Genomic DNA, 112,253 nt, shown 5'->3' with positions numbered 1-112,253 from the left:
CGCCTGCTCGATCGCGCGGCCCATGCCCACGGCCGTGGGCTCGTTTGCCCCGAAAATGCCGACCAGGTCAGGGTTCGCCGACAGCATGTCAGTGGTCTGGTTCAGGGCCGTTGCCATCTGGCTTTGCGAGTAGAGCGGGCCAACGATCTCGATGTCCGAGTGTGCCTTGATATGGTCGATGAAACAGCCCACACGGCCAATCTCTGACCCGACACCGGCGACATAGGACATCACGCCAACCTTGCCGGCGGTCCCGACCTCGTCGATCATTCGCTGAGCGACCTGTTCGCCCGCCGCGCAATTGTCGGTGGACAGCAGGGCCTGGTAGTATTGCTCGTTGCCTTCGGCCAGGCCGCCGTCGATCAGCACGACCGGAATGCCGGACTCGTATGCGCGTTGCACGACCGGAGCCAGGGCTTCGGGGTCGGACGGCGCCAGCACGATGCCGGCGACGCCGCGGTTGATCGCGTTCTCGACCAGGTTCACCTCGTCCGCGATGGCACTCTCGGCGGCAGGCCCGTCAAAGCTCATGGTGTGCCCAGTGCCTTCGATGGCAGCGGAGGCGCCCTTGTTCACGTTTTGCCAGAAGTTGGAGTTCGTGGTCTTCACGATCACCGCGATCTCACCGGCCTGCGCCATTCCCGCGCAAAGGGTGATGAGAGAGGCCGCAAGGCCGAATTTCAGTTTGTCCATTTTGTTCCTCCTCAGTTGATGGACGGTCGCGTCCCGCGCTTTTCAGGTGCGTCGGTTTCGGACCTGATCGATCCAGACAGCGCCGATCACGACGAGTCCGATCACGATTTGCTGGATGAAGGCGGAGACGCCGACCATGTTCAGGCCGTTCCGCAGAATGCCGATGATGAAGGCGCCAATCATGGTGCCGGAGATCGTGCCGACGCCGCCCTGAAGCGAGGCACCCCCGATCACCGCCGCGGCAATCGCGTCAAGTTCATACATGACGCCTTCGCTTGGTTGGGCCGTGATGAGCCGGGACATCAGAACGTTGCCGGACAGACCGGCCAGCGCACCGGACATGGTGTAGGCATAGAGCTTGGTCCGGTCCACGCGCACCCCCGACAGCCGGGCCGCTTCTTCCTGCGAGCCGGTGGCGTAGATATGGCGGCCGATCTGCCGGCGCTTGAGCATGTAGGCCGCAGCGATAGCCACGAGCAGAAGCAGGATGGCGGGATAGGGAATGCCGGGAAAGACGACCTTGGGAAATCCGTTGGCCTGCTGTTCGACGATGCGGAACAAGGCTCCGTTTCCCAGAATGCCGAACGCCTTGCCCAGACCGGAGACCGGGGCAGCCCCGGTGATCTGAAGCGCGATGCCGCGGGCGATCAGCATCATCCCGAGCGTCGCCACGAAGGGGGGGATGTGCAGCCGGGTGATGACCAGTCCGTTGAACGCTCCGCACGCGGCTCCGACCATGACCCCCAGGCTCATCGCAGGCACTACCGGCACTCCCGCCTTGACCGCCATGGCCGAGACCACGCCGGACAAAGCCAGCACCGAGCCGACCGAGAGATCGATTCCGCCGGTGATGATCACCAGCGTCATGCCGATCCCGAGCAATCCTATGACCGAGGTTTGCAGCAGGACAGTGAGGCCATTGTTGACGGAAAAGAAAGCCTGGCTGGTCAGGCCGAAACCAAGGATGAGCAAAAACAGCGTCAGCAGTGCCGATAGCTTCTGGACCTGCACCTGCGGAACCAAAGCGCCGGCCGAGCGCGCCTTGATAGCCATCTCGTTCGCCTCTGCCACGGTCCCCCCCTTTAATCGGTACGTAATGATAAAAAACTTGATAGGGGCCGGACGGGCTATGCGTCAATTGTTTTTAATTATACAGTGCAGAGTGAATTTGATACCATCGCGGTAACAGCACGCCGCTCAGGGAACGTTTCGCCATGGCCCGAAAGGACACGCGCTTCAGGGAAGCGTACAACACGCTCCTCGATCACCTCGCGATGCTTGCGCCGGGGGATGACATTCCGTCCGAGCAGGCATTGTCCGATGTGGCGGGCGTCAGCCGCACGATCGTTCGGCGCAGCCTTGGGCGGCTGAGTGACGAGAACATCATTGTCTGGGAAGGCCGGACCAAACGCTTGCTGCGCATACCGACCGATGATGATGCGATGCCGCTGGAAGACGGGCGCATATCGCAAGATGAGCTGGAGGCTCAGTTTCTGGAATGGGTGCTGCACTTCGATGTGCCTGCCGAGACGCCGCTGTCGGTGGCGGAGCTGGCACGACGGTTCAACGTCCCGCAACACGAGCTGAAGGAGTTCCTTTCGGGTTTGAGCCGTTTCGGGCTTGTTGCGCGTCGGCCGCAGGGCGGCTGGAAGCTGCGCGGCTTTACCAAGGACTTCGCGGTCGAATTGTCGGACTTCAGGTGCCTGCTGGAGCTGCATGCCGTCGCCGTCGCCGCTGCCGCACCGACCGATCATCAGATCTGGCCGCGCCTTCGGCAATTGCGCCTGGATCATGTCGATCTGCTAGACCGGATCGAGACGGACTATCACGCCTTTTCGAAGCTGGACGAACGGTTCCACGAAACCATCAACACCGCAGTCAGCAACCGGTTCGCCCGAGAATTCCAGAAGGTCATTTCATTGATCTTCCATTACCATTTCCTGTGGGACAAGGCTGACGAGAAGGAACGCAATACCGCCGCGATCGGTGAACACCTCGCCATTCTGAATGCGCTGGAAGAGCGCGATGCAGAAGCTGCGGTCGCGGCCATGCGCCGCCATCTTGCGACGTCCAAGACGACGCTTCTGGCGTCGCTGCGCAGTCACGAGCTTGGCTAGGTTTCCCGCGCGAGGATTGCCATGTTCGTTTGTACCGTCGACACCTTGCCGGTGCCGATCAGGACAGACGTCGTCGCCGGGTGATCGCGCACGAAGTGCAGCGCGGCCTCCACGAGGCTTTTACCCTTGGCTCCGGCCTCCGCCTGCAAGGCCGCGACACGATCCAGGATGGCCTTCGGTGCAAGTCCGTAATCGTAATGTGCGCCATCGACGGGGCCGGTGGCCAGGATTCCCGAATTGAGCACGCCGCCCAGCACGAGGCTGGTGCCCGCCTCGGCACAGCGCGCCACCAAGGCGGTTTCGGCCGACCGATCAAGCAGGGTCAATCGCCCGGCCAGAAGGATCGCGTCGATCGGGCCGTGGTCCATGATGTCGAGGCAGACCTGACATTCGTTCACGCCCAGCCCGAATGCGCCGATCCGACCCGTTTCCTTCAACCTTACAAGAGCGTCGTAGCCAGAGCCCAGAAACGCGTCCATGTGGCGGGGATTGTCCGTGCCGTGCGTGTAGCCGCCGATGTCGTGAACATACACGATATCGACCCGGGACAGCCCGAGGCGCTCAAGGCTTTGTTCGAGACTTTCGCGGATTCCATCGCCTGAATAGTCATACCGCACATCGTTTTGAGCCGGCGAGACAAAGCCATCCGCTTCGGCAATCGGGGCGGTAGCGGGGCTCAGGACACGGCCGACCTTTGTCGAGACGACCGCTCCGGAGCGTCCTTTCAGGAATTGGCCGAGACGCATCTCGGATAGTCCGCGCCCGTAATGCGGCGCGGTATCGAAGTAGCGGATGCCCGAGTCCCAGGCGGCATCAAGGACGGCCTGCGCGTCTTCGTCGGAGACGATACGGTACAGGTTGCCGATACTCGCGCAGCCAAAGGACACGGACGTCACGCGGATGCCGGTCTTGCCGATGGAGCGCGTCTTCATGCGGCGGATCCTTGCAAGGCCTGGTTCAACATCGGCTTCGGTGTCGCATCGCCGTTCGCTTGCGCCCAGTCGACAAAGGCAGCGACCCTGCGCCGGAGTTTTTCCACGTGATTCTGAGCGATGTCAGACAGATTGTGGTCGAGAAACGGATTGGCAAACCGATCCAGTGTCGTGTTCATGTAGTCCGTTATCCCGTCGCCTTCGCCAGCGGCGACAAATGCGGGCAGGACTTCGGTTTCATACAGCCTGCGCAGATCCGTCGACCATGTCGGGTCTGCCATCACGTCGCGCACGAAGACGGCACCGGACTTGCCCCGCGCCAGCCAGCGCGAGACGATCCATGTATGTCCGAGGTTCAGAATGAACAGCTTGCGGCGCGCGACCGGGCCGAGGTCGGGCACGATCCGAACATCAGGATGGACGCAGGGTGATACCAGTCCGGGGCACTCTTCGATGGCCCAGAGCGCATAGGGCTCCGCCACCGCGCCGGCGGGGTCCAGAGGCTGGGACACGATCCGGTCGACCAGCGAATTGACCCAGACAACGCCCCCGTCGAGCCAGTCACGATACCCGGTGTCCTCCCGCGGAGCCGCATTGAGCACCAGCCGTTTCAGGGTTGCTCCGTTGTCCTGCACCAATTCGGTTGGCATGATCTGGATCGGCGTTCCACCCGCCTCGTACTTCGCCCGCAGCAGGTGTGCCAGCTTGGCGGGATAGGACATTGCATCGTCGAAACGGGGGCTGGCATCGGCGGATTGCGGCGCGAAGCCGGCGTCGCCGGTGTTGGACAGAATGATGCGCGCCTCTTCTGCAATGATCCGCTCGACAGCCCTTCGATCCTTGTTCAGCGAAAACGTCTTCGCGACGCTGCGGACGCGGATCGTCTCGTCGGTCGTGGTGCCGTTCGCGATGCCGCGCAGACGGACGTCATAGCCGTTTGCCAGCGCGGCCAGTCGTTTGGCGCGGGCGGCGTCGCCGGTGCTCTGCACCACGGCGATCCGCCCCAAGGCGGCATCTGTTTTCAACGCTTCGGAAACGAACAGGTCCACATGCGCCTGAAGGAACCGGCTGGTGCCGAACTGGATGATCGGGGTGGTGAACATTGTGATCTCTCTCGAAAGACTGTCTGTTATTATTAAAAACGTTCAGCCGATGCAAGATCAACCCGCTGTAGCCTGTCTGGCCTGCAGTTGACCCGGGTTTCTTATGAACGAGTATCGCCTGCCGCGGCCTCAACAGGGTCTTCGGCCAAGCGCAGTGATTGGTGATCGTCGCGGAAGTCTGGCTGCAGCGCGGCGGCCCCGGCGCGACGGCTGCCCCAAGATGACCTCGGGATGCGGGCATCGCTCAGCGAACCGCGCCAGTCTGCGGTCCGGATTGTTACCGCGCCTTCGCACTGTCGGAGAGATACCCGTTCACCGCGCTACGCAAGCGCCGCCGCAATGCGGGAACATCCGTCTCTCCGGCCAGTCCAGCCGCGTTTATCAAAGCCTGGCAGATGACCACCACGTCCCGCGCGGCATGGGGACCCGCATCCGGCGCAAGCACTTTGGCGATGTCGGAGACGGCCGACACCAGCCGCGCGGTCAGCGCTTGCGCTTCTGGTCCGATATCCAGTGTCTGCTCGATGTATTCCAGCTGCAGCGCCAGCCGTGGGCGGGCGAACTGATGCTTTATGCCCACGTCGATCAGCGCCTCGATTTTCCCGGCCGCGTCGCCGCATGTCTGCGCAATGTCCATGACATCCGAATAGAGCAGCGCCCGCTCGCGCCGGATCAGCGCAACGAGAATGGCCTCCTTGTTCGGAAAGTACTGATATAGCGACCCAATGCTCACACCCGCACGTTCAGCAATGCCGTTCGTGGTCAGATCATCCAGACGATCCTGCTCGAGAATGCGAGCCGCCGCCTCGACTATTGCCTCCTGCGTGACCCGGGCCCGCGCCTGACGGGCTTGTTTTCTTGGTTCAAGCTCTTGCGCCACGGGGGTCTCCGGAAGGCGAGTTGAGAAGGTGAGGCATTGCTCGCATTTTGGGGCCACACCTGCAACCTGGAGATCATCATGCAACTCACCGTCTTTCTCATGTTGATGGCCACGCCCGAATGGTTGGCTCTCGACCGCCTCGAGCGGGCGCGGCTGTCCGGGAGTGCGCTCGACGCAGCGTTCGCGGACACAACCGTGTCGTTCCGTTTCTACGACGCCGAGGCGTTCAGTGCGCGGGTTTCGGATGTCATGGTGATCACCGCCGACACCGCTCGGGACTATTACTTCGTCATCGAGCGTCTGCGTGACACAGCCTTGATCGCGCACCGATATTTCCAGATCGTCGAGATCGTTCCGGCGTTCGAAAACGGCTTTCGGGAATTTGAGGCAGCGGGGTGAACGGGTCAGCTTCGAAAGCGCGGCGATCGCCTTCTTCTTCTGCGTGCGGTCGCAGAAAGCAAAAATGATAGACGTCTGGCAAAAATGATTGACGGCTATCATTTTTGCGGCAACTGTTGACCGAGGCCGCACAAGACGGCCCGGGGAGGACTGATGGCGAATCCGACGCTCAGCGATGTCGCGAAAGCGGCAGGGGTCAGCTACGCGACCGCTGATCGTGTGATCAATGCGCGGGGCAACGTCGCGGAGAAGTCCATTCTCAAGGTGCGTGCCGCCATGGACTCTCTGGGCTATGTCCGGGACATCGCCGCGGCGAACCTGTCCCGTGGCCGTGTCTATCGTCTGACGTTTCTCCTGCCGTCCGGGACAAATGCATTCTTCGCAACGATGCGCGGGGCGCTGAGCGAACTGGCCGCCCATCTGAATGCCGAGCGGGTGCAGATCAGCACAGTTGAGATCGCCGCGTTTTCCGGCGAGGGGCTCGTGCAGGCCTTGCATGCGATCGATCCGGAAACGGTCGACGGGCTCGCCCTGGTCGGCATAACGGCGGATGGTCTGGAGGCCCCGATTGCAACCTTGCGGGATCATGGGGTTGCCGTGGTCAGCCTCGTGTCGGATTTGCGCGATGGCCAGCGCGATGCCTATGTCGGGATCGACAATCTCGCGGCAGGACGCACCGCGGCGCGGCTGATCGGCATGGCTCACCGCGGCACCTCGGGCGTCGTGCTGACGATTGCCGGATCGCTGGACGCCGACGACCATGCGCGGCGCCTGCAAGGGCTGCGCGAGGTGATGGCGCAGGATTTTCCGGCCCTGACGGTGCTGGACCCGCTGATCAGCCGCGATGACGAGGGACGGGTGTTTGACGGCCTGCAATCCGCGTTGCGCGAGAATGGCGCGATCACGGCGATTTACAATGCAGGGGCGGGCAACCGGGGGCTGGTACGCGCCCTTGACGCGGCCGCACCGGGCTGTGCTCCGCTTTGCGTACTGCACGAGTTGGTGCCGCATTCCCGCAGTGCGCTTGAGGCCGGCATCATCCATTTCATCATCGACCAGCGCCCCCAGATCGAAGTGACCCGAGCCGTGGCAATCCTGCGCGCCCTGATCGACCGGCGCGACGCCCCGCCCATGCCGGAACTCGTTCCGATGATCTATGTCCGCGACAACATTCCGGCCCAGTCGGCCACACAGCTACCAGAGGACCCTTCCCATGACTGACTTCTTCAAGGATATCGCACCGCTGCGCTTCGACCCGAAAGCCTCGGGCCTGGCATTCCGACACTATGACCCGGACGAAGTCGTAATGGGCAAGCGCATGGAAGACCATCTGCGGTTTGCCGTGGCCTGGTGGCACTCCTTTGCATGGCCCGGGGGCGATCCGTTCGGTGGGCAGACCTTCGAACGCCCCTGGTTCGGAGACACGGTGGATCTGGCAAAGATGAAGGCAGATGTTGCCTTCGAGATGTTCGAGATCCTCAACGTGCCGTTCTTCTGCTGGCACGATGCCGACATCCGGCCGGAGGGCGCCAGCTTCTCCGAAAGCCGCCGGAATTTCGAAGAGATCGTCGATTACATCTGCGGCAAGCTGGAAAGCTCCAAGGCGCAGCTCCTGTGGGGCACGGCCAACCTGTTCAGCCACCGTCGCTTCATGGCTGGCGCGGCGACCAACCCCGATCCCGACATTTTCGCCTGGTCTGCCGCGACGGTGAAATCCTGTCTGGATGCAACGCAGAAGATGGGTGGGCAGAACTATGTGCTTTGGGGCGGACGGGAAGGGTACGAGACGCTGCTGAACACCGATCTGAAACGCGAGCGGCAACAGGCCGGGCGGTTCCTGCAGATGGTCGTCGATTACAAGCACAAGATCGGATTCAAGGGGGCAATCCTCGTGGAGCCCAAGCCACAGGAGCCCTCGAAACATCAGTACGACTACGATGTCGCAACGGTGTACGGATTCCTCAAGGAATTCGGCCTCGAAGGCGAGGTGAAGATGAATATCGAGCAAGGGCACGCTATTCTTGCGGGCCATTCGTTCGAACACGAGCTTGCACTGGCGGCGAGCCTGGGCATCTTCGGGTCCATCGACATGAACCGGAACGATTACCAGTCGGGCTGGGACACGGATCAGTTTCCCAATAACGTGCCCGAGGTGGCGCTGGCCTATTACGAGGTGCTCAAGGCGGGCGGGTTTACCACCGGCGGCACCAATTTCGATGCCAAGCTGCGGCGGCAATCGCTCGATCCGGAGGACCTGATCGCCGGGCATGCCGGGGCGATGGACATATGTGCGCGGGGGTTGAAGGCGGCGGCGGCCATGCTTGAGGACGGCACGCTGGAAGCCCTTCGGGCCGAGCGCTACGCCGGGTGGGACAGTGAGGCTGCAAAAGCCATGCTGGCCGGAGATCTGGAGAGCGCGGCGGCCCGGGTGGAAGCCGAAGGACTCGACCCGCAGCCGCGCTCGGGCCGTCAGGAAATCCTGGAAAACATCGTAAACCGCTTCGTTTGACGGCGGCGGGGAGGGCGACATGGAGATGTTCGAGGAACCGGCATTGACTCCGGCGTATGTCGATTTCGACGACCAGCCTTGCGTCAACCGTGTCGGTGCGGGGCAGGGTGGCACCACACGCGCGGTTGCCGTCAGGCTTCAGTCCGGCACGAGTGTGCCACCCGGCGGCATGCGCTTCATCACCCCTTGTGTGTCCTCCTCGGCCGATGCCGCGTCAAGGATGGCTCCGTGACCCAGGCACCGCTCCTCGCCCTGCACAGTGTCAGCAAGCGCTTCGGCCCGATCGAAGTCTTGCACGGCGTGGATCTGTCCCTTCATCCGGGTCAGGTCCACGCCCTGATTGGCGAAAACGGCGCCGGCAAGTCCACGACGATGAAGATCCTGTCGGGTTACTATCCGCCGACCTCCGGGCAGGTGCTGTCGAACGGGAAAGCCGTCCGGTTCGGTTCATTGCACGAGGGCGAGTTGGCCGGGATCGTGATGATCCATCAGGAATTCAATCTTGCCGAGCAGTTGACCGTCGAGCAGAACATGTTTCTGGGCCGCGAGTTGCGGCGCGGACTCCTGCTCGACAAGACCGAGATGCGGCGCGTGACGCGCCAGCAGCTTGCGCGGATCAACTGCGACATCGACCCGGACACGCCGGTGTCCCGACTGTCCAACTCGGACAAGCAGATGGTCGAAATCGCCAAGGCCTTGTCCCGGGACGCCAGGGTTCTGATCATGGACGAACCGACGGCAGTCCTGACCACCCGCGAGACCGCGATCCTGTTCGAACAGGTCCGTGCCCTCCGGGCGGCAGGCACGGCTGTTCTGTTCACTTCGCACAAGCTCGATGAGGTCAAGGACATCTCGGATCAGGTCACGATCATGCGGGACGGTGCCGTTGTGCATGCCGGGCCTACCTCCGAGATCACGGAAGATGCGATGGCGACGGCCATGGTCGGGCGGGACGTGTCCGATCTTTACCCTGCCAAGCCTGCAACTCCGCCGGATGCGCCGGTTGCCCTGTCTGTCAGGGCCCTCACGGTGCCGGGTTATGCGCAGGACATTGGTTTCGATCTGAGACAAGGGGAGATCCTTGGCATCGGCGGGCTGATCGGCTCTGGCCGGACCGAGACCATGGAAGGGCTCGTGGCTCTGCGTCCCGCCCACGCCGAAAGGGTGACGCTGTTCGGTGAGGATCGGCATTTCCGCACGCCCGGAGCGGCACAGACTGCCGGTCTGTGCTATCTCACGGAGGATCGCAAGATGCGTGGCCTGTTGCTTGGCCGTGGCATGCGCGAAAACCTGACGCTGCAGACCCTGCACAAGTTCGGACGGCCCTTCATTGATACCGGAAAAGAGGAAGCGGCTCTGACCGCCGCGATTTCCGAATTCGACATCCGTGCCCCGGATCGTGGCGTTGCCGTCGGGAACCTCTCGGGCGGCAATCAGCAAAAGCTGCTTCTGGCCAAGGTCATGCTGTCTGAACCCCGTGTGCTGATCGTCGACGAGCCAACCCGCGGGATCGATATCGGGACCAAGCAGCAGATCTATACCTTCCTGCGCACGCTCGCCGCCGCGGGTCATGCGATCATCGTGATCTCCTCCGAAATGCCCGAACTCATCGGCCTTTCGGACCGCGTCATGGTGATGCGGCTTGGCCGTATCAGCGGCTTTGCCGAGGGCGCTGCCATGAACGAAGAAACGATCGTGCGGCTGTCCATGGGGCTCGATCCCCAGGCCGCGCCAAGCCTTTCCGAGGAGACACGATGACCAACGCCGACCAGACCATGTCCAGAACACGGCGCATGCCCTCCATGTCCGTGCTTGGCCCGATCCTTGCGCTGGCGGCCCTGATCGTCGTCGGGGCGATCATGAACCCGAATTTCCTGAACCCGGAAAACATCACCAACGTGCTCGCGCGGTCGGCCTTCATCGGGATCATCGCCGTCGGCATGACCTTCGTGATCACCGCCGGAGGCCTCGATCTTTCGGTCGGGTCGATGGCGGCCTTCATCGCCGGGCTGATGATCCTTGTGATGAATGCCGCCTTGCCGACGATGGGTGTCGGGGTGCCGATCATCCTGCTGGGCATGGCGGTTGCCTTGGTTGCCGGTCTGCTCGCGGGCATGCTCAATGGCTATCTGATCACCGCGTTGGGTATCGAAGCCTTCATCGTGACCCTGGGGTCCATGGGCATCTATCGCTCGCTGGTCACTTGGCTCGCGGACGGCGGAACCCTGTCCCTCGATTTCGGACTGCGGACCTTCTACCGCCCTGTCTATTTCGACGGGCTGTTCGGGATCAGTTGGCCGATCATCGTGTTCTTTGTCGTCGTGATCCTCGGTGAAATCGTGATGTCGCGGACGGTTTACGGCCGTCATTGCGCCGCCACCGGATCAAACGAGGATGTCGCCCGCTATTCCAACGTCGACGTGAACCGGACCCGCATGATCTCCTATGCGGCCCTCGGCGTGCTGGTGGGTGTGGCGACGATCATGTATGTGCCGCGGCTTGGCTCTGCCTCCGCCTCGACCGGCGTGCTCTGGGAGCTCGAAGCCATTGCCGCCGTCATCATCGGGGGCACCGTGCTGAAAGGCGGTTTCGGGCGGGTCTGGGGGACGGTCATCGGCGTTCTGATCCTGAGCCTGATCGGCAACATCCTCAATCTCACGGACTTCGTGTCGCCCTATCTGAACGGAGCGATACAGGGCGTGATCATCATTCTCGCTGTTATCCTGCAGCGCGAACGCAAGTCGGCGACCTGAGCCGCAAATTTGAACCAAAGGGAGGAAACACAATGAAATACTCACGCATATTGGCTGCCAGCCTGGTGACGGCCGCACTCGGGACCGGGGCTGTCGCACAGAGCGACGAGGTCAAGGTGATCGGGGTGTCGATCCCCGCAGCCACCCACGGGTGGGCCGGCGGCATGAACTTCCACGCGCAAGCGACCGTGGAGCGCCTTGAGAAAGTCTACCCCCAGCTTGATTTCGTTCTGGCCACGGCGTCCGATCCCGGCAAGCAGGTGAACGACATCGAGGACATGATGGCCACGCGCAACATCGACGCGCTGGTTGTTCTGCCCTTCGAGTCCGACCCGCTCACACCGCCCGTGCAGGCTGTTGCGGACAGCGGCGCCTGGGTCACCGTCGTCGACCGCGGCCTGTCCGTCGAAGGCATCGAGGACCTCTACGTGGCGGGCGACAATCCGGGGTTCGGCAAGGTGTCCGGTGAATACATGGCGTCGAAGATGCCCGAGGGCGGCGATATCGTCGTCTTCCGAGGCATTCCGACCACCATCGACAACGAGCGGGTTGACGCCTTTACCGCCGCAATCGAAGGCTCGGGCATCAATGTGCTCGACATGGAACACGGCAACTGGAACCGTGACGACAGCTTCAACGTGATGCAGGACTTCCTGTCCAAGTATGACAAGATCGACGCCGTCTGGGCCTCTGATGACGACATGGCCATCGGTGTGCTGGCCGCGATCGAAGCGGCGGGCCGGGACGACATCCAGTTCGTTCTGGGCGGTGCAGGCATGAAAGAAATGATCCTCCGGACCGCCGAAGGCGATCCGATGATCCCGGCCAACGTGACCTATCCGCCGTCGATGATTGCGACCGCAATCGAGCTGACCGCCGTCGGGCTGACGTCCAACGCGCCGGTCTCCGGCACCTTCGTGATCGGGTCCGTGTTGGTCACGCCCGAAAACGCGAAGAGCTTCTACTATCCTGACAGCCCGTTCTGAGGGCCGTTCCCGCGTCACCGTCCTTCGCGGCGGTGGCGCACTCCGGCTGAGGATCGGCCGGTCGATTCAGCCTTGCGGAATGGACGCGTCACCGTCGGTGATGCAGCAGGGTGAACAGGCGCCGATGTGACTGGAAGGCCGGAGATCCGGACGCTTCGGGCACTGTGGTCGCTGCCTGCTCCATGACCCGGCCTGCCAGCCAGAGAGCCACCAGCGCGACGAACACGCCACCCGCCATTTGCCCGACCAACACACCCTCGGCGCCCCAGATCACCGCGCCGATGGCCACGAAGGGGATGACCCCAAGCGTGTTGCGCCCCCAATTGATCCAGGTCGAATAGAAGGGGTGGCCAAGGTTGTTGTACGCGGCATTGGCAATGAAGATGATGCCGTTGAACACCCAGGCGAGAGACAGGGGCCCGCAGAACAGGTAGATCAGGTCGCGGGCCGTCCCCTGCGCTCCGAACAGATCCGCAATCGGGGCACGCAGCAGATAGAGCAGCAACACCACCGGCACGACATAGGCGACGCATAGCCCGATGGCATGCAAGAAGGCTTCCCGGACCCGGTCATGGTGTCCCGCCCCGAAGTTCTGGCCGATGATCGGACCGATGGCGCCGGACATGGCAAAGATCAAGGCGAAGGCGATGGGGGTCAGGCGGCCGACCACCGCCATGCCCGCGACTGCCTCCTCACCAAAGGCCGCCGCCGCCCGGGTGACATAGGCGCTGCCCACCGGGGTCGCGATATTGGCCAGCATGGCCGGGATGGCGAGGGCGGCAATCGGCCGGAAATCCGTCAGGATTGCCGGGATGGAGCGTCCCGTCAGCCCGCCATAGCGACGCGTGATGAACCACAGGGCAGACCCGGCAATCGACACGCGGGCGGCTACCGAGGCCCAGGCCGCGCCGTCCAGCCCCATGTCCAGTCCGAAGATGAAGATCGGATCGAGCACGGCATTGACCACGCCGCCGATGATGGTGACCAGCATCGACAGGTTCGCCGCCCCGTGGCTGCGCAGGGCCGCGGAGGCGATCATGCCCATCATCAGGATCGGCATGGTCGGGATCAGGATGCGCAGGTAGGAGATGGCGAGGGCCTGCGTCTCGCCCGTGGCACCAACAAGCGCAGTCAATTCCGGCAGGCTCACGAAGATCAGCGCCGCGAACCCGACGGCAAAGACGAACCCGTGCGCCAGCACATGGGTCAGAACCTCGCGCGCGCGCTCCCTTCGGCCTTCGCCCAGGGCGCGGGCCACCAGCGCGCCGCCCGCGATGGCAAAGCCGATGCTGACCGAGGTGGTCATGAACAGGATGGAGCCGGCAAACCCCACGGCGGCGGCCAGTTCCGCGACGCCGAGCATGGAGATGAAAACCATATCCACGAGATCCACGACGAACAGCGCCAGCAGACCCACCGCCGCCGTCAGCGACATCGACACGATGTGGCCTGTCAGGTTTCCCGTGAGGAACCGGGCCTGCCCGGCGCTCACCGTCGTGCCCCTGACAGGATCGCCGTCATGCGCGTGTAGAGCGCTGCTTCCTTGGCACCGCGCTGCGCGTTGTAATGCGCGAGGATGGCTTCGTTCTGATGCATCGGAATGTTGGGATCGTGATGCTCGGCGGCCAGCAGCATCGCGCTCCGGTCGAACTCGGCAAAGGCCTGAACCACCTCTTCGGCCTGTGCGCGGCTGTAACCGAGCGCCTCGACGGAGGACCGGCCCATACGCAGCGAGCTGTCATAGGTCTCGCGGATGATGTCGCGGCAACCGGCGGCCCAGAGGTCGAACACATGCGGGCGATCCACCGCGCGCGCGATGACATGCACATGGGGATGATGCTTGCGGACATATTTGACCAGTTCGGTGATCTGCTCCTTGCCGTCGATGGCGACGACCATCAGTCTTGCGCCGTCGATCCCCGCCGCGTGCAGTAGATCGGGGCGGGTGGCGTCGCCGTAGTAGGCCTGAACGCTGAAGGCCTTGAGCATCTCCAGCTGCTTTGCACTGAAGTCGATCACCGTCGGGGCAAGCCCCGCGCCGCGCAGCATCCGCGCCACGATCCCGCCGACGCGGCCATGCCCGGCGATAATGATGTTGCCGGTCTCCTCGATGGTGTCCATCGCTCGGTTTTCGTCCCCGCCGAACCGGGGTGCAATCACGCGGTCATAGAGGATGAACAGGGCCGGGGTCAGCATCATCGACAGGGCCACCACGAGGAGCAGACGGTCGGCCAGGGCCTGCGGCAGGACCGCCGCATTGACGGTAAAGGACAGGAGCACGAAGCCGAATTCACCGGCCTGAGCGAGACCGAGGGCGAAAAGGTAGCGATCCGCTCCCCGGACCTTGAAGACCACGGCGAGACCAAGCAGCACCAGCGCCTTCAGCGCCATCAGACCCAGCGTGAGCCCGAGGATCAGCACGATGTTGTCGAAGAGCAGGCCGAAGTTGATGCCTGCGCCGACGGTCATGAAGAAAAGGCCAAGTAGCAGGCCCTTGAACGGGTCGATGTCGCTCTCCAGTTCGTGCCGGTACTCGCTGTTTGCCAGCACGACACCCGCCAGGAAGGTGCCGAGCGCGGGCGACAGGCCGACAAGCGTCATCAGCAGCGCGATCCCGATCACGATCATCAGCGCCGTTGCCACGAAAAGCTCGCGCAGGTTGGCGGCGGCGATAAATCGGAAGATCGGGCTTGTCAGGTAGGATCCGACCCCGATGACCGCTGAAATGGCGGCCAGCGTGACAAGGGCGGCGCCCCAGCCCGGCAAGCCTTCGACAAGGCTGAGGGTCACGCCATGATCGCCACCCGTGCCGTGGTCGCCCGGCGCGCCGTGGGACAACGCCTCGACAAGCTCGGGCATGGCAAGAAGCGGGATCAGCGCCAGCATGGGGATGACAGCGATGTCCTGAAACAGAAGGACGGAAAAGCTGGCTTGCCCGCCGTCGCTCTTCAGCAGACCCTTTTCCCCGAGCGTCTGCAGCACGATGGCTGTGGAGGACAGCGCCAGCACAAGGCCGATGGTCAGCGCCACGGTCCAGACCTGTCCCATGACCATGGCCACGGCCATGACTGCCAGTGCCGTCAACGCGATCTGTCCACCGCCCAGCCCCAGCAGACGACCCCGCATGGACCAGAGCATCCTTGGTTCCAGTTCGAGGCCGACGAGGAACAGCATCATCACGACACCGAATTCGGCGAAGTGCTGCAGCGACACGACATCGACGTGCAACAGCGCGAGGACCGGACTGATGACGATCCCGGCGAGCAGGTAACCAAGCACCGATCCAAGTCCGAGCCGCGTGGCGAGCGGGACCGAGAACACGCCTGCAATCAGGAATATGAAGGCCAGAAGCAGAAAATCGGTCACCGGAGTCCCCCTCGTCGCGCGATTGGTCGAGACTAACACCGAGGACGGGTTCGGCCACAATCGTAAATCGGCAAACAGGGCAGGCTGAGTGGGGCAATGCGTGTGCAATGACGGCTCGAGCCCGGATCGGCGAGACCTCTTGGGTCCGGTTCGGCGGCGTTGCGCCACGGGCATTTGAAGGCGGACTGCCCTTTGGCGCCAATCGCTGGTTGGCCTAGGTTGGCGCTTCACTAAAATAACATAATGTAGATTATTGGATTTCTTCTGTAGCCGCAAAGTTAAAGTGTCCCACATCTGCAAATCAGAAGTGTCACACTTCCCCTGTTGCTGACAGGATTGGAGTGGACCGTGGGATTGGTGCTTATGAGCGAACGAGACCTGAACCGTGTCGAAATTTTGAGCCAGGTCGTGCAAGGCCGCATGACGGCAACGAATGCGGCGAACCTTCTGGCGCTGAGCCGCAGACAAGTCCAACGTCTGTTGAAGAGCTTTCGAACCAACGGACCGGCTGCGATCCGGCACAAGGCGCGCGGTCGGCCATCGAATAATCGGATCGATCCGGCGGTGCGCGTTTTGGCCGTCACGTTGGTGCAGGAACAGTACGCTGATTTCGGACCGACGCTGGCGACCGAGAAGCTGGCCGAGGACCATGGCCTGAAGGTGTCCCGGGAGACGCTGCGCAAATGGATGCAAGACGCCGGGATCTGGCTTTCGAGAAAGCAGCGCCGCACGTTTCACCAGCCGCGCCTGCGCCGGGAATGCTATGGTGAGTTGATCCAGATCGACGGCTCCGATCACCGCTGGTTCGAGGACCGCGGGCCGCCCTGCACACTGCTGGTATTCGTGGATGATGCGACCAGCACGTTGATGCACCTGGAATTCGTGACGTCGGAAAGCACGTTCAGCTACTTCGGTGCCTTGGAACGCTACCTGCATGAACATGGTCGTCCCGTGGCTTTCTACAGCGACAAGCACAGCGTGTTCCGGGTGGCGAAGCAAGGCGCAAAGACAGGCCATGGTACCACCCAATTCGGGCGCGCGCTCAACGAGTTGAACATCGAGATCCTCTGCGCGAACAGCTCTCAGGCCAAGGGCCGCGTCGAACGCGCCAATCGCACGCTGCAGGATCGGCTGGTGAAGGAGCTGAGGCTGGCGGGCATCTCTGATATGGCCGCGGGGAACGCTTTCCTGCCGGGGTTCATGCAGCGCTACAACGCGCGTTTCGCAAAAGCCCCGCGGCGGCCCGACGATCTGCACCGTGCGTTGAACACGGAACCGGACCGCCTGCGCGAGATCCTGTGCCTGAGGGATGAGCGCTATGTCGGTGCCCAGCTTGCCTTTTCCTACGACCGGCACCGGATCATCCTGGAAGAGAACGACCTCAGCCGTGACCTCCCCGGCAAGTACATCGACAGCTATGAGCACGAGGACGGCGCTCTGGAATTCCGCTGGAAAGGCATTTCTCTACCGTACCGGATTTTCGACATGGACCAGCGCGTGACCCACGCCGCGATCACCGAGAACAAGCACCTGAGCGCCGTGCTGGAGCACATCAAGGCCGAGCAGGACAAGGCCCCACCCAAGAAGAAACGCGCCGGCAGACAGCGGACGATCTACGAGCCGACCGGCCGCCGCAATACAGGATGGAACACGCTCGCCGATCGCAAGCGCAAGGCCAACCGCGCAGCCGGTCAGGGCTCCGATACGTGAGGTCTCCGCCCTGCCCGGCTGCGCTCACGGCGCTCCAGGTGGGACATTTCTGCTTTGTCAACCACGCGACATTTCTACTTGGTTGCAACAAATTCGACCGATTGCGCCCAGCCCAGGGCTGATGAGCAATATTTTTATACATCAGTGACTTAAAGGGGGCTTTACGCCCCATTTTTCAAACGCACGTAGTCCGTTTTATGTAATTTTGGCAGCAAGCGGACTTGCGGCAACGCGGCGTTGGTCGTGCTTGTCAACGTCCAAAGCGTACCTTCAGGCGGGATGAGTTCCGGAGAGGAATTTCTCGTCTGTAGCGTTCCACGCCTGAGCCTGCTTGCTCGTCGCTATCGGTGTGCTGTGCGCGCTGCATGACACCCGAAAATGGTCAGGTGGTTGCAGGAGTAATTGAAATCGCGCCACTTCTTATGATCTGCGCGTCACTTTGCCCATGGGTCGGCATCTTAATCGCCCAAGGAAATGGTGGCGATGCTGAGCGCTCGTACTGATAGACCAGCACTTCGGGATGCAGCCTGTCATCGAGATGCCGGCCCAGAGTGAATGCAACGCTGTTGGGGGCTGCGATGAACAGATGAACGCGTTTGACGCCTTTCGCCATGAGATCGCCCAAACGATCCGTGAAGTCTTTCGCCATAGCTGATTGCTTGTCGGCAGACCAGTGCGCCGTCGTGCTCAGAGTTGGCAAAGCAAGGCGGATCAGAGGCATCTCACCGAGAGTCGCCCTAATGCCGTCTGCGTCCGAGGGGTAGGAAACAGCGACGGCCAATGCTACCTCCGGGATATCGTCCTTCAGGCCGTCAATTCCTGAAACGACAAACCGGTCTCCGTCATCAGTGCCGTCAGGTTCGCGCCATTTTTCTGCGAAACGATCCCAGTCCATCACTGTGAGACCGGCTTCATTGCCAACCATCATACCGGTCAGGAACGTCAGTGGAACAGGGGCCATGCCGCCGTAGACCAGCCTAACGTTGCCGGGACCCGCAGCATCACGCTTCTGACGAAGCTGTTGCCGTAATCCGGCAATCTGTGAGAGTGCATCTTCGGGACTGCTGATCTGACTCGTTGAGGTCGACTGCCGGTGGTCGATCGGCAGGACATCAATACGGCCTTTCAGGTGCTTCGGCACGGCAGAGGCAAGGGGAGTATCAACGGTCTGGTGCAACCCACGGTGCTCAATGACAACCACACTCTGCTTCCTGAGCAGCCGCCGGTCAGCGATGTGATCGTTCACACCAAGGACACCCCCCGCAGCCGCGAGGAGAATACCGAAGCAGACGGTAATCAGTGACCAGTGGACCGGCAATCCGCCGCCATCCGAATGCACAGCCAGCAGCACGACGCGGTCCGCATCAATCCAGGAAAGATCACCGGCCAGCCCGCCGACACCCAGCCCGGCGACGATTAATATGCCACCCGCACGCAGCAATCTCGAAGGCCAGGACGGGGTCCGGAAGACATAGGTGAACAATCCGTCGAAAAACCGGTCACCGTGTTTGCGCCAGAAAGACATGTCTTCAATCTCCGGATCAGCCAATATTCACGATGAACTGACCGCTGCGCGCAGCCAGTTTGCCATTTTTCACAATGAAACACTCGATGCTGTGCTTGCCCCGATAGAGGGTGCTCTCAGAATGGGTCAGACCGCCCCGGACCGCCGCGTCCGGGCTAAAGCCCCCACGTAAACAATCCGCATCCTCGGCTTCCCGCCCAGTGTTGACGACCTGCCAGTAGACCTTGAAACGCCCGCTCACCGTCGTGTCCGCCTCGAAGCGCAAGCTACAATTCCTGGGAAGCGGCGCGCCATTGCTCACGAAGCTCTGCGGCCTGAAACCCCGCTGCGTAAAGGTCGCGGCGCCAATATTCACGCGACCTTCCGCAGCCTGCGGCCATCGCGGCTTTCGCATATAGGCGGGCGTAAGGAGAAGATTGGCCGTACGGACTAGCCGCGCGGTAGCACCCGGCTTTTTGGCTTGATTGCGACGCCCCAGTGCACGTTCGACCAGACCCTGCCCCATGCGTTCGCTGAGGACGGCACCGACACCGTCTGCGGTGAGCGCCTGATGTGCCGATGCGAAATCACCGCGGGCCTGCTGAAGCCACTCATGGAATGCATCCCGGCGCTCAGAGTGCTCTTCCCACTTGTCGGCAAAGTTCTCTTCGGGGTCGGCCGGGTTTTCGACCCAGTCCACGCCATTGCGACGGGTAATATACCGGTCCATTCCCTCAAGGATCGAGAACAGCGCATCGGAGAGGCGTTCTTCCTGGTTATAGGCATGTGCCGCAAGGGTCGTGATCAGGATGGAGATCGGCTTGTCATCCGGCCGGTCGCTGAACATCAGATCGCGATGGCGTTTGAGGATCTGAATGGCGCCCTGCAGAGGGGTACGCACCCGCCATGCCGGAACATTCTCAACGCTGGCCTGCATCCTGCGTGCCTCGTTGAGAGCACGACTTCTGAACGCCTGGCCCATCCGATCGCGAAACCAGAGCGCATAGCCTTTGGGATTGCTGCGCGGCCAGTGGCCGCCAGCCTGCCGGAAGCCGTCGTGTTCCTTGTCTGTGATCGCGAGCGCAGTTGCCCCCAGTCGGGCAAGCGCGGGGCCCGCTTCACTCAGATAGCGCCGCTTCTCGAAGTCAGGCACCGCAGGCAGGACATCCATGTGAAACTGTGCGCCGTCTGCGTAGACTAGGGGCCAACAGCGGCGCCCGTCTTCGGGTTTGCTCATGCCATATCGCCGAGCATAGGCTTTGACCTCGACGCCAACGCGTCGTTTCAGCTCTGCCTGGGTCAGTGCCGACTTCTCGTAATCGAGGCGGCAGACCATATCGATGTCATAGTCTTCTTCGTCTGACGCGGGCCGTATTGCAGTCCCCAGCCGAAATGAACCCTGGACATATACGTCGGGACTGTCATCCCGCACAGTCGAGTCCGGCCGGTGCAACCAATCACCGAGCGACTTGTAACTGCGCTCAGCCTGCTCATACCGACCGGGTGGGACCTGAAGCTCCTCAACTAGGTCATCCAATAATTGATCAACAGGCTTGGTATTCGCCAAAGGGAATTCCACTATATGAAACCTCCATGCGGTGCTGGTGCCCGCCGCCTACTGATTTGGCGAAGGCAGGGTTGAGTAGAAGAGAGGCGGCCAATCCCGCGACGGTATGACAAATTTGCGCTCGGTCATTTACAATGGCCTAAGCGCTAATCTTGATCGTTGGCTCGAATCCCTTCCCCGGTTTTTGATCGTAGATAACCAAAGGCAGATCGGCTTTGGGCATTCGTGAGCGACCCGTTTCGACAGCTACGGAAGCCGGAAGAACAGGAAATACGTTGATAGTCGCATCCTCGCCGTGGTGGGCCTTGATCCGATCAAAGAGCCTGCGAAGGTGAGTCTTATAGATTGCAAGATCGTCCTGTCTTCGCATGATGTCGTTATGAGGATCCTCTGCCGTGATCGACCAGATTGCAGCGTTATCGCCCAGAACCGAGCGAATTCTCTGATCATCTACGGTCGCGCTGAGCGCCAGCTTGAGGGCGACTGGTACGTCCTTCGGCCCAGAGTACTCGCCAATTTTGAAATTTATCGACGGCTGGTGAAGTTGCCATTTCCAAGTAGATGGCTCGCGATATTTTTGGTGGACACACACGGGCATGATGTCACCTAGCAACGTACCGAGCTCGATGAGAAGAGGCTGCGGAGCAAGCGCAAACACACTCAACTGAAGGATCTCCTTCTGCTCTATCCGCTCCTTCACCTTGCGTTGAAACTGACGATGCAGATGCGCACTTTGCATGCCCCAAAACTCTGGTTCATCATCCTTGATTTCGGAATTCAGCTCGATGTCGATGGTTCGTCGCTCTGCCGGATGCCTATCGGGTGGCATGGCGGCAAAGATGGCTTTGGTGGAAACCAATGAGTCCATCTGGCCGATAGTTGCCGCGAAACGGAGCACATGAGCTGCGCGGTCAGCGTCCATATCTGTAACAGTCTCAATCCGCTCTTCGTGCTCGCGCTTCATTGCCACGAGCGTTTCTTCCGGATAGTCATCCACGTGATCTACGTCGATTTCCTTGTGATGGACGGGACACATTAGCATCAGGTTGCTGATGTCGCGGGCGAGAAGTGGCGAACGGACTTTATCACCCCTCGGACCATTCTCGCTATCTGCCACAATATGCGCGATGAAACCGAACTTTCCGTCTTCCTTGCCAGCGATTAGATCCCCGACAAGGAGCTTGTTGCATCCTGAAAATTCACATCGACCCGCCGCCAAAGCCCACAATTGGGTCTGAATCTTGGCTGGGATGTTTGAACTAGACAATTTTCTGCTCCATTTTGAATAGTGCCGCCACAGCGAGTTACGATGGGATGGTCAGACGAGGACCCAACCAATTTCAGGCTACCGAATGATGCTAGTGTTCCGGCAGTTGCCGACCCTCGCCAAATTCAGCTTCTGAAACTTCATCCGCAATTATCAACTGGCCGGCCTCGGGCAATTGGCCACGTTGAAACGTGGTAATAGTAGCCTGAATCGAGGCGTTGGCGATTAGACGGACGATAACCAACGCCGCAAACGAAGGCCCGCTGTTTTCTACCATATCGGTCATCGCGGCCACGTCGATCTCGCTAGGTATTGGTGGGAATGTCGGGTGCGAGTGCCACTCGCCAAGATAGTCAACCCGTCCAGCGCGACCGCTATTCTCCAGCAAGATCCGATCCATCTGTTGTGAGTGGGGCTCAGGTAAACTATCGAAACGATCTCGTGTCCCTGCCTCAAGATCGACGGTCAAACCCACGAGATCAAATTTTCCTGGAGCTGTCTGTTCTGCAACCAACCACCCGCCAATCTCGCGGTTGCCGCCTTTCTTGAGGTGGGTCTGCAGTTTAGCAAGCTGCGAGCGTGAGACTGTGAGGCTAAGCGTCATCTTGTACTCCAAGGTGAGTCATGACGCGTTCAACGCCCTCTTCTGCACAACTAGTGCTGCCCTTTTCCCATCCTTCGTGAGGAGCGAAAATAACTGGGTGGGTGTCGAAGGGATGATCAAAGATCCAACCTTTGCGCAGCCCGACAAAGTAGGCAGGTTCCGGATGAACTCTCATCTCTGTGATTGCCAGGGTGTCTAGGGCGTGACGTGCCAGCCTATTGGCAATGACACCCACATCGCCGTCAGAAGCGAAGAGGGGTTCATCGTCGTCATCACCTTGCACCCCGTAATTGTGCTCGCGGCCCTCTGGCGGTGCCGTACCTTTCTCGTCGCACCATGCTCGCAATTGAGTTGCAGCGGTCAGTGGTGGCGGATCTTCAGACGGGATACTTCGTGCAATCAATCCTCCGAGCCCTCCCGCGTAGACTCGTCCCCAAACGAGGGGTTTACGCTTCTGCGTGCAAATGGCCGCTGCCATTCGAAACACTCCGCTATCAGCCGTCGTATCTATGACGAGATCACAAGTGCTGATGATCTCGCTCAACTGAGCAATATGCTGGACAGCGGATTGAGACGTCAGACTCATACCCAAAGCACCGACTTTTACTGCCGGATTTATTCGCAACAATCTGTGCCTTAGAGAAACTGCCTTGTGATGCCCCACATCCATTTCATCGAGTTCGTTTCGAACCAAGTTGTCGGACCAAAGAACATCATTATCCAGCAACATGAAATGACCGACGCCTTCGCGCGCAAGACTGGCGGCCACTTTTGATCCCAGCGAACCTGCGCCAATGATGCAGATGCTAGATTCTCGATACATCTTCCCGTGGAGTCGGCGTTCTCTAGCCTTCGGCGGTTCAAAGGTATGAAACAGGTCAATCTTTCGTTTCGATCCGTTGTGCCGAACGCGCAGCAATACCTCTCGCCTACCATTTGACATGACAACCAACATGTCGCCGGCGTCTTCTACCCATTTACGGAGCCATGAAGGCAGGTACTGGTACAGGAGCCCCTTCAGCTCTTCGGGATGCAGATCTGGAATTTGTCGAATATCGGGCAATCGATATAGGACCCCAGGGACCACCCTTCCCCCAAATCCCGCACCATCAATCGGCACCCGTAAGCCAGAATCCAGCCCGATGCTCGCGATGCGAGCAACAAGAACTTCGAAACCCCCAACCCGGCGCTCCAAAGTCATATGAATATCGGTTGCGTGTCCGGCAAGGCGCAACCTTAATAGGCGTGCGGTGTCAGGCGGTAGCATGAAGCGCCGGGGGCACCCCGAGAGCAGCGAAGGTAAGTCGGCTGGATGAGCGCTTTCCACGTCTGAAAAAGCATCGTCCTTTGGGGTTGCCTCAAGAAGTGCTTTGGCACTCCTGACTACATCCACACTCTTGCAGTCGGGATGCCAGTTATCCGGTCTATACTGCAGGCATAGTTCGCCACCCTCGCCATACTGGTGCTGGGATAGCCGGAGCGAGCTGTCGGCTGGAAGTACAAATGGTGGCAGATCTGGAAAAAGCGCTGGGAAAACCAGCCGCAATGGAATGCGACGCTCCCCGGCGAGAAGAACAAACGACCAGGTCAGAAGGCCATCGGCGTTTTTGCCGAATTGGGGTTCTTCCAGCCAATCTGATAACGCTGCTAGGTCAGCGAGCTCTTCACACTCACGGATTAGCCGCGCTTCACCGGCTGTGAAGTCCATCAACCAAAACCTTTTGGCTCCGTCGGCCTCCGATCCTCACCGCCAAAAACGAGACCGGGCGCAGAAGCCCCTGCTGCAGCGGCAGGAGCAATGGATGCCGCACGTGATCCCGCAGATGCCGCTACCCTCGAGCGCGCACCTTCAACGAGGGTGCTTCCAAGATTTCGTGAGAGCTCGTTTAGAACAATATTTGTGTCGCTGAACCTTTGAACGGCACCAAAATCCGTTCGAGCAACCTCCAGCCACTTGAAGAAGGATTCCCGGCGCTCGGGAAATTTTTCCCACCTATCCGCAAAATTCTCTGAAGGGTCCGTAGGGTTGGCGATCCATGACACCCCATTCCGTTCTTCGATCGCGAGATCCATATCCCTCAGAATCTTGGCAATTGCATCCGATACCCTTGCTTCGCCTGCATATGCATGGGTTGAGAGCGTCGTGAGGATCACACTAATAACCTTCAGGTCCGGATCACGCTCCGCGAACCACTCATCCCGATGTCGCTTCAAGATCATGATGGATGACTGGAGAGGCGTTCGCACTCGAAACACCGGGACGTCCTCCACACTCGCGGTCACTTTGCCTTGGGCGTCGAGGAATGCTCTGCGGCGTTCATTCAGCTGTTCGATCTGCCTTGACTTGAACCATGCGGCAAAGCCCCTAGGATTACTGCGGGGCCAGTCATCCGTGATGATCTGGTATGTGTCAGCCTTGTCTTTATCGGTGATAGCAATCGCGCCTTCCGCAAGCGCCTGATCCGCGAGGTAGGAAGTAAGAACGGCACGCATGTTTGCCTCGTTCGGCACCGCCGGCAATACGTCCATGTGGAATTGCGCACCATCTGCGTAGATCAAAGTACAGCACCTTCTAGGCTCGTCGCTTACCTCATTCTTGATCCCGCGCGCATCGCGATACGCCTCGAGCTCAGCCAGCAGAAGAGCGCGCAGATCAGCTTGGGAAATTTGCGCTTTCGTCAGCGACCGGAACGATACGACGATGTCGAGATCGTAATCTTCGTCCTTGGATGTCGGCTTGATCGGTGTACCGAGCGCGAAAGAGCCCTGGATATAGACATCGGGATCATAATCTCGAACCTTGGACTCATCTCGATGCAAAAACTCGCCAAGATCCTTGTAGCGCCTTTCGGCTTGATCGAAGCGATCCTGAGGCACAGCCAATTCTTCAGCGAGTTTTTCAATCGCGACATTATACCCATACCCTACGTCTGCACCCGCGTTCATCTTGAGCCTCTTGTTTAGATCTTCTCAACCGCAAGATGTCCAGTTTGAGACGGATTTTCAACGGCTGTGCCCTACTAAGCGTCGTCTTTTTTGCTAATAGCTTTGCAATATATGTACTTGCCACGAATGATGGCCAGCGTTGCGGACCTTGGCCAATCGAACAATGCTGCATGATGCCACGAAAGGCCGGTTCGGAAAAGTTGCGGCGCAGCGATGGCCAGTGTTGCGAATGACGGCAATGGGCCATTCTCAACGCTCGCCCAGCAACCGATACCCACGCCGTTTCTTTGTCGCCGACAGCTTCATCAGAGCGTTGACTGCCCTGCCCTCGTCCTCATGTTGCTCAATCAGTATCTGACCTCGGAAACCGATCCGGCCCCATTCTCGCACCAGGCTCACTCCGCCGAAGAGATCGGGCTGGACGCTCATCCGATAGAAGCGCCGCATGTTGAGGGACGGGTCGATCCGTTTCAGATCGACCGCCGTCGGAAACACGTCCAGTTGCTGCGATTCATCGAACATTTTGCGGTCACCTTGTCTGCTGCAACAATACCAAGTGTAGGTTCGTGTTTCCACAATGTTCGATCCCGAACAGGGAAAGGGGCTCACGCCCCCTTCTCGAACTTCATGACAGGAATGCCGAGCTTCTTGGCCTTGTCGGCGAGGTTTTCCTGGATACCGGTTCCGGGGAAGACGAGAACCCCGACGGGTATCACATCCAGCATCGCATCGTTTCGCTTGAAGGGCGCGGCCTTGGCGTGCTTGGTCCAGTCAGGCTTGAAGGCGACCTGCGTCACGCCGCGGGCCTCGGCCCATTTGGCGGCGATGAGCTCTGCGCCTTTGGGGCTGCCACCGTGCAGGAGGACCATGTCGGGATACTTGGTCCGGACCTGGTCGAGCTTGCCCCAGATCAGGCGGTGATCGTTGAAATCGGTCCCGCCGGTGAGGGCGACCTTGGGGCCTGCGGGAAGCATTACCTCGGTCTCGGCGCGGCGCTTGGCGGCCAGGAAGTCGCGGCTGTCGATCAGGGCGGAGGTCATGTGCTGGCGGTTCACCATCGAGCCGGTGCGGGGGCGCCAGGTCGATCCCGTGTGATGGACGAACTCGGTGGCGGCGTGATCGCGCATCATGTCCATGCAGTTGCGCCGTTCAACGAGGGTCAGGCCTTCGGCCGTCAGGCGCTCGAGTTCGACGGATTTCACCTCGGAGCCGTCCTGCTCGCGCTGGAGGCGGCGCTGCGCCTGCTCGTTCTCATCGAGTGACCGCTCGATCCGTGCCGTGGCGCGGTGGAAGAGGTTGACCTGGCCCCAGAGCACCTCTTCGAGGTCGGGTTCCATACGGGTGTCTTCCAGGGTCGCGACGAGGGCGTCGAAGATGTCGGCGACGGCGACGGCGAGGCGCTGCCCATCGGGCATCGGGCGCGGATCGGGCTCGTCGAAGGGCCGATAGCCGTACAGCTGGAGCTCGTCGAGCGCATGGGCGGTCTGGGATGCGCTATGGGCGGGTTCATACGCGTCGTCGTGGGTATGGATCGTCATCGGTTTCTTGCCTCCGGGTTTTGCCGTGTCCGCGCGTCAGCCCGCGCGGCCTTCATGGGCAGACCCGAGCCGTCGGGGCGGTTGCCCCTTCACCCCGGCTTCACCGGGGCTGGAACAGCGTGGAGGAGGTCGGCAGGGAAGCTATTTGTCTCGCGATGCAAAGGCGGCCTGCCGCCGGCGGAAATAGCTTCCCTGCCGACCTTGCAGGGGCAACCGCTTTGACGGCCTGCCCATCTCTTGAAGGCCGCTCGGATGACGGGTGGATGCGCAAGGCCCGGGATGGGGTGAGGACGACGATCCAGAGCCACGACTGGGATGCTGCCCCCTGCCCCGCACTCCCAGCCCCCCTCTGCGCGATGCAGCTCAGCCCAATAGGCGATGCCGATCCTCTGGCCCGATCTGACCTGCCAGATGTTGGCGTAGCGCGTCCTTGCCGTTCGCCCGGAGATCATCGTTGAAATCCCCGAGCCGCGGTTCCAGCACTTGGCAACCAATCCCGACCTCGGAGGCTCTGGCGCTCAACTTCTCTGCCGCGCGCTGCCCGGCCGGATCGCGATCGATCGCGATGTAGAGGCGCTTGAGCCCCTCCGGCAACAGGACCGCCCCGAGGTGACCGGACGAGAGCGCCGCCCAGACGGGCAGACCTGGGATTGCCTCGGACAGAGACAGCATGGTCTCTATGCCTTCGCCGATGACGAGGATGTCATCCTGCGGGGTCAGCCTGACGGCATTGCCGAGGAGGTGACCCATGGCCCTCCGCTGCGGATCGACATCTGCTTTGCCTTTTCCGTCAGCTGCCAGCCAGGTGCGATGCACGCCCTGCAGGGCCCCTGCCCCATCGGTGACCGCGGCGATCAGCGCCGGTCTGGGGATGCTCCGGGTCTGCCCCTCTTCCCGATGCCAGCACTTCGGGTGGAAGCGTAAGGCGCCGTTCGCCCCGATTTGGGTGATGCCCCGGGAACGGAGGTAGGTCTCGGCAAGCGTGCCTGTGATCAGGTTCGAGGCAGCAAACAAGCGCGCCGCCGCCGCAGAAGTGCCACCGGGCGCCTTGGCCTTCCTCGGCTCTTGCTTATCCGGGACCACCGGCTGCGGACGGCCGAGATGCGCTCGGGCCTCGGCGAGAAGGTCGGGGAAGCGCGTGATCCCCGTCCGGGCGCGGATGATGTCCAGGAGATCGCCATGCGTGCCGACGGCAGGGTCCTGCCACTTGCCCGCTGCCCCCGGCCCCGACGCAGGGCCTGTCAACCGCACGAAGAGCGACCGGCCGGGATTGTTCTGTAGATCGCCGACGATCCAGTAGGATCCTTCCCGCCTCCCCTTGGACAAGTAAGCGCGACAGACGCCTTCGGCATTTGCCGCAAGCTCTGCCAGAGTTTCTGCTGTTTCCAAAGACATGTCCAAATATCCCTCAACCGGTGCGTGCATGTAGACTTGCGACAGGACAACGTGCAAGCAGACGATCCAGTATCGCGACGCCATCGGCGTCGGTCGGGCAAAACAGCCGAAGCTTCCAACTGATGATCTCCGAGAAGAAGCCATCGGCCTTGAGCCGGTCCTTGGCGGCCTCCGAGAAGCCCGAGAGTTCGATCCGGTTGACGCCCATGACGCGCGAGCGGTGCAATTCCATCCCTTCGGACAGGCGCACCACGGTCTTGCCCTCCAAAACGAGGGCATGGACCTGCGCGGCCGAGAGCTTGGGCGCATCGGCGGCCAGCGTGGTCGCGACCCAGGCAGGTGAGACTCGTCGACCGATGATACGCTGCCCGTCATCGGTCTGCAGGCGGTAGACGCGGGTTTCATCTTGGGGAAGCTGCTTCCAGATCGGCAGCAGCAGACCTGCCACGATGTGCAACGTGGCTTCCGAGAACTCCGGCACTTCGGCCAGTTCCGCGGTCCAGGCGGCAGCGAAGGCCGCGCGGTCGGCCTCGAGCCAATGCGTGTCCTCCATGATCCTCGCCGGAACTGTGCTAGCATCAAGCGGACGGATCAGGCGCAGGCGCGGCTCGATGGTGCCATCGTCGAGCATCAGGCTGGTGGCGGGCACCTGCACGGCAGCCCGGCCCGAGCGGCTGTTGATGAGGAGGCGCGCTTGGGAGTCATCCAGCCAGTCGAGCGCATCCGTGAGCGAAAGCGGCGTGTTGCGCCGCTTTTCGGCGATGGTGAGAAGCTGAGTTTCTGCGCCGGAACCGGGATGGGTGTAGATGACTTGTGCGTCCGTGACGCGGAAGCTCTCGGCGCGCAGTGTCTCGAGCCCGAGGTCGTAGACCCCGGCGGCGATGGCGCCCTCAATTCGCTGATCGAGCAGCTCCTCGAAACCCGCGAACAGCACGGCCTGCAAATGAATCGTCAGCGCCAGCAGGCGATTGAGGAAGGTCGTGATCGGCGGCAGGTCATCCTTCAGCCCGTTGTCATCGGTCAGGCTGAGGCCAGTGGCATCCACGAAAGCTCCAAGCGAACATCCGGCCAGATCGCCGCGATAGATGCGGCGGTAAAGTTGGCGCAGGGCGTCACGAGCGTAGGGCGACTCGAGGTTATCCTCGGGGCGGAACAACCCTTGCCCGCCGGTCTGGCGCTGGCCGCGCGTGATCGCACCAAGCGTGTCGAGGCGGCGCGCAATGGTCGACAGGAACCTCTTCTCCGCCTTCACATCGGTGGCCACCGGCCGGAACAAGGGCGGCTGCGCCTGATTGGTCCGGTTGGTGCGGCCAAGCCCCTGGATCGCAGCGTCCGCCTTCCAGCCGGGCTCCAAGAGGTAGTGGACCCGCAAGCGCTGGTTCTTCGCCCCGAGATCGGCGTGATAGCTGCGCCCAGTGCCGCCGGCATCCGAGAAGATCAGGATACGCTTTTCGTCATCCATGAAGGCTTGGGTCTCAGTGAGGTTCGCGGCTCCGGCCCGGTTCTCCACCACGAGCCGTGCCGAATGCCCTTCGCCCTTGCGCACGATGCGCCGCGAACGCCCGGTGACCTCGGCCACGAGATCGGTGCCGAAGCGCTGGACGATCTGGTCGAGCGCCCCCGGCACCGGTGGCAGCGAAGCCAGTTTCTCGATGAGCGCATCGCGCCTGCGGACGGCTTCGCGGCACTCCACCGGTTGGCCGTCGCGCGTGACGGGGCGCGACGAGAGGTTGCCCTCGCTGTCGGTGAAAGGCTCGTAGAGCTGCACCGGGAAGGAATGGGCGAGGTAGTCCAGAACGTATTCCCTGGGTGTGATGTCACAACGGATATCATTCCATTCGTCGGTTGGGATCTCCGACAGGCGGCGTTCCATCAGAGCCTCGCCCGTCGAGACGATCTGGATGACCGCCGCATGACCCGCAGACAGATCGGCCCCGATGCTGGAAATCAGCGTGGGGGTCTTCATCGAGGTGAGCAAGTGGCCGAAGAATCGCTGCTTGGCGGACTCGAAGGCGGACCGCGCGGCGGATTTCGCCTGACGGTTCAACGTGCCGCTCTCGCCAGAAATGTTCGCCGCTTCCAACGCCGCGGTCAGGTTGTTGTGAATGATGGCGAAGGCCCCGGCATAGGCATCATAAATGCCGCGCTGCTCCGGGGTCAGCGCGTGTTCCAGCATCTCGTATTCGACACCGTCATAGGACAGCGACCGCGCCGTGTAGAGGCCGAGCGCCCGGAGGTCGCGGGCCAGAACCTCCATCGCCGCGACACCGCCAGCCTCGATGGCTTCCACAAATTCCGACCGGGTTTGAAAGGGGAAATCCTCCCCGCCCCAGAGGCCGAGACGCTGAGCATAAGCGAGGTTGTGGACGGTCGTCGCGCCCGTGGCCGAGACATAGACGACGCGGGCATTGGGCAGTTTGTGCTGCAGGCGCAAACCCGCCCTGCCTTGCTGCGAGGCCATGGTATCGCCCCGCTCGCCTTTGCCACCCGCGGCATTCGCCATGGCGTGGCTTTCGTCGAAGAGGATCACCCCGTCGAAGTCCGCCCCGAGCCAATCGACGATCTGATCGACGCGGGATTTCTTCGATCCGCGCTCTTCGGAGCGCAGCGTGGCATAGGTGGTGAAGAGGATGCCCTCGGTCAGCGGGATGTCGCGGCCTTGTGCGAAACGCGACAGCGGCGTCACCAGAAGCCGCTCCTGGCCAAGCGCCGACCAGTCGCGCTGCGCGTCCTCCAGAAGCTTGTCGCTCTTCGAGATCCAGAGCGCCTTGCGGCGGCTCTGGCACCAGTTGTCGAGCAGGATCCCAGCCGACTGGCGGCCCTTGCCCGCGCCGGTGCCATCACCGAGGAAGAAACCCCGGCGGAAGCGGACGGCGTCAGCGGCATCATCGGGCGCGGCCGAGACCATGTCGCCGGTCTCATCCACGGTCCAAGACCCAGTGAGATGCGCGCCATGCGCCTCCCCCGCGTAGATGACGGTCTCGAGCTGCGCGTCTGACAGCAGGCCACAGCACTTGACGGCTGGGGGCAACTTAGGGCGATAGGAGGGTTTCGGAGGTGCGACAGAGGCCATGGCCGCCGATTGCACAAGCTTGGTCGGGTGTGGCGCCGCACCAGGGATGTCGATCGCCTGCATGCGGAAGGTCTCGTAAATCGCGTCGGACAGCCGTGTCGCGTCTTCGTCCTCGGCGACGTCGCGGAGTGCGTAGTCCAGGTTCTCGGCCTCAACCGACGTGCCGGTGTTCGCCGGTTGAGCCGCAGATGTCGCGCGGGATCGGCTGACGGGTTTGCGGGTGGTGGGGTGAGAATTTTCCGGGAAGAGGGAAGAGTGGCCCAGACCCGCATTTGCGGCCCGTTCCATCTCGAGGCGCGGCGGAACCTCTGCAGTGACCCTGGACATCAGATGCGCCACGTCGGGGGACGTGGGCTGGTGCAGGTCAGCGGTGATGCCGCCCGGCTCACCGCCGCGGCATTTATCGAAGACAGAAATCCGCGTTTCGAAGCTGGTGCCGTGCTTGGCGAAAGCTGCGCCCGACACCGCGCCGGTGAAGATGAGATGGGTCGTCTCGGTCAGACGGCCGAAGGTCTCGGCCCAGGCCGGCGCATCCGGCGCGAAACCGGCCCCTGTGATGGCCACGAGCCGTCCGCCGGGAACCAAGCGCGCAAGGGCCGAGCGCAGATGTCGGGCCGTCGCCTCGGTCGACCGACCATCGACATTGGCTTGGGCCGAGAAGGGCGGGTTCATCAGAATGACGCTAGGGCGCAGCCCTGCGTCGAGGTGATCGTCGATCTGTGCGGCGTCGAATGTGGTGACGGGATGGCCCGGAAAGAGAAGGCGCAGAAGGTCGGCGCGGGTGTCTGCCAACTCGTTCAGCGCGAGGTTACCGCCCGTGATCTCGGCGAGGATCGCCAGAAGCCCGGTCCCGGCCGAAGGCTCGAGGACGAGGTCACGGGGCGTGATCTGTGCTGCCGCCACAGCCGCGAGCCCCATGGGCAGCGGCGTCGAGAATTGCTGAAACCGCTCCATCTCCTCCGAGCGCCGGGTATGCGTGGGCAAGAGACCCGCCACCCTGGCGAGGATGGGCAACAGCGCCTCGGGCGAACCGGCCCGGGCCAGCAGCGCACGGCCGAACTTTCGCAGAAAGAGGACCAGAGCCACCTCGCCTGCCTCATAGGCGAGCTTCCAATTCCAGGCACCGGTCGCATCGGAACCGCCAAAGGCGCGCTCCATCTCGAGCCGCAGGCGCAGCGCGTCGATCTGAAGCCCTTGCGCCAGATCGGGCTGCAGCGTCTCGGCGACCGCAAGGATCGCGGAGGCAGGATTTGCGGCCAAAGGAATAACGGGCGCAGGCAAGGACGCCTGCGCAACAGGGGCAAGATGTGTCATCGGGAAACTCCGGATTGAGGGACAGGATCAGGCCCGAACACCCTCTCTCGGGCAGCCTCGGACCTGACCTTCCCCATCCACCCTCTACCTCTCTCACCGAGGCGCTAGCGCACATGACTTGATTTTGTTCTTGGTATGTTCTATTTTGTGAGACAAGCCAGAAAGGGAGTTCTTCGATGGAAAGCACCACCTTTGCCCTGCCCGCCACGCCCAAGCAGCTCGCCTATGCGCGGTCCCTCGCGCAGCGCAACGGGACACTCCTGCCGTGGGAAACGCAACAGGATCGGCGCGCCCTGAGCGCCTGGATTGATGCTCAGGCCAAGAGTGCGCCTGTGCCTTCAGACAACCGGCCGACCTCGAAGCAGGTCGCCTTTGCCGAGAAGCTCGCCAGGATCAAACGGCGCGCCGTCCCGGACGAGTGCTTCCGCGACAAGGGGCTGATGTCGAAGTGGATCGACGGGAATAAGTGACCCTGTCCGTCAGAGGTATTCGATGTCCTGGCGTGCAAGCGCGGCAAGTTTGGACAAGCCGTTTTTGGTAAGGTCCAGCAGGAACTCCGAAGACGTCATGGGCGGATTGCCATAGCGTCGGCGCACTTTCCTCAAGGCCCGAGCGCCGCCCTGCCGAAACAGCGCATAGGTATTTGCCAACATGTCGTCAGCGCTGAGGGCTTCGATGTCATAAGGCGCAAGTTGTTGAGATGGAAAGTCGCGCAGGTTTTCCGTGACGATGACCTGCGCAGAACAACGGATTGCCGCCGCCAAGACATGGCGATCATCAGGATCCGGCAATTCAAGGCCAGCGATCAATGGGCGGTGCCCTTCCACGAAGCACTCCTCGAAATGTTCCCGGATCGCCGCTTCCTGCTGGCGTACACTCGCCTCAAGATGCGGCTTCAGGCGGATCAGGTTGCGCGTCCATTCATCAATGATTTCATCGGTCAGCCGCGCGCGGAAAAGGCCTTCCTGCGCGAAGGTGAACAGAACGTCCCTGGTTCTGAAAGGAAAAAGCACATTGGCGTCAAGCACCACCACAAACGGGTTGGCGACAAAGCTCATCCTTGGTCAAACTCCTGACCCAACCGCGCCAGGTCGGCCAAAGCCGCTTCCTGCTTCTTGGCCTTCTCGTCGCGATAACGCATCAACTCGTCAATGCGTACCCGGCGGTGCGATCCCACCTGCTCGAATTTGATATCACCGCGCAGGAGCAGCTTCGTCAGGTAAGGTCGAGATATGTTGAGCATGTCTGCCGCTTCCTGCGTCGTCAGCATCGTGCCCACCGGCACCAGTGTGACCATATTGCCGTTGCTGACATGGCCCAGCAGTTCGATGATCAGTTGGCCGACGGCAGGCGCGATTTTGACGGCCTCACCGTTCTCGCCCGAAACCTTCAGGCCGCCATCCAACTCCATGGCGACCGCGATCGCCGTCGCGGCGTGCGCCGCGCTATCAATCTCGTCGCGCGTAGGCGGCCGTTCCATCAGCCCCCTGTCTTCGGTCGTGTTCTCCGTCTGAGCCATCGGTTTCTCCCGTTTTCCTCCCTGATATACGCTCGAGTTGCGATCCCTCAAGTGAAATAACAGAAATAAGTGTAACAACTGAAGTTGACTGCTGATCAGTTGGCACATAGCCGCGTCCAGATTGCCAGATCGCGCGTGCGCACAAGAAGTCTGAGTGAAACCGATCCCCACCTCTGCCCCGAGAACCGTACAGCCAAGTTCAAGCGGTTTTGGGCGGCAACCCAGTTTGGATCAGACAACAGCCGCAATCGAGTAGTGCGGTGTCCCATCCCACACAAGATCCCAAGACGCGCCCGGCCGGACGTTCTGAATTGCGTGGGGCTCGAAGCAGACCAAGCAATTCCCGCCAGGTGCAGGAGCCCGGACCGAAGGATAAATCAATCCCTTGGATCCGCCCCGACGCAGATGCTCGGCCAGGCTTTGGCCCTCGGGATACCCGACAGCCGTATCCGGATGCAGCGCCGGATGACCTGCCTCATCGGTCATATCGTCGAAGACGCCGATGAAATCGGCAAGCAGTTCCACGTAGCGGGCGCTGTCGTGGAAGCTGCCGGTAAAGCCGAGTTCGCGCGTGCGGTGCCAGGCCACTTCGCTGACGGAAACCATCACATCCCATGCGCAGTACCACGCGCCGCGCTCCTCGGTGTTGAAGCGGTTTCCGCCGGCGCGGGTGTAAGTGAAGGCGGCATTAACGTGACTGTCCCCATAGATGCGCAGATCGCGGCTGCGGCGTTGCCAAGCGAGTTCGCGCGGGTCCAGATGCGGGTTGCGCCCGCGTTCGGCCTGTAGACGTCCACTGGTCAGGCCCTCGATCTCTGCCAAGATCTCCATCTCGTCATCGGTATCGACGAGACCGCGCAGCGATGGTGGCTTGTGGTAGGTGGCAGGCAGGAGCCGAACGAGACCGCGATCGGAAATCTCGGTATGCTTCATGCCCCACCACGCAACGCATCAAGATAGGTCCGAACCGCGAGGATCTGCGGCAACCCCCCGTCGATGGCGGTGTCGACTGGTCGGCCGCCACCAAAGAGCGGCCCCTTATTCGGTCGGGTGAACCAGCTTCTTGCCAGTGTCTCCGAGAAGTAGAGCTCGAGCGACTTGTAAATGCCGATGACCGCGCTCAGCCGCAGCAGTTGATCCTTGGTCAGTTCCCCCGCGAAACCCGGCTTCTTGGCGCGCTTCCATGTGCTCTCTGACATGTCAGCAAGGCCAGCCGCTTCCTTGAGGCTGAGACCCCAGGCATCGGCCACGCGGGCATAGGCTTTCAACGCGACGGCGTTGATCTGTGCGGGTTCCCGGATTTTCTCAGCAACGTACATGGCGTTCTCCATTGACCTGAATATAGATCATATGGACTTTCTGTAAAGACCACATGAACCTTACAGTTGATCTTTGTTAACCGAACCGCCGCCCTCCTTCCGTGAACGTATACGCGCCCGCGATGATCCCCTCCTCGATGGCCTCGTCCGAGGTGAGGTGGTCGTATTCGGCCTCAAGCTGGCGGTAGAGCCAGCGGGCCAAATCGCGCAGCGCCTCGGTCACGATGTCTTCCGCGTCTTCGGTCGGCGGCTGCCAGGTCGGGCTGTCGCGCGTGACGTCCACCGACATGCTGTATTCGTGATAGTACCGGCCACGGTGGCTGGCCTCGGCGGCAAGTTGATAGAAATTCCGGCGCTGAATCGCCTGCAGCCGGTCGGCGATGTTGTGCAGCGTCTCGTCCGTCGGCGCGTGACCACGGATGCGGGCGGACGCGCCTTTGGCGTGACGGAGGTAGCCTTCAAAACAGGCGCCGTCCCCTTGGCTCCAAAAGCCGGAGAACCAAATGCAGGGCTTGGCCCGTGTGCCGCCGCCCATCAGGCGGACGGGCGTGGTCTTCAGGGTGATGCCGAGGATCTCACAGACCCGCTCGAAATCCTCGTAAACTGCATCCCACCAATCGTCATGCGGGCCAAGTTCCCGATACCAGCTGCGCGCCCTCTCCTTGGCAACATCCGAGAGTTCCGTGAACTGATAGACCGTCGTGTAGATCGTCTCAGGCATGGGCGTCCTCCCCGTTCAGCGCGGCAGCAAGCCAGTCCTGCGTAGTGGTCCAGCCGATTGATTTGCGCGCACCAAGGTCGATGACATGGGCACCGCCCCCGAAGGCCCCGAGCCTCGGGCGGGAACAGGTCAGGGCGTATTCGAAGCTCCAGAGGCCAGAGAGGTCGAGCAGGTCAGCGAGGTGCAGGATGAACTTGATGACCGCCTCGACATCGCCCGTGTCGCTGTCGCGGATCCAGAGCCGCGATCCGGTGGCGTCATCCAGGATGGAAAGGTCGAAGCCGCAAGATAGGGACTCGGAGGTCTCGAAGGCCCGGTTTCGGAAGGCGATGAACGCCTCGTAGCCTTGCGCGGCGCGCTCGGGGTCGCCGACATCGATGAAACAGGAGAAATGGGTGAAGTGATCTGCCATGGCAGCCTCCGTGAAGGGGAAAGCCCAGCGGGTAGGCTGGGCATCTGGGTGTAGATGGGTATTGGTCGCGGGCTACGGGGCCTGCGTGCCGGGCTCGCCCTGAACATCGAGGTGGACGCAGCGTGCGGTGGCATCGAAGCACAACGTGCCCATGATGCCCGGCATGTCCTCAAGCAGATCGAAGACCAGTTGTTCGGCGACCTCCGGCAGAGACAGTATGCGGGGCTCGATCTCCGGATTGTCCCAAGTCACGGCCAGGTAGGGTATCTGGGCCGCAGGGAACGACATGACGGTTGGCCCGGCGAAAGCGGTGACCGCGTGCACGTCGCATGCGCCCTCTGTCTCGCGAAAATCCGCGACGACATGGGTGATACCTGCCGATGAAAGTGCCGCAAAGAAGCGGGTCTTGTTGGTCTTGAGCAGGCGGTTGCGCCGGGCTTCGCGATCTCGCTCGGCAGCGTGCAGCGCCGCGAAATTGACCCGGGACGGCGGCATCGGGGCAACGAGGGTGGGTTCAGACGGTAGCATTGGAGGCTCCTTGAAAGAGGGAATGGATGGGAACCGCGGGCGCTCTCTCGTCCCCGCCAGGTTCACCCCCCCTGCCCTTCTCGAACTCTGGGCCGTCACGCCGCGATCTGCAGGGCCCGCGCCGCGAAGACGCGCCACAAAGGATCGACGAGACGGGCATCCAGACAATCGGCCCGGTGCCGCAACCGCTGTGCAATGTCGTGATCCTGCCAGTCTGCCGCGCGGATGGCCTGCGAGCGGGTCTGGCTCGCCTCGAAGACAACGGCCCGCGCCTCGGCGGCGTTCGAGACCGGATGGCACCAGGCGACACAGCCGTCGCTGACCACCCCGGCCAGAACGAGACGGCTCTCCCGGTCAAGGATTGTCAGTAGGCGTGGCGCGCCGCCCGGGGCGCAATCGTCTGCGTGATCCATTGCGGACTGCATAGCCTCAGCCAGAGTCGCGCAGCGGTCCAGGACCTTGGGTCGGGCCCGAGTGGACATGACTGCCGTAGGCGCATGACAGGCTACGGTCAGCGAGAACGGCAGGCTCGGGTCTGCAACCTGCGTGGCGACGTGCGGTAGCACATCCGCTTGCAGTGGTGATGCCGGGGATTGGACAGGAAGGTCGAACATGGGCGTGTCTCCGACGGCGCGGAAAGCCATTCTTCCCGCTTCAAACCGTCAAAGACCAAACCGCCGCCCTCTGCCTCGAGGGGGCGGTGGTCCAACTGGCGAATGCCGTCAGATCTTGCCAAGCGTCCGCAGGCTCAACTCGGTTCCGGCACCGACGATGACATGGTCATGCAGCGTCAGCCCGAGGACTTCGCAGCCCTTTTGGATCGCCTTGGTCATGTCGAGATCGGCCTCGGATGGCGTCGGATCGCCCGAGGGATGGTTATGGATCAGGATCAGCGCGCTGGCGTTCAGCATCAGCGCCCGCTTGATCACTTCGCGCGGGTAGACCGGCACGTGATCGACGGTTCCCGTCGCAAGCAACTCGTCCGAGATGATCCGGTTCTTGCGGTCCAGGTAGAGGACATGGAACCGCTCGATGTCGCCACGTACGGTCAAAGCGCAATAGTCCAGCAACGCTTGCCAGCTGCTGATAACCGGGTTCCGGCTGAGGTAGCGACCGAGGATGTCGCGAGCCTCGAGGACGATGGTTTCTTCTTGCGGGGTCATATCGGTCTCACTGCAATGCGTACGCGCCCGCCCTGCCCAAAAGACCAAGGCAGGTGGCGTACATGTGGAAGGGAAATGAAGCGACCGCCGCATTGGCAGGCGGTCGCCGTGACGGGACTTCGCGTCAGCCAACCCGGTCAAGCAGCTTTTTGGCCCGACCTTCCATATCGAGGCGCGCATCCTGCTGGGTCTTGTCGCGCGCAAGCCGCGTGATCCCCTGCACAAAATCAAAGATGCTCTCGGGCGGGCGGCCTTCTTCCATCAGCACCTTCTCAATGATCTTGCCGGACTCGGCCTTTGAAAAGCCCCGCTTGCGCAAGAAATCCGCGCGATCCTCGTCGCTGCGCGCCACGATCTGCTGCCGCGCCGCCTTGATCCCGTTCATGAACCCTTGCGGCGAAGAATTGGCAAAACGCGTCAGCGCGGGTGCGGCCTCATGGGCGAAGCGCGAGGCGGCGTATTTAGAGTGGCGGATCTTGATCTCCTGGAAGTCCTCGACGCCCCACAGGTTCCGGTTCTGGCACACCGCCCGCAAGTAGAAGCTCGCCATGCCGAGCGTCTTCGCGCCCACCTCGGAGTTCCAGCAGTAAAATCCCCGGAAGTAGAGATCGGGAGAGCCGTCCGCCAGCTTGCCCGCCTCGATCGGGTTGCGATCGTCGACCAGGAACAGGAAGACGTCGCGGTCCGAGGCATAGAGCGTGGTCGTGTCGCGGCTGATTTCGACGTCGGGGTTGTAGACCCCGGTCGACCAGTCGAGCACACCCGGAACCTTCCAGCGCGTGTCGCCCGTGCCATTGCCCGCGATGCGCTGCACCGCCTCGACAAGCTCGAAGTCATGGATGCGGCCGTAGTCGGGGCCGGTCACGGCGCGCAGTTCCGTGCGGCCATCCTCGGTCTCGAAGGTCTTCACCTGCTCGGCGCGGTGGTTGGTCAGGCCGTATTGCAGGTTGATCCCCGCCAACGGTGCGGGAAGCTGCCGCAGGTAGGAGGCCGGAGCGCCAACAATGCTGGCGAGCTGGCCGAACGCCCAATGCGTGGGCGCGACCGGTTCATGTGCCTTCGGCAGCATCAGGTGCAACCGCTCTGGGTTGTCGCGCGCGGCCTCGACCCGGATGTCCGCCGTCTGCACCACCCGGCTACGACTGCGCTCGGACCGACCCTTCACGCTCGCCCAGAGGTCGTCGAGCGACAGATACCGCTCGTCATCCGGCCGATTGAACCATTCGGACGACACCCGCCCGTTCCGCTCGCCCCGGCTCACATCCACTTTCCAGCCACCAGCCCGCATCGGTGCGACCGGATCCAGAACTTCCACAACACCCATCGGTTATCTCCCGTGACAGGCGCCGGGAGCCACTCTCCCAACCCTCAACCCGTCACGGAAAAACCGGCACTCCTCTTACTCTGAAAAGGGCGGATTCCGGACCTTCGCTACGGGGGCGAAATCCAGATGTGAACCTTGGAAAGCAGTCATTCTTGGCGGAACTACTCCCACCCTAACCTTGCCAACCTCGCCCGACGCATATTGTTGATCAAAGGGCCGAGTCGAAGCGTGAGTTTTAGGTGGTCGACGCACGCCATCAAGGCAGAATAAACCTTGGCGAGCCGACGGAGGACGGTTTTTTATCAAGCATGGAAAGGACTGGTCGTTGGGTCACGGGGACAGGCGACGCCGATCCCCGTGCGCGACCGTCGCAGGATCGGATCCTACGCAGCCTGTGTTTTTTGCAGCGCCTCATAGACCGCCGTTTCAAAGGCCATGTAACCGGTGAAAGATACTGCGTCACCGAAGGGCAGGATCTGCGTGGCCCAGTATCCGCCGAAACCACCCGCGCGATCGATCCAGTAGAAGCAGTTGGCGAGGCCGGCCCATCCGATGGCGCCCGAGGGTCGCCCGGTTGGCGCCTTTTCGGAGTTGACCATGAAGGTATAGGACCAATCCTTGGCAAGCCCCGGAAAGAATTCGGCGTCATTGGACAGCGTAGGGATGACGCCCGGCAACATCGTCACCTTTTGCGGTGGTACAAGTGCGCCCTTCACAGCCCATTCGACCGTCTCAGGTTTCAGCACGCGCCCGTTCGGCCCGTCTCCGTCGTTCAGCCACATCCGGATGAACTTCATATACTCGGGCACCGTCCCATAAAGCCCATGTCCGCCCATGTGAACCTCGGGATCATCGGGAAGCGCAAAATCGTCCATCGGGGTCAGCGAACCGTCCTCGCCACGGGCGTGGATCGTGGCCGTCCTGGCCTTCATCGCGTCGGTGCGGGTGAAGGCGATGTCCTGCATGCCCAGCGGATCGAAGACCCGTTCGCGCATCACCTCGCCCAACCGCTTGCCGCGGATGCCCTCGACCACCTGGCCGACCCAGTCGATGTTGGTGCCGTATTCCCAGCGCTCGCCCGGATCAAACAGAAGCGGCGTCTCAATACAGGCACGGGAGCCGGTCACCACCGATGGCTGCCCATGATCGGTTGCCATACGGGCATAGGTTTCATTGAAGAAATCATAACCGAAGCCGGCGGTATGCAGCATGAGCTGCCGGGTCGTGATGTCGCTTTTCGGTGCCCGCAGCCGGGGCCGCCCAGCTTCGTCGAAGCCGTCGATCACCTGCAGCTCGCCAATGGCGGGCGCGTAGGTTTTCGCGGGCGCGTCGAGGTCCAGAAGCCCCTCTTCTACGCATTGAAGGGCTGCCGTCCCCGCGATCGCCTTGGTGGTCGAAAAGATGGCCATAACCGTGTCTTCGGTCATCGCATCGCCGCCAAGGCGCCGCTCACCGGCGGCCCCGGAATAGATGTCGCCGTCGCGGTCGGTCACCATGGCCACCACACCCGGCACCCTTGGGTCACTTGAAACAACACCGTTCAGAATGGTGTCACAGCTGGATTTGAGATCTGTCATCGTCTCCTCCCTTGATGAACTGTCAGGGACGATAGGGCGCGGGTTTTCGACGGTCTGTCCGCGACCGGCAGACACTGTCCGAGATCGGAAGCAAAGTCAGTTCAGGCTTTGTTTTCGCTGTGACCGGGCCAGTGTGTGCGACGGCAACTCCCCAAATCGGTCGCAATAGCGCCCCGCCAAAGCGCCAAAATTGACGAACCCCCAGTCCGCAGCGATCTCGCTAACGGTCCTGTCGCCCGAGGCTGCCAGCAAGTCCGCACGCAGCCCGTCAAGCCGACGCGCGGAGAGAAACGCCCTCGGCGACACCCCGCGGAAGCGCGTGAAGCCGCCAGACAGGGTCCTTGCCGAAACACCGACGCGTCGCGCCACGTCCCCGACGCTGGGGGCCTGCCGTGCCTCGGTCTCGAAAATCTCTTCGGCCTGCCGCACATATCGCGGCGCCGCCGCACGCGCTCCGTCATCAAGTCGAACACCAGCCCCTGCAGCCCATTGGCGCAGAAGCTCAAGGCAAATGATTTCCTCCAAATGTCGTCCCAGCGGCCCGTCAGCGGCAGTGGACCCGGGTTCACTCACGCTCTGCGCTGCATAGCCCAACAGCTTCAGCCAAGCCGAATTCGCTCCCCCGAACTTGATCCGGCTCGTCCAAAGCCGGTCATCGGGGACGAAACCGAACCAACGTTCAGCGGTCTCCTCCATCACCTGATGCGCGATGGTGAGGTTAAGCTGCATGTGGTCGGGATCGCCTTCCAGCCAGTAGTCGGTTCGGGAACAATCGACGACGAAACTGTCGCCCGCCCCGGTTTGAGCCGGCGCGCCCAGACACTGGTGATTCAAGGCCCCGCGCAAGGTGTTAAGCACAAGGATGTTGCCGGCCTCGGGATCAAACTGGTCGAGGTAAATACCGGTGCCATAGGAAAATCGCGTCATCGTCACGCGTCCGGCTCTGGCGGATATCATCGTGGCGTCCGGCCTTGATAACCGCTCAAGCGGTTGTACGCGATAAGGCATATAGACAGACCGGCAGAACTCCTGAACCTCGTCCCAGTCTGCGGACCGCGTTGGGCCTGCATGCTGGATCTGTGCGCCATGCACATCCCTGATCAAAGCTTCTTCCAACATCTGCAACGCCTCCCTACGATGCATCAACCGGATCAGTATAGCACAAAGCCCCCCGGTTGGTCGGGATTTGGACGCATGGACTTTGGTCGCAAACACCGACTTCGTTCGGGGCGGAGCCGTAGCGCGGCGACCAAGCAGCTTGTCATTGACTTGTCCGACCTGCGGCTTCTTAGGCGTGATCTCTTTCTGTCTCACTTTCGACCAAGCCCACCACACCAGTAGGCCGGTTCGTCCAAACGTTTCTCATTTGGCGGCAGCGAATGTCCGGACCCACAGGCCACAACGCAGCGGCGGAGACCGGTGGTGAACGGCAACTTTGGGCCGAAACTACCTGAACCCGGCGGTTGCCCGCCGGGCCCGAGGGGGAGACCCGTTCCTCAGAACGGGATTTCGTCGTCCCGGTCGACCAGCTCGGGGTTTTCGTTCTCGGCCGACTTCGGACGGCTCAGGAAGTCGACCTTCTCGGCGATGATCTCGCAGCCGTAGCGGTCGTTGCCCATGCTGTCGATCCACTTGGTGTAGTGGATGCGGCCGTGGACGAGGACCTTCATGCCCTTTTCGCAATGCTCGGCGACCGTCTTGCCGAGACCGTTGAAGCAGGTGATGCGGTGCCATTCGGTGTCCATGACCCGGTAGCCGTTCTCGTCGCGCATCACACGGCCTTCCGAGAGGCGGGGGCGCGAGGTTGCGAGGCTGAAGGTGGTGATCTTGGTGCCGCTTTGGGCGGTGCGGGTTTCGGGGGTCTGACCGATGTTGCCGGCGAGGATGACGATGTTCTGCATGATAAGCTCCTGTGTTTCCTGTCTTCGGGACCGTCCCTTCGACAAGACCCGGAAGAAGCCCGTCGGATGACGCGTGCACGGTGGACGAAACGGACGCCGGAAACCCCCAAAGGACCTGGGTGGAGCGGGCTGGTCGTGGCACACGACCGACACGGCCAGGGCCGACGCGGGGTTGCGCGCAGGCAGACGAACGGGATTAGGGGATTGTCAGTCGAAGGGATGGCACCAGAAGACAGAGAGGCGCAGGGAGCCCATGCCGAACCCTGTCACCTAGCCCATCGAGACAGGTTGACCCCATACCCAGCTCCGTGGCGGCACCTACACTCACCAAAAGAGTTCTCGCCCCGCCTCGCGCCTTCGCCTCGTGGACGGTGCATGTTCTGTCCGAGACGGACAGCAAATGCCGGGTCCAGTGGACACGATGCACAATCGCCTAAATTCAACCATAACGTGCAGTCGACATGGATACCGAAAAGCTGAAGGTCGACGCCATGGCCGACTCCACTGAAGGGGATCGTCGTATGTTTGGGGGCGACCTCTGGATGCGAAACCCGCAGACACAAAGGTCACGTTCCGACAGGCGCCTCCAATGGCCAAGGGACGAACACCCCGCGCATGTGTCCGCGACGCATGCCCAGACTGAGTGTGGTTCCCCAACCTGCGCAGTGGGAACGGTTTGGTGCGTCCCGACCACCGCTGGTGTTGGCTGCTCTTAACTACACTGCCCTGCCAGCGTTTCCCTAAAGACGACTGCGCGCCTCTGATCGTCGGTGCCGAGGACATGCGGACCGTGAAACCACCGGACAATGGACGTCACGACCAGTGCAATGAACGCCGCGACATCCCGCTGGGCGTCAGAGCAAAAGTTTCGACCGAATTCTGAAAGGCTGCCCAGTGGAGCAGCCGATGCCGGATTCCGGGACGTTGTCCGTCCGAGCCACCGTCCGAGCGACCGGGTCACCCCATCGGGGTGTCCCGCGTCCAAAGGCGCGTCTGTGCCGTGCCTGAGCCCGAAGAAAGTGAGGCCGAAGCCTCACCCGAGTGGGTCGTATTCCGATATGATCACGACCTCGTCTCCGTCGATTTCATCGGCGGGGACGGCACCATAGGTTCCATCACCGGCCTGGAAGACGACGATCGAAACCATGAGCGTGGCGGCGAGGGAGGCGGCGAAGGCGTGAGCATCTTTGCGGGACATCTGTTTGGCTCCTGTCTTGGAGGCGGAGGACCATCCCCCGCGCGACAGGCCCCCGCAGGCCCAAAGACTGGCTGACATCACCGGGTGCGTTCGGCCTCGAAAGTGAAACGTGGCCGAATCCAGCCGGCGGCACGGGCTCGCCCGTAGTCCGACCCCTTGATGTGGGTTGATCTCCAAGACAGGATTTGGGGCAAGGAAGGGAATGGCGAGCGGGGGATGGTGCGACCGCTGACTGGAGCCGGGTGTCCCCCTGATGCTTTCGCTGCCAGCCTCTCGGGCAGGCATTTGGTAGAAGACCTCATTCCTTGTTGGATGGACCCTATGGTGCCCAGCGATCTTGCAGGACAAGGTCTTGATGGGTGAGAGGCCCGCGCATTGGTGGGCCCCTCGGGTTCTACATATGCTCAGGCGGCAAGCTCCGCGCCCCCTGCCCGACCGGCGTCTTCTTCGCCGACAATCTCCAGCCGCGCGTTGCGATGGCCTTCCTTTGAAATCCAAAGCTCGGCAGCCGAAACAGACTCGGCGAGGTGGAGCAGCTCGGTGCACCCGCCGAAATCCAGCAGGACGCGCACCTGTCCGGGCTGTGGTTCCTCAGCGACCTCGAAGGTCAAGGCGCTATCCGCCGAGTGCGTTCGCATGATGGTGACAAGAATGACCCCATCCGAGGAGAAATTCCCCTCGTGCAGCGTGAACGACGCTGGCGCCGTCCAGGTCGGATAGGGTCGCGGTGGCTCCTTCTTGACGAGACGGCCCACGCCGTTCGAACGCTCCCAAGCGGCAAGCTTTTTGGTGAACCGCGCAGGTGGTTTGGGGCTGTAGTCAGTGTAGCGAATGAGCGCCCCGAGGGGCGCGGTGTCGAGAATGGTCGTTGCAGACATGATTCCTCATCCAGAACGCCAAGATCGGCGTCCATCTCATTGATAAAGTTCAATTTAAGTGTATTTAGGGCGGATTTTCCCGCCCCAAGTTGGCTCAGGTCACTCCGCGGCCACTTTCGACGCCTCATCACCGGGCAATTCAGCGGTGAGGAAGGCGGGCAGATCGACACTATCGGCCGGATCAGGGTCGATTTCGTCGTCAGACGCCCCCTGCCCTTCCGCACCATCGAGAGCCTCCAGATCGTGGCGGCGAAGAACGTCCGGCAACCAACCGCTGCCTTTCAGAAGACGCTCGGCTTCGGTCGCCATCTCGCCCTTCTTCAGGTGATCGAGGAGTTGCGCCGTCCCCTCCCCTTTCGCCTCGCGCACGGCCTCGAGGATCCGGGCCTTGGGCACGCGGTTCAGGTAGGTATCGGCCGTCGGCTCCCAGCCCGCCTCGACCATGTCGAGTTCGACCGCCCGTGCGACCAAGTCGGACTGGGTCATCCGCTTGGTCAAACCGCTGGCGGAGATACCGGCACCATACGGGTTCACCTTCTCATGCAGCGCATTGATCCCGAAGCTGAGGCAATGCGCCAACAGCGACAGGCGGCTCCCTTGATCAAGGGCGGTCAGGTAATCCCAGAGAGCGGCATCGTCGCCAAGCGGCAAGTCGGCCTCCCACTCCGCGTGGCGGTCGTCCACCAGCTTGGCCACCACGCTGTCTTTCAGATCGCTGGCCTGCGCGGACATGTAGACGTGACGCACCGAAGCCTCGAGGCAGCTACCAGCCGAATTGGACGTCCGGAAGGTGTCGCCCACGAGCTTTATGAGCAGCAGCGTCAAAGCGACGTCCGGAGACCGCCCGACAGCTTCCCGCAATGCCAATGTCCGGTGCGCCGTCAGTTCCATGAGCAGCCGCTCGGGCAAGGGCTTCAAGGCGCCTTCGTCCTCATCGTCAGCAGTGGTTTCCTCGAGCGCCTGTCCCCCAAAGGTGATCATCGCGCCCCCCGCGTTGTTCGACGCTGAAGCCTCGACATCACCGCCCTGCCCGTCTGCCACCGGTTCACCGCTGTGGACGTCGATCTCTTCCCGAGGCTCATCCTCGGGCCGGACAAAGCCCCGATGGACGGCAAGCTCGCCATACCGATCAAGCGTCACAAAGGCCCCTGCCCGCGCGACGTCTTCCGTATCGAAGATCAGCGGACGGGCTTCGAGTTTCTCCATCGCGACTTCCAACACGCCAAGACGCGTATCGACCTCTTCGGGGAGTTCATCCTGACCCTCGTATTCCTCTTCAAGCGCGCGATACTCGGCAAGCAGTTTGGCGTGCGCCACGCCTTCGTCATCCGTCATCGGCGCCGGGTCTCCGCTCAACCGCCGCAGGCCGTGGGTGTAGCCATAGGGCAGGTCGAGCGAGACCTCGATCCATTTCCAACCTTCGGTCGCTATGACTTCGGCTTCAGCCTGGAGCTTCTCGCTGACCAGACGATCGAGCAGGGCAGGGTCTTCTAGCCAGCCACCGTCATCGCCCTGAAACAGGTCATGCAACATGGCGCCGCCAGCAGCCTCATAGGCCTTGACACCGACAAAAACCGCACGACGATCGGACGCGCGCACGGAGGTTTCCGTCAGGAACCGCCGGATCTGGTAGGGTTCCTTGTTCCAGGAGGACTTGATCGCCTCCCAGACCTGAACCTGGCGTTCATGATCCGGATTAACCGTGAAGGCCATCAGCTGCTCCAGCGTCATCTCGTCGTCGGCATAAAGCTCGAGCAGGGCAGGGGCCACGGCGGCGAGTTTCAGGCGCTGTTTGACCACCTGCGGCGTGACGAAGAAAGCGGCCGCGATCTCCTCATCGCCCTGACCCTTCTCCCGCAGCGCCACGAAAGCGCGGAACTGATCGAGCGGATGCAGGGCAGCGCGCTGCATGTTCTCAGCGAGCGAGTCGTCTTCGGCGAGGATCGCAGAATTGGCATCCCGCACGATGCAGGGAATGGGCGTCGTCTTGGCCAAGCGTTTCTGCTTCACCAGGAGTGACAGGGCCTGGAAGCGCCGACCGCCAGCGGGGATTTCGAACTTACCGGTGTCGGACCCATCATCCGCCAGAACGGGCCGAACGCTCAGGCTCTGCAGCAACCCGCGGCGGGCGATGTCTTCGGCCAGTTCCTCGACCGAGATGCCGGCCTTGATGCGCCGGACGTTGGCCTGGCTCAGCAAGAGCTTGTCGAAGGGAATGTCCCGGGACGGGGACAGGGTGACTTTCTGGGCAGGTTTCGCCATCAGATCTTCTCCACGACGGGCGCCGGAAGCCACTCTCCCGATCTCACTTCCCGTCACCCCTCAAACCAACAAACCTTTCCCTCTCTTATTCTGAGGCTTCCGAGACTGGAACTTAACAGCTGTTAAGTCGCCAATCCCGAGGTGGCGAAACAGTCCACAGAGTGCAGCTTAACAGCTGTTAAGCTGCGGATCGTCGCCCAAACAATGCCATGACCATCGGCCCACAGGAAAACTCACCGGCCGTAGCTTTGGCAGTCAGAGCTCGCAAGTATCCACCAGGCGATCTGATGTCCTCAAAGCGTTCCAGCATGGCAGCAACGACGATCGACGCTTGCTCCGGACCCATGAACCGCTGGGCTTCTTCCCATACAGACGCACTAATCCCCATGGCAGGCCGTACATGGCAGGCAGCATCGAAAAGTTGATGCCAATGCCGGATTTCGCCTTGGTAGAAGGTTTTGAGGGAGGGACATGCCGCGATCACCAGGTGGATCGGGATTTTTGGCAGGTGTCTTCTGTCCTGTTCATCAACGCTAGCCACAAGCTCATTCGTGTCCACATCTGGCACGCCGGACGCTGCCGCATTTTTTTCTAAAGCAGGTTCAAATTCTATAGATTCTTTATTTGAATTATGATGGTGACGCTCGGATTGGGCACCATTGGTGTTCATTTCTTCTGTTTCAGGGCCATCAATGATGTTGCGTGCCTGGTCGAGGAGAGCTTCAAGATCGGCTCGATAAGTCGAGAGGTCGTCACTGGTAAGCTTGCGGCGAAGCGCGCGAGCTATGAGGACAGCTTTGTCGCGAATCTGATCCCAGATGCGCAGGCCCGGCTGCAACTCGTCTCCGAACTCTGCGAGGGCCGCGAGATCACGCCGCATGAGGCTTACGACCTCTCTCAGGCGCCTGACGCGCTCCTCAGCCTCACGTACGGCCTCTGCGGCCCGCGCGATTTCCTCGGACTGGTAATAGAGCGGGGAAAGATCGAAGCCAAAGGCGACGCGCTCTGCGCCGTGCTTGCGGACATAGCGCTTCCCATTGGGGCTATCGCGCCGATGGAGCAAACCAGCCTCGATAAGACGCGCGAGGTGACGACGCATCGTGGAGCAGGGCATACCATTCAGGCGCTCACAGATCGCCTTGTTCGAGGGGAAGACGACCATCTCGGCGTTCCCGCCAAGTGAATCGTCTGGAAAGAAGCTGAGGAGCCCCTGCAAAACAGTCAAATCACGTTCTGACACGCCAAATGTCGCTTGCGCCTTCGAGAGCTCGCGCAGGAGTTCCCATTTATTGACGGGTCTGCCCGGAATAGATGCCTCGGGTCGCTCGATCACGCGCAGATTGGCATGCGAGATCGGCCGCATAAACGGCGAAATCGGTGTGTACTCCATGAAAACGTTCACGAAGGCAAAATTTCTACGGCCCGCGAATCGCTTTGCGCTTGCGGGGTAGGGGCCAGAACGCTACATTCAGAGGTGCGAAAACTGAGATTTTGTAGCGGGCTGATCCCGGTGCGAAACCTTACAAAGGTCTCGTGAAGCTTGCTTCTCGGGGCCTTTTTTCTTTTTGCCTCTATCGTGCCTCCTTCTTTTTAGTTGCTCTTCCTCAGTCTCCTGAACGCTTCCAGCGCTCATGAAGCTCGGCAATCAGCTTTGGGGCATTGCCCTCCAACCAGCTGACAAAATCAGGTTCATCCGTAGTCAGATCGAGTTTTAGCTGCTTGCCTTGGCGGCCGGTCTTGACTGTCGCAGCTCCGACACCGGGGATCGCCAAAGCAGGCGCGCCCTTGCGAGGCGGATTTGCCTTCCTCCCCGCGCTCTTCGCAGCTTCCAGAACTGCGAGAAACGCACGCTCAGAAACCTCATCGACCGAGCCGGAACTTTCGGACTTGGCTGCTTGAGCTACGGCTTGCAGTTGGTCTCGATCACCGTCGTAGGCACCCAAAGCCTTTTTGAGCTCTTCCCATCTCGGGCGACCAATCCCAGGAGCTGCACCAATTGCCTGGATGAGATCCTCGCCGACCGTCCGAACGACACTCAAGAGCTGTGAAACCCCAGCTTCGTGGAGGTTAAGGACTTCGGCGACACCACGATTGGTGCGCTCAGCCCCTTCCAAATGGTCGCCATCCAGAAGCGCCGTCGCGACAAGCGCACGCTCAATAAAGCTCAGATCACGACGCTCTTGGTTCTCGAGAAGCTGATCTCGAAGCGCTTGATCACCCTCAACTTCCGTGACGATGGCTCGAACTTTGATACCGAGTTCGCGACATGCTTCCAGGCGTCTGCGGCCATAAATCAGGTTGTAGCGATCACCTTCCAGTGGTCGGACCAAGACAGGCACCCGTTGACCGTTCTTGGAAATAGAATTTTTCAGGCCCTCAACTTCAATCTGAAGCCTGTCATCCAACCGTCCTTCGGTAACAATCTGCGCCGAATCGATCTCAAATACACCGCCACGCAGTCGGCGCCCTTCAAGAGCGTCAGGAGCGTTGCGAAGGGTCTGCAGCGGCAGGCCAAGTTTAGGCTTTCTTGCCATTCCGTCCCCATGTGTTCTGGATGATTTCAGCGATCTCATCGTTCACTGCGTTCATGGATTCGATCGCACGATCAAACGTCTGACGCGTGAAGTCCTTTTTGTCAGCTTCGTAGAGCGTTTGCTTGGTCAAACCGGCATCGGAAATTGCGGTCGATTCAACCATGTGATTGGTCATGACCGACCTCCCAAACAGACCGCGAATGAAAGCGATGACTTCGGTTTGTGGCGCGTCGCCGACCTTGTATCGCGTTGGCAAAAAGCGCAGCCAATCGAAGCGCAGATTGGCGCCTGCATCCCTGATCACTCCCAGAAGATCAGCCGTCATTCGCAGGAATTGGGACATCGACATGAGGTCAAGCATCTGCGGGTGAACCGTCACCAGGACGCCCGAGGACGCAGAAAGTGCTGACATCGTCAAGAAACCAAGCTGCGGCGGGCAGTCGATCACGACAACGTCGTAGTTTGCTTCAACACTATCGAGAGCGTCACGAACTCTTGCAAAGAACGCTTTCGCTCCGCCTTGCTGGATAGCGGCAGGCGTCTCGTGCTCGAACTCCATGAGTTCAAGGTTGCCCGGGATAAGATCAAGGCCGCGGATGTAGGTCTTGCGGATCACTTCGGCGATTGGAACAGGATCGTCGTAGCGAACGGCATCATAGAGGGTTCCGCCCTCCATAAGGTCGAGTTCTGGCTGGATTCCATGAAGAGCCGAGAGAGATGCTTGGGGGTCGAGATCGATCGCAAGAACCCTGTACCCCTTGAGCGCCAAGCGCTGAGCGAGGTGAGCAGAGGTTGTCGTTTTGCCGGACCCGCCCTTGAAGTTCACCACTGAAATGACTTGAAGCTCGTCACCGTCACGACGTCCAGGGACGTAAGTTCCAGACTTTTTTGCGTTTCCTTCAAGCGTCTGCCGGATTTCCCAGATATCGTCGAGCGTATAGCGGCGATGACTTCCAGCCGTCGTCTCGACGTCAACGATCTTTCCTTCTCGATGAAGCTTCCGAAGATATGTATGGTCGACGCCAAGGAGCTCAGCAGCTTCGCCGCTGGTCAATGTGCGCATCACCTTCTTGGCATCCGGAGGGAAGTGGGCAGCGCGCTGAGCATGCAGGTTCGACGCGAGAAGTTCAGCGTAGTGCCCGATGGCGATGTCTAGATCCTGCTCTACTTCGCTCATGTCTGCCTCGATCCGTGGGCGCGTTTTTTATGTGACCGCGCGATATTTTTCGAGACTATTGCCCGACCAACCAGATTCGTGCAAGCACTTTCTAGATTTAGTGGCAATCGGTTAGGCCAACACAAGCGTCATTTTCAGAAAAACCCTCTTGGCCAACAGTTGATTGATCACCTCAAGCAGGTGCGACATAGACCGCGCAAGCCAGTCAATCCGAACGCCATCCAGCGTGTCGCCTGTGGTGGTTCGCTCCAGCACGCGGGCAAGAACGGGCCATGGAGTCTGAGAGTCTGGCTCAGGAAGTGACCGGGCTGGGACGCTTCCGGGTGTGGCGGGCGGCTTCGGTTTCGGTCTGAACCTCCACTCATGGTCCGATCTCACCTGACCTTACGGCATCTCCATGAACTGCCAGCAAAGCAGCAAACTCGCTGCATCGGAAACGTTCGCCCATGGCTCTAACCCGATCCTTATAGGCCGCAAACCCAATCTTACGCTGCAGGTCCGCAGCGTGGAACTGGCGGTTCGCAACCGGCGCCGGTTGCGCCAATCTGGACAACTCGGATTGATGAGTTTGTGCCGCTGCCTTGGGTCGGTCGACAGGTTTCGGCGGCACGGGCTTCCGCTGAACCGAGGTCTGCCACCGGCGCATGAAGCCCAGCAGGAAGCCCGCCGGGACGCAGGTATTTCCGCGGGCAGTGTTGAAGGCCATGAAGCGATCCCAGATCGTCTGCGTGTCGATGTTCCAGCAGGGGAGAGCGGCCTTCGCTGCCTTGATAAGCGCGGCCCAGGTCGTGCGATGGACGTTCGATCCCGGAGTGATCTCGATCTTTCCCGAGAAGATAGTTTTGTTATTAGATTCTCTAGATAGTGATGTGTCGCGCCCAGTTGACGCCAAATGCTGTGATTGATCCTCTGACGCGCAACCGAACCGGAAGAGCCAGGGCGCGAATTTGCCGTTCGGTTTCCATCGCTCGATGCGAAGCTCTGATGCCGCAAGTTCGGCAAGCAAAGTCGAGAGGTGCTGGCGGCTAACGCCCATCTCGTCGGCCAAAGACGCGAGCGTGAACGCGGCAGTGCCACGCTCGAGCCCGTTGTAGCCGTCTTTCCAGGCGATCCCGTCAAGGATGATCGTCGCGAGTTTGTGGGCGGACACGGACAGATCACATCGTAGGATCTGCCGCAGGATCGAGCCGGTTGTGAGGGTCATGGGTCGTCTCCTAAGGAGGCGACGTCAGATCGTGAGGTAACAACATTTCTGCCAGCAAAACGACATTGCTGGTTGCAGGGCTGCAGACGATCGGCTAGAACACTCAGGCATGGAAGAGTGATCTAGCGCGGCGTCGGACTTCGGTCTGGCGTCGTGTTCGTTTAAGGGGATTGGGTGATCAGGTCCGCAGGGGGACGAACCCGGATTTGGTCAATAGCGGACCTCTTCCGAGCCGTAATGTCCGGCGTGGTCACGCCATTCGACGAAGACCGAGCGGTAGAAGTAATTGCTGCAGCCGCTTGGGATCCGCAGCCTGGATGCCGAGGGGACTTCGGAGGCCTTCGACAAGGTCCAGTGATAATCGCCTTGGATGCCGTAGATTCCGAGCCGGGTCGCATCACTGCGTGTACACTCGCCTTCCCAGTTTTCGCGTTGGCTATACTGGATGTGGAACACGCGGATGCTGCGCACGAAGTCAAACGTCTCATCCGAGATGTCCACATCCGCTCGGTCCGTGCCTTGGACCTCGCGGAGCGGCGCATCCGCAGGAAATGACTGCCGGGGCAGGGCCGTCCAATTGGCGGCTTTGAACAGGCGCTCGCTCGGGCCGGGTGTTTCGACGGGTACAAACGACGCGCCCAAAGGGCAGCGCCAGATTTGCAGCGGCGGTTCGACAGGCCAAGGGGTGATCCGGCGGATGAACACTGCACGTGCGTGCGCACAAGGGGCCGAGGCTGGCCACCCGCCCGCAAGGCAGAGCAGGATGGCGCAGTCCACCTGGTAGGCGCTGGCCGGTGCGGCCATTGGTATCTGGCCGGATAGGGCCACTGCCGCAGCCAAGGCAAGCTGCTTGAACTTGGGTTTCATGTATCGACTCCCCACAAAACTGTTCGGGCGAATACAATACAACATAAACGACAGCAATCGGATTTATCTGATGTACTTTGATGCTTGCGCGTCAAACCGGTCAACCAGCACCCAATCCTTGCCGGGTTATGTCAGTATCTGATAGGATCGAGCATATAAGGAGTGCATCATGCCAAACGTCCACCTGACCGAGCCGATGCAAAAATACGTGCAGACGCAGATCGAGTCCGGCGCTTACGCCAATGTCAGCGAGGTTGTGCGCGCGGGCATCAGGATGCTGATGGAAAAGGACGGCGCGCGTCAGTTCTATGCGCTCAAGGCCGAACTGGAACAGGCGGCCGCCCTGGCTGAGAACGGCGATTTCGCGGAATTTGACGCGAGGGCTTTCGAGCCAGATGCCTTTGACCGCTGAACGGCATGACCATTCGCCTCTCGGGATCAGCAAGGTCCGATCTGGAAGACATCCGTGACTACACGGCCCGGACGTGGGGCAGGGACCAATGGCTGGTCTACTACCGTCATCTGGTCACGGCATTCGAGCGGATCACCGAAGACCCGGGCATCGGCCGGGACCGAAGCCTTTTTTTGCCGGGAATGCGATCCGTCAATTGCCAGCGCCACGTGATTTTCTTCAAGCAACTTGACGCTGCCGATGGTGCGCCAGTGATCTTGCGGATCGTGCACCAGCGCCGGAACATGCCGGCCCTCGTTTATTATGAGGACCTTGACGCGGGTTGATGCGTGAAGGCCCTCACTCAAGGATCTCGACCAATCGCCCATAGTCCCGGCTGACCTCCTGCGCCTCGCGGAAGGCGCGCTGGCGCTCGGCATCGAGGCAACGGAAGTAATCCTGAATATCGGCGATGTAGCCTTCGAAATCCGCCCGCAGCAGATCGGCATAGGCGCGGACGTCTTCGGGCCGCGCGGGAAGGTAGGGCTTTTCCGGGGCGATACAGGCGCTTGCCATCTGTGCAACGGTCACGAACAGCGCCGCCATACCAAGCATGTGGGATCGTTCGACACAAAACATGTGTAGGGCAAAACCCCTTTGTCCCTTCAAATTCACGCATTCGTGCGCTAGCCGTTTAAAGCAGCCAAATCCGGTTGGTCAAGTCGAATAAATCGTCTTGCAAGCATTAATGTTGTTTTGTATTGCCCGCGTGGAATTGCCCCGCGGGTCGCTACTCATGATGAGGAGGTCCAAGGGGAGGTCATGTTAGAAGAAGCACCGAATGTGGTCACCGAAGACGGACTGCGCGGATTGCTCGGCCAGGGTTACCGCGCCGAAGTCATCTGCAAGGAAGGCGCCGAGAAGCGCCACAACAGCTGGTACGGCATCTGGACCGTGCGGGCGGTCTCTGCCGATGGCCGGGACGAAAAGCTGCTCGTCACCTCGCGCAGCTACCTCAAGGTCCGCGAGTTCAAGACGATCGTCGGCCTTGTCAGTTTCCTGGCCGACATGGGCGCAAGTGTCGTGTCCATCCCGCTCGAAGAGGGCGGGCGTGTGCCCCACGAAGTCTCGGGCAGGCCTGCGGCCGTCCAGCCCTGAGGGTTTGACCGCCTGCCGCGTTTTTGCGACGCTTGTCTTGCTGGGTACAGGTGTTTGTTCCGCACCCTCGGCCCTGCTGGCACAGTCGAACTCGGGCGGATTCATATTTTCGGTCGGCCAGGATGGGCGACTGATCGACGCCGCTGCTGCGCGTGATGGCCTGAATCGGTCACTTGACGCGGACAACGACGCGTCGCCTGAGCCGGGCGACAGGCTCTTTCTCTTCTCCAAGCGCAAAAAAGACGAACCGGTCGCTGATGTAGCAGTGCCGAAACCCGTCCTTGCGCATCCCGACATTCTTACCGCCATCGAGGCGACGGCCTTTCGCTATGCCGGTCATCCCGGTTTGCGCCGTGCCGGTCTGACGGTCACCGACTGGGCTGCGCTCTATCGGGCCAATATCGAGATCGAAAGCGCGTATGATCCGCGCGCCCTGAGCGGCGCCGGGGCCATTGGGCTCGGCCAATTGATGCCGGACACGGCGCGGGCTTTGGGTGTCGATCCGCATGACACGCGCCAGAACCTCGACGGCTCGGCGCGGTATCTGCTGATGATGCTGTCCCGCTTCGGCGACAGCCGCCTGGCGCTCGCCGCCTACAATGCCGGACCCGAGGCGGTCGACCGCCACGGCGGCATTCCCCCTTACAAGGAAACCATGGGCCACGTGGCGAAAGTGACCGCCGTGATGAAACGCCTGAGAGGAGAGATTTCGTGAAGAGACCTGTAAATGTGACCGCCGTTGCGGCGGCCTTGCTGATCGTTGCCGCCGGACCTGCCTTTGCGCAAAGCATCGACCTCTCGCCGGTGCAGACCCTGTTGCAGGGCATCGTCGATGCCATCACCGGCCCCTTGGGCATCGTGATCGGCACGCTGGCGCTGATCGGCGTGTTCCTGTCCTGGCTCTTCGGCATCCTCGACTTCCGGCAAGCGCTTTGGGTCGTGGTGGCAATCGCGGGCATCGCCGCCGCACCGACCATCGTTGCCGCCATCTGGACCACCCCCTGAGGCAAGGCCATGACAGACCAGTCGCGCGTCTTCATCGGCCTTCTGAGGCCACCCAAGCTCATGGGCCTGCCGATCATGTATGCCATGGTCTGGCTCTTCGGCTCGACGCTCCTGGTCCTCTGGGTGCAGAGCTGGGTCGTGGTGCTGATCGCCGGTATCGCCTGGCCCGCGCTCTGGAAGGCCGCCGATTGGGATCCGAACTTCCTCGACGTGCTGGTGATCACCCTGCAGGAGACGCCGCCGACCCGGAATCGCAAGCATCACGGGGGTGACAGCTATGCCCCGTGATAGCCGATATGATGACAACCTCGATCTCGCGACGGTGCTGCCGTCCTGGGTGGCGGGCGAGAAGCGCCTGTCGCAGATGCTGCCCTATGTGAGCCTTGTCAGCGACACGGTGATCCGCACGCGGGGCAACGAGTTGATGCAGTGCATCCGGCTCGAAGGGTTGAACAGCACCACGAACGAGGATGCGCATCTCGACCGCATCGGCGCGCTGATGGCCGGGATCGTGGCGCAGGCCGGGACGGGTTTTTCCTTCTACCTGCACAAGGTTTCGAAAGCGGTCGAGGTGGACCTGCCACCCATTGAGGATGCGGGCTTCGCGGGTGAGATCGACCGGCGCTGGCGCACCCATCTGCGCGCGTCTGGTCTGCGTGACAAGACGCTGACACTCACGGTGCTGAAGCGTCCCGAAACCGGCAGGGGGCTGCCATTTCTGGCTGGCTCCTCCCGGGCGCGGCTCGCGCAGGACACCGCGCGGCGCATGCGCAAGCTTGACGAGGTCGTGGGGTTCATCCTCTCCACCTTCGACGAGATGAAGCCTCGGCTGTTGTCCGCACAGTCCGGAGCGCTGCTTGGCTTTCTCGGCAGCCTCAATACCGGCTGCGAACACCCGCTGTTCCCACGCTCCCGTTTCGGGATTTTGGCCGAGGATGTTGCCAACACGCGGGCGACCTTCGACGGGCCGACGATCCGCCTCTCCGAAGGCGCCGCAGGCGAGAAGTTCGGTGCGATCTTCGCGGTAAAGAACTACCCGGCCAAGACCGATGCGCTGATGCTCGACGAGCTGAACCTACCGGTCGACATGGTCATCACGCATTCCTTCGTGCCGATCAACTCGAACATCATGGCGGGCCGCATCAAACGGCAGCTGCGGCTGATGCAGGCCGCCAATGACGGGGCGGTCAGCCTCGCCGAGGAGCTGGAACTCGCGCAGGACGATCTGGAATCCAAGCGCCTGATCTTTGGCGAGCATCACATGACCGTTGCGGTCTATGCCAGGACGCGCGCCGAGCTCGACGATATCTGCGCCGAGGTGCGCAACATCGCCGCGAGTAGCGGCATCAACCTGATTTCCGAAGGCTTCGGCGCGCGGGCGCATTACATGGCCCAGCATCCCGGCAATACCGGGGCGCGGAGCCGCAAGGCGGCCATCACCAACCACAATTTTGCGGATCTGGCCACGCTGCACCGCACGCCCTTGGGCAAACCGGGGCGCGATGTGCCTTGGGGCCTGCCGATCACGCTCTTCCCGACGCCCGAACGCGGCGGCTTCCGCTTCAACTTCCACGAACAGGGCGCGCCGGATCGTGAGCCGACCGGCGGGCATACGTTGATCCTTGGACGCCCCGGCTCGGGGAAGTCCGTGCTCGCGGCCTTCCTCATGGCGATGGCGCGGCGGGCGGGTGCACGGCTTTTTGTCTTCGACTACCGCGCCGGCATGGAAATGGCGGTGCGGGCGCTTGGCGGCAGCTATTCGACCGTGCGGGCCGGGCGCCCGACAGGGCTCAACCCGCTCCAGACCGAGACCGATGCGCGCGGGCAGGCCTGGCTTGCGGACTGGCTCGCGACACTGCTCGAACGCCGCGACCGGCCTCTCACGCCGGTGCAGACCAACCGGCTGCAGGAGGTCGTACGCCAGAACGCCTCGGCGAGCCATGAAGGTCTTCGGAACTGGTCGGATTTTGCCTCGCTGCTGGTGTCGACCGATGACGACGGCGATCTGTTTGAGCGCATGCAGGAATGGACCGCGGAAGGCCGCTACGGCTGGATCTTCGGCACAAACCCGCAGGACACGTTCAAGTTGGGGGGCAGCCTCGCGGGCGACATTTCCGGCTTCGACCTGACCGGCATCCTCGATTCCGAGAGCGAGCGGGAGCGCATGGCGGTGCTCTCCTACCTGTTCCGCCGCGTCGAACGGGTGATCGAGGATCGCAAGCCGACCGTCATCCTGATCGACGAGGCCTGGAAGGCGCTGGATAACGCGTATTTCGCGGAGCGGCTGTCAAACTGGCTCGTCACCGCCCGGAAACAGAACGCAGTCGTCGTGATGATGACCCAATACGCAAGCCAGCTCGAACGTACCCGCACCGGCAAGACCATCGTCGAGGCGGTTCCAACGCAGATCCTGCTGCCGAACATCCGCGCCAGCGAGGCCGATTACGCCATGCTGGGACTGTCAGAGAAGGAGCTCGATATCCTCCTCGGGGTCGGTTCGTCCTCTCGGCTCGCGCTTGTGCGGGACGACCGTGGCTCGGTGGTGATCGATGCAGATCTCTCAAACCTCGGGCCGCTCGTGACCATCCTCGGCGGCATGGAGAAGGGCGAGGAACTGGTGGGCAGCGACTACCGCGACCGCCCGGATTTCTGGAGACTTTGAAGATGAAGACAATGACCTTGCGTGCAGGGCTTCTTGCCCTCGGGCTCACCCTGTCGGCCTGCGCCGAGTACAAGCCTGCGACGGCGAACTGCTTCGATGAACAAGGAGCGAAAACCACGCCGCGTCTTTCGACCAAAGGGTCCGTCGTGGCGCCTGATGATACCGGCTGCAGCTTCACCGCCCTCGGCACTGCGAACTGATCCATGTTGCGCCGTCTTCCTCCTTTCCTGATCTGCGCCGCAATCGCCGCCCCGGTGACAGGGCAGGGCGTGCCGACCTTCGACGCGCAGGATTTTGCGCGCACGGCGGCGCTGATCGCGCAGCGGGACAAGGATCTGGCCCTGCAGCGCGACACGCTGACCCGGAAAGAGGAACTGGCGGAGATTGAACGCCAGCAGCTCGAAGCCTTGAACAACCTCGTCGAGGCGACAAGCTTGGGCGGAACCGACGTCTCTGGTACCATCGACGGGTTGGAAGCGGGCAGAGGCCCCGAGACCGCCGCCGAAGCGCTGTATGGCAAGGACGATGGCAATCCGGCTGCCAGCGCCATGTTTGGTGATGCGCGGGAAGGGATCGAGGCCCTGATCATCCGCGCGGCGCGTGATACTTTTTCCCTCCCCGGGGTGTCGCGCGCCGGACTGTCCCTCGTGCAATGGCGCTGCCTTTTGCAGGCGCTGATCTGGCAGGAGAGCCGGTTCCAGATCGGCGCCCGTTCGCATGTGGGCGCCTATGGTCTTACGCAGATCATGCCGGATACCGCCAAAGACCTTGGTGTCTACCCCGGCTACTACGACGATCCCTACCTGCAGGTGACCGGCGGCGCGCGCTACTTGGCGCAGATGCTGAACATGTTCGGCGGCAACATCATCCACGGACTCGCGGCCTATAACGCGGGCCCCGGTAACGTGCAGGATTACGGCGGTGTGCCGCCCTTCAAGGAAACCCAACACTACGTCGTGGTCATTCCCGAGCAGTACAACCGCTACCTCGCCGCCGTGGGCGGGATCGACGCACTCGGCACCATCGACCCGGTCCTCCTGGCCAACGCGAGCTTCAGCCTCTCGGCGCATGGCTCGGGGGTCTATGGCGATTACTCGCTGGTTTCGGTCCGGGCCGCCGCCCTGCGGGTGCAGGACATCATCGAACGGATCGGCGAGACCGAGGACCTGCACGAGGCGCTGGCCCTCAACACCTATGCCCGCGCGGAACTGGCGCGTCTCGTTGCCATCCGCACCCGCCTCAAGGCCGCCGCTACCCAACCGATGAGCGCCGAGCAGATCGCGCGCGCCGCAGCGCAGGCCGCCGAGCGCCAGTTCATGGATTTCAGTCAGGAGACTTTGCGATGAGGATGACCTTCCCGTACGCACGGAGAATTCTGTTCGGGACCGCAGCCGCTGTGGCTGTTGCCCTTGGTATGGCCGCGACGCCGGCCACCGCCCAAGGCGTACCAACCGTGGACACCCAGAACATCGCCCAGGAAATTCGCCAGCTGCAGCAGATGCTGGAGGACTTCGGGATCCAGACCGATCAACTGGATACCCTCCTTGAGCAGCTCGACCTCGTACAGCAGCAGCTCGACCAGCTGAACCAGATGTACGCCTCGCTCACCGGGGCACGGGACAAGATCCTCGGCCTCGCCATGGGTGGTGATCTCGACGGCTTGCTCGAGGCAGATTTCTCCGACATTGGCGACCTGATCACCGGCATTCAGCAGGGCGATTGGAGCGCGCTCCTCGGCTCCTCCGCCGGGCCGCTGCGCACCCAGATGGAAAGCGCGTTGGCAAGCGCAGGCTTCGACGAAGACAGCCTGTCCGAGATCGCCCGCAGCGGCAGCCCCGGCGCGCAGGGCGTGGCGACCCGTGCCACCACCGGGGCCGTGCTGTCTGCGGCCGCCCAGAACAGTCACGCCGAGGCGGCGCAATCGCTGGAGCGGGTCGAAAAGCTGGTCGAGATGATCCCGGACATGGAGGATCTGAAGGCGTCGATGGATCACAACACCCGGGTGACCGCCGAGCTTGCGATTGCGATGACCCGGATGTGGGAGCTTGAGGCGATCCAGACCGTTGGCGCGGGCAATGCCGGTGTGGTCGATGCGGCCACCATCGCCGAAGAGCGCCGCTACATGGACTTCACGCTGCCGGACCTCAAGAAATGACCCTGAGCGCAAACATCGACACCATCGTCGAGGAAGAGCTGGTTTACGGCGCGCTACGCCGCGAGGAGACATGGCGCAAGCTCGGCATCGGCGGGGCGGTTTTTGGCGTGATGGGCTGCCTTTCCGCTGCTGCTGTCGCGTTGCTGATCGAAACCCCGCCGCCGGTCGTGGTGCCCTTCGATCCCGCGACGGGCCTCGCGCTGCCGAATGCCGCCGTGCAGTCGGTGACGCTGGCCGAACGCCCCGCGGTGATCGAGGCGCAGATCTATCGCTACATCACCGACCGCGAGACCTATAACCAGCTCGACAACGACCTGCGCGTGCGCCGGGTGATCGCCCAATCGAAGGGTGCGGCCGAGGCCGGCATGCGCGCGACCTGGACCAGCGGGCAGGACACCTACCCGCCGACGCGCTACGGGGCAGGTGCCGAGATGGCGGTCGAGATCGCCAGCATCACGCTCATCGGTGAGAACCGGGCGCAGGTGCGCCTGCGCAAGCGCCTGACCGGCCCGCAGGGCGTGCAGGACGGCGCCTTCACTGCCACGCTGATGTTCGAGTTCCGCCCCGATACCCCACGCGGTCTCGACGAGGTCTGGCAGAACCCCTTCGGCTTCACCGTCACGCAATACGCTATCAGATCGGACCGCGCCGAATGACGACCCGTCTTTCTCTTTCCGGCCTCCTCATCGCCGCCGCGATGTCCGCGGGCTTCCCCGCCTCGGCTGAGACCACGCCCGGCCGCGGCACCCACGACAGCCGCGTTCGCATCGCAACCTGGGTCGACGGTCAGGTGTTCCGCGTCGTGACCAGCCTCACCCGCGTGACCACCGTCGAGTTCGGTGAGGGCGAGACGATCCGCTCGATCATCGCGGGCGACACGGTCGGCTTTCAGTTCGACGCGGTCCCGGGCGGGCGCGCCTTCGCGATCAAGCCCGTGGCCTCCGGGGTTGCCACCAACATCACCGTCTACACCAACCGGCGATCTTATTACTTCCACGTCGTCGAGGCGCGCGAGACGCCGCATTACGTGGTTCAGTTTCGCTATCCCGAAAGCCGCAGCGCGCCCCGGCAGGCGGTGGCCGCTGCCCCGCCCAATGCGAACTATGGTGTCAGCAAGAAACTCGAGTTCACGCCGGTCTCGGTCTGGGACGACGGGACGTTCACGTATTTCCGCTTCGCGAAGAACGCGCCGATCCCGGCGATCTTCCGTCATACCCGAGGGGCGGAACGGTCGGTCAATAGCCAAGCGCAGGCGGATGGCGTGATCCGGGTCTCGGGTGTGAACCGGGAATGGGTGTTGCGTCTCGGTGACGAGGTGATCTGTGTTCAGGACCTCGCGCAGTCGGGAGCGGGCACATGACCGAGACCACCGACGATCTCGCAACCCGTCTCGCCGCGCTGGAAGGCGCGTCCGGCAAGGGGGCAGGGGGCAAGCGCCCGTCTGCAACCGCAGCCCTCCTTGGCATCCTTGGGATCGCCGGGGTCGGCGGTCTCGCCTATGCCGCGCTCATTCCGGACGACGTAAAGCCCATGCCGACCGCCGCGCCTGCCGAGTTTCAGGACAAGGGCGCGGGCTTTGGCGATCTCCTGCCCGTTGTCGCGCCCGTCAAACCTCTGGACCCTGCACCAAAGGACACGGGGCCAAGCGAAACAGAACGCGCGCTGATGCAATCTCTGGAAAAGCTCCGCGCTGAACTGGACGCGCTGCGTGCGGCACCGGCCAAGACCGATGATGGCGCGGCCGAAGCCGCCATTGCCGATCTGACCGCGCAGATCGCAGCGCTGCAGGCGGCGGGTGAGGAAGATCGCCGCGCCTTTGAGCGGCAGCTGACCGAGCGCGACCGCGCGCTGGAACAGATGCGCATGGACCTGGAACTGGCGCAGTTGCAACAGCCCATGCCCACCCAGCTTGGCCCGTCAGAAGACGATTTGCGCCTTGCGGAACTCGAGCGTCGTCGCGCGGCGGAAGCTGAGGCCCGCGCCGAACGCATTGCCTCCCCGATGATTGCTTTCTCTGGGGCAGGGAACGGACCCGAAAATAGGGCGGGGGAGGCGCGTTTGAACCCGGATGAGGCTTTCGTCCGATCCGGCGCTCAAGTGTCCGAGGTGACCCGCGCAGAGATCATCGCCAACCCGTCCTACACCGTACCGCAGGGCACGATGATCCAGGCGGTGACCGAAACTGCGCTCGACAGCAGCCTGCCCGGCGCGATCCGGGCCATCGTCTCCGAAGACGTGCATGCCTTCGACGGCTCCCGCGTGCTGATCCCGCGTGGTGCGCGGCTGATCGGGCGCTATCGTTCGGAGGTGTCGTTGGCCCAGTCCCGCGTGATGGTGGCTTGGGATCGGATCATCCTGCCCGACAACCAGACCGTGCAGATCAGCGCCTTTGGCGGGGATGAACTGGGGCGTTCCGGAACGGGTGGCGTGGTAGACACGCGTTTCACCGAACGTTTTGGCTCCGCCGCGCTGATCTCGCTGATCGGCGCGCTTCCGGCGGCCGCGGCGGGCCAGATCGAGGACGAGGCGGCGGCGGATGTGGCCAGCGACGTCGGGTCCGACCTGCGCGACAGCACGCAAAGCGTCATGCAGGACTACCTCGCGATCAAACCGGTCATCCATGTGGGCCAAGGCGCACGCATCACCGTCATGGTGGACCGCGACCTCGAGATATTCTGACATGGCGTTGAGCTATCTCGAAGCCTCGCTCGACGCACTGGCACCCGCGATCGGGCGGCCCGACGTGATCGAGATCTGCATCAACCCGGATGGCAGCACCTGGGGTGAGTTCCAAGGCGATCATTTCATGTCCGCGCTTGGCACACCCCTGAGCCAGACAGCGATCAAGGATCTCGGCAACCAGATCGCTTCGGCGGCAGGAACGACGCTCAGCCAGAAGAAACCCATCGTCTCGGTCAGCATCCTTTACCGGGATCGCCCGATCCGCGCTCAAGTGATCCAGCCGCCCGCCGTCGAAGGCGGTTTCTCGATCTCGCTCCGGTTCTTCTCAAGCCTGCCGCTGGAAGAGATCAAGCTCGCCTATCTCTTTGACCAGGAAACCAGCCTCGAGGCGCTGCGGCGCGAGCGGAACCTTGCCCTGCGGGAGGTCGTGGCTTCTGGTGACATCGATGCGGCGCTGGCCTTCTGCGTGCAGAACAAGCTCAACATGATCGTCTCGGGTGGGACCTCGACGGGCAAGACCGTCGCGGCCCGCAAGATCCTCTCCCTCGTCCCGATTGAGGAGCGGATCGTCACCATCGAAGAGGCCGCGGAACTGCGGCCCGGACAGCCGAACGCGGTGACGCTGATCTCGGATCGCGAAAGTGACACGCGCGGCGCGGACCAACTCCTGACCTCGACCTTGCGGATGCGGCCCGACCGGATCGTGCTCGGCGAGGTTCGGGGCAAGGAGGCCATGACCTTTCTTGAGGCGATCAACACCGGCCATGGCGGCTCGCTCACGACGCTTCACGCGGAAACCCCGCAGCTGGCTGTGCGAAGACTTGCCATCGCCGCGCTGAAGACCGATCTGCCCCTGACCTACGCCGACATGATCCGCTACATCGAAGGCTCGATCGACGTCATCATCCAGGCCGGCCGCTTTCAGGGCGCGCGCGGCATCACCGAATTCTACCTGCCCGGCCAGTCCGAAAACCCGGGCCAGTGACCCTGAAAGGATACGCCATGCGCCTTCGCATCCCCGCAATCGCTCTTGTCTTGACCGCCGGTTCGGCATTGGCCGAAGGAGCGCCGGAAGTCTCCACCGATCTCTCGGTGACCCTCAAGCCGCAGCAATACCGCATCTGCAACGACCGCCCGGCGCGCCCGGCATGGATGGATGAACTGCATCCGCGTCAGGCGTACAAGGCGCTCACTCTCCAGAAACTATACGAACTAAAGAATTGGCAAGCGATCGTTGCGACCGGCGACTGTAGCTGTGCGAACCGGTTTCCAGATTGGGAATCTGCTGAGGCTGAATACCGGGAGAAATACGAACACCTGCCGCAGGCTGACCATACGCAGGTCCGTCTGACTATTCGCAATGAACAACAGCAACTCGCCTCAAGTGTCGAGGCAATCTGCCGAGAACAAGGCAACTGGTGATGGGTGTCGTCAGCTGGATGGTCGGAACGGCCGACGCTTTCCTCGCAGATGCCGCAGAGTCCCAGTTTGGGGCAGTCGCAGGCAATATCGGCGCGATCGTCCTGCTGATGGTCACCCTCTCGGTGATCGGCCTCTTCATCAACATGGCCTTCCAGTATCGCAGCATGGATGGGTCCAGCTTCTTCTGGTATCTTCTGAAGCTCCTGCTGGTCGGGCTTTTTGCCTTCAACTGGGTGCAGTTCAACGCGATTGCCAACGCGGTGATCGGAGGCTTGGACTACGTCGCAGGAGCGCTGATTTCGTCTGTGGGCGGCGGCGGGGCAGGGGCCACCTACTTCGCCTCGGAGTTCGATGATCTCATCGACGAATTCAGCCAATACCTCAACGCCATCGGCAGCAACCTGAACTGGATGACCGGCGCGATCCTCGGTGGCATTGGCCTCGTGCTTTTGAGTCTCCTCGGCTTCATGACCGGGATCGTGCTGATCTTCGCCAAGATGATGCTGTCGCTTATGCTCGGCCTCGCCCCGGTTATGATCGCGCTCTCGCTCTTCGAGGCGACGAAGGATTTCTTCCACAAGTGGGTCACGACCACGATCAGCTACGCCTTCTACCCCGTCGTCATCGCCGCCATGTTCTCGACCGTGGTCGGCATGGCCAACGCGCTCCTGGCGCAGCTTGGCGATCCGGGGTCGGCCACCAATATCGGCTCGCTCATCCCCTTCTTCGTCATGGTATTTCTGGCCAAAGGGTTCGTTGCAGCAACGCCGCTCATCGTGCGCGGGCTTTCGGGGAATTTCATGCTGATGGCGGGCCCGAATGCGTTTGGTGGTGCCGCAGCGGTTGTGCGCGGCATGGCGAACACGGCTGGCGTCAAGGGACGCGCACGGATGGGGACGTTGACGACTGGGGAGGTTGTTGGGCGAGGGATCGTGCAGACCCCCGCAGCAACGGTAAAGACCGTCCGAGCCGGTGGAGCAATTGTCTCGCGCGTGGCTGAGAGAGCACGCAGGATGAGCAAGGCATGACAACAGCGGGATGCTGTACGCGTAGGATGAGAACGGTATTGGATACACGCTTTAACGTATAAGGACGAATTATACGTCAGAGCGATTTTTTCAATTGATACGCTGGGGCGCATATTGCTAACTTATGCGCTTTGGTGTATCTTTGCCGCATGAGCGATCTGGCCCGCACCCCAAAACAAATCGGCACTCTGATCCAACGAGCGCGCAAGAGCCGCGACTGGACACAAAAGCAACTCGCCGAACGCGCTGGCCTGCGGCAGGCGACGATCTCGACCATTGAAAGCGGCGAGAAGCCTGCAAAGCTGGAAACCATCCTCGCCGTCCTGTCCGCTCTCAATCTGGAATTCCGGATCGGCGCGCGGTCCAGGGGTGATGCCAGCGACATCGAAGAGATCTTCTGATGGGGCGGCGTCCGGCCTATGCGCCCTTGCGCGTCTACATGAACAACCGCCGCGTCGGCACGCTGAGCCGAGAGGCCAGCGGGGCCGTCGGATTTTCTTACCATACCGACTGGCTGGACTGGGACCATGCCATGCCGGTCTCTTTGTCGCTGCCTCTGCGCGAGACGCCTTATCGGGGCGCACCCGTCCTGGCCGTGTTCGAGAATCTGCTGCCGGATTCGGACCAGCTCCGCCGGCTTGTCGCAGAAAAGGTCGGGGCGCGTGGGATCGATGCCTACAGCCTGCTGAGCAGGATCGGGCGCGATTGCGTGGGGGCGCTCCAGTTCATCGCGGGCGATGACGATGCCGTGGACGCGACCGGCCAAATCGAAGGTGAACCGGTCGACGCGGCAGCCATCGAAAAGCTTCTGAACGGGCTGAGCCAGGCGCCGCTTGGCCTGACCCATGACGACGCGTTCCGGATTTCGATTGCGGGCGCGCAAGAAAAAACCGCGCTGCTGTGGCATGAAGGTCGGTGGATCAAGCCGCATGGCACCACGCCGACGACGCATCTCTTCAAGACACAAATCGGGAAGCTGCCCGGGGGCATCGACCTGTCGGACAGTGTCGAGAACGAGTTCTTTTGCCTGAAACTCACCGAAGCCTTCGGCCTGCCGGTGAACACTGCAACGATCGAGACCTTCGGCGAAACAAAGGCGCTGGTCATCGACCGCTTTGACCGCCGCTGGACAAGGGATGGCCGCCTGCTGCGCTTACCGCAGGAGGATTGCTGTCAGGCGCTGTCCGTCCCGCCAACCCTGAAATACCAGAACGAGGGTGGGCCTGGGCTGGTCGATGTCCTGACCCTGCTCAAGGGCAGCGATACGCCGATCGAGGATCAGGAAACCTTTCTCAAAGCGCAGATCGTCTTCTGGCTGATGGGCGCGACGGATGCCCATGCCAAGAACTTCAGCCTGTACCTCGGTCCAGGCGGCAGCTACCGGATGACCCCGCTCTACGACATTGTGACTGCACAAGGAGCGCCGGATGCGCGCCAGTTCGAACGCAAACAGATGAAGATGGCGATGTCGGTCGGAAACAGCCGACATTATCGATTTGACCAGATCCATGGCCGACATTTTGTGCAAACTGCCAAGCGCGCAGGGTTGTCTCAGAAGCGCGCGGGGTCCGTGCTCGAAGAGGTCGCGGCACGCGCGCCTGAAGCCTTGGAGATCGCAGGGAATGCCTTGCCGGACGGGTTTCCGACAGCAATTGTCGATAGTGTCAGCATGGCTTTGAAAGGACGGCTTGGTGGCCTTAGACTAAACGGCGCCGTGTGACGGACGCCGACCGGTCGAGGGCCATTGTCTCGCTTGGCCCAACGGTTTTCTGTGACAACGCTTAGCCGTGCTCGGCAATGATAGCGCGCGTCGTCTGTACGGCTGAGGCCAGTGCCGTCTGGTCAGCGGTTTTGATGCCCAGCCCTTTGATATCAAGCGAGAGTTTTCCTTGGCCGCTACGACCCGCCGCAGCCCGTGCCGAACGACCGCGGGCCTTTGAAAGCGGGCCGGAACCCGGCTGAGAATCTCCGCTCGAAATCTCCGGCGTGTTCGGGCCCTCATCGCACTTGGCATTTGCCGCCCGCACCGCCTGCAGTTCCAGCTTCAGCTTCTCCACTGTTTCCCGTGTCTCGGCCATCTGCCGATCCCGCCGCAATCCATCTTCGTCCGGATATGGGAAACTCCCCGACTGGCCCGCGTGCAGCAAATTCAGGGCCGGGTCTTCGAAGTATTTGATCCGCCGCGCCCGGATCGGCATCTGCGCGTCGATCACGAGGATCACCTCGTCCAGATCCATGCGGCGGGCCTGGTCTTCCGTCAGGAGCGGCGTGTCCTCCGTTCGCTCTGAGACGCTGCGCCCTTCGAATGGATTGCGTCCAACAGCACGGGAGCGGGTCACCACGCGCTTGGTGGTCTTGCCCACGGCCTGGCTCAATTCTTCGATGGTCTTCTGCTCGGACGGGGTGAGGTAGAGCTTTACGCCGGCGCCGCCCTGAAGCGACCTGCGAGTGTTCTCACCATAGATCTCGTCCAGCGCGGGGATCGTCTGGGTCACGATGGCGAGGTTGCCACCGAAGGAGCGCAACGTCTTTATGCTTTCGGCGACGATTGGCATTTTGCCGAGCCGGTCAAACTCGTCGAGCATGATCATCACGGGCCAAGGTTCGTCGTCGCCCGGCTCTTGTGCCTGCAGCGAGGCGATCAGATCGGAGAAGAACAACCGGATCAGCGGAGCCAGGGGGCGGATCATCTCGGACTCGACCACGAGATAGATTGCATACGGGCGGCGACGGATATCCCGGAAGGAAAAGTCAGATGTCGCGGTAGCGGCGTCGATCGCGCGGTTGTCCCAAGTGTCGAGGCCCGATGTCATCAGGAGGGAGAGGTAGGAAGTGAGGGTGTCGTTGTTGGTCGATGCCATACGCTCGAAGATCAGTTTGGCCGACTTGTTCTTCACCTCCTGCGAACGCTTCAGGTATTCCTTCTGCTTGTCGCCCCCCGAGGCTGTGATGCGATAGATCTCGCCGATGGTCGGCACGCCGCGCTCGAAGGCCAGAAGACCGGCCGCCACGAAGAGGTCGATACCCCCGGCCAAAAGCCCGCTCAGCTTTTCATTGTCGGTCTGCAGGAAGAGCTTGGCGGTGAGTTTAAGCTCCATCTGCTGCCGGTCGGGGTTGGTCATGGCAGCAATGCGCGCCAGGGGATTATAGCGATGTGTCGGTCGGTCCCAGTCGGTCGGCGCGAAGCGGAAGACCTTGTCGCCCATGCTGGCGCGGAAGCGTGAGGTCTCGCGGAAGTTCTCGCCCTTCACGTCGAGCACTACAGCCGAGCCCTTGTAGGTCAGCAGGTTCGGGATCACGAACCCCACGCCCTTGCCCCGGCCTGTAGGCGCCACGATCAGCGCGTGGGGGAAGGTTTTTGAGACAAGGAACGGGCGCTTGGAGTTCGGGGAGCCAAGCTTGCCCAGAAGGAAGCCGCCGCCGGGCTTGGCAAAGAAGCCGTTCCTCTTCATCTCGCTGCGGGTCTGCCAATGCGTCGTCCCGAAGCGGGTCAATGCATCCCCCAGAAGCGTGACGCTCAGCATCAGCGATGCCAGGCCGAAGCCGCCAAGGATGAGGTTCACCCAGAGGAAGTCTTTTGGCGCGGACTGAGACAGACCCCGATATTCGCGGGCAAGCAGGGTGACGTCGAAACGCGTGGGAGAAAGCCCATAGCGGAACATGACAAAGCCGGTCGCCACGACATAGCCCATGGCGAGACCGACCAGCACGAGGCTCAACACACCGAGGGCAATCTTGCCTTTATCCATGGGTGATCCCCTTCTCACCATCGACCGCAGCGTGGCGCGCGCGCTGCGCCTCGATCTGCTCTTCGGCCAAGGCATCGAGAACGCGCTCCATCGCCGGGCCGTGCGCCGTGACCTCGCTGCTTTGAAGATAGGTCTTGGCGAGTTCCAGCTGGCGCAGAGGATCCTCGGTGAACCGATGCAGGGCTTCTGCATCGCCGTTCCGCAGCGCGTCGCGAGCGTCGGGTGTCAAGCCCTCGTCCACCTGACGGACGATGTCCTGCCGGTCGGTCTCGGAGATTGGCTCACCTGCATCGGCTTTACGCACGAAGGCCATGACGGTTGGCGCTGTCTCTTCCAGATACCGGCGCTCGGCATAGTCCTGCCGCGCCTGGTCCTCGATGTCGAAACTACGCTCGCTGATATAGGCTCGGGAAGCGCCAAGCGCCCGCAAATGGTTGACCTCATCCTGAACGGCCTGGCTGAAGTCCTCCTTCGGTATCACCGTGCGGTAAAGGGCGAGTGTGCGGAGCTCCTCGGTGATCGGGCCAAGATCGTCCGACGGATCCCGCAGAGCAAGATCCATGTCACCGGCGTGCAGCGTGCGGTCCTTCTCGTCGACGGCATGCTCCTGTGGTTTCCGGCTGTCTGTGAACTGATCCCAGGCTATCGAGGCCAGTTCCGCATGTTGCGGCGACCGTTGCGCAAAGGTGTCGAATGCCTTGCGGGCCTCCTCTACCTCGACAGCCCCTGCGCGCCGCACTGAGGGGTCGTCCGAGAACGAATAGGTGAAATCCGTCTGGCGGAATTGGGTCACCAGCGCGCGGAAATCCTGACGTTCCGTGGGGGAGAAGACATCCGGGCCGTCACCTGCACTGCTTCGGTCCGAGACTTCCAAACGGTCGCCAAAGGTTGCGTCGGCATCCTCCGTTTCCCCGACCTCGTTGGGTACGCGCAGGACACGGGCTTCGGTCAAGACATCACCCAACCTTGTATGCACCGCTTCCAGCCGGTCGAGCGCGTCTTCCCGATCCTCTGGCTTATCCAGATCGAAGCCCTCTTCCTTGGCGATCGCCTGCAGGTCCTGCGCCAACCACTGCCGCTCCAAGGCGGCATTGCCGGCCCCCTCCCGCAGACGGGCAACAACAGCCTCCGGTTCAATGCCCGTGCCCTTCAGGGCCTCAACCAGCTTCGGAGACACATCCTCATCGTTCAGCCGAGCGAGATGATCCTCGCCCGCGTTGGACCTGACATAGATACCGTCTGGGGAGGGGGCGTCCAGCAAGGCGGCAGACCGATCCCCGAGCGGGTTCAAATGCGCAACCGAGGCGAGAACGTCGGTCAACTTGCGTTCGATCTCCGGGCGCTCCGCCGCGGATGCCTTGTCGATCACCGCCTCGATCTGGCGGATGTTTTGGGAGAACTCGGTGATCAGCGTGTCGAACGCTGCGTCGTCTTGGGACATGTAGATGGCTCCGTCAGATTGAATCTGACCGCCACTGGCAAGGATGGTGCTGGCCCTCTCGAGCGCTTCGGCCACGTCTTCGAAATTCGAGCGTGACGCCTCCGCTGCGAGCCCGCGATAGATCTGGGCATTCTGGCGGACGGTTTGCAGCGCAGCCGCGAGGTCAGCCCCGGTGCGCTGGCGCTCGACAGGGGGCCGGCCTTCTTCGCGGGCCTTGTAGATTTCATCGATCTCGGCGCGGTAGGTCGTGATCCCACGGTCCAGACGACGCGTTGCCTCAAGGCGGATCCCATGGACTTGGGCCGCCTCGACCATCGCCTCGCGGAAGGCATCGTAGTTGAAGTGGTGATCCTTCCCGAGAAAGAACATTTCGCCATCCTTGCTGCGGCGGTTCAGAACGATATGCGCATGTGGATGTGCGCGATCTTGGTGTATTGCAGCAATATAGTCGAATTGCGACCCCTCACCTTGAAAGAACTTCTCGCAGACCGCCTGGGTGATATCGCGCACCTCCTCGCCGCTGGTTCCAACGGGGAATGCCATCAGCAGATGCGACGTATGGCCAAGCTTGGGGCTGTAGCGCTCGTTCCACTGGTTCTCGAACCGCCGCGCCACTCGGTTGATCTCGGCTTCCGAGAGCTGCTTCTTCCCGTCATGGGTGCCGCGACTGTCGAGGATATGGGTCGACTTCGTCGTGAGATATGTGAGCTGCGCCCGTAGCTGCGCCCCGGTGTGGCAGCCCCCTTTCGAAATGGCCTTGAAGATCGCGGGCGAATAGCCGCGCGCGGCCCGAACCATCTGCGCGCCCTTGGAAAGCCCCTGCCAGGATCCCGAAACCCGGCTCCAGCCGCGGTCAAAGAGCGCCGGGTCGATGCCCCGGAACCGGTCACTCGGCGCCATTCTCATCCCTCCCGGCGAGGCCCGCCAGGGCAGAGCTGATCTCAAGGTCCAGCTGGCTGCGCCGCGCACGCGACATCTCCTGGACCTGGTCGGCCAGATCGAAGACCAGACCCGCAAGCGCGCGGACGTCACGGTGGCTCGAGGCCGGGTAGGACAGTTTCTCGCCCCGCACCTTGGCCTCGTTCAGACGTCGCGCGATCTGGTTCACGTTGTTGCCGACCCGGTTGAGCGCGGCGCCGAGGCTGCGCAACTCGTCGCACATCTCGTCGTCAGGCAGGAAGACACCTTCGGTCGCCAGCATCAGGCGGCGCATGGCATCGGAGCGGTGCGCAATCCCGCGCCGCGACAGCGCCGCGTCGAACCGGCGCAGGTCGTCGTCCGAGACCCGGATCCCCACAACCCGCGATCGGCTGCAGTTCGCAGTCTGACGCTCACCCCATTGGTTCACCACGTTGTAGATCGTCTTAAGGCTAACATCGTAGTGGGCAGCCAACGACGCCGCGGACGCGCCTTTCCGGCGGTCCTGGGCGATGGTCGATCGCTCGATCTCTGACAGTCTACGACGGCGGGGCATTTTGAAGTTAACGTTCCTATTTCTTGCCAACTTCGTACAAGCCCGCCGACTCCCAACGCAAGTGGAGTCGGCCATAAGGGATTGTACTCAATGTAGAAAATCGCCACGCAGGGGCGATTTGACGTCTTCTGCGGAGTGCATCCCGCAGGCTGCAGTCTGCAGCCCGCGAGATGCGCTTCGCGCCCCGTCTTCCGCGTTCCGCGGCCCGTTTCCTGTCTGCTGCGTGCCGTTTTCTGCGGGATGGTTTCTGGCGTCCGGAACCCGTCTCACGTTCAGTGCACGGCGCTTTCTGACAGATGTACAGCGCAGCCTGTCGGATGCGCGCCGGTCCGCGTCGGACGCCGGATGCGTTCTGCACTCCGGACAGTGAGACGCGCAATCTGGCCCCCGTTTAACGCGGCCCGCGCAGTGCTTGACGTCCACCGGCGGTCGGGCTACCGACGCGGCAATCGTTTTGCAACGTTTCACCATTTTTGCTTGAGATGCCCAGATGCCCAACAACAACCTCGTGGTGATCGCCGCGATGGCCCGGAAGGGGGGGAGTGGCAAGACCACGCTCTCCCGCGCCCTGATCAGCGCCGCCGTCGCAGCCGGGCGCCGGGTGATGCTCATCGATACCGACAGCACCGGCGTGCTGTCGTCCTGGCTCGCGCGCGCCGAAGGGGCAGGGTATGGCTCACCGCACCTGCGCTCGTCGGTGGCGGAAAGCGTCGGCGATGTCGACCGGATGATCGAGCAGGTTTACCTGGACGGCTCGGCGGATTTCATCTTCATCGACACCGCCGGGGTAGGGGCCGAATGGTCCGACGAGATCGCGGTGCTCGCCGATCACATCGTCACCCCGGTCATGCTCTCGACCTCGGATTTCGACGTGGGTGGACAGACGGTGGATTGGTTCCGGCAGCTCGCCGCGCGCGTAGACGACGCTACCGCGCTGCCCCGGCATCATATCATCCTGAACATGGTGGACCCCAAGACCACCAAGGCGGATGCGGCGCTGATCGAGAACGCCATCGGGATATTTCCGCTTATCGAGACCGTGATGCTGCGACGGAACGCTTACAAGGAGATGGATGAGAAGGGGCTGTTGCACGCTATAGCGCTTCGCAAGCAGGCTGATCCAAATCCCCTGATGCGTCCCCATGTCCGCCACATGGTCGAGGCCCTCGAGGAAGCGACCGACATCCTCAACAACATCCTCGCGGCTTGACGTCATGCGCAAGAAGATCCCGACCATCACGCGTCCGGACCCCAGCTATGCTGCGGGTCTGAAGATCACTGCGTCTGTCGAACCGCAATTTCACGAGGAAACCAGATCTGATCTGGAACGGGATACGAATACGCAGGTGGGTCAAGGGTCACAGCCGTTGACGCCCGAACGGACACCGGCGCCCCATGCCGTAGCTGTTCCTGATGTCGTGAAACCTTTGACAGGTGCTGGGCAGCCTCAATCCACTCGGACCCGGAAAGTGGATGTGCGGGTGACCGCTCTCGAGCGCCAGGCAGCCGACCTGAAAGCCTGCGGCATCAATCCGGCCCATGTCGTTCGTGCTGCGTTGAGGCGCGCGACAAAGCACTGGAAGATGAAGCCGGAGTTCGTTCCGCCGAGATGCGACCGAACTGCGAAGCCGTCTTCCTGGCGGATGCGCACGACCGTGGCTGTGGATGCGGAGGCCTTGACCGTGATCATGGCCGCTGAGGATCCGCTCGACGTCTGCAGCAAGTGGTCGCTGATCCGCGGCCAGCTCGAGCCGCTGGTCTGGCAGGAGATCGACAAGATTCTGGCTGAGTTGACCGGAGCTAGAGCGCAAAGCGAAGACCCACACGCACCGGATGCCGCCAACAAAACGTCCGACGATGGCTAGCGCCTCGCAAGCAAGGTTATCGATCACAAACGCAAGAATCCGCGCAGCCCCTTGTCAACTTTGGATTGCATGTTGCGAGTGCAGCATGACGCCAATAAGAGGCGGCCAAGAATGTAACAGCGATGCAAATCAATCGCTTTGCATGACGAGTTGGAAGGAGTTCACCATGTCCCAAGCCCCGCGTTTGACCGGAAAAGCCATCATGAGAATCGTCTCCAAAACGTCGGGCAAACTGGTCGGCCATCTCTATGAATGGGACAACGGAGAACTTCAGCCCTGGTGGCTCGATGGCGAGGTTCAGGGCGTGCTTTATGAGCCGATGGGTGGTCCAGTTTAGGACCGCCTAAGCTGTCGATCATCTGGAGCGAGTAGCTCTGTCCGTCAGCAGAAGAAGCTCTTCGCATAATCGCCCATTATCGGAGATTTGAGCCTTCAACGGTGGATTCACAAATGAAGTGCAAATTCTGTATGAAACCAGAATCTTGCATGGAGAATGTAAATGGGCCGCTGCTACCCTCACCTGACTTTCGAGGAACGCCGGAAGATTGCGAAGTGGAGTTAAGCGAAGATGCCGGTTCCGGAAATCGCGGATCATCTGGGCCGCGCGCCGTCGACGATCTATCGCGAGCTGCGCAGGAATGTCTTTGAAGACAAGGAGATGCCCGAGCTGAACGGCTACCACGCCCTCCTCGCGCAGAAGATCTACGAGGAGCGTCGTGCGATCCATCGAAAGCTGATCCGCCATCCCGAGATCAAGGCCGCCGTGGAGGACGCCCTGAAATCAGGATGGTCGCCGGAACAGATCGCTGGCCGGATGCGGCTGGAACGGCATCCGATCCGCGTCAGCCATGAAACCATCTACCGCTTCGCCTATTCCAAGGAAGGTCGGGCCGTGCAATTCCACCGCCATCTATCCGAGCATCGCAGGCGCCGCCGACCACGTGGCCAGAGGCGCCACCAGCATGGGCATATCTTCGAGGCCCAGAGCCTTCGCAATCGCCCCGACGAGGTGGCTGAACGTCAGGAATTCGGACACTGGGAGTGTGATCTGATGATGTTCCGCAAGGAGCACGGCAAGGTCAACGTCACCTCGCTGGTCGAGCGCGTCAGCCGGTTGACCGTGGTGCTTCGCAACGAAGATCGCCAGTCAAAACCGATCGTGGAGGCGCTGATCGGCGGCCTGTCGAAACTGCCTGCCGATGCCCGACGTTCGATCACCTTCGACCGCGGCACTGAGTTCTCGGCCAGGCCGCAGCTGAAGGACGGCATGGGCACCGACAGCTGGTTCTGTGACCCGCAGGCACCTTGGCAGAAGGGCACCGTCGAGAACACCAACAACCGATTGCGCCGGGACCTGCCCCGCACAACCGATCCGACCACGCTGACCCCGAAGCGGCTGCGCACCATCTGCCGGAAGCTCAACTCCACGCCAAGGAAATGCCTCGGCTACAGAACACCCGCCGTGGTCTTCGAAAGCCGCCTGCTGGAGATCAGTAACCGGCTGGAATAGGCTCAGGTGTCAGGCTTTGCACTTCGGCGTGAGTTCACAAACTACAATTCGGCGCGTCGCAACCGAAGTGCGTTGCCGATGACCGATACGGAAGACAGGCTCATCGCAGCGGCAGCGATCATCGGCGACAATAGAAGCCCGATGAACGGGTACAGGATGCCAGCGGCGATGGGTACGCCTGCAGCGTTGTAGGCGAAGGCAAAGAACAGGTTTTCCTTGATGTTGCGAAGCGTTGCGGTGGCCAGTTTGCGGGCGCGTACAATGCCGGTCAGGTCGCCGCCCAGAAGGGTGATCCCTGCGCTTTCGACAGCCACGTCGGCTCCGGTGCCCATGGCAATCCCGACATCGGCGGCGGCAAGGGCAGGGGCGTCATTCACCCCGTCGCCGGCCATCGCGATATAGGCGCCTTGCGCACGCAACTCCTCGACAAGGGATTTCTTGTCCTCGGGCAGAACGCCCGCGCGGACCTCGTCGATATCGAGTTGGCGCGCGACCGCTTCGGCGGTGCGCTGGTTGTCGCCGGTCGCCATGATGACCCTAAGGCCAAGCGCGTGCAGGTCGCGGATCGCTGCGGCGGTCGTGTCCTTGATCGGGTCGGCAACGGCGACCAGACCGGCCAGCGTTCCGTCAAGGGCAACATACATGGCCGTCTTACCGTCCGCGCGCATCGCATCGGCGGGCGCGTCCCCAGCAGACGTGTCGACCCCCAGAGCCGCCATCAACGCCGGGTTGCCAAGAGCCACATCGCGGCCTTCAACCCGTCCGGTGACGCCTTTGCCCGTTACCGCATCGAATTCACTTGCGTCGTGGCGTGGGGCGCCCCTGTCCCGTGCACCCTGAACGATGGCTTCGGCCAGAGGGTGTTCGGAGCCGCGTTCCAGGGCGGCGGCATAGGCCAGCACGTCAGCCTCGTTCGCGCCCGACAGGCCGACCACGTCGGTCAGGGTGGGCTTGCCCATGGTCAGCGTGCCGGTCTTGTCGACGATGACGGTATCGACGCGGGCCATGCGCTCCAGTGCCTCGGCGTCCTTGATCAGCACGCCCGCCTGCGCGCCACGCCCGGCGGCGGTGGTGATCGAGATCGGCGTAGCCAGCCCCAGCGCACAGGGGCAGGCGATGATCAGTACGGAAACGGCGGCGGTGATGGCAAACGCCAGCGCCGGGTCAGGACCGATCAAAAGCCACGCGAAGAAGGCCAGCGTTGCAATACCGACCACGGTGGGTACGAAGATCGCCGAAACCCGGTCTGCCAGACCTTGGATTGGCGCCCGCGACCGGCGGGCGCCCGCGACCATGTCGACGATCTGGGAAAGCACCGTGTCGGCACCGACTTGCGTGGCGCGGATCGCCAGCGTGCCATTCTTGTTGATCGTGCCGCCGGTGACGCGGTCGCCTGCGGTCTTTTCGATGGGCACGGGTTCGCCGGTGATCATGCTTTCATCAACCGAGGACCGACCCTCGACCACTTCGGCATCCACCGGAATGCTGTCGCCGGGGCGGACGCGCAGCATGTCGCCCGCGACCACGTTTTCCAGCGGCGCATCGTATTCCTCGCCATCGGGCAGGATGCGGCGAGCGGTCTTTGGAGCAAGGTCCAGCAGGGCGCGGATCGCATCGCCGGTGCGTTCGCGCGCGCGGAGTTCCAGCACCTGCCCGACGAAAATCAGGGCGACGATGACGACCGAGGCCTCGAAATAGGTGCCGACGCCTTCGCCCATCCGGTAGTCCTCGGGGAAGACACTTGGCAGGAAGGTGGCAAAGATCGAATAGACATATGCCGACCCGACCCCAAGCGAGATCAGCGTCCACATGTTGGGTGACAGGTTGCGGAACGAGTCCAGCCCGCGTCTGAAGAACGGCAGCGCGGCCCACAGGACGATGGGCGTGGCCAACAGGAATTCGATGTAGGTCGCGATACGGTGACCCAGCCAGTCGCGGACGGGCAGGCCGACAAGCTCTCCCATCGTCAGGATGACCAAAGGCACCGCCGCCGCGGCGCTGATCCACATCCGGCGGGTGAAGTCGGTCAGTTCTTCGGACGGTTCGTCGCTGGGTAGCATCGGTTCCAGCGCCATGCCGCAGATCGGGCAGGCCCCCGGTTCGTCGCGGACGATCTCGGGGTGCATGGGGCAGGTCCATTGCGTGCCGGGTTGGGCCTGTTGGCCTGTCTTGTCGGCATTGCCGGACGCATAGAACCACGGGTCAGCCTTGAACCTGTCCTCGCAGGAGGCCGAGCAGAAATGATGGGTCTCTCCTCCAAAGGTCTGCGTTCGGGTGTCGTCCTTGACTTCGATGGTCATACCACAGACCGGGTCCGTGGCCGTAGGGGCGCCAGCCGGGATCGGGGCATGCTGCGAATGGGAGTGGTGGGCATGGTCGGGCATGATCGAAGTCCTTTCCCGTATCAGTCATGGGCCCTCCAGCAAGGGGAAGGTCAAGCGCCGTGATGGTGATGCATTTTGGGCGGGTGCCGACGCAAGAAGATGTGCTCGAAGCCAAAAACGATGATCATTCCGACACCTGCGATCACCACGATCCACGGGTCGGCCTGCACCTTCATCCCGGCAAAGGCAGCCAACACGACGGCGTCCAATCCGATTGCGGTCAGCAAGACCCAGCCGCGCGCGCCCACCTCGGTCCGCAGATTGCGGAACACTCCCCAATGGATCAGCATGTCCATCACCAGATAGAAGAACGCCCCCAGCGACGCGATGCGTCCGAGATCGAAGAAGATGGTCAGCAGCGTGGCAATCACAACCGTGTAGACTAAGGTGTGGTCGCGGATGACGCCGGGCATGCCGAAATGGCTGTGCGGGATCATCCGCATCTCGGTCAGCATGGCCAGCATGCGGGACACGGCAAAGACGCTGGCGATCAGGCCGGAGGCCGTCGCCACGAGCGCCAGGCCGACGGTCAGGTAGAACCCGGTCCGCCCCAGGGCCGGTTCCGCGGCCTCGGCCAGCGCATAGTCCCGTGCAGCAACGATCCGGTCCAGCGGCAGACTGCTGCCGACGGCAAAGGCGACCAACAGGTAGACCAGCGTACAGATGGCGATGGAAACGATGATGGCACGGCCAACGTTGCGGTGCGGGTTCGTGATTTCGGCCCCGCTGTTCGTGATGGTCGTGAACCCCTTGAAGGCAAGGATCGCCAGAGCCATCGAGGCGACAAATCCGGTGATCCCGGTGTCTTGCTGTCCCCCGGTCGCCTCGAAGCTGATCCCGCCCGCCCAAAGCGCTGCTATGCCGAAAACGGTGATGCCCCCGACCTTCAGCGCTGCCATCAGCACCGACAGCCAGCCGACGGACCGGTTGCCCGCGACATTGACCAGCCACGCAAACACGATGACGCTCACGCCGATGGCGGGCACAAGCCATGTGTCGCGCGGCATGTCGAGCCCGCGCAGCAGGTAGGTGGCAAAGGTCCGCGCCACGAGGCTTTCGTTGATGACCATCGACAGCGCCATCAGCAGGGCGGCCCCGGCGGCGACAGTCGTTGGGCCATAGGCTTTTTGCAAGATCATCCCTATGCCGCCCGCAGAGGGGTAGGCGTTCGACATCTTGACATAGGTGTAGGCGCTGAAGGCGGTGACAACGGCACCGGCGATGAAGGCGAAGGGGAAGAGCGGCCCCGCCAAAGCTGCGATCTGACCGGTCAGCGCGAGGATCCCGGCGCCGATCATCACGCCGGTACCCATGGCGATGGCATCCAGCAGGGTCAGGCTGTTCTTGCGATAGTCCGAAGTCATTCCGTATTCCTCTTGTCATCGTCCCGGTGCCGCAAGGCCAGCACCAGCAGCGGTACCGCCGTGACCAGCCCCAGGCCGAGGGCCAGCCATTCCGCCGACCCGAAATCTCCCTGCATGGCGACGCTGCCCACATGGGCCAGAACGAAGCTGGCGGGCAGGATTCCGGCCATCGTCGCCAGCGCAAAGCGCCAGGCGTGCAGGCGGCTCAGTCCGGCGGCATAACTCATCGCGTCGAACGATACGAAGGGCAGCAGGCGGCTGACAAAGACCGTCAGTGTCAATGCGTTTTGCGAACCGAACAGCCCGCGATCGGCACTGTGGCCCAATAAACGCTCGACCGTGCCGCGCCCGAGCGTCCTGGCAAGGGCAAAGGCGATGACCGCGCCGATCTCGGACCCGAGGGCGACGTAGGCTGCCCCGGCATAGTGCCCATAGGCGGCACCTGCCGCCAGCGCGATGGGCGCGCTGGGGATCGGGCTGGCGACAACGGCGGCGGTCATCAGTGCGACAACGGCGACAGGCCCCCAAGGGCCCGCGGCATGGACCCAAGTTTCGACCCGCGCGCGGTCGATCGTCGGCATCTGCCCACCCAGCAGCCAGTACAGGGCCAGCGCGCCAAGCAGCGCCGCCGCGATCCACACAAAGGGGCGAAGCGCCGGACTGAACCGATCCACGCCGCGCCCGGTCATGTCAGGTCAGCGCCTCTGGGAGGGATGCAAGCGCCGCATCCAGCGGCACCACGGGCAGCCCGGCGGCGATCCAGCCCGGCCCGGCCCCGGAGCCCAGCATCCCCTCGGAGATATCGGCATACCCGGTGTAGCCCGCCCGCATCAACGCGCCCAGCACCGACAGCGACCGCCCGCCCGTGGCGCAGATCAGCCCGACGGTGCGCTCGCCCGCGTGGGAGCGGGCCGCAAAGAGGCGGTCGGCAAAGCGGGCTTCGTGCATGCTGATCGGCCAGACCCCGGCGCCGATCCCGGTTTCCTGCCATTCCTCGCGAGAGCGGATGTCGATCACCCGCGCAGTATCGTTCAACAGCGCATCATAAGCCTGACCGGCGGACCATGCGCCCGTGCCCTGCGCCCAGGAAGGAACTGCAAACGGCGCCGCGCCCGAAGCCGCCAGCCCTGCCAGCACGAACCGCCGCGTGCGATCAGGCCGCATCGACAGCCCCCATCAGCATGTCGCGGACCTGGCCCGCGACGGCGTGCAACTGGTCGTTGTCGATTGCCGCCATCGACGCGACGGGATCGATCGCGCTGACTTCGGTGCCGCCCTCGACTTCGCGCAGGATGACGTTGCAGGGCAGCATCGCGCCGACGCGCGGTTCCAGCCCGATGGCCTCATACGCCATCTTGGGATTGCAGGCACCAAGGATGCGGTAGCCCTCCATTTCGGCGTCGATCTTCTTTTTCATCGTCGCCTTGACGTCGATTTCGGTCAGCACGCCGAACCCCGCCTCGGACAGGGCTGCGCGCACGCGCATGTCGGCGTCGTCGATCGACACGCCGCTCAGCAGGCGGTCATGGGTATAGCTCATGGCAGGTCTCCTATCGTTGCGGCATGGCCCGATTGCCGGGGCCATGCCCGTGTAACTGGCTCATTCCTGCGCGGGGTCCATCCTCGGCATGGAACCGATCCGCCCGGCAAAGCCCTGCATTTCGGAACCGGTGATCTTGCCGTCGCCGTCGGCATCGAGATGCTGGAAGCGATCGACCATCGTCTCCTTCATCATCTGTGCGTGCCAATCGGCGAATTCGTCAAGGCTCAGGCTGTCGTCCCCGTCGCCGTCATGGGACATCATGCCTTGCCGCATCATGTCGCCCATGTCCCCCATGCCGTCACCGGACGGGCCCATCATGGGGCGCATCATCTGCATCATGTCGCGGTCCATCATCCCCATTGCGGAGGACCCCATGCCCATCATCGGCATGTCGCCGCCCGCGTGCATCCGCATCATCATCTGCATCATGGTGTTGTGCATGTCGCCATTCATCTGGGGAATCGCCATGTCACCGCCCGTCGGGCCGGCGCCGTTTCCGGTGTGGTGGTCTGAGTCCGCAAGGGCGGGCGCTGCGGTCAGTGCCAGAACCGCAAGAACAGAGACAGCTTGTGTAAATCGGGGCATCGTGTGCTCCTTTCGCTTGAGAGTGTCGTTTCCGGCCCCAGTCAAACGCTGTTTTCGGGCGACATGCAGCCCCGGATTTGTAACGATCTGTCGCAAAGCCGGGGCGTGATACAAACCGCTACAAATCGACCGGTGAAGTTCCCAGCCCCGGTCCGTTAGAAGGGGCGCATGGGACAGCAACCGCATATTCTCGTGGTCGACGATCACGCCCAGATCCGCGAAAGCGTCACGCGGTTTCTGCAAAAGAACGGGGTGCGCGCCACCGCAGCCAAGGATGCGGCCGAAATGGATGCCTGCCTTGCGGTCGGCCAATTCGACCTGATGGTGCTGGACGTCATGATGCCGGGCGAGGACGGCCTGTCCGTCTGTCGCCGTCTGTCGCCGCAAGGCGATCTGCCCATCATCCTTCTGACCGCCCTTGGTGAGGAAACCGACCGGATCGTCGGGCTGGAGCTGGGGGCGGATGACTATCTGGCCAAGCCGTTCAATCCCCGCGAATTGCTTGCCCGGATCAAGTCCGTCCTGCGGCGGACCACGCGCGAAGCCCCCATGGCCGGGCGGCTGGCGGGCCAGACGGTGCGTTTTGCCCACCTGCTACTGGACACGGACCGGCAGATTCTGCGCGACGAATCGGGCGCCGAAACGGCGCTGACCAGCGCTGAGTTCAAGCTGCTGTCGGTCTTTTTGGAACGCCCGCGCATTGTGCTGAGCCGGGATCAGTTGCTGGACCTGACGGCAGGCCGCATGGCCGGACCGCTGGACCGCACCATCGACAACCAGATCAGCCGCCTGCGCCGCAAGATCGAGCCCGACGTGTTGCGCCCGCGCATCATTAAGACGGTGCGCAATGGCGGCTACAGCCTTGCCTGCGATGTCGAGGCCGAGGCATGAGCCTGCGTGCCGCGATGACGCTGCGCTGGCAGTTGGTCCTGCTGATCGTAGCGGCGCTGACCGTGGCGCAGATCATCAGCCTGCTGCTGTTCGCCGACGAGCGCAGCCTTGCGATCCGTGCGGCGCTTGGCTTCGAGGCGGCGGGGCGTGCAGCCAACGTGGCGCGCCTGATCGAAGAGGCGCCACCCGATCTGCATGCCTCGATCCTGCGGGCGGCAAATTCGCCTCTCGTGCGGTTCGACCTGTCGCAGACGGCCTTGGTTCAGCACAGCGACCATTCCGATGGCGGTCTGGTCGAAAGCCGCATCCGTACCCTGCTGGATGACAGCTACAGCCGCGACATCCGTGTCGAGCTTCACCAGATCGAGGGCCAGTTGATGCCGCTCGCCAATCTGTCGCGCGAGATGACAGAGATGCACATGGCGATGATGCGGGGCGAGCTGACAGCCATCGAGATGAACCTATCAATAGCCATTTCCGGGGGGCACTGGCTGAATGTGGGCACCCGCTTCGAACGCCCGCCGATCCAGTGGCCGCTGGAATCCATGCTGGCCTTTGTGCTGTCGGCTACGGTGCTGCTGATCGTGGTGATCTGGTTCGTCATGACGCGGTTGACCGGCCCGCTGCGGCGGCTGGCGCGGGCCGCCGACCGGCTGGGGCGGGGCGAGGACGTGCCTGAACTGCCCGTTGCCGGCCCGACCGAGGTCCGCGACCTGACGGTTTCCTTCAACCGGATGCAGGAACGCCTGACCCGCTTCGTCAATGACCGGACGCGGATGCTGGCGGCGCTGGGGCACGACCTGCGCTCGCCCCTGACGGCGATGCGGGTGCGTGCCGAGATGGTCGACGACGACGAAACCCGCGACAGCATCGTCGCCTCGGTCGAGGAAATGCAGGGCATGGTCGAGGCAACGTTGACTTTCGCACGCGGACTGACCGGATCAGAGCAGCCCGAACGCGTCAATCTGCACGACTACCTCGGCGCTCTGTGCCAGACCCTGCCCGCCGGGGTCGACCTGCTGGGAGCCGACGACACCGAACTGCGCTTGCGCCCCAACGCCATGCGCCGCGCCTTGCGCAACCTGATCGAAAACGCCCTGCGCTACGGCCATATGGCGCGCATCGATTGGCAAAAGACTGGCGGGGAGGTGGTTCTGATCGTTGACGACGACGGACCGGGCATCCCCGAGGACCAGTTGGACAAGGTCTTTGACCCGTTTGTGCGGCTCGAAGAGTCGCGGTCGCTGGAAACCGGCGGGCATGGGCTGGGACTGTCCATCGCCCGGACGATCATCCAGTCGCATGGCGGCGATGTCACTCTGACGAACCGGCCCGAAGGCGGGTTGCGGGCACGGGTGCGGCTGCCGAACGGACATGCGGCCAACACCGAAGGAGAAACACCATGAGACAGATCCTGATTTCACTGGGCGCGGCGCTGGCCGGCGCAGCACCTGCGCTGGCCGATGCCGATGACGGCATGATGAACGGCTATGGCATGGGCGGTTTCGGATTTGGCCTTGGCGGGTTCGGGATGCTGCTGTTCTGGGGCCTCGTGATTGCGATCGTCGTACTGGTCGTGATGCGGCTGACGGGCCGTGGCGACAGCGGGCCAGCCGTGTCCGATGCGCCGGATCCCCTTGAGGAACTGCGCCTGCGCTATGCGCGGGGCGAGATCGACGAAGAGGAGTTCCAGCGTCGCAAAGCTGCGCTGGACAAATAACCGCGACACCCCCGAGGGAGGCCAAGCATGATCCCGGAAATCGGACATTTCTCACTGGCATTGGCGCTGGCCTTGGCCATTGTTCAGAGCGTGTTGCCTATTCTGGGCGCGTCGCGCGGCAACGTCGTGTGGATGCAATCCGCGCAATCCTCGGCCATGGGGCAGGTGGTTTTTGTCGGGTTGGCCTTTGCCGCCTTGATGCGCTCTTTCGTGGTCAGCGACTTTACCGTGCTGAACGTGGTTGAGAATTCCCATTCGCTGAAACCGATGCTGTTCAAGATCGCCGGCACATGGGGCAGCCACGAAGGCTCGCTGCTGTTGTGGGTGCTGATCCTTGCGGTGTTCGGCGCGGGCGTGGCCTTGTTCGGATCGAACATCCCCGCCGCCACCAAGGCGCGCGTCCTGTCGGTGCAGGCCTGGATCAGCGTCGGTTTCCTGAGCTTCCTGCTGTTCACCTCGAACCCGTTCGAACGGGTCTTTCCGCCGCCCGCGAATGGCAATGACCTGAACCCGCTGTTGCAGGACGTTGGTCTCGCCATGCATCCGCCGCTGCTGTATTTCGGGTATGTAGGCTTTTCCATCGTGTTTTCCTTTGCGGTTGCGGCCTTGCTCGAAGGGAGGGTCGATGCCGCCTGGGCGCGCTGGGTGCGGCCGTGGACGCTGGCTGCGTGGATGAGCCTGACAGCCGGGATCGCGCTGGGATCGTGGTGGGCTTATTACGAGTTGGGCTGGGGCGGCTGGTGGTTCTGGGACCCGGTGGAGAATGTCAGCTTCATGCCGTGGCTAATGGGAACGGCGCTGCTGCATTCCGCCATCGTCACGGAAAAGCGCGACGCCTTCAAAAGCTGGACGATCCTGCTGGCGATCCTGACATTTTCGTTGTCGCTGCTGGGCACCTTCATCGTGCGTTCGGGGCTGCTGACCTCGGTTCATGCGTTTGCCGTCGATCCAGAGCGCGGGCTGTACATCCTCGGGCTGTTGGGCCTGTCCATCGGCGGGTCGTTGGCGCTTTATGCGTGGCGGGCCCCCGAGATGGAGGGCGGCGGCCTGTTCCGGCCCGTCAGCCGAGAGGCAGGCCTGCTGCTCAACAATCTGATCCTCGCGGCGGCGACCGGGACGGTGCTGTTCGGAACGCTCTACCCGCTGCTGCTGGAGGCGTTGACCGGCGACAAGATTTCGGTCGGACCACCGTTCTTCAACGCCGCTTTCGTCCCGATGATGCTGGTCCTCGTGCTGTTCATGGGGATCGGGCCGTTCCTGTCGTGGAAGCGCGCCGATATTGGCGGGGTGCTCCAACGGGTGCGCTTCGTGGCGCTGCTGTGCCTCGCTGCGACTCTGATGCTTTGGTATGTTCAGACCGGTGCGCCTGTGTTGGCCTATGTCGCGGTTGCCGCAGCGCTCTGGCTGCTGTTTGCGACGCTTCGGGAATGGGCGCTGCGGATCAAGCTGTTCGACGCACCGCTGTCCGAATCGGCCCGCCGCGCCCGCGCACTACCACGGGCGTCGCATGGCATGACGCTGGCTCATGCCGGGCTGGCGGTGGTCATACTGGGCATGGTCGGGTCAAGCGCCTGGAAGAGCGAAGAAATAGCCTTTGTCCGACCTGGGGACCGCATCGAGATTGCCGGGTTCGAGGTCCTGTTCGAGGGGGTCGAGAAGCGTCGCGGGCCGAATTATCTGGCCGATCAGGGCCGGTTGAAGGTTTGGCGCAATGGCAGCTACGTGACGACTTTGTTCCCCGAACGGCGCAGCTATCCCGTGGCCCGGTCGACGACAACGGAATCCGCGATCCGCTCGACCCTGGCAGGGGATCTCTACGCCTCGATCACGGAACCGGCCTCGGACACGGCGGCCAAGGGCGGGGCGTGGACCCTGCGCATCCTGTACGAACCGCTGGTGAACCTGCTGTGGATTGGTGCGGGCCTGCTGGTGCTGGGTGGCGCGCTGTCGCTATCGGACCGTCGCCTGCGCGTCGGGGCGCCACGGCGGGCGCGCCGACCGCAACCCCAGCCCGCCGAATAGGAGTGACCATGAAACGCATGTTAGCCGGGCTGCCGTTGGTGTTGGCGGCCATCCTCGGGGCCTTTTTCCTTTGGGGACTGGACCCTGAGCGTGACCCAAATGATATCCCCTCGGTTCTGATCTCGCACCCGGTGCCGGAGTTTGCGCTGGACCCGGTCCCAGGACTCGACGTGCCGGGCCTTGCAACAGCGGACCTGTCGGGCAATCCCGGCCCCGTGGTGGTCAATGTCTTTGCCTCGTGGTGCGTGCCGTGCAAGGCCGAACATGCGGTCCTGTCGCGGTTCGTCGAACGGGACGGGGTGCGCCTTCTGGGCATCAACTACAAGGACAAGCCCGAGGACGCCCTGCGTTGGCTCGCCGAGTTGGGCAACCCGTACAGTGCCATCGGCTCTGACCTCGATGGTCGGGCGGGTATCGAATGGGGCATTTCCGGCGTTCCGGAAACCTTCATCGTCGGCGGAGACGGAACGGTTCTGTATCGCTATGTCGGGCCGATCGTGGGCGAGGACGCCGTGGCAAAATTCACGCTCGCGTTGCAGCAGGCGCAAGGCGGCCTGTCATGAGGGCGGTGGTGCTCGCCGTTCTGTTGGCTGTCTTGCCCATGCTCGCGCAGGCTGTAGAGCCGGACGAGATCCTGGCCGACCCGGCGCTTGAGGCGCGCGCCCGCGTGATCTCCAAGCAGCTGCGCTGCGTGGTTTGCCAGAACCAGGACATCGACAGTTCCAACGCCGGGGTGGCGCGGGATTTGCGGCTGCTCGTACGTGAACGGCTGACCGCGGGCGACAGCAATGCGGAAGTGGTCGACTACATCCACGCGCGCTACGGAGATTTCGTCCTGTTGAAACCGCCGTTCACACGTCGGACCGTGGTGCTTTGGCTTGCGCCGCTGGTCCTGATTTTTGCAGCGGTGCTGACCGGGGGGCTCAGTCTTTCGCGGGCCCGACGCCGACGCACCGACGCGGCGCTCGATCCCGAAGACGAGGCGCGCATTGCAGCGGCCATGGACCGATACAAACAGGGAGGATCGGAATGATCTGGGGTATTTTCGCCATCATGGCGATTGCTGGTCTGACCATCGCGCTGTTTCCGATGCGCCGGGCAGGCATGGCACCGGTCTTGCGCGCCGACGCCGTGCCGGCGGTTCTGGTCGACCAGCTCGAAGAAATCGACCGCGACATGGCGCGGGGGCTGGTCTCTGCACCCGAAGCAGAGGCCGCAAGGCAGGAAATCCGCCGCCGCATGGCGCAGGTGCTGCGGCGCGCTGATCGGCAGACCGTCACGACGACAGGCGGGCGCGGCGCGCTGATCCTCGCGGCGGTGTTTGTCCCGGTCATGGCCTTTGGCTACTATTCGTTCGCCGGTGCGCCCGACGTGCCGGCTGTGGCCTTCGCCGACCGCGCCGACGAGCGCGCCGACACGCGACGGATCGCCGATTTGGCTGGGCAATTGCGCGAAAGGCTGAGGGCCGATCCCGACGGCGGCCCGACCGATGGCTGGATGTTGTTGGGCCAGACCTATGCGCGCATGGGACAATTCGACGAAGCCGTTACCGCCTTCCGGACGGCCTCTGGCCGTGACGACGCGGTTTCGGCGACATGGTCGATGCTGGCCGAGGCGATGATCCGGGCCAATGACGGAACCGTCACGCCGGACGCGGTGACCGCTTTGAACAGGGCGCTGACGCTGGACCTCTCGAACCCGGCGGCGGCGTTCTACCTTGCGATCGCGGACGCGCAGGCAGGAGAGGTCGGGGCAGCTCATGACCGCCTGACGGCGCGACTGGCCGAGACGCCGGGCTACCAGCCCTGGATGGACACCTATATTGCGCAGGCGAATGCATTCGCACAAACACTCGGCCGGGCGCCCATCGCGTCGCGTGCGCCTGTTGCCCGCAGCCCCAGTGCCGCCGATGTCGCCGCCGCACAGGAGATGAGCGAAGGCGACAGGGCGGTTTTCATACGGTCCATGGTGGATCGTCTGGCGACGCGGCTTGAGGATGAACCGGATGACGTGAACGGATGGCTCAGGCTGGCGAATGCCTATGGCGTGCTCCAAGAGATGGACAAGGCGCGGGACGCTTACCTTCGCGCGGATGCGCTGTTGCCCGAGGGCGATGCGCGCAAGGCAGAGGTCAGGGCAAGCATCGCACGTCTGGAAAACCCGTGATCAGTCCGGGTTACCGGGCCGCCATGTCCATCGTTGACCGTCGTGTACCAGGTGGATCGGGGCGAGAGGATGGATATCCAGCCGGAACCCGGCAATAGGCGGCAGGTCCAGCGCGCTGACAATGACTCCGCGCAGCACGGGCGGGGCCGCCAGAGCCACCACACGATCTGCCGACGAGGCCGCCATCTGGTCCAGCCAGGGTCGTACGGTCGCGCAGAGGTCTGTCAGGGAGGTACCCCCGCCGGGGCGAGCTTCGGGGTCACGGGTCCACAGTGACAGTGCCTCGGGATCGGTGGCGGCGACTTCGTCCAGGGTCATGTCTGTCCAGTGCCCGAAATCCTGCGCGCCGAGCGCCGCGCAGTCGTTTGGCTGCAATCCAAGCTCCAAGGCCAAGACACCGGTCCCTGGCGCGGTCTGGCAAGCACTGCCCCCAAGCCGGCCAGAGAGGGTACGTGCCCGCTGTACCTGCGCAGCGCTCATATCCGCGGCAAGGCGAAAGGGGTGATGCGCAGACATGGGCGCGGCAACGAGGATCAGGCGCATGGGGGGCTTTCGTACAGGCGAGGCAAGAAAATGTTGGCAGCTCGAGGCATTCTGGCCTATCGATCAGACACAGGGGAATACGGAAGCCGGTGAAAATCCGGCACGGTCGCGCCACTGTGATCGCGCAAGCGTAAGTCAGACACGGATCCCTGGAAAATACTCATGACGCGTCATCAGAAGGAGTACCAAATGACTGTCGCAACCCGTCCCGCCGTTTCGAGCGATCTTCCCGCCATCCCTATGCGGGACATTGCCCCTTGGGCGATCCTGGCCGCGCTGCTGGCTGTCCTGCTGGTCTATTTCGTTGGTGCAGAGCAGGGCGCATGGTCTGTTTTCGCCGGGACCGACGTGCACGAATTCGTGCACGATGCGCGCCACCTTCTTGGCTTTCCCTGCCACTAAGTTACAGCGATGACTCGTCTTCTTGTGCTCGGCCTTCTGGCCGGGCTGTTGGCGTCCGTGGTGACGTTCGGCGTGGCGCGACTTGTCGGTGAACCTGCGCTGGACGCGGCCATCGCGATGGAAACCACCGACAGCCACACACACGCGACAGATACGCCGGATCTTTCCGATACCGGCGGCATGTCGCGCCATTTGCAGGCTGGTCCTGGATTGTTCGTCGGTCTCGCCGCCGTGGGCGTGGCCCTGGGCGGGATCCTGGCAATCAGCTTTGCCGTGGCGCGGGGGCGGATCCTGCATGGATCGACACGGGCCACGGTGGCCTGGATCACGGCGTTGGGCTTTGCCGCGGTGATCGTCGTTCCCATGCTGAAGTTTCCGGGAAATCCGCCAGCAGTTGGCAACCCCGAAACGATCGGGGCGCGCACCCTGGCCTATTTCGCCTTTCTGGCGCTGTCGTTGGCAACCCTCGGGCCGGCTGTCTCGGCGGTGAAAGGGATCGCTTCGCGACGACGCAAGATGCTGATCGGGGCGGGGATCTACGCAGGGGTCATGTCCGGGGCAGCGATCCTGTTGCCCTCGTTCCACGAGGTGGACCCGGCCTTTCCGCGCGATCTGCTCTGGCAGTTCCGGGCATCGACATTGGCGGTGCAGGCAACGCTGTGGGCCAGCACGGGGATCGCCTTTGGCTGGCTGGTCGAACGGTTCGGCCAATCCATTTGACGGGAGGTGTACAGATATCGGCACGGTGACGTTCAGAAAGTAACCTTCACGTTCGGTGCTTGCGGCGGAATTCCGGCGCGACCAAAGCGTTGCCAGATCAGCGAGTTGTTTCCCGATGTCAGGGCCGCAACTGGCCGTCCGCACGCGCGACTGGCCAAGACGCGTGGTTTGCGCGCAAGGCAGAGGTTCAGGCAATACTGGCGCAACTCGGGGGAGACTGAGGTCAGCCGACCCGACGGATCAGGCTAAATTGAAAAGCTTGCTCCGCGCCTTTCGGGGTTTGGTGGAGGTGGCGGCGATGCGCCACCGGCGCGAAACTGTCTGCCAAAAGCACCGCGATATTCTCGGGGCTGTAGCGGACGACCGGCAGGCCGCTGCACCGATCCGGTCCGTCCGGCGCAAAAGTGGCTATGATGGCATGGCCATCGATCCGGACGGCGCGTGTCAAGCTCTCGATATAGGCGGCTCTGTCGGCGGGGTCGGTGAGAAAGTGGAATACCGCCCTGTCATGCCACAGGTCGTACTGTCGCGTCGGCGACCAGGTGGTGATGTCTTTACACAGCCAGGTCAAGCTGCCCCCTGCGGGCCCCAGCCGGTCTCGCGCGGCATCCAAGGCCACTTGCGACAGGTCCAAAATCGTCACGTCGCGCAGCCCCATCGCCAGCACGGCGTCCGTGAAACGGGACATGCCGCCGCCTATGTCGATCACCGACGCGCCTCTGGGAATTCCGGCCATCCGAATTAGGTCGAGCGAAACTGTCGGATCGTCCTGATGCCAGCTCAGGCTGGTCTCGGGCGTCTTGCCGTAGACGGTGTCCCAGTGTTCTTTTCGATCGACTGACATGGCCATGCCCACTGACGCGGATCTGCAGACCAACTAAAGGTCCAACATATTCCATATACATAATGTTTAAATGTCAGTTCGGCAAGGTTGCCCGATCGAGAGCCTTCAGCACGGATCGGTCCGTCAGGATTTCCGACAGGACGATACCCTCTGGCGCGCCCGGTCCATAGACGACGTTGAAGGGGATGCCGTAACGGTCGAAGCTTTCGAGATAGCGCGCAATCGACTCGTCCGGGCGCGTCCAGTCGGCCTGCATGAGGGTGATGCCGTCAGCGGACAGCGCCGTGCGCACCGGGTCGCGTTCCAGCACCAGGGCTTTGTTGGCCTTGCAGGTCAGGCACCAATCCGCAGTGACATCGACAAAGACGACCTGCCCGCCCGACACCTGCCGCGCGATCTCGGCGCGGGCAAAGCTTTGCCAAGCCAGCGCGCTGCCGTCCGGCGCGGGGGAGGCGGCGGGCGTGGACACGAAGGGAGCGGCCACCAACGTCACAGCGACCAGAAGCGCCGCGCCAGACAGGCGCGGACCCGGTGACAGGCGGCTGAGCGACAGCAACCCGGTCACCGACAGCGCCAATGCCAGCACGATGAGCGCAGTCCACGGCCCGGCGACACCGCTCATGACCCAGACCAGCCACCCGAGCGTGGCCAACAGCATCAGCCCCAGAACCACCTTGACCAGCAGCATCCAGCGCCCGGGCTTCGGCAGGCACGTCACCACTCCTGGCCACGCCGCGACCAGCAGGTATGGCAGAGCCAGCCCCAGCCCCAGCGCGGTAAAGATCACGGCGATATCGAGACCCCGACCGGCCAGCGCAAAGGCTATGGCGGTGCCCAGCAGCGGCGCGGAACAGGGCGTGGCCATGACCGCCGCGAAAAGGCCTGTGGCAAAATCTCCGCCGCCGTTATTGGCCATCCATGTCTGGAGCCTGGACGGCAAGGAAATCTCGAACGCGCCCAGCAGGTTGCCGGAAAAAACCGTCATCACGACGATCAGACCTGCAAGGAAGACCGGGTTCTGGAATTGCAGACCCCAACCCACGGACACACCCGCCCATTTCAATCCGTAGAGTACCGCCGCAAGCGCCCACATGAAGGTGAGGACCCCGGCGGCGGCGGCAAGAAAACCGCGGCGGATGCGCGGGCGATCCTCTGAGCCGTGGCGCAGGACAGACGAGAACTTGATCGACAGGACGGGCAGCACGCAGGGCATAACGTTCAGGATCAGACCGCCAAGGAAGGCAAGCGCGGCGATCCCGGCCAGCATCCCCGCCCCGGTCCTCCGCGTTGCCAGACGAAAGGGCGGGGCAGGGGCGCTTGCCACCTTTGTGGCTGGCACCGTAAAGGCGCGGGTGTCCCCGTCGGTCACTGTGATACGCGGTGTCTCGGGCGGGCCAGAGGACAGGATCGGGAGCCGCGCCCAAAGCAGGCGTCCGTCTTCGCCCAGCCGAATGTCGGGTGCACCGAAGGTGACGCCGTCACCGGCCTCGGGGAAGATGTCGGGCGCGTCGAAGGCCTTGGTGCTGCGCAGCGCGACGGTCAGGCTGCGGGCCGCGTCATCCACATGGAATTGCGCCGAGGTGATGCGCGGAACGGGGGCCATTTGCGGGACCTTGTCCACGAAACGCGCAATCCTGTCGGCAGAGGTCTGGTCGATGCCGCTGCCCGGCGGCAGGTCGAGCGTCAGGACGAAATCCTCAGGCACGCAGATGTCGGAGCATACCAGCAGCGACACGGCCGCGTGCAGCCGGGCCGCGGTGCCGGGCTGTTTCAGCGTGATCCGCAAGGGGAACACAACCTCTCCATGATAGCCGAAATTCTGGATGCCGAAGGCGGTGAAGCGTTCCGGTGCAGGCCATTGAAAATCGACTTCGGCGATGTTGGTCGAGCCGGACCAGTCGACCCGGGGCGGTGTGCCGACCTCTCCCGGCGTGCGCCAATAGGTCTTCCATCCCTCGGATATGGTCAGGTCCAACCCGGCGGCCAAGCTGCGTGATCCCGGCGCCACACCGTTTTGCGCGGTGATGAGCCGGGCAATGACAGGGGTCGAACGATAAACGTCCGACGTGGCGGCCAAGGCCCCGCTCGCAATCAGCGACAGGGCGGTCAGAAACCCGACAAAATACGTCTTCCGGCGCAGCATGGTCACGTCAGTTTCCCGTGTTCAGAACGAATCCTGTCCGGCCATCTGCGCAACGCAGTTGTGCAACGCCGGGCGACGATCCGTCCACGATCTCGCAGCCAGGGGGAAGCAAGGCCGCGACCGTATCTCCACCCTGCGTCGACAGGGCTGAGGGCGAACGGAAGCAGTCACTGAGCGTGGCAGAACAGCCCGACACAACCGCCATTGCCCCAAGCACAAAGACGCGAGGGGTCAAGTCCTTCAGGCCTCCTCGGGGCGGCGCTCCGAGCGCGCCTCGGATTTGGCAGTGTCGTGGCTGTGGCACGATTTGCCCATCATCTTGTGCATGACAAGGTGCGCACCGACGCATAGCACCAGCGGCGCAAAGGCCAGTGCATTCGATCCCAGCCCCGACAATGTGCCGCCGCCGATGAAATATCCGGCGATCGGCAGCAGCATCACGGCGCAGCAGGCCATCATGCCCCAATGCATCAGCTTTCCTGCGCCCCTGGCAGAGTGCCTGTCATCCTTCATCGCCCAATCCTTTCGCGGTGTCGTCGATGGCGGTTATGCCACCCTCCGGCAGCGGAAGGTCAAGGATACAAACAGATACATTTCTCTGGCCCTGCTGCGATTGATGTGTGCGGCCCGGCCTGTATCTATCATTGCCAAAGTTGACGGAGGGTATGACCATGACCAGACAGAAACAGACGCGTCGCGCCGTTCTGCGCGCGGCCATGGCCTCTGCCGGTCTGATCGGAGCGCCGGGCATCCTGCGCGCCGCCGGGGATGTGCAACGGCGCAACATCTCGGCATTTCGGACCCATGACTGGCATGACCATTTCGATAACCTTGGCAAGGGCATCATCATCGCCGACACCGCCAGCAAGATGCTGCAGCACTGGACTGCAGAGGGTGAAATGCGGATCTATCCGACATCGGTTCCGCTGACGGATGAACTGACCAAGCGTGGCTACACCGAAGTCGTCGAAAAACGCAAGAATCCCGGCTGGGCGCCGACCCCGTCGATGCGCGAACGCAACCCGGAATGGCCCGCATATGTCGAGGGCGGCGACCCGACCAATCCCCTGGGAACACGGGCGCTATACCTGTCATGGACCTACTACCGGATCCACGGAACGCAGGACACGCGCAAGATCGGACGCAAGTCCTCGAACGGTTGCATTGGTCTCTACAACCGACAGATCGAAGAGGTCTACGACCGCGCGCCGCTTGGCACACAGGTCAAACTGATCTGAAATCAAACAAGCAGGACAGACAAGATGGACAAGTTGACGGGCCTGATCGGGGTCGTTCTGATCGGTGGTGTCGCGGCACTGGGATGGCAGGTGTTTGGCGCGCAGGACGCGCCGCAAGGGCATTCGATGGTGCCGCCGGACACCAGCAATATTGCTGAAGGTGCGCCCATTGCCGAGGTCTCTCTTCCCGATGAACTGTCGGCCAGTGCAAAGCTGGGCAAGACCATGTTCGAAGCGGCCTGCGCCAAGTGTCATGGCGATAACGCCGCAGGACAGAACGGCATCGCGCCGCCGCTGGTCCACAAGATCTACGAGCCGAACCATCATGGCGACATGGCCTTTCTCATGGCAGCCAAGAACGGCGTGCAATCTCATCACTGGAACTTCGGCAACATGCCGAAAATCGACGGCGTGACCGACGGCGACGTCAAGATGATCGTCGCCTATGTGCGGGAATTGCAGCGGGCGAACGGGATCAACTGATGCGGGTTCGGGTGGGACTTCGGCTGTGTCTGGTGTTGCTCTGCACGATGGTGCTGGCGTCGCTTGGCGTGACCGAGTTCGACCCGCATCCCGAAAGCCGCCGGATCGCCTCCGTCGAGGACCATGTGCATGATTCCGAGGCACAGGGCCATTGCCACCCCGGTATCGACTGCGCCCCTGCGGTGATCTTCCTTGCGCTTCATATGCCGGAGGTCACACCTGTTCGGCTCGACACGCCACGGCTTTCGGAGGCTCGGTTGGACGAGGGTTGGCGCTTTACCGATGATCCACCCCCGCCGCGATATCGTGTCTGATGACTCAGCTGAAAAACGATCAACGGAGACATGAGACTATGAAAAAAACGACTTTGACCGCCGCCATCCTGATTGCCGGCACCACCGTGACCGCACTTGCCCATGGCAGCGCCACAGGCATCGTCAAGGAACGCATGGAGGCCATGATGGCGATGGGTAAGGCGGTGAAAACCGTCACTCCCATGATGCGCGGCGAAACGGCCTATGACGCGGAGGCCCTGCGCGCCGCCGCCCTCACCTTTCAGGCCCATGCCGGCAAAGCCCTGACAGAGCAATTCCCCGAAGGCAGCGGCGGTGCCCCGTCGGAGGCCAAGGATGAGATCTGGCAGGACTGGGCCCGCTTCACTGATCTGGCTGACCAGTTGGAAACCTATGCGCGCGGGCTGGAATTGGCGGCGGCCAACGGTCTGGGAAGCGATGGCAGCATGGGCGCTGGTGCCATGATGGGCGGGAGCAGCATGATAGGGGGCGGGTCCATGATGGGCGACTCAGCCGACATGATGAGCGCTGAGGCCATCGGTGCCATGCCCGCCGATGCGGCCTTCAACATGACCACGCAGGTCTGTTCCGCCTGCCATGCGCGCTTCCGCGCCGAGGATGACTGACCATGCGTCGCATCCTTATGGGCGCGGCGGTGCTGGGCACGGTCGCGCTTGCGGGGGTGGTGTCGCTGGTCGTCTGGCCGGTCGGCGCTGCCACCGTCCCGATCACCTTGTCAGGCAATGTTGATCGCGGTGCCTATCTCGCACGGGCCAGCGGCTGCATCTCTTGCCACTCGAATTTCGAGGCAGGCGGTGCGCCTCTTGCGGGCGGCGCGCCGCTGGATACGCCTTTTGGCACGTTCCACCCGCCAAATCTGACCACTGACCCGGTCAGTGGCCTTGGCAACTGGACGGTCGAGCAATTCGCAAGGGCGGTCCGGCAGGGGGTCGGGCCAAACGGAACCCCGTATTATCCGGCCTTTCCCTATGCGTTTTACGCGGACTTCACCGATCAGGACATCGCCGATCTCTGGGCGGCGTTCCAGACGGTGCCGCCCGTTGCAGACCCTGCGCCCGATCATGTGGTGGGGTTCCCCTTCGATCAGCGTTGGGGGCTGAAACTGTGGCGCGCGGCCTTTCTCCACGACCCGGACACCCGGCCGGTCGAGGGCCGCAGCGACGCATGGAACCGGGGACGGGAACTGGTCCGCGGCCCAGCCCATTGCGGTGCCTGCCATACCCCCCGCAATCTTGCCGGGGGGCGAGACCTTGCTGCACGGTTCGCCGGAAACGCGGCTCTGCCCGGCGGCAGCAAGGCACCCTCGATTCAACCGCAGGCGCTGGAAGAGGGCGGCTGGACGGTTTCGGCGCTGGCGTATGCGCTGGAAACCGGGTTGACGCCTTCGGGTGATGCCTTTGGTGGAAGCATGTCCGAAGTGGTGCGCGAGAACACGCGCTTCATGACACCCGAGGACCGGACCGCCATGGCGACCTACCTTCTGCAAGGCGAAGACGGCGGGCAGACGGACTGACACGAGACGGGCGGGGGCCACGGTGGCCCTCGTCCCCTGCAAAGGACACAAGCGTATGACATACACGCGGCGCACTTTCCTTGCCCTCGCGGGGGCGGCGGCGGGTCTGGGCCTGCCACTGCGGGCGCAGTCCCTCAGCGGTGCCATACCTCTGGTCACGCGCGAGGCCAGCCTGCAACTGCTGCCCAATGGTTACCCGCAGACGCGCATCTGGGGCTATGACGGCGCGGTCCCCGGCACCGAGATCCGTGTGCCGCAAGGCGCGCGCGTGCAACGACAACTGGTCAATGACCTGCCCGAGGCCACCTCCGTGCATTGGCATGGCATCCGCATCGACAACGTCATGGACGGTGTGTCGGGCCTGACGCAGGACGCGGTGCGGCCGGGCGAGACCTTTGATTATGACTTCACCGTGCCGGATGCCGGAACTTATTGGTATCACGCGCATAACCGATCATACGTGCAGGTTGCGCGCGGACTGCGCGGTGCGTTGATCGTCGAAGAGCCTCATGCCCCTGACGTGGATCGCGACGAGGTGCTGATCCTCGACGACTGGCTGATCGACCCTGAAACCGGTCAGATCGCCGACACGTTTGACCAGCCGATGATGATGAGCCACGGCGGGCGAAGCGGGAACTACGTCACCACCAACGGTCAGTATAATCTGACCCTGACGGCACAGCGGAACGACCGACTGCGGCTGCGCCTGATCAATGCCGCCAACGCGCGCATTTTTGCGCTGCGGCTACAGGGGATGACGGGCTGGACCGTCGCACTTGACGGGATGCCCTTGGCACAGCCGCAGCCGGTCGCGGACACGCTCCTGCTGGGTCCGGCGCAGCGGATCGACTTGTTCGTCGACATCACCGCCGCGCAGGGCGAACCGGCGGCGCTGTTGAATGTCGATACCAATGAACCCTTTCCGCAGGTGGCCTTTACGGTGACGGGGCAGGGTGCGCAGGTGGCTCGCGCCGCCCCCGCCGCGTTGCCACCCAATCCGCGAATGGATTTGCTCGATCTGGCCAATGCCACGCCAGTCAAGCTGTACATGTCGGGCGGCGCGATGGGACGGATGAACGCGGCGGTGCTGAACGGTGAACGCAAGGGCTTTCGCCAGCTCGCGGCAGCGGGCTATTTCTGGGCGTTGAACGACGTGGCGAATATGCCCGACACGCCCTTGACGACGCTGTCGCGGGGCGACCACGCGCGGGTCGCGATCACCAATGACACCGTATTTCCCCACGCCATGCACCTTCACGGTATGCACTTCCGTGAGGTCACCCAAGGTAAGACAGGATCGATGCGCGACACGCTGCTGATCGGCGCGAACGAGACCCGGGAAATCGCCTTTGTCGCGGACAACCCGGGCAAGTGGCTCTTCCATTGCCACATGCTTGAACACGCCGCGTCCGGCATGACCACATGGTTGGAGGTCACATGAAGGGGTCAGTATCCATCATCGGGGCCGCGCTGGTTCTGGCGCAGACCGCATTGGCCGACACGCCGGATATCGCCGAAGGCGAGGTCTTGTATGCCGAGAATTGCGCCTCTTGCCACGGGGCCGAGTTGCAGGGGCAGCCCGACTGGCGCGCGCCCGGCCCGGATGGCCGACTGCCTGCCCCGCCGCATGACGAAACCGGCCACACCTGGCATCACAGCGACCGCGTGCTGTTCGGCTATACCAAGCTGGGCGGCAAGGGCTTCATGGCACAGCAGGGCATGGAGTTCGATAGCGGCATGCCCGGCTTTGACGACCGACTGAGCGATCAACAGATCAGGAACATCCTCGCCTACATCCGCTCCACCTGGCCAGACCGGACCCAGCAGGTGCAGGCCGAACGCAGCAAGGCCGACATGGAAAACGGAGACAACTGACATGACATTCAAAACCCCCATACTTGCTCTGGCGCTGGTCGCGCTGACGCCGTTGCCGACCCTGGCGCAGGATCTCGACGAGGCGCGGATCAAGGAGCTGGTTCTCGAAGCGATACGCGAGAACCCGGAAATCGTGATGGAAGCGGTGGCGATCCTTGAGCAACGTCAGGCGGGCGCGCAGGCCGATGCGCAGGCGCGTGCGCTGGACACACAGCGCGAGTTGATCGAGAATGACCCGAACGCCCCGGTGCTGGGCAATCCCGACGGCGACGTGACCGTGGTCGAGTTCTTTGACTACAACTGCCCCTATTGCCGCCGCGTGAAACCCGAGGTCCGCGCGCTCATCGACGCGGATCCGAACATCCGTCTGGTTTATCGCGAATGGCCGATTCTCGGCGACGGCTCGGTCTTTGCCGCAAAGGCTGCGCTGGCGGCCCGCAAGCAGGGAAAATACGAAGACTTCCATTGGGCGATGATGGGTAACGAAGGCCGCGCCGAAGAGGCCAGCGTGCTACGCGTGGCCGAAGAGGTGGGTCTGGACATCGAGCAATTACGTGCCGACATGGATGCCCCGGAAGTCGAAGACCATATCGCGACCTCGATGCAGTTGACGCAGGCGCTTGGGTTCAACGGCACCCCGTCTTTCGTGATCGGCGACGCATTGGTGCCCGGTTTCGTTGAAACCGACCAATTGGCCAAGCTGGTTGCCGAAGCGCGCCAAGCCGCTGAATGAATGTGCGCTGCCCGCGTCCATGCGCGGGCAGCGGTGTCGCTCAGGCTGCGGTGGACTCGTATCCGGCGTCCTTGATCGCAGCCGACAGCTGATCGGCGCTGAGCGCGCTGTCGATACGCACCGTGCGGGTGTCCAGATCGCAGGCGATCTGCGCCGCCGGGTCTGCCGATTTGACCGATTTCTCGATGGCCGAGGTGCAGTGGCCGCAGCTCATGTCGGGAACCTTGAAGTCCATGTTCATACCTTTCCGGATTTTGACTGACAGGGAGATAGAGGTTCCAGCGGGGGGAAGGTCAAGATGGTCGGAGCGGCGCAGAAATTTATTTTCGGCCCTTGACCCTCCAGTGACTGGAAGCCCTATCTCTGCCGCAAGATCAAAGCGAAGGAGCCCCCCATGTCGGACCCGATTCCCCTGACCCTGTCTGTCGAAGGCATGTCCTGCGCGTCCTGCGTGGGCCGCGTGGATCGCGGACTGTCGACTCTGGAGGGCGTGAGCGACGTGTCGGTGAACCTCGCGTCTGAATCGGCGCGGATGCAGGTGGACAGCCCCGACCGCGCGGGCGAGGTCGTGGCTGCGCTGGCCGATCTGGGCTATCCGGCGCGCACCGGGCGGGTGACGATGACCGTCGAGTCCATGTCCTGCGCGTCTTGTGTCGGGCGGGTGGATCGTGCGCTGGCGGCGGTGCCGGGCGTGCTGGAGGTCAACGTGAACCTCGCCGCCGAAACCGCCACCGTCACCTATGCCGAAGGGGCCGTCACCCCGGCCCAGCTGGTCGCGACCAGCACGCAGGCGGGCTATCCCGCCCGGCTGGCCGAGGCCACCGACACCGAGGATCGCAGCACCCGCAAGGCCGAAGAGGCCCGCGCGTTGTCGCGGCGCATGGCCTTTGCCGCGGCGCTGGCGCTGCCGGTCTTCATCGTGGAGATGGGCGGGCATGTCTTCCCGGCCTTTCACCACTGGATCAACGCCACCATCGGCCAGCAGACCAGCTGGGTGCTGCAATTCCTGCTGACGACCCTCGTGCTGGCCGGGCCGGGGCGGATGTTCTACGCCAAGGGCATCCCCGCATTGCTGAAGGGCGCGCCGGACATGAACAGCCTTGTCGCGGTGGGCACCGGGGCGGCGTATATGTATTCGGTCGTGGCGACCTTCTTGCCGGGGCTTTTGCCCGACGCCCTGCGTGCCGTCTATTTCGAGGCAGCGGCGGTGATCGTCGTGTTGATCCTGCTGGGCCGGTTCCTTGAGGCCCGCGCCAAGGGGCGCACCGGTGCCGCCATCGAGAAACTGCTGGGGTTGCAGGTCAAGACCGCGCGCGTGCTGCGCGGCGGCGAGACCGTGGAAATCCCGGTCGAGGAACTGGCGCAAGGGGACATCGTTCTGGTCCGCCCGGGCGAGCGTATTGCCGTCGATGGCGAGGTGACAGAGGGCGCCAGCCGTGTCGATGAAAGCATGCTCACCGGAGAGCCGGTTCCGGCGGCCAAGGACATTGGCGACAGCGTGACCGGCGGCACGGTCAACGGCACCGGCAGCCTGACGGTCCGCGCGGGGCGCGTCGGGCAGGATACGACGCTGGCGCAGATCATCCGCATGGTCAAAGAGGCGCAGGGGGCAAAGCTGCCGATTCAGGGCTTGGTCGACCGCATCACCCTGTGGTTCGTCCCCGCCGTCATGAGCGTCGCTGTGCTGACCGTGCTGGTCTGGTTGGTCGTCGGGCCGCAGCCCGCGCTGACCATGGCTTTGGTGGCGGGTGTGTCGGTGCTGATTATTGCCTGCCCCTGTGCGATGGGTCTTGCCACGCCGACCTCGATCATGGTGGGCACGGGGCGCGCCGCCGAACTGGGCGTGCTGTTTCGCAAGGGTGACGCGTTGCAGGCGCTGGATGGCGTGCAGGTCGTGGCTTTGGACAAGACCGGCACCGTGACCGAGGGTCGCCCGGAATTGACGGACCTCGTGCTGGCGCCGGGCTTTGACCGCGCCGGGGTGCTGCCCGTGGTGGCCGCTGTCGAGGCGCAGTCCGAGCACCCGATCGCCGAGGCGATCGTGCGTGCCGCACAGGCCGAGGGGATGACCCTGCCGCAGATCGCGGGGTTTGCCTCGGTCACGGGCTACGGTGTGCGCGCCGAGGTCGAGGGCCGGGAGGTGTTGATCGGTGCCGACCGCTTGATGACGCGTGAAGGTGTGGATGTCAGTGCCTTGGCGGATCGCGAGGCGGAACTGGCGGAGACTGGCCGCACCGCGCTGTTCGCCGCCATCGGCGGGCAGGTCGCGGCGGTGATCGGTGTGGCCGATCCGGTGAAACCCGCCAGCAAGGCGGCCATCGCCGCCCTGCGCGCCAAGGGGCTGACCGTCGCCATGATTACTGGTGACAAGCAGGCCACGGCGGATGTCATCGCCCGCGAAACCGGCATCGATCATGTCGTCGCCGGGGTGCTGCCCGATGGCAAGGTCGCCGCGCTGGAGGCCTTGCGCCAAGGCCGCCGCGTCGCCTTTGTCGGGGATGGCATCAATGATGCCCCCGCGCTGGCCCATGCGGATGTGGGCATTGCCATCGGCACCGGCACCGACGTGGCCATCGAATCCGCCGATGTGGTCTTGATGTCGGGCGACCTGCGCGGGGTGGTCAACGCGGTCGAGGTCTCGACCCGGACCATGCGCAACATCCGCGAGAACCTGTTCTGGGCCTTCGCCTACAACACCGCGCTGATCCCGGTGGCGGCAGGGGCCCTGTACCCGGTCTGGGGTGTGCTGCTGTCGCCGATGCTGGCGGCGGGGGCGATGGCGCTGTCCTCGGTCCTTGTCCTGACCAACGCGCTGCGCCTGCGCCGCGTCGCGCCCGCGATGTCGGAACGGGCCGATCCGGCCCGCAGCGGCGCGGCGCCCGTGGCCGCCCCGGCGGAATAAGGAGGCAAGAATGAACATCGGAGACGTCGCCCGCCAATCGGGCTTGCCGCCCAAGACCATCCGCTATTACGAGGATATCGGGCTGATCCGCCCGCAGCGCAGCGAAAACGGCTATCGCAGCTTCCGCGAAAGCGACCTGCACAAGCTGGCCTTTCTGGGCCGGGCCCGCGCGCTTGGCTTCACCATCGAGGATTGCCGGACGCTGATGGCGCTGTATGAGGACGATCACCGCGAAAGTGCGCAGGTCAAGGCGGTGGCCGAGGAACACCTGCGGCAGATCGATGAGAAGATCGCGCAGCTGCAATCCATGCGCGCCACCCTCGACACGCTGATCCACGCCTGCGCCGGGGATCACCGCCCCGACTGCCCGATCCTTCAGGATCTGGCGCGCAGCGACGCGAACCAAGCCTGACGTGCAAGCGCGCCCCGCAACAGGGGCGCGCAGCAGTTTCACTTCGACAGTTCGGTGACGGTCAGTTTACCGTTCACCCGCTCTGCAAGGAAGGTGATCCTGGCACCCTCGCTCAAACCGTCGAGCATGGTCGGATCGGACAGATCGAACACCATCTTCATGGCGGGCATGTCGAGATTTTCCAGCGGGCCGTGATCGATTGTGACCTTGTTCCACTTGGTGTCGATCTTGGTTACGGTCCCCGAGGACATCGGGTGGTCGCCCTCAGCCAACGCGGCCCCGGCTGCAAGGATCATGGCGGCGGACAGTTTCAGAAGTTTGTTCATTTTGGATTTCCTGTGGATTGAAGATCAGTTGACGATAAGGGCGCCGTGCATGCCGCCCTCGTAGTGGCCGGGCAGGAGGCAGGCGAATTCGAACTTGCCCGCTTTGTTGAAGGTCCAGAGGATGTCGGCCTCTTCGCCGGGATCCAGTCGTACCGAGTTCGGGTCGTCGTGTTCCATCTCGGGGAACTTTGCCATCAACACCTTGTGCTCGGCGTTTTCCGCCATCGTGTCCATGACGAACTCGTGGGTTTCCTCGCCCATGTTGACGATGTGCAGACGGACGGTTTCACCCGCCGCAAAGACCATGTCAGCCGAGGGTTCAAAGACGAAAGGCGCGTCCTTGTCGTAATCCTCCCGCATGATGACGTCGATCGTGCGGGTGGGTTCATGGCCGTGCATGGCGGGCATGCCGACGGCCATCTGCCCGCTGCCATGTCCGGCGTCTGCCAAGCCCGGGACAGGGGCCAGGGCGGGCGCCATGGCCAGCCCCAGTATCAGAAGTGCAGTTCTCATGAGCGCGTTTCTCCTGTGCTCTTGCATCAACCCTGCCGCACGCCGCCGCGCGGCGTGATCACGGTTTTGGGGCTGGTGTTGCTTGCGTGTTCGGGCAGCTCGCCCGTCCATTCGTAGGCTTCGGTTCCGGGCGGGTTCTGATACCAGCCGGGATCGCTGTAATCGTCGCGGTCGATGCCCTCGCGGACCTTCACGACACTGAACATGCCACCCATTTCCAGCGGGCCATGGGGTCCCCAGCCCGCCATCATCGGGATGGTGTTCTCGGGGATTTCCATGGACATCTCGCCCATGTCGGCCATTCCGGCGGTGCCCATCGGCATGTAACCGGGCTGATGGCGGCGCATCATCTGGGTCAGTCGGGTCTTGTCGGCACCGATCACCGTGGGCAATTCATGGCCCATGGCGTTCATCGTGTGGTGTGACTTGTGGCAATGGATCGCCCAGTCACCTTCGTGGATTGCGTCGAATTCATAGGCCCGCATGGCACCGACGGGAATGTCGATGCTGACCTCCGGCCAGCGGGCTGTTTCGGGCACCCAGCCGCCATCTGTACAGGTGACATGGAAGTCGTAGCCGTGCATGTGGATCGGGTGGTTGGTCATCGTCAGGTTACCACAGCGCACCCTCACCCGGTCGCCCTTGTTCACCACCAAGGGATCAATGTCAGGGAAAATCCGGCTGTTCCAGGTCCACATGTTGAAGTTGGTCATCTCGGCCACGCGCGGGATGTAGGTGCCGGGATCGATGTCGTAGGCCGCCAGCAGAAACGCAAAATCCCGATCCACCGGCATGAAGGCCGGGTCGCGCGGATGCACGATGAACAGGCCCATCATGCCCATGGCCATCTGCACCATCTCATCCGCATGCGGGTGGTACATGAAGGTGCCGGACTTGGTCAGGTCGAACTCATACACAAAGGTCTTGCCCGGCGGGATCGCGGGGTGGCTGAGGCCACCGACGCCGTCCATCCCCGAAGGCAATATCAGCCCGTGCCAATGCACGGATGTGTGTTCCGGCAAGCGGTTGGTCACGTAGATGCGCACGCGCTCGCCCTCGACCGCCTCGATGGTGGGGCCGGTGGATTGGCCGTTATAGCCCCACAGCCGCGCCATCATGCCATCCGCCATGATGCGCTCGACCGGCTCGGCGACGAGGTGGAATTCCTTCACGTTGCCGTTCATCCGCCACGGCAGGGACCAGCCGTTCAGCGTCACGACCGGGTTATAATCCAGTCCGGTCATGGGACGGTCTGGCACCTGCGTGTAGGGGATGTCGGTAAAGGCGGCCTCTGGCAGGTCGCGGAAACGGGTTTCCGCGGCGGCGGCCGAGGCCAGCACGGCACCGGCACCGGCGGTCAGCCCGGCGCCCAGCAATTGACGACGGTTCATCATTCTTCCCCTCCTTTGGACAGGGTTACGGATCCGCCCCAGATCGCGGCGGTCGCTTCGGTTTCGGCGAGCCAGTAGTCTCGCTTGGCCTCGGCGGCGGACAGCCGGGAGTCCAGCCCCTCCTGCGCGTCGGCGATCAGTTCGAAGGTAGAGGTCAGCATGCCGTTGTAGGACAGCAGCGCCTCTTCATCGATCTGGCGGCGCAGCGGCAGTACCTGGTCGCGCCAATGTCGCGCGATGTTGTGCCGCCCCGTGACCGCCTTGTAGGCCATGCGCGCGTCCGACCGCGCGTCGATGGCCTGCTGTGCCAGGGTGTTCGCCGCCTGCAGGTAGGCCATGCGGCCGCGTTTCGACACCAGCGGGCCAGTGTCATACAGCGGGATTTCGAAATCCAGCGCCAGCGCGGGCGTGGCCTCGGTTTCGCCGTTGGCGCGCTCCAGCTCGACCCCGGCGACCAGCGCCGCGTCGGACACCATGCGGGTCTTGCCGGTCAGACGATAATCCAAGGCGATGGCCTGCAGTTCCAGCTTGCCCGCGGCCAGGTCGACGCGGTTGGCCAGTGCCTGCTGCTCAATGTTGCCTGCCGCGCGCGGACCGCGCGGCAGGGCGGGCAGCGCATCGGGCACGTAGACGGTGGTGGCGCTCCCCCACAGACCCATCAGGCGCAGCAGCTTTTCCTTGGCCAGCTGTGCCTCCAGCCGGGCGGCGGCGCGTTCAGCCGCCAGTTCTGCGGTAAAGGCATGTTCGCGCGCCTGGTCGGCCTTGTTCATGGCGCCGGTCCGGCCCAACTGCACCGCCAGCTCCGATGCGGCCTCGGCCGTGCCGTGGGTCTGTCCGATCAGCGCGGCCGCCTCGAAGGCCCCGACCGATTCGATCCAGGCGCGGCGGGTTTCCACGGCAAGGTCAATGGTTTGTGCCAGCGCCGCCAGTTCCGCCTGGCGAAAGCGGACTTCGGCCAGCTGGGTACGCGGCTTGGTCGTTGCAAGATCCAGAAGCGCGCCCGCCACGGTCGCCTCGAGCGTGCGGGTCACGTCACCCGCCAGGCCCGAAACGGATACGCCGAGCGTGGGCACCGGGCCCATGGCCACCTCCCACAGGTCCGTCGAAGACAGTCCCAGCTCGGCAAAGCTGGCCTGAAGCGCGCGGTTGTTGATCAGCGCGACCTGCACTGCGGTATCGGCGCTGATCGTCTTGCCATGGACCAGGGCGTGCACGCGCCTTTCCGTGGCCTCGATATCGGCAGCGGACTGGTTCCAAACGGGCACAGCCCCGACGGCCTTGCGGGCGCCCTCTTCGACGCTGACGAAACCGGCACGGTCGGCCTTTGCGCGCTCGATTACAGCGGGATTGGCGCAGGCTGCCACCAGCAGCGCCGCGCCGAGCATCAACGGCAGTTTCATTTGCCGCCCTCCCGCTGTGCATCGTTCAGGCTGCGCCAGTCAGCGGGTTCTTGAAGCCGGTAGCCAAGATAGGCCACATTCGGTCCAGGTTGCGCCATGGTCGCAGGCGGCGTCACAGACGCGGCCGTCAACCCAGGCGCGGTGTCAAGCTCGGGAAGTGCCGCACAGGCACCCACGAGCAGCGGCAATCCAGCCGCAATAGCAAGTTTCACTGGTAGTCCCTCGTCGTGTCAGATGCAGTTATCCGCAGGCGAATCGCCGCGGCGGGGCTGCATCAGGCACGTGGGGGGCGCTGCAAACCTTCGGGAATTGCGGTGATGACAAGCGAGGCTATGTCCCAGGACCGGATCGACACTCGAATGGCGCGCGGCGCCTCCGCATCGGCTGAGCGTAGATCGCCGAGGACGCAAATATGCGATGCGCAATGATCCGCAGCGTGATCAACCGCGTGGTCCGTTGTTTGACTGGCGTGGTCGTGCGCCTGCTCAATGGTCGCCTCGTGTCCGTCGCACAGGATCATCGCGGACGCGTTGGACGGCATCAGGGCCATCGCCAGAAAAAGGGCGACGACCTGAAATTTGACCAGAAGTGCGCGAATCCAGTGAGACATTCGTGAATCGATAAGCGAGAAAACGACACCCGGCAAGTCACCAAAACGTGTGGCCAAAATTTCCGTGCCGAGCATCTAGGCGCCTGAAAAACAGGCATTTTTGAGACCATCACCCGAACAGCGCCCTGCTGCCCATCCACAGGCCCATCGCGATCATCATCAGGTTCTCGGTCAGTGACACGAACCCCAGCGGCACGTTCGACGACCCGCCGACGCAGGCGCATTTCAACTCGCGCTTGTCGATGTAGACAGCCTTGAAGACGCTGACGGCGCCAACCGTGCCGATGAACAGCGCGACCGGGGCCGACAGCCATGTCAGCGCTCCGGCGGTCATCAGGATGCCCGCCAGCGCCTCGCCGAACGGGTAGACCTTGCCATAGGGCACCCAGCGGCGGGCGAGCAGGTCGTAGTTCAGGAACATGGTCGAGAAACTCTCGACGTCCTGCAATTTCTGGATCGCGAGGATCGTCATCGACAGCGAGATGAACCATTCCAGCGCGCGCGCCGTCAGGACCGTGCCGTATTGGTGCCACGACAACCCCAGCGCCAGCAGCGCGGCGACGGAAAAAATCGCGATGACCGGCTGATAGCTGGTGTCGCTCTGTTCCTCCTTGGGCGGATCAATGTCGAAATGCACGCGCAGGTCGTCATATCCGCCGATGCGTTCACCCTTGATGAAGGTCTGCGGCGTCGTTTCGACCCCGTGTTCTTTCTTGAACGCCTCGGTTTCCTCGCGCGTGGTCAGGTGGTGGTCATCGACGCTGTAGCCCTGACGTTCCAGCAAGTCCTTGGATTTCAGACCAAAGGGACAGAGGTGGTCGGGCATGACCATCCGATACAGCGTGGCGGTTTGCGTGTTCTTGGGCATCACTGACCTCCTTCGCAGGAGTATTGGCCGCGGAATCCGGCGGTGTAATCCGGCCCGGCCGTCACGATCAGATCGGTCAGGTCATCACCCTTGTGCAGCTCCGCACGCAATGGGTCGGCGGCAAAGCCGTCACCCTGCCGGTCAAGGCGCACGAGGTCGCCGCTGATTTTGATCACTGCGGCATCCTCGCCCACGGCCAGAACGGCGGGGCTGGTGGCGGTGTAGGTAAATCGGCAGGTGGCGCCGTCGGGCAGGGCCTTGGCGATGTCGTCGGCGGTCAGGAATTCCGGGTCGACAGTGGCGATCACCTCGGTCGACAGGGCCTGCGCCGCATCGACCACCTCGGGCGCGGCGGTCTCGCCGGTCGGCGCGGCCTCGCCATTGGCAGAGATATCCGCGATCAGATAGCGCATCTCGGCGATTTCCTTGTCCTGCGCATAGACGATGGCCTCGGCCAATTTCGCTACGCGCGGATCGGTGATCTCGGCCCGCGACGAGGTCATAATGGCAATCGAATGGTGCGGGATCATCGCCCGCATGAAAGACCGGTCCTGCACCGTGACCTGACTGCGCACCAGCCAGAGCGACAGCGCAAAGACCACGACGGAGCCCACGAAGATGCCCGCGTTGAGCGCCTTGTTCGTATACATCGACAGCATGAAGGACAGCATGACGAATGCCATCGTGGCCCCCATCAGCAGTGCCATCCAGGCCCGCGTTTCCGAAAAGAAGACGTGGCCCAGAAGGTAGGTGTTCAGATACATCAGCACGAACATCACCAGCGTCGACATGCCGATCATCAGGAAAAATCTGGAATATTTCATTGAGCCTCTCCTGCTTAGGTTCCGTGTGGAACAAACGCCCTTCCAGCGCTGGAGGGTTCCAAAATGGCCCGAATTTCGTGCTTTCGGGGGAACATACGCGCCTGCGCAGGGCAAGATCACGGGCATTTGACTGGGCGCAGGCATTGTGGGCTGGCCTTCTGAAACGCATGCGAGAACAGGAGATGTCATGACTGGATATACACGCCGCACGATCATAACGGGGCTGGCCATGGCCTTGGCCGCGCCGACGCTGGCGCGCGCCCATCAGGTCACATTGCCCGACCACTTCAACCCGACGGCCGTGCAGACCGGTCGCACAGACTGGCTGCCTGGGGACATCCACGTGGTGCCGGACGAGTTCCACCTGTATCTGATGGGGAAGGACGGGGCGGCGATCCGGTATGGCGTGGGCGTCGGGCGCAAGGGGCTGTACGAATCCGGCGTCTTTACTGTCGCGCGCAAGGCCAAGTGGCCGTGGTGGCGCCCGACCCAGTCGATGATCCGCCGCGATCCGGGGAAATATGCCAAATACAAGAACGGCATGAAGGGCGGCCCGAACAATCCGCTCGGCGCAAGGGCGCTGTACCTGCATGACGATCAGGGGCGTGACACCTATCTGCGCATCCACGGCACCAATGCGCCCTCGACCATCGGCAGCGCCGTGTCCAACGGCTGCGCGCGGCTGACCAACGAGCACGTCAAGGACCTGTATGAACGGGTCGAGATCGGCGCCCGCGTCACCCTGCACCCCAAGGTGACGACCGCGTGAGGCCCCGGCGGGTTGGTTGACCTTTGTCCGCGCCTGTCTGAAAAGCGCCTCCGCAATTTTGGATAACGGGGTTTCCATGAAGGTGAACCGACGACAGGCCTTGTCCCTGCTGGCCGCCTGCTTGGCGACGCCAGCTTTGGGCGGCTCCCGCATTACGCTGCGCCCCGAAGAGATCGTCACGCAGGTCGCCGGGCGGCGCCTGCCGATGCTGGGCTTCAACGGCGGGGTGCCGGGGCCGGACATCCGCTACCGCCAAGGTGATACGGCGCAGATCCGGTTGGACAATGGGCTGAACGACGGGGCCTTGGTGCATTGGCACGGGCTGCGCGTGCCCAACCGCATGGACGGCGTGAACGTGCTGACGCAGGATGTGGTCATCCCCGGCGAACGCTTTGACTACCGGTTCGACTTAGCCGATGCGGGAACCTATTGGTACCATTCGCATTATCTGTCGTATGAACAAGTCAGCAGGGGCCTCTTCGGGGCATTCATCGTCGAGGAACGCGACCCGCCCGCCGTCGACCACGACATCACCGTGCAGTTGTTCGACCTGCTGCTGGATGCGGACGGTCAGTTTGATGACAGCTTCGATCCCGCGCGCTTTGCCACCGAGGGACGGCTTGGCAATATCAAGACCGCGATCCTGTCGCGGAACAGCGTGCAGCAAGGCGACAGGCTGCGCCTGCGGATCATCAACCCGTCCATCGACCGCATTTATCGATTGTCCGTGACCGGGCTGGCGGGCAAGATCGTGGCGCTGGACGGGATGCCGTTGGAGGTCCCGCAGGCGCTGGCGCCGATGGCGCTGGCCCCCAGTCAACGCTGCGACGTGATCGCAGATGTGACCGGCCCGGTGGCGCTGCGCGACACCTATGACGGGGCGAACGACTTGCTGGGGCATTTGACAGTGACCGGCACGCGCAGCCCCTCGACTGCGCCGATCCCGACCCTGCCGCCAAACCGCATGACCCGTCCCGGCACGCCGGATCACACCACAAGGCTGGTGCTGCAAGGCGGCGCGGGCGCGCCTGCGCATCGCGGCACTGGAACATGGGCGCTGAACGACGTGTCGGGCCTTCCAAGCCGTCCCTTGATCGCGGCAAAGCGCAGCCAGACCATGCGCATCGAGATCGAGAACCGCACCGGCTTTCCCCATGTCATGCACTTGCATGGCCACCATTTCCACGAACTGGACACCTCGGGAGACCTCGGGCCACTGCGCGACTCGACCCTGCTGGCGGCGGGAGAGACACGCGCCATCACCGCCGTCCTCGACAATCCGGGCGCGTGGATGCTGCATTGCCACATGCTCAGCCATCAAGCCGATGGCATGGCGACGTGGCTGACTGTCAGTTGAAGGCAGCTATTTCTGATATATTATGAAGGGCGTACCAAAAGGAGTCGTAAGCAACATAATCAGGATTATCGGATCCAATTCTGTAGCCGCAAAGTTAAAGTGTCCCACATCTGCAAATCAGAAGTGTCACACTTCCCCTGTTGCTGACAGGATTGGAGTGGACCGTGGGATTGGTGCTTATGAGCGAACGAGACCTGAACCGTGTCGAAATTTTGAGCCAGGTCGTGCAAGGCCGCATGACGGCAACGAATGCGGCGAACCTTCTGGCGCTGAGCCGCAGACAAGTCCAACGTCTGTTGAAGAGCTTTCGAACCAACGGACCGGCTGCGATCCGGCACAAGGCGCGCGGTCGGCCATCGAATAATCGGATCGATCCGGCGGTGCGCGTTTTGGCCGTCACGTTGGTGCAGGAACAGTACGCTGATTTCGGACCGACGCTGGCGACCGAGAAGCTGGCCGAGGACCATGGCCTGAAGGTGTCCCGGGAGACGCTGCGCAAATGGATGCAAGACGCCGGGATCTGGCTTTCGAGAAAGCAGCGCCGCACGTTTCACCAGCCGCGCCTGCGCCGGGAATGCTATGGTGAGTTGATCCAGATCGACGGCTCCGATCACCGCTGGTTCGAGGACCGCGGGCCGCCCTGCACACTGCTGGTATTCGTGGATGATGCGACCAGCACGTTGATGCACCTGGAATTCGTGACGTCGGAAAGCACGTTCAGCTACTTCGGTGCCTTGGAACGCTACCTGCATGAACATGGTCGTCCCGTGGCTTTCTACAGCGACAAGCACAGCGTGTTCCGGGTGGCGAAGCAAGGCGCAAAGACAGGCCATGGTACCACCCAATTCGGGCGCGCGCTCAACGAGTTGAACATCGAGATCCTCTGCGCGAACAGCTCTCAGGCCAAGGGCCGCGTCGAACGCGCCAATCGCACGCTGCAGGATCGGCTGGTGAAGGAGCTGAGGCTGGCGGGCATCTCTGATATGGCCGCGGGGAACGCTTTCCTGCCGGGGTTCATGCAGCGCTACAACGCGCGTTTCGCAAAAGCCCCGCGGCGGCCCGACGATCTGCACCGTGCGTTGAACACGGAACCGGACCGCCTGCGCGAGATCCTGTGCCTGAGGGATGAGCGCTATGTCGGTGCCCAGCTTGCCTTTTCCTACGACCGGCACCGGATCATCCTGGAAGAGAACGACCTCAGCCGTGACCTCCCCGGCAAGTACATCGACAGCTATGAGCACGAGGACGGCGCTCTGGAATTCCGCTGGAAAGGCATTTCTCTACCGTACCGGATTTTCGACATGGACCAGCGCGTGACCCACGCCGCGATCACCGAGAACAAGCACCTGAGCGCCGTGCTGGAGCACATCAAGGCCGAGCAGGACAAGGCCCCACCCAAGAAGAAACGCGCCGGCAGACAGCGGACGATCTACGAGCCGACCGGCCGCCGCAATACAGGATGGAACACGCTCGCCGATCGCAAGCGCAAGGCCAACCGCGCAGCCGGTCAGGGCTCCGATACGTGAGGTCTCCGCCCTGCCCGGCTGCGCTCACGGCGCTCCAGGTGGGACATTTCTGCTTTGTCAACCACGCGACATTTCTACTTGGTTGCAACA

The 112,253-nt window shown here is 62.7% G+C and carries 113 protein-coding genes, 2 pseudogenes and 1 riboswitch (1 of these 116 running past the window's edge); of the genes and pseudogenes, 54 read left to right on the top strand and 61 right to left on the bottom strand.

Annotation, left to right across the window (positions count from 1 at the left end; translation table 11 throughout):
- Positions 1-693, bottom strand: partial view of an ABC transporter substrate-binding protein gene (locus ACP159_RS17765; RefSeq protein WP_425101044.1) — the 5' portion only. The gene continues 243 nt to the left of window position 1, outside the view; only the first 693 of its 936 coding nucleotides appear in the window; it begins with the start codon at positions 691-693; its stop codon lies beyond the left edge, outside the window.
- Between the two features lie 42 nt (positions 694-735).
- Positions 736-1,764: an ABC transporter permease gene (locus tag ACP159_RS17760; protein ID WP_425101043.1), complete on the bottom strand. Its 1,029-nt coding sequence runs from the start codon at positions 1,762-1,764 to the stop codon at positions 736-738.
- A gap of 143 nt (positions 1,765-1,907) precedes the next feature.
- On the opposite strand from ACP159_RS17760, the gene ACP159_RS17755 reads away from it, so the two are divergent.
- Positions 1,908-2,810, top strand: coding sequence for an FCD domain-containing protein (locus tag ACP159_RS17755; protein WP_425101041.1), 903 nt, complete (start codon positions 1,908-1,910; stop codon positions 2,808-2,810).
- Here ACP159_RS17755 and ACP159_RS17750 read toward each other — a convergent pair.
- The 3 genes from ACP159_RS17750 to ACP159_RS17740 form a co-directional block, all read right to left on the bottom strand.
- Positions 2,807-3,742, bottom strand: coding sequence for an aldo/keto reductase (locus tag ACP159_RS17750; RefSeq protein ID WP_425101040.1), 936 nt, complete (start codon positions 3,740-3,742; stop codon positions 2,807-2,809). The genes ACP159_RS17755 and ACP159_RS17750 overlap by 4 nt on opposite strands.
- A complete protein-coding gene (locus tag ACP159_RS17745) occupies positions 3,739-4,845 on the bottom strand; it encodes a mannitol dehydrogenase family protein (protein ID WP_425101039.1) in 1,107 nt (368 codons plus the stop codon). The genes ACP159_RS17750 and ACP159_RS17745 overlap by 4 nt, the downstream gene beginning before the upstream one ends.
- A 277-nt stretch (positions 4,846-5,122) precedes the next feature.
- The gene (locus tag ACP159_RS17740; protein WP_425101038.1) at positions 5,123-5,725 is read right to left on the bottom strand and encodes a TetR/AcrR family transcriptional regulator; all 603 of its coding nucleotides are present in this window, start codon (positions 5,723-5,725) and stop codon (positions 5,123-5,125) included.
- 78 nt (positions 5,726-5,803) lie between these two features.
- Between ACP159_RS17740 and ACP159_RS17735 the strand changes: the two genes are divergently transcribed.
- The 7 genes from ACP159_RS17735 (at position 5,804) to ACP159_RS17705 (ending at position 12,372) form a co-directional block, all read left to right on the top strand.
- Positions 5,804-6,124: a darcynin family protein gene (locus ACP159_RS17735; protein ID WP_425101037.1), complete on the top strand. Its 321-nt coding sequence runs from the start codon at positions 5,804-5,806 to the stop codon at positions 6,122-6,124.
- Between the two features lie 153 nt (positions 6,125-6,277).
- The gene (locus ACP159_RS17730; protein ID WP_425101036.1) at positions 6,278-7,345 is read left to right on the top strand and encodes a LacI family DNA-binding transcriptional regulator; all 1,068 of its coding nucleotides are present in this window, start codon (positions 6,278-6,280) and stop codon (positions 7,343-7,345) included.
- Entirely contained in the window at positions 7,338-8,633 is a 1,296-nt protein-coding gene (xylA, locus tag ACP159_RS17725) for a xylose isomerase (RefSeq protein WP_425101035.1), read from the top strand. The genes ACP159_RS17730 and xylA overlap by 8 nt, the downstream gene beginning before the upstream one ends.
- Before the next feature lie 19 nt (positions 8,634-8,652).
- On the top strand, positions 8,653-8,865 hold the full coding sequence (locus ACP159_RS17720) for a hypothetical protein (protein ID WP_425101034.1): 213 nt from the start codon (positions 8,653-8,655) through the stop codon (positions 8,863-8,865).
- Positions 8,862-10,391 (top strand): sugar ABC transporter ATP-binding protein, encoded by a 1,530-nt coding sequence (locus ACP159_RS17715; RefSeq protein ID WP_425101033.1) that lies wholly within the window; start codon positions 8,862-8,864, stop codon positions 10,389-10,391. Before ACP159_RS17720 ends, ACP159_RS17715 begins: the two co-directional genes overlap by 4 nt.
- A complete protein-coding gene (locus tag ACP159_RS17710) occupies positions 10,388-11,386 on the top strand; it encodes an ABC transporter permease (protein ID WP_425101032.1) in 999 nt (332 codons plus the stop codon). Before ACP159_RS17715 ends, ACP159_RS17710 begins: the two co-directional genes overlap by 4 nt.
- Positions 11,387-11,418: 32 nt before the next feature.
- Positions 11,419-12,372 (top strand): ABC transporter substrate-binding protein, encoded by a 954-nt coding sequence (locus ACP159_RS17705; protein ID WP_425101031.1) that lies wholly within the window; start codon positions 11,419-11,421, stop codon positions 12,370-12,372.
- Between the two features lie 88 nt (positions 12,373-12,460).
- Here the strand turns inward: ACP159_RS17705 and ACP159_RS17700 are convergent, their stop codons facing one another.
- Both ACP159_RS17700 and ACP159_RS17695 read right to left on the bottom strand, forming a co-directional pair.
- Positions 12,461-13,864: an MATE family efflux transporter gene (locus tag ACP159_RS17700; RefSeq protein ID WP_425101030.1), complete on the bottom strand. Its 1,404-nt coding sequence runs from the start codon at positions 13,862-13,864 to the stop codon at positions 12,461-12,463.
- The gene (locus ACP159_RS17695) at positions 13,861-15,738 is read right to left on the bottom strand and encodes a cation:proton antiporter (RefSeq protein ID WP_425101029.1); all 1,878 of its coding nucleotides are present in this window, start codon (positions 15,736-15,738) and stop codon (positions 13,861-13,863) included. Before ACP159_RS17695 ends, ACP159_RS17700 begins: the two co-directional genes overlap by 4 nt.
- Positions 15,739-16,086: 348 nt before the next feature.
- On the opposite strand from ACP159_RS17695, the gene ACP159_RS17690 reads away from it, so the two are divergent.
- Positions 16,087-17,448 carry an ISNCY family transposase gene (locus ACP159_RS17690; protein WP_425100969.1) on the top strand — a complete coding sequence of 454 codons (1,362 nt, stop codon included), beginning with the start codon at positions 16,087-16,089 and terminating at the stop codon, positions 17,446-17,448.
- Positions 17,449-17,830: 382 nt separating this feature from the next.
- On the opposite strand, the gene ACP159_RS17685 is transcribed toward ACP159_RS17690, so the two are convergent.
- The 10 genes from ACP159_RS17685 to ACP159_RS17640 form a co-directional block, all read right to left on the bottom strand.
- Entirely contained in the window at positions 17,831-18,973 is a 1,143-nt protein-coding gene (locus tag ACP159_RS17685; protein ID WP_425101028.1) for an SAVED domain-containing protein, read from the bottom strand.
- A 16-nt stretch (positions 18,974-18,989) separates the two neighbouring features.
- Entirely contained in the window at positions 18,990-20,531 is a 1,542-nt protein-coding gene (locus ACP159_RS17680) for a nucleotide-binding domain-containing protein (protein ID WP_425101027.1), read from the bottom strand.
- Between the two features lie 127 nt (positions 20,532-20,658).
- Complete coding sequence (locus ACP159_RS17675; protein WP_425101026.1) at positions 20,659-21,786, bottom strand: SAVED domain-containing protein; 1,128 nt, start codon at positions 21,784-21,786, stop codon at positions 20,659-20,661.
- Between the two features lie 91 nt (positions 21,787-21,877).
- Positions 21,878-22,390: a Mov34/MPN/PAD-1 family protein gene (locus tag ACP159_RS17670; RefSeq protein ID WP_425101025.1), complete on the bottom strand. Its 513-nt coding sequence runs from the start codon at positions 22,388-22,390 to the stop codon at positions 21,878-21,880.
- Positions 22,380-24,098, bottom strand: a complete 1,719-nt coding sequence (locus ACP159_RS17665) for a ThiF family adenylyltransferase (protein ID WP_425101023.1) — start codon at positions 24,096-24,098, stop codon at positions 22,380-22,382. The genes ACP159_RS17670 and ACP159_RS17665 overlap by 11 nt, the downstream gene beginning before the upstream one ends.
- Positions 24,098-25,336, bottom strand: coding sequence for a nucleotidyltransferase domain-containing protein (locus ACP159_RS17660; protein ID WP_425101022.1), 1,239 nt, complete (start codon positions 25,334-25,336; stop codon positions 24,098-24,100). Before ACP159_RS17660 ends, ACP159_RS17665 begins: the two co-directional genes overlap by 1 nt.
- Positions 25,337-25,585: 249 nt before the next feature.
- A complete protein-coding gene (locus ACP159_RS17655; RefSeq protein ID WP_425101021.1) occupies positions 25,586-25,858 on the bottom strand; it encodes a WGR domain-containing protein in 273 nt (90 codons plus the stop codon).
- 83 nt (positions 25,859-25,941) lie between these two features.
- Positions 25,942-26,874 (bottom strand): DUF2493 domain-containing protein, encoded by a 933-nt coding sequence (locus tag ACP159_RS17650; RefSeq protein WP_425101020.1) that lies wholly within the window; start codon positions 26,872-26,874, stop codon positions 25,942-25,944.
- A gap of 363 nt (positions 26,875-27,237) precedes the next feature.
- Complete coding sequence (locus ACP159_RS17645; protein WP_425101019.1) at positions 27,238-28,269, bottom strand: DUF7146 domain-containing protein; 1,032 nt, start codon at positions 28,267-28,269, stop codon at positions 27,238-27,240.
- 13 nt (positions 28,270-28,282) lie between these two features.
- Positions 28,283-32,656, bottom strand: a complete 4,374-nt coding sequence (locus ACP159_RS17640; RefSeq protein WP_425101017.1) for a strawberry notch-like NTP hydrolase domain-containing protein — start codon at positions 32,654-32,656, stop codon at positions 28,283-28,285.
- A gap of 176 nt (positions 32,657-32,832) precedes the next feature.
- Here ACP159_RS17640 and ACP159_RS17635 point away from each other — a divergent pair, with 176 nt between their 5' ends.
- Positions 32,833-33,126 (top strand): hypothetical protein, encoded by a 294-nt coding sequence (locus ACP159_RS17635; protein ID WP_425101016.1) that lies wholly within the window; start codon positions 32,833-32,835, stop codon positions 33,124-33,126.
- 9 nt (positions 33,127-33,135) lie between these two features.
- On the opposite strand, the gene ACP159_RS17630 is transcribed toward ACP159_RS17635, so the two are convergent.
- The 22 genes and pseudogenes from ACP159_RS17630 to ACP159_RS17525 form a co-directional block, all read right to left on the bottom strand.
- Positions 33,136-33,714, bottom strand: a complete 579-nt coding sequence (locus ACP159_RS17630; protein ID WP_425101015.1) for a PIN domain-containing protein — start codon at positions 33,712-33,714, stop codon at positions 33,136-33,138.
- On the bottom strand, positions 33,711-34,175 hold the full coding sequence (locus tag ACP159_RS17625; RefSeq protein ID WP_425101014.1) for a helix-turn-helix domain-containing protein: 465 nt from the start codon (positions 34,173-34,175) through the stop codon (positions 33,711-33,713). Before ACP159_RS17625 ends, ACP159_RS17630 begins: the two co-directional genes overlap by 4 nt.
- Positions 34,176-34,406: 231 nt before the next feature.
- Positions 34,407-35,108: an RES family NAD+ phosphorylase gene (locus ACP159_RS17620; RefSeq protein WP_425101013.1), complete on the bottom strand. Its 702-nt coding sequence runs from the start codon at positions 35,106-35,108 to the stop codon at positions 34,407-34,409.
- Positions 35,105-35,506 (bottom strand): antitoxin Xre-like helix-turn-helix domain-containing protein, encoded by a 402-nt coding sequence (locus ACP159_RS17615; RefSeq protein WP_425101012.1) that lies wholly within the window; start codon positions 35,504-35,506, stop codon positions 35,105-35,107. The genes ACP159_RS17620 and ACP159_RS17615 overlap by 4 nt, the downstream gene beginning before the upstream one ends.
- 64 nt (positions 35,507-35,570) lie before the next feature.
- The gene (locus ACP159_RS17610; RefSeq protein WP_425101011.1) at positions 35,571-36,215 is read right to left on the bottom strand and encodes an antitoxin of toxin-antitoxin stability system; all 645 of its coding nucleotides are present in this window, start codon (positions 36,213-36,215) and stop codon (positions 35,571-35,573) included.
- Complete coding sequence (locus tag ACP159_RS17605; protein WP_425101010.1) at positions 36,208-36,627, bottom strand: hypothetical protein; 420 nt, start codon at positions 36,625-36,627, stop codon at positions 36,208-36,210. Before ACP159_RS17605 ends, ACP159_RS17610 begins: the two co-directional genes overlap by 8 nt.
- A 72-nt stretch (positions 36,628-36,699) precedes the next feature.
- Positions 36,700-37,155, bottom strand: a complete 456-nt coding sequence (locus ACP159_RS17600) for a DUF6878 family protein (protein WP_425101009.1) — start codon at positions 37,153-37,155, stop codon at positions 36,700-36,702.
- A gap of 95 nt (positions 37,156-37,250) precedes the next feature.
- A complete protein-coding gene (locus ACP159_RS17595; RefSeq protein WP_425101008.1) occupies positions 37,251-37,568 on the bottom strand; it encodes a hypothetical protein in 318 nt (105 codons plus the stop codon).
- Positions 37,569-37,877: 309 nt separating this feature from the next.
- Positions 37,878-38,318 (bottom strand): JAB domain-containing protein, encoded by a 441-nt coding sequence (locus ACP159_RS17590; RefSeq protein WP_425101007.1) that lies wholly within the window; start codon positions 38,316-38,318, stop codon positions 37,878-37,880.
- A gap of 124 nt (positions 38,319-38,442) precedes the next feature.
- Positions 38,443-39,642 (bottom strand): DUF932 domain-containing protein, encoded by a 1,200-nt coding sequence (locus tag ACP159_RS17585; protein ID WP_425101006.1) that lies wholly within the window; start codon positions 39,640-39,642, stop codon positions 38,443-38,445.
- Positions 39,643-40,025: 383 nt separating this feature from the next.
- Entirely contained in the window at positions 40,026-41,219 is a 1,194-nt protein-coding gene (locus ACP159_RS17580; protein WP_425101005.1) for a serine hydrolase domain-containing protein, read from the bottom strand.
- Between the two features lie 96 nt (positions 41,220-41,315).
- A complete protein-coding gene (locus tag ACP159_RS17575) occupies positions 41,316-42,338 on the bottom strand; it encodes an AraC family transcriptional regulator (protein ID WP_425101004.1) in 1,023 nt (340 codons plus the stop codon).
- A 377-nt stretch (positions 42,339-42,715) separates the two neighbouring features.
- Positions 42,716-43,120: a single-stranded DNA-binding protein gene (locus ACP159_RS17570; protein WP_425101003.1), complete on the bottom strand. Its 405-nt coding sequence runs from the start codon at positions 43,118-43,120 to the stop codon at positions 42,716-42,718.
- Positions 43,121-44,153: 1,033 nt separating this feature from the next.
- On the bottom strand, positions 44,154-44,318 hold the full coding sequence (locus ACP159_RS17565) for a hypothetical protein (RefSeq protein WP_425101002.1): 165 nt from the start codon (positions 44,316-44,318) through the stop codon (positions 44,154-44,156).
- A gap of 404 nt (positions 44,319-44,722) precedes the next feature.
- On the bottom strand, positions 44,723-45,196 hold the full coding sequence (locus tag ACP159_RS17560; RefSeq protein WP_425101001.1) for a hypothetical protein: 474 nt from the start codon (positions 45,194-45,196) through the stop codon (positions 44,723-44,725).
- A 99-nt stretch (positions 45,197-45,295) separates the two neighbouring features.
- Positions 45,296-47,458, bottom strand: a complete 2,163-nt coding sequence (locus tag ACP159_RS17555) for a ParB/RepB/Spo0J family partition protein (RefSeq protein ID WP_425101000.1) — start codon at positions 47,456-47,458, stop codon at positions 45,296-45,298.
- Between the two features lie 178 nt (positions 47,459-47,636).
- Positions 47,637-48,848: a plasmid replication protein RepC gene (repC, locus tag ACP159_RS17550; protein ID WP_425100999.1), complete on the bottom strand. Its 1,212-nt coding sequence runs from the start codon at positions 48,846-48,848 to the stop codon at positions 47,637-47,639.
- A gap of 214 nt (positions 48,849-49,062) precedes the next feature.
- Positions 49,063-49,992 (bottom strand): plasmid partitioning protein RepB, encoded by a 930-nt coding sequence (gene repB / locus ACP159_RS17545; RefSeq protein WP_425101161.1) that lies wholly within the window; start codon positions 49,990-49,992, stop codon positions 49,063-49,065.
- Positions 49,976-51,169 carry a plasmid partitioning protein RepA gene (repA, locus tag ACP159_RS17540; RefSeq protein ID WP_425100998.1) on the bottom strand — a complete coding sequence of 398 codons (1,194 nt, stop codon included), beginning with the start codon at positions 51,167-51,169 and terminating at the stop codon, positions 49,976-49,978. Before repA ends, repB begins: the two co-directional genes overlap by 17 nt.
- Positions 51,170-51,301: 132 nt before the next feature.
- A pseudogene (locus ACP159_RS17535) lies at positions 51,302-51,439 on the bottom strand (recombinase family protein); the annotation flags it as partial.
- Positions 51,440-51,530: 91 nt separating this feature from the next.
- The gene (locus tag ACP159_RS17530; protein WP_425100997.1) at positions 51,531-52,373 is read right to left on the bottom strand and encodes a hypothetical protein; all 843 of its coding nucleotides are present in this window, start codon (positions 52,371-52,373) and stop codon (positions 51,531-51,533) included.
- A 210-nt stretch (positions 52,374-52,583) separates the two neighbouring features.
- Positions 52,584-53,240: a hypothetical protein gene (locus tag ACP159_RS17525; RefSeq protein WP_425100996.1), complete on the bottom strand. Its 657-nt coding sequence runs from the start codon at positions 53,238-53,240 to the stop codon at positions 52,584-52,586.
- Positions 53,241-53,409: 169 nt separating this feature from the next.
- Here ACP159_RS17525 and ACP159_RS17520 point away from each other — a divergent pair, with 169 nt between their 5' ends.
- Both ACP159_RS17520 and ACP159_RS17515 read left to right on the top strand, forming a co-directional pair.
- Positions 53,410-53,652: a type II toxin-antitoxin system ParD family antitoxin gene (locus tag ACP159_RS17520; RefSeq protein ID WP_425100995.1), complete on the top strand. Its 243-nt coding sequence runs from the start codon at positions 53,410-53,412 to the stop codon at positions 53,650-53,652.
- A gap of 5 nt (positions 53,653-53,657) precedes the next feature.
- Complete coding sequence (locus ACP159_RS17515; protein WP_425100994.1) at positions 53,658-53,978, top strand: type II toxin-antitoxin system RelE/ParE family toxin; 321 nt, start codon at positions 53,658-53,660, stop codon at positions 53,976-53,978.
- 13 nt (positions 53,979-53,991) lie between these two features.
- Here ACP159_RS17515 and ACP159_RS17510 read toward each other — a convergent pair whose 3' ends face one another.
- Positions 53,992-54,246, bottom strand: coding sequence for a hypothetical protein (locus ACP159_RS17510; protein ID WP_425100993.1), 255 nt, complete (start codon positions 54,244-54,246; stop codon positions 53,992-53,994).
- Between the two features lie 207 nt (positions 54,247-54,453).
- Here ACP159_RS17510 and ACP159_RS17505 point away from each other — a divergent pair, with 207 nt between their 5' ends.
- The 16 genes from ACP159_RS17505 (at position 54,454) to ACP159_RS17430 (ending at position 67,463) form a co-directional block, all read left to right on the top strand.
- On the top strand, positions 54,454-54,789 hold the full coding sequence (locus ACP159_RS17505) for a hypothetical protein (RefSeq protein ID WP_425100992.1): 336 nt from the start codon (positions 54,454-54,456) through the stop codon (positions 54,787-54,789).
- Positions 54,770-55,504, top strand: a complete 735-nt coding sequence (locus tag ACP159_RS17500; protein ID WP_425101160.1) for a lytic transglycosylase domain-containing protein — start codon at positions 54,770-54,772, stop codon at positions 55,502-55,504. Before ACP159_RS17505 ends, ACP159_RS17500 begins: the two co-directional genes overlap by 20 nt.
- Positions 55,501-55,794, top strand: coding sequence for a TrbC/VirB2 family protein (locus ACP159_RS17495; RefSeq protein WP_425100991.1), 294 nt, complete (start codon positions 55,501-55,503; stop codon positions 55,792-55,794). The genes ACP159_RS17500 and ACP159_RS17495 overlap by 4 nt, the downstream gene beginning before the upstream one ends.
- A 9-nt stretch (positions 55,795-55,803) precedes the next feature.
- Positions 55,804-56,082 (top strand): type IV secretion system protein VirB3, encoded by a 279-nt coding sequence (locus ACP159_RS17490; protein WP_425100990.1) that lies wholly within the window; start codon positions 55,804-55,806, stop codon positions 56,080-56,082.
- A complete protein-coding gene (locus ACP159_RS17485; RefSeq protein WP_425100989.1) occupies positions 56,072-58,456 on the top strand; it encodes a type IV secretion system protein B4 in 2,385 nt (794 codons plus the stop codon). The genes ACP159_RS17490 and ACP159_RS17485 overlap by 11 nt, the downstream gene beginning before the upstream one ends.
- A 2-nt stretch (positions 58,457-58,458) precedes the next feature.
- The gene (locus ACP159_RS17480; RefSeq protein ID WP_425100988.1) at positions 58,459-58,656 is read left to right on the top strand and encodes a hypothetical protein; all 198 of its coding nucleotides are present in this window, start codon (positions 58,459-58,461) and stop codon (positions 58,654-58,656) included.
- Between the two features lie 3 nt (positions 58,657-58,659).
- Positions 58,660-59,802 carry a lytic transglycosylase domain-containing protein gene (locus ACP159_RS17475; protein ID WP_425100987.1) on the top strand — a complete coding sequence of 381 codons (1,143 nt, stop codon included), beginning with the start codon at positions 58,660-58,662 and terminating at the stop codon, positions 59,800-59,802.
- Complete coding sequence (locus tag ACP159_RS17470) at positions 59,799-60,611, top strand: type IV secretion system protein (RefSeq protein WP_425100986.1); 813 nt, start codon at positions 59,799-59,801, stop codon at positions 60,609-60,611. The genes ACP159_RS17475 and ACP159_RS17470 overlap by 4 nt, the downstream gene beginning before the upstream one ends.
- Positions 60,608-61,267, top strand: coding sequence for a virB8 family protein (locus tag ACP159_RS17465; RefSeq protein ID WP_425100985.1), 660 nt, complete (start codon positions 60,608-60,610; stop codon positions 61,265-61,267). The genes ACP159_RS17470 and ACP159_RS17465 overlap by 4 nt, the downstream gene beginning before the upstream one ends.
- Positions 61,264-61,971, top strand: a complete 708-nt coding sequence (locus ACP159_RS17460) for a TrbG/VirB9 family P-type conjugative transfer protein (protein ID WP_425100984.1) — start codon at positions 61,264-61,266, stop codon at positions 61,969-61,971. The genes ACP159_RS17465 and ACP159_RS17460 overlap by 4 nt, the downstream gene beginning before the upstream one ends.
- Complete coding sequence (locus ACP159_RS17455) at positions 61,968-63,290, top strand: TrbI/VirB10 family protein (RefSeq protein WP_425100983.1); 1,323 nt, start codon at positions 61,968-61,970, stop codon at positions 63,288-63,290. Before ACP159_RS17460 ends, ACP159_RS17455 begins: the two co-directional genes overlap by 4 nt.
- 1 nt (position 63,291) lies before the next feature.
- Positions 63,292-64,278: an ATPase, T2SS/T4P/T4SS family gene (locus ACP159_RS17450; RefSeq protein WP_425100982.1), complete on the top strand. Its 987-nt coding sequence runs from the start codon at positions 63,292-63,294 to the stop codon at positions 64,276-64,278.
- 17 nt (positions 64,279-64,295) lie between these two features.
- Positions 64,296-64,715: a hypothetical protein gene (locus tag ACP159_RS17445; RefSeq protein WP_425100981.1), complete on the top strand. Its 420-nt coding sequence runs from the start codon at positions 64,296-64,298 to the stop codon at positions 64,713-64,715.
- A complete protein-coding gene (locus ACP159_RS17440; RefSeq protein WP_425100980.1) occupies positions 64,715-65,743 on the top strand; it encodes a type IV secretion system protein in 1,029 nt (342 codons plus the stop codon). The genes ACP159_RS17445 and ACP159_RS17440 overlap by 1 nt, the downstream gene beginning before the upstream one ends.
- A 149-nt stretch (positions 65,744-65,892) precedes the next feature.
- Positions 65,893-66,144: a helix-turn-helix domain-containing protein gene (locus ACP159_RS17435; protein ID WP_425100979.1), complete on the top strand. Its 252-nt coding sequence runs from the start codon at positions 65,893-65,895 to the stop codon at positions 66,142-66,144.
- Positions 66,144-67,463, top strand: a complete 1,320-nt coding sequence (locus ACP159_RS17430) for a type II toxin-antitoxin system HipA family toxin (RefSeq protein WP_425100978.1) — start codon at positions 66,144-66,146, stop codon at positions 67,461-67,463. The genes ACP159_RS17435 and ACP159_RS17430 overlap by 1 nt, the downstream gene beginning before the upstream one ends.
- Positions 67,464-67,524: 61 nt before the next feature.
- Here ACP159_RS17430 and ACP159_RS17425 read toward each other — a convergent pair whose 3' ends face one another.
- Genes ACP159_RS17425 through mobC form a run of 3 tightly spaced genes read right to left on the bottom strand, consistent with a single transcriptional unit; the run spans position 67,525 to position 72,407 of the window.
- Positions 67,525-69,492, bottom strand: a complete 1,968-nt coding sequence (locus tag ACP159_RS17425; RefSeq protein ID WP_425101159.1) for a type IV secretory system conjugative DNA transfer family protein — start codon at positions 69,490-69,492, stop codon at positions 67,525-67,527.
- Positions 69,485-71,833: a relaxase/mobilization nuclease domain-containing protein gene (locus tag ACP159_RS17420; protein WP_172431717.1), complete on the bottom strand. Its 2,349-nt coding sequence runs from the start codon at positions 71,831-71,833 to the stop codon at positions 69,485-69,487. The genes ACP159_RS17425 and ACP159_RS17420 overlap by 8 nt, the downstream gene beginning before the upstream one ends.
- A complete protein-coding gene (gene mobC, locus ACP159_RS17415; protein WP_172431718.1) occupies positions 71,820-72,407 on the bottom strand; it encodes a plasmid mobilization relaxosome protein MobC in 588 nt (195 codons plus the stop codon). The genes ACP159_RS17420 and mobC overlap by 14 nt, the downstream gene beginning before the upstream one ends.
- A gap of 490 nt (positions 72,408-72,897) precedes the next feature.
- On the opposite strand from mobC, the gene ACP159_RS17410 reads away from it, so the two are divergent.
- The 4 genes and pseudogenes from ACP159_RS17410 (at position 72,898) to ACP159_RS17395 (ending at position 75,782) form a co-directional block, all read left to right on the top strand.
- Positions 72,898-73,617 (top strand): ParA family protein, encoded by a 720-nt coding sequence (locus ACP159_RS17410; RefSeq protein ID WP_172431719.1) that lies wholly within the window; start codon positions 72,898-72,900, stop codon positions 73,615-73,617.
- Between the two features lie 4 nt (positions 73,618-73,621).
- Positions 73,622-74,272, top strand: coding sequence for a hypothetical protein (locus ACP159_RS17405; RefSeq protein ID WP_083499942.1), 651 nt, complete (start codon positions 73,622-73,624; stop codon positions 74,270-74,272).
- Between the two features lie 166 nt (positions 74,273-74,438).
- Entirely contained in the window at positions 74,439-74,609 is a 171-nt protein-coding gene (locus ACP159_RS17400) for a hypothetical protein (RefSeq protein WP_159452517.1), read from the top strand.
- 162 nt (positions 74,610-74,771) lie between these two features.
- A pseudogene (locus ACP159_RS17395) lies at positions 74,772-75,782 on the top strand (IS30 family transposase).
- 41 nt (positions 75,783-75,823) lie between these two features.
- Here the strand turns inward: ACP159_RS17395 and ACP159_RS17390 are convergent.
- Genes ACP159_RS17390 through ACP159_RS17365 form a run of 6 tightly spaced genes read right to left on the bottom strand, consistent with a single transcriptional unit; the run spans position 75,824 to position 81,658 of the window.
- Entirely contained in the window at positions 75,824-78,166 is a 2,343-nt protein-coding gene (locus tag ACP159_RS17390) for a heavy metal translocating P-type ATPase (RefSeq protein ID WP_058249089.1), read from the bottom strand.
- A gap of 50 nt (positions 78,167-78,216) precedes the next feature.
- Positions 78,217-79,530 carry an APC family permease gene (locus tag ACP159_RS17385; RefSeq protein ID WP_058249088.1) on the bottom strand — a complete coding sequence of 438 codons (1,314 nt, stop codon included), beginning with the start codon at positions 79,528-79,530 and terminating at the stop codon, positions 78,217-78,219.
- Entirely contained in the window at positions 79,527-80,219 is a 693-nt protein-coding gene (locus ACP159_RS17380; RefSeq protein ID WP_058249087.1) for a TVP38/TMEM64 family protein, read from the bottom strand. Before ACP159_RS17380 ends, ACP159_RS17385 begins: the two co-directional genes overlap by 4 nt.
- 1 nt (position 80,220) lies before the next feature.
- Positions 80,221-80,694, bottom strand: coding sequence for a rhodanese-like domain-containing protein (locus tag ACP159_RS17375; RefSeq protein ID WP_106268377.1), 474 nt, complete (start codon positions 80,692-80,694; stop codon positions 80,221-80,223).
- Complete coding sequence (locus ACP159_RS17370) at positions 80,684-81,070, bottom strand: DUF302 domain-containing protein (protein ID WP_058249086.1); 387 nt, start codon at positions 81,068-81,070, stop codon at positions 80,684-80,686. The genes ACP159_RS17375 and ACP159_RS17370 overlap by 11 nt, the downstream gene beginning before the upstream one ends.
- A gap of 60 nt (positions 81,071-81,130) precedes the next feature.
- Positions 81,131-81,658, bottom strand: a complete 528-nt coding sequence (locus tag ACP159_RS17365; RefSeq protein WP_058249085.1) for a hypothetical protein — start codon at positions 81,656-81,658, stop codon at positions 81,131-81,133.
- 168 nt (positions 81,659-81,826) lie between these two features.
- Between ACP159_RS17365 and ACP159_RS17360 the strand changes: the two genes are divergently transcribed.
- The 7 genes from ACP159_RS17360 to ccmI are packed head-to-tail and all read left to right on the top strand — an operon-like array spanning position 81,827 to position 88,457.
- A complete protein-coding gene (locus ACP159_RS17360) occupies positions 81,827-82,549 on the top strand; it encodes a response regulator (protein ID WP_058249084.1) in 723 nt (240 codons plus the stop codon).
- Positions 82,546-83,955, top strand: coding sequence for an ATP-binding protein (locus ACP159_RS17355; protein ID WP_058249083.1), 1,410 nt, complete (start codon positions 82,546-82,548; stop codon positions 83,953-83,955). The genes ACP159_RS17360 and ACP159_RS17355 overlap by 4 nt, the downstream gene beginning before the upstream one ends.
- Positions 83,952-84,269 (top strand): SHOCT domain-containing protein, encoded by a 318-nt coding sequence (locus ACP159_RS17350; RefSeq protein ID WP_234988890.1) that lies wholly within the window; start codon positions 83,952-83,954, stop codon positions 84,267-84,269. Before ACP159_RS17355 ends, ACP159_RS17350 begins: the two co-directional genes overlap by 4 nt.
- 27 nt (positions 84,270-84,296) lie before the next feature.
- On the top strand, positions 84,297-86,291 hold the full coding sequence (locus tag ACP159_RS17345) for a heme lyase CcmF/NrfE family subunit (protein WP_058249082.1): 1,995 nt from the start codon (positions 84,297-84,299) through the stop codon (positions 86,289-86,291).
- Positions 86,292-86,299: 8 nt separating this feature from the next.
- Positions 86,300-86,854, top strand: a complete 555-nt coding sequence (locus ACP159_RS17340) for a DsbE family thiol:disulfide interchange protein (RefSeq protein WP_058249081.1) — start codon at positions 86,300-86,302, stop codon at positions 86,852-86,854.
- Positions 86,851-87,324: a cytochrome c-type biogenesis protein gene (locus tag ACP159_RS17335; protein WP_058249080.1), complete on the top strand. Its 474-nt coding sequence runs from the start codon at positions 86,851-86,853 to the stop codon at positions 87,322-87,324. The genes ACP159_RS17340 and ACP159_RS17335 overlap by 4 nt, the downstream gene beginning before the upstream one ends.
- Positions 87,321-88,457 (top strand): c-type cytochrome biogenesis protein CcmI, encoded by a 1,137-nt coding sequence (gene ccmI, locus ACP159_RS17330; RefSeq protein ID WP_106268381.1) that lies wholly within the window; start codon positions 87,321-87,323, stop codon positions 88,455-88,457. The genes ACP159_RS17335 and ccmI overlap by 4 nt, the downstream gene beginning before the upstream one ends.
- On the opposite strand, the gene ACP159_RS17325 is transcribed toward ccmI, so the two are convergent.
- The gene (locus tag ACP159_RS17325) at positions 88,458-89,000 is read right to left on the bottom strand and encodes a histidine phosphatase family protein (protein WP_058249078.1); all 543 of its coding nucleotides are present in this window, start codon (positions 88,998-89,000) and stop codon (positions 88,458-88,460) included.
- Between the two features lie 35 nt (positions 89,001-89,035).
- A riboswitch (cobalamin riboswitch) is annotated at positions 89,036-89,167 on the top strand.
- A 22-nt stretch (positions 89,168-89,189) separates the two neighbouring features.
- Here ACP159_RS17325 and ACP159_RS17320 point away from each other — a divergent pair.
- Positions 89,190-89,402, top strand: a complete 213-nt coding sequence (locus tag ACP159_RS17320) for a CbtB domain-containing protein (protein WP_106268384.1) — start codon at positions 89,190-89,192, stop codon at positions 89,400-89,402.
- Between the two features lie 9 nt (positions 89,403-89,411).
- Positions 89,412-90,122 carry a CbtA family protein gene (locus ACP159_RS17315; RefSeq protein ID WP_106268386.1) on the top strand — a complete coding sequence of 237 codons (711 nt, stop codon included), beginning with the start codon at positions 89,412-89,414 and terminating at the stop codon, positions 90,120-90,122.
- Between the two features lie 223 nt (positions 90,123-90,345).
- On the opposite strand, the gene ACP159_RS17310 is transcribed toward ACP159_RS17315, so the two are convergent.
- The 3 genes from ACP159_RS17310 to ACP159_RS17300 form a co-directional block, all read right to left on the bottom strand.
- Complete coding sequence (locus ACP159_RS17310; RefSeq protein ID WP_349773979.1) at positions 90,346-90,972, bottom strand: class I SAM-dependent methyltransferase; 627 nt, start codon at positions 90,970-90,972, stop codon at positions 90,346-90,348.
- Positions 90,973-91,039: 67 nt separating this feature from the next.
- Entirely contained in the window at positions 91,040-93,109 is a 2,070-nt protein-coding gene (locus ACP159_RS17305; protein ID WP_058249072.1) for a protein-disulfide reductase DsbD family protein, read from the bottom strand.
- A 240-nt stretch (positions 93,110-93,349) separates the two neighbouring features.
- On the bottom strand, positions 93,350-93,622 hold the full coding sequence (locus ACP159_RS17300; RefSeq protein ID WP_058249071.1) for a DUF2933 domain-containing protein: 273 nt from the start codon (positions 93,620-93,622) through the stop codon (positions 93,350-93,352).
- Between the two features lie 152 nt (positions 93,623-93,774).
- On the opposite strand from ACP159_RS17300, the gene ACP159_RS17295 reads away from it, so the two are divergent.
- Genes ACP159_RS17295 through ACP159_RS17260 form a run of 8 tightly spaced genes read left to right on the top strand, consistent with a single transcriptional unit; the run spans position 93,775 to position 99,265 of the window.
- Positions 93,775-94,347: a L,D-transpeptidase gene (locus ACP159_RS17295; RefSeq protein WP_058249070.1), complete on the top strand. Its 573-nt coding sequence runs from the start codon at positions 93,775-93,777 to the stop codon at positions 94,345-94,347.
- A 24-nt stretch (positions 94,348-94,371) separates the two neighbouring features.
- Positions 94,372-94,830 carry a c-type cytochrome gene (locus tag ACP159_RS17290; protein WP_425100976.1) on the top strand — a complete coding sequence of 153 codons (459 nt, stop codon included), beginning with the start codon at positions 94,372-94,374 and terminating at the stop codon, positions 94,828-94,830.
- Complete coding sequence (locus tag ACP159_RS17285) at positions 94,830-95,144, top strand: hypothetical protein (protein ID WP_058249068.1); 315 nt, start codon at positions 94,830-94,832, stop codon at positions 95,142-95,144. Before ACP159_RS17290 ends, ACP159_RS17285 begins: the two co-directional genes overlap by 1 nt.
- Before the next feature lie 38 nt (positions 95,145-95,182).
- Positions 95,183-95,749 (top strand): c-type cytochrome, encoded by a 567-nt coding sequence (locus tag ACP159_RS17280; RefSeq protein WP_425100975.1) that lies wholly within the window; start codon positions 95,183-95,185, stop codon positions 95,747-95,749.
- Positions 95,750-95,751: 2 nt separating this feature from the next.
- Complete coding sequence (locus tag ACP159_RS17275; protein ID WP_058249066.1) at positions 95,752-96,657, top strand: c-type cytochrome; 906 nt, start codon at positions 95,752-95,754, stop codon at positions 96,655-96,657.
- Positions 96,658-96,712: 55 nt separating this feature from the next.
- On the top strand, positions 96,713-98,098 hold the full coding sequence (locus ACP159_RS17270) for a multicopper oxidase family protein (RefSeq protein ID WP_058249065.1): 1,386 nt from the start codon (positions 96,713-96,715) through the stop codon (positions 98,096-98,098).
- Positions 98,095-98,532, top strand: coding sequence for a c-type cytochrome (locus ACP159_RS17265; protein ID WP_106268390.1), 438 nt, complete (start codon positions 98,095-98,097; stop codon positions 98,530-98,532). Before ACP159_RS17270 ends, ACP159_RS17265 begins: the two co-directional genes overlap by 4 nt.
- 1 nt (position 98,533) lies before the next feature.
- Positions 98,534-99,265 (top strand): DsbA family protein, encoded by a 732-nt coding sequence (locus ACP159_RS17260; RefSeq protein ID WP_058249063.1) that lies wholly within the window; start codon positions 98,534-98,536, stop codon positions 99,263-99,265.
- A gap of 40 nt (positions 99,266-99,305) precedes the next feature.
- On the opposite strand, the gene ACP159_RS17255 is transcribed toward ACP159_RS17260, so the two are convergent.
- The gene (locus ACP159_RS17255) at positions 99,306-99,500 is read right to left on the bottom strand and encodes a heavy-metal-associated domain-containing protein (RefSeq protein ID WP_058249062.1); all 195 of its coding nucleotides are present in this window, start codon (positions 99,498-99,500) and stop codon (positions 99,306-99,308) included.
- Between the two features lie 159 nt (positions 99,501-99,659).
- Between ACP159_RS17255 and ACP159_RS17250 the strand changes: the two genes are divergently transcribed.
- On the top strand, positions 99,660-102,167 hold the full coding sequence (locus tag ACP159_RS17250; RefSeq protein ID WP_106268392.1) for a heavy metal translocating P-type ATPase: 2,508 nt from the start codon (positions 99,660-99,662) through the stop codon (positions 102,165-102,167).
- 10 nt (positions 102,168-102,177) lie between these two features.
- Positions 102,178-102,579 (top strand): Cu(I)-responsive transcriptional regulator, encoded by a 402-nt coding sequence (cueR, locus tag ACP159_RS17245; RefSeq protein WP_058249060.1) that lies wholly within the window; start codon positions 102,178-102,180, stop codon positions 102,577-102,579.
- A 38-nt stretch (positions 102,580-102,617) separates the two neighbouring features.
- On the opposite strand, the gene ACP159_RS17240 is transcribed toward cueR, so the two are convergent.
- From ACP159_RS17240 to ACP159_RS17210, 7 genes are all read right to left on the bottom strand, one after another.
- Positions 102,618-102,905, bottom strand: a complete 288-nt coding sequence (locus tag ACP159_RS17240) for a copper-binding protein (RefSeq protein ID WP_058249059.1) — start codon at positions 102,903-102,905, stop codon at positions 102,618-102,620.
- A 24-nt stretch (positions 102,906-102,929) separates the two neighbouring features.
- Positions 102,930-103,418: a cupredoxin domain-containing protein gene (locus tag ACP159_RS17235; RefSeq protein WP_058249058.1), complete on the bottom strand. Its 489-nt coding sequence runs from the start codon at positions 103,416-103,418 to the stop codon at positions 102,930-102,932.
- Between the two features lie 26 nt (positions 103,419-103,444).
- Positions 103,445-104,812, bottom strand: coding sequence for a multicopper oxidase family protein (locus ACP159_RS17230; protein ID WP_058249057.1), 1,368 nt, complete (start codon positions 104,810-104,812; stop codon positions 103,445-103,447).
- Positions 104,809-106,209: a TolC family protein gene (locus tag ACP159_RS17225; protein ID WP_425100974.1), complete on the bottom strand. Its 1,401-nt coding sequence runs from the start codon at positions 106,207-106,209 to the stop codon at positions 104,809-104,811. Before ACP159_RS17225 ends, ACP159_RS17230 begins: the two co-directional genes overlap by 4 nt.
- A gap of 274 nt (positions 106,210-106,483) precedes the next feature.
- A complete protein-coding gene (locus ACP159_RS17220) occupies positions 106,484-106,894 on the bottom strand; it encodes a hypothetical protein (RefSeq protein ID WP_425100973.1) in 411 nt (136 codons plus the stop codon).
- A gap of 34 nt (positions 106,895-106,928) precedes the next feature.
- Entirely contained in the window at positions 106,929-107,687 is a 759-nt protein-coding gene (locus ACP159_RS17215; RefSeq protein ID WP_425100972.1) for a MauE/DoxX family redox-associated membrane protein, read from the bottom strand.
- A complete protein-coding gene (locus ACP159_RS17210) occupies positions 107,687-108,511 on the bottom strand; it encodes a DUF305 domain-containing protein (RefSeq protein ID WP_425100971.1) in 825 nt (274 codons plus the stop codon). Before ACP159_RS17210 ends, ACP159_RS17215 begins: the two co-directional genes overlap by 1 nt.
- A gap of 187 nt (positions 108,512-108,698) precedes the next feature.
- On the opposite strand from ACP159_RS17210, the gene ACP159_RS17205 reads away from it, so the two are divergent.
- The 3 genes from ACP159_RS17205 to ACP159_RS17195 all read left to right on the top strand — a co-directional run bounded on the left by ACP159_RS17205 (position 108,699) and on the right by ACP159_RS17195 (position 112,163).
- The gene (locus ACP159_RS17205; RefSeq protein WP_058249054.1) at positions 108,699-109,280 is read left to right on the top strand and encodes a L,D-transpeptidase; all 582 of its coding nucleotides are present in this window, start codon (positions 108,699-108,701) and stop codon (positions 109,278-109,280) included.
- A 76-nt stretch (positions 109,281-109,356) separates the two neighbouring features.
- A complete protein-coding gene (locus ACP159_RS17200) occupies positions 109,357-110,637 on the top strand; it encodes a multicopper oxidase family protein (RefSeq protein ID WP_425100970.1) in 1,281 nt (426 codons plus the stop codon).
- Positions 110,638-110,801: 164 nt separating this feature from the next.
- Entirely contained in the window at positions 110,802-112,163 is a 1,362-nt protein-coding gene (locus tag ACP159_RS17195) for an ISNCY family transposase (RefSeq protein WP_425100969.1), read from the top strand.
- The last annotated feature ends 90 nt before the right edge of the window (positions 112,164-112,253 follow it).

This window comes from Tropicibacter sp. S64 (assembly GCF_049803835.1).
Taxonomy (GTDB): domain Bacteria; phylum Pseudomonadota; class Alphaproteobacteria; order Rhodobacterales; family Rhodobacteraceae; genus Pacificoceanicola.
This window is presented reverse-complemented; position numbering and strand designations above follow the sequence as displayed.

Bases quoted from the DNA above. Each gene is read 5' to 3' on its own strand.
- ACP159_RS17670 (WP_425101025.1), bottom strand. From the start codon at position 22,390: ATGACGCTTAGCCTCACAGTCTCACGCTCGCAGCTTGCTAAACTGCAG.
- ACP159_RS17720 (WP_425101034.1), top strand. From the start codon at position 8,653: ATGGAGATGTTCGAGGAACCGGCATTGACTCCGGCGTATGTCGATTTC.
- ACP159_RS17225 (WP_425100974.1), bottom strand. From the start codon at position 106,209: ATGAAACTGCCGTTGATGCTCGGCGCGGCGCTGCTGGTGGCAGCCTGC.
- ACP159_RS17465 (WP_425100985.1), top strand. From the start codon at position 60,608: ATGACCCTGAGCGCAAACATCGACACCATCGTCGAGGAAGAGCTGGTT.
- ACP159_RS17285 (WP_058249068.1), top strand. From the start codon at position 94,830: ATGCGGGTTCGGGTGGGACTTCGGCTGTGTCTGGTGTTGCTCTGCACG.
- repA (WP_425100998.1), bottom strand. From the start codon at position 51,169: ATGAGCGAAGTAGAGCAGGATCTAGACATCGCCATCGGGCACTACGCT.
- ACP159_RS17200 (WP_425100970.1), top strand. From the start codon at position 109,357: ATGAAGGTGAACCGACGACAGGCCTTGTCCCTGCTGGCCGCCTGCTTG.
- ACP159_RS17585 (WP_425101006.1), bottom strand. From the start codon at position 39,642: ATGGGTGTTGTGGAAGTTCTGGATCCGGTCGCACCGATGCGGGCTGGT.
- ACP159_RS17440 (WP_425100980.1), top strand. From the start codon at position 64,715: ATGGGTGTCGTCAGCTGGATGGTCGGAACGGCCGACGCTTTCCTCGCA.
- ACP159_RS17205 (WP_058249054.1), top strand. From the start codon at position 108,699: ATGACTGGATATACACGCCGCACGATCATAACGGGGCTGGCCATGGCC.
- ACP159_RS17215 (WP_425100972.1), bottom strand. From the start codon at position 107,687: ATGCCCAAGAACACGCAAACCGCCACGCTGTATCGGATGGTCATGCCC.
- ACP159_RS17705 (WP_425101031.1), top strand. From the start codon at position 11,419: ATGAAATACTCACGCATATTGGCTGCCAGCCTGGTGACGGCCGCACTC.
- ACP159_RS17290 (WP_425100976.1), top strand. From the start codon at position 94,372: ATGGACAAGTTGACGGGCCTGATCGGGGTCGTTCTGATCGGTGGTGTC.
- ACP159_RS17315 (WP_106268386.1), top strand. From the start codon at position 89,412: ATGACTCGTCTTCTTGTGCTCGGCCTTCTGGCCGGGCTGTTGGCGTCC.
- ACP159_RS17240 (WP_058249059.1), bottom strand. From the start codon at position 102,905: ATGAACAAACTTCTGAAACTGTCCGCCGCCATGATCCTTGCAGCCGGG.
- ACP159_RS17320 (WP_106268384.1), top strand. From the start codon at position 89,190: ATGACTGTCGCAACCCGTCCCGCCGTTTCGAGCGATCTTCCCGCCATC.
- ACP159_RS17390 (WP_058249089.1), bottom strand. From the start codon at position 78,166: ATGCCCGACCATGCCCACCACTCCCATTCGCAGCATGCCCCGATCCCG.
- ACP159_RS17365 (WP_058249085.1), bottom strand. From the start codon at position 81,658: ATGCCCCGATTTACACAAGCTGTCTCTGTTCTTGCGGTTCTGGCACTG.
- ACP159_RS17570 (WP_425101003.1), bottom strand. From the start codon at position 43,120: ATGCAGAACATCGTCATCCTCGCCGGCAACATCGGTCAGACCCCCGAA.
- ACP159_RS17255 (WP_058249062.1), bottom strand. From the start codon at position 99,500: ATGGACTTCAAGGTTCCCGACATGAGCTGCGGCCACTGCACCTCGGCC.
- ACP159_RS17375 (WP_106268377.1), bottom strand. From the start codon at position 80,694: ATGCGGCCTGATCGCACGCGGCGGTTCGTGCTGGCAGGGCTGGCGGCT.
- ACP159_RS17340 (WP_058249081.1), top strand. From the start codon at position 86,300: ATGAAACGCATGTTAGCCGGGCTGCCGTTGGTGTTGGCGGCCATCCTC.
- ACP159_RS17435 (WP_425100979.1), top strand. From the start codon at position 65,893: ATGAGCGATCTGGCCCGCACCCCAAAACAAATCGGCACTCTGATCCAA.
- ACP159_RS17370 (WP_058249086.1), bottom strand. From the start codon at position 81,070: ATGAGCTATACCCATGACCGCCTGCTGAGCGGCGTGTCGATCGACGAC.
- cueR (WP_058249060.1), top strand. From the start codon at position 102,178: ATGAACATCGGAGACGTCGCCCGCCAATCGGGCTTGCCGCCCAAGACC.
- ACP159_RS17610 (WP_425101011.1), bottom strand. From the start codon at position 36,215: ATGCCTGAGACGATCTACACGACGGTCTATCAGTTCACGGAACTCTCG.
- ACP159_RS17445 (WP_425100981.1), top strand. From the start codon at position 64,296: ATGCGCCTTCGCATCCCCGCAATCGCTCTTGTCTTGACCGCCGGTTCG.
- ACP159_RS17580 (WP_425101005.1), bottom strand. From the start codon at position 41,219: ATGACAGATCTCAAATCCAGCTGTGACACCATTCTGAACGGTGTTGTT.
- ACP159_RS17310 (WP_349773979.1), bottom strand. From the start codon at position 90,972: ATGGCCATGTCAGTCGATCGAAAAGAACACTGGGACACCGTCTACGGC.
- ACP159_RS17425 (WP_425101159.1), bottom strand. From the start codon at position 69,492: ATGGATAAAGGCAAGATTGCCCTCGGTGTGTTGAGCCTCGTGCTGGTC.
- ACP159_RS17685 (WP_425101028.1), bottom strand. From the start codon at position 18,973: ATGTCTTTCTGGCGCAAACACGGTGACCGGTTTTTCGACGGATTGTTC.
- ACP159_RS17265 (WP_106268390.1), top strand. From the start codon at position 98,095: ATGAAGGGGTCAGTATCCATCATCGGGGCCGCGCTGGTTCTGGCGCAG.
- ACP159_RS17305 (WP_058249072.1), bottom strand. From the start codon at position 93,109: ATGCTGCGCCGGAAGACGTATTTTGTCGGGTTTCTGACCGCCCTGTCG.
- ACP159_RS17350 (WP_234988890.1), top strand. From the start codon at position 83,952: ATGAGACAGATCCTGATTTCACTGGGCGCGGCGCTGGCCGGCGCAGCA.
- ACP159_RS17660 (WP_425101022.1), bottom strand. From the start codon at position 25,336: ATGAACGCGGGTGCAGACGTAGGGTATGGGTATAATGTCGCGATTGAA.
- ACP159_RS17750 (WP_425101040.1), bottom strand. From the start codon at position 3,742: ATGAAGACGCGCTCCATCGGCAAGACCGGCATCCGCGTGACGTCCGTG.
- ACP159_RS17485 (WP_425100989.1), top strand. From the start codon at position 56,072: ATGCCCCGTGATAGCCGATATGATGACAACCTCGATCTCGCGACGGTG.
- ACP159_RS17275 (WP_058249066.1), top strand. From the start codon at position 95,752: ATGCGTCGCATCCTTATGGGCGCGGCGGTGCTGGGCACGGTCGCGCTT.
- ACP159_RS17565 (WP_425101002.1), bottom strand. From the start codon at position 44,318: ATGTCCCGCAAAGATGCTCACGCCTTCGCCGCCTCCCTCGCCGCCACG.
- ACP159_RS17600 (WP_425101009.1), bottom strand. From the start codon at position 37,155: ATGCTACCGTCTGAACCCACCCTCGTTGCCCCGATGCCGCCGTCCCGG.
- ccmI (WP_106268381.1), top strand. From the start codon at position 87,321: ATGATCTGGGGTATTTTCGCCATCATGGCGATTGCTGGTCTGACCATC.
- ACP159_RS17755 (WP_425101041.1), top strand. From the start codon at position 1,908: ATGGCCCGAAAGGACACGCGCTTCAGGGAAGCGTACAACACGCTCCTC.
- ACP159_RS17455 (WP_425100983.1), top strand. From the start codon at position 61,968: ATGACCGAGACCACCGACGATCTCGCAACCCGTCTCGCCGCGCTGGAA.
- ACP159_RS17595 (WP_425101008.1), bottom strand. From the start codon at position 37,568: ATGGATCACGCAGACGATTGCGCCCCGGGCGGCGCGCCACGCCTACTG.
- ACP159_RS17420 (WP_172431717.1), bottom strand. From the start codon at position 71,833: ATGGCGCCGAGTGACCGGTTCCGGGGCATCGACCCGGCGCTCTTTGAC.
- ACP159_RS17615 (WP_425101012.1), bottom strand. From the start codon at position 35,506: ATGGAGAACGCCATGTACGTTGCTGAGAAAATCCGGGAACCCGCACAG.
- ACP159_RS17460 (WP_425100984.1), top strand. From the start codon at position 61,264: ATGACGACCCGTCTTTCTCTTTCCGGCCTCCTCATCGCCGCCGCGATG.
- ACP159_RS17270 (WP_058249065.1), top strand. From the start codon at position 96,713: ATGACATACACGCGGCGCACTTTCCTTGCCCTCGCGGGGGCGGCGGCG.
- ACP159_RS17220 (WP_425100973.1), bottom strand. From the start codon at position 106,894: ATGCTCGGCACGGAAATTTTGGCCACACGTTTTGGTGACTTGCCGGGT.
- ACP159_RS17480 (WP_425100988.1), top strand. From the start codon at position 58,459: ATGAAGACAATGACCTTGCGTGCAGGGCTTCTTGCCCTCGGGCTCACC.
- repC (WP_425100999.1), bottom strand. From the start codon at position 48,848: ATGGAGTACACACCGATTTCGCCGTTTATGCGGCCGATCTCGCATGCC.
- ACP159_RS17295 (WP_058249070.1), top strand. From the start codon at position 93,775: ATGACCATGACCAGACAGAAACAGACGCGTCGCGCCGTTCTGCGCGCG.
- xylA (WP_425101035.1), top strand. From the start codon at position 7,338: ATGACTGACTTCTTCAAGGATATCGCACCGCTGCGCTTCGACCCGAAA.
- ACP159_RS17605 (WP_425101010.1), bottom strand. From the start codon at position 36,627: ATGGCAGATCACTTCACCCATTTCTCCTGTTTCATCGATGTCGGCGAC.
- ACP159_RS17735 (WP_425101037.1), top strand. From the start codon at position 5,804: ATGCAACTCACCGTCTTTCTCATGTTGATGGCCACGCCCGAATGGTTG.
- ACP159_RS17520 (WP_425100995.1), top strand. From the start codon at position 53,410: ATGCCAAACGTCCACCTGACCGAGCCGATGCAAAAATACGTGCAGACG.
- ACP159_RS17335 (WP_058249080.1), top strand. From the start codon at position 86,851: ATGAGGGCGGTGGTGCTCGCCGTTCTGTTGGCTGTCTTGCCCATGCTC.
- ACP159_RS17405 (WP_083499942.1), top strand. From the start codon at position 73,622: ATGCGCAAGAAGATCCCGACCATCACGCGTCCGGACCCCAGCTATGCT.
- ACP159_RS17355 (WP_058249083.1), top strand. From the start codon at position 82,546: ATGAGCCTGCGTGCCGCGATGACGCTGCGCTGGCAGTTGGTCCTGCTG.
- ACP159_RS17620 (WP_425101013.1), bottom strand. From the start codon at position 35,108: ATGAAGCATACCGAGATTTCCGATCGCGGTCTCGTTCGGCTCCTGCCT.
- ACP159_RS17515 (WP_425100994.1), top strand. From the start codon at position 53,658: ATGACCATTCGCCTCTCGGGATCAGCAAGGTCCGATCTGGAAGACATC.
- ACP159_RS17450 (WP_425100982.1), top strand. From the start codon at position 63,292: ATGGCGTTGAGCTATCTCGAAGCCTCGCTCGACGCACTGGCACCCGCG.
- ACP159_RS17745 (WP_425101039.1), bottom strand. From the start codon at position 4,845: ATGTTCACCACCCCGATCATCCAGTTCGGCACCAGCCGGTTCCTTCAG.
- ACP159_RS17490 (WP_425100990.1), top strand. From the start codon at position 55,804: ATGACAGACCAGTCGCGCGTCTTCATCGGCCTTCTGAGGCCACCCAAG.
- ACP159_RS17470 (WP_425100986.1), top strand. From the start codon at position 59,799: ATGAGGATGACCTTCCCGTACGCACGGAGAATTCTGTTCGGGACCGCA.
- ACP159_RS17380 (WP_058249087.1), bottom strand. From the start codon at position 80,219: ATGACCGGGCGCGGCGTGGATCGGTTCAGTCCGGCGCTTCGCCCCTTT.
- ACP159_RS17635 (WP_425101016.1), top strand. From the start codon at position 32,833: ATGGAAAGCACCACCTTTGCCCTGCCCGCCACGCCCAAGCAGCTCGCC.
- ACP159_RS17510 (WP_425100993.1), bottom strand. From the start codon at position 54,246: ATGCTTGGTATGGCGGCGCTGTTCGTGACCGTTGCACAGATGGCAAGC.
- ACP159_RS17210 (WP_425100971.1), bottom strand. From the start codon at position 108,511: ATGAAATATTCCAGATTTTTCCTGATGATCGGCATGTCGACGCTGGTG.
- ACP159_RS17590 (WP_425101007.1), bottom strand. From the start codon at position 38,318: ATGACCCCGCAAGAAGAAACCATCGTCCTCGAGGCTCGCGACATCCTC.
- ACP159_RS17555 (WP_425101000.1), bottom strand. From the start codon at position 47,458: ATGGCGAAACCTGCCCAGAAAGTCACCCTGTCCCCGTCCCGGGACATT.
- ACP159_RS17235 (WP_058249058.1), bottom strand. From the start codon at position 103,418: ATGAGAACTGCACTTCTGATACTGGGGCTGGCCATGGCGCCCGCCCTG.
- repB (WP_425101161.1), bottom strand. From the start codon at position 49,992: ATGGCAAGAAAGCCTAAACTTGGCCTGCCGCTGCAGACCCTTCGCAAC.
- ACP159_RS17630 (WP_425101015.1), bottom strand. From the start codon at position 33,714: ATGAGCTTTGTCGCCAACCCGTTTGTGGTGGTGCTTGACGCCAATGTG.
- ACP159_RS17410 (WP_172431719.1), top strand. From the start codon at position 72,898: ATGCCCAACAACAACCTCGTGGTGATCGCCGCGATGGCCCGGAAGGGG.
- ACP159_RS17300 (WP_058249071.1), bottom strand. From the start codon at position 93,622: ATGAAGGATGACAGGCACTCTGCCAGGGGCGCAGGAAAGCTGATGCAT.
- ACP159_RS17710 (WP_425101032.1), top strand. From the start codon at position 10,388: ATGACCAACGCCGACCAGACCATGTCCAGAACACGGCGCATGCCCTCC.
- ACP159_RS17530 (WP_425100997.1), bottom strand. From the start codon at position 52,373: ATGACCCTCACAACCGGCTCGATCCTGCGGCAGATCCTACGATGTGAT.
- ACP159_RS17400 (WP_159452517.1), top strand. From the start codon at position 74,439: ATGTCCCAAGCCCCGCGTTTGACCGGAAAAGCCATCATGAGAATCGTC.
- ACP159_RS17260 (WP_058249063.1), top strand. From the start codon at position 98,534: ATGACATTCAAAACCCCCATACTTGCTCTGGCGCTGGTCGCGCTGACG.
- ACP159_RS17475 (WP_425100987.1), top strand. From the start codon at position 58,660: ATGTTGCGCCGTCTTCCTCCTTTCCTGATCTGCGCCGCAATCGCCGCC.
- ACP159_RS17655 (WP_425101021.1), bottom strand. From the start codon at position 25,858: ATGTTCGATGAATCGCAGCAACTGGACGTGTTTCCGACGGCGGTCGAT.
- ACP159_RS17505 (WP_425100992.1), top strand. From the start codon at position 54,454: ATGTTAGAAGAAGCACCGAATGTGGTCACCGAAGACGGACTGCGCGGA.
- ACP159_RS17385 (WP_058249088.1), bottom strand. From the start codon at position 79,530: ATGACTTCGGACTATCGCAAGAACAGCCTGACCCTGCTGGATGCCATC.
- ACP159_RS17650 (WP_425101020.1), bottom strand. From the start codon at position 26,874: ATGACGATCCATACCCACGACGACGCGTATGAACCCGCCCATAGCGCA.
- ACP159_RS17575 (WP_425101004.1), bottom strand. From the start codon at position 42,338: ATGTTGGAAGAAGCTTTGATCAGGGATGTGCATGGCGCACAGATCCAG.
- ACP159_RS17230 (WP_058249057.1), bottom strand. From the start codon at position 104,812: ATGATGAACCGTCGTCAATTGCTGGGCGCCGGGCTGACCGCCGGTGCC.
- ACP159_RS17345 (WP_058249082.1), top strand. From the start codon at position 84,297: ATGATCCCGGAAATCGGACATTTCTCACTGGCATTGGCGCTGGCCTTG.
- ACP159_RS17325 (WP_058249078.1), bottom strand. From the start codon at position 89,000: ATGCGCCTGATCCTCGTTGCCGCGCCCATGTCTGCGCATCACCCCTTT.
- ACP159_RS17625 (WP_425101014.1), bottom strand. From the start codon at position 34,175: ATGGCTCAGACGGAGAACACGACCGAAGACAGGGGGCTGATGGAACGG.
- mobC (WP_172431718.1), bottom strand. From the start codon at position 72,407: ATGCCCCGCCGTCGTAGACTGTCAGAGATCGAGCGATCGACCATCGCC.
- ACP159_RS17665 (WP_425101023.1), bottom strand. From the start codon at position 24,098: ATGGACTTCACAGCCGGTGAAGCGCGGCTAATCCGTGAGTGTGAAGAG.
- ACP159_RS17525 (WP_425100996.1), bottom strand. From the start codon at position 53,240: ATGAAACCCAAGTTCAAGCAGCTTGCCTTGGCTGCGGCAGTGGCCCTA.
- ACP159_RS17645 (WP_425101019.1), bottom strand. From the start codon at position 28,269: ATGTCTTTGGAAACAGCAGAAACTCTGGCAGAGCTTGCGGCAAATGCC.
- ACP159_RS17250 (WP_106268392.1), top strand. From the start codon at position 99,660: ATGTCGGACCCGATTCCCCTGACCCTGTCTGTCGAAGGCATGTCCTGC.
- ACP159_RS17640 (WP_425101017.1), bottom strand. From the start codon at position 32,656: ATGACACATCTTGCCCCTGTTGCGCAGGCGTCCTTGCCTGCGCCCGTT.
- ACP159_RS17360 (WP_058249084.1), top strand. From the start codon at position 81,827: ATGGGACAGCAACCGCATATTCTCGTGGTCGACGATCACGCCCAGATC.
- ACP159_RS17730 (WP_425101036.1), top strand. From the start codon at position 6,278: ATGGCGAATCCGACGCTCAGCGATGTCGCGAAAGCGGCAGGGGTCAGC.
- ACP159_RS17280 (WP_425100975.1), top strand. From the start codon at position 95,183: ATGAAAAAAACGACTTTGACCGCCGCCATCCTGATTGCCGGCACCACC.
- ACP159_RS17430 (WP_425100978.1), top strand. From the start codon at position 66,144: ATGGGGCGGCGTCCGGCCTATGCGCCCTTGCGCGTCTACATGAACAAC.
- ACP159_RS17560 (WP_425101001.1), bottom strand. From the start codon at position 45,196: ATGTCTGCAACGACCATTCTCGACACCGCGCCCCTCGGGGCGCTCATT.